The sequence below is a fragment of the Variovorax sp. V116 genome (assembly GCF_041154435.1).
GTDB classification, from domain to species: Bacteria; Pseudomonadota; Gammaproteobacteria; order Burkholderiales; family Burkholderiaceae_C; genus Variovorax; species Variovorax paradoxus.
Window position 1 is genome coordinate 4191547 of sequence record NZ_AP028661.1, and the last position, 110778, is coordinate 4302324.

The following is a 110778-nucleotide window of genomic DNA, read 5'->3' on the forward strand; positions in this document are numbered from 1 at the left end:
TCGCGCAGCCCGCGCCGCGTGACCAACGGCGAGCTCTTTCTCGCGCTGCTGGTCGACGTGGCCACGCTCACCGCCCAGCTCTACCTGAGCGGCGGCGCCACCAATCCCTTCGTCTTCCTGTACCTGCTGCAGGTCATCCTGGGCGCGGTGCTGCTGAAGGCCTGGTCGACCTGGACCATCGTGGCCGTCACCTGCCTGTGCTTTGCGGGGCTGGCGCTTTTCTCCCGCCCGCTCGCGCTGCCGCTGGACCACGACCGCGGGCTCTGGAGCCCCTACGTTCAGGGCATGCTGGTGTGCTTTGCGCTCAACGCGGCGCTGCTGGTGGTGTTCATCACGCGCATCAGCCGCAACCTGCGTGCGCGCGATGCGCGGCTGGCCGACCTGCGCCAGCGCGCATCGGAAGAAGAGCACATCGTGCGCATGGGCCTCCTGGCCTCGGGCGCCGCGCACGAGCTGGGCACGCCGCTTGCCACGCTGGCCGTGATCCTGGGCGACTGGCGCCGCCTGCCGCACTTCAGCTCCGACCCCGAGCTGCTGACCGAGGTGGCCGAGATGGAACTGCAGATCCAGCGCTGCAAGAGCATCGTGAGCGGCATCCTGCTGTCGGCCGGCGAGGCGCGCGGCGAATCGTCGGAAGAAACCACCGTCCGCACCTTCCTCGACGAGCTGGTGGAGGAATGGCGCAGCACGCGTCCGGTCGAGGAGTTCGACTACGAGAACCGCTTTGGCCAGGACCTGCCCATGGTCTCCGATTCGGCGCTCAAGCAAATGATCTGCAACGTGCTCGACAATGCCCTGGAGGCCTCGCCGCACTGGTTGCGCTTCGAAGTGGCGCATGACGCCGATGCGTTGACGCTCACGGTCACCGATGCGGGCCCGGGCTTCCTGCCGGCCATCCTGAAGGAGTTCGGCAAGCCCTACCAGTCGAGCAAGGGCCGCCCGGGCGGCGGGCTCGGGCTGTTCCTGGTGGTCAACGTGGCGCGCACCCTGGGCGGCCGCGTCGCGGTGCACAACCGGCCCGAGGGCGGCGCCATCGTGGCCATCACGCTGCCGCTCGCGGCCATCGTGCTGGAAGAAGAAGACGACGACGAAGAACACGAAGCGGCCGACACCCTCACCGATCGAAACGCAAAGCCATGACGGAAACCGCCGAAACCGAACGCCAGTTGCTGATCGTGGAAGACGACGCGGCCTTCGCGCGCACGCTCGGCAAGTCCTTCGAGCGCCGCGGCTACGCGGTCACGCAGGCCAGCAATGCCGAGGAGGTCGAGGCGCTGCTGCAGGCCCATTCGCCCGGCTATGCGGTGGTCGACCTGAAGCTCAACGGCGAGGCCTCGGGCCTGGCCTGCGTGCAGATGCTGCACCGGCACAACCCGAAGATGCTGATCGTGGTGCTCACGGGCTTTGCCAGCATTGCCACGGCGGTGGAGGCCATCAAGCTCGGCGCCTGCCATTACCTGGCCAAGCCGTCGAACACCGACGACATCGAGGCCGCCTTCGGCCGCGCCACCGGCACCACGGAGGTGGAGCTGACCAACCGCTCGACCTCGATCAAGACGCTCGAATGGGAGCGCATCCACGAGACGCTGGCCGAGACCGGCTTCAACATTTCCGAAACCGCGCGGCGGCTTGGCATGCACCGGCGCACGCTGGCGCGCAAGCTCGGCAAGCAGCAGGTGAAATAGCATGGCTTCCAACAAACCCATATCTGCGGCTCGCGCCCAGACCACGCTCGAAGAGATCTTCAATGCGCTGAGCCACGGCCTCGGACTGCTGCTGGCGGTGGCCTCGCTGCCGATCCTGGTCTACAGCGCCGCCCAGAAGGGCCAGGCCGCGGGCATCGTCGGCGCCTCGCTCTTTGCCGGCACGGCGATCGTGCTGTACCTGATCTCCACGCTCTACCACGCGCTGCCGATGGGCCGGGCCAAGGCCTGGTTCAACCGGCTCGACCACGCGGCCATCTACCTCTTCATCGCGGGCAGCTACATGCCGTTTCTCTTCGGCGTGCTGCGCGGGCCCTGGGGTTGGACGCTGTTCGGCTGCATCTGCGCGGCGGCGGCGCTGGGCGTGGGCGCCAAGCTGTTCAACCGGCTGCAGCATCCGTTGTGGTCGACGGGACTCTACGTGGCGATGGGATGGATGGCGCTGATGGCGGCGGTGCCGCTGTACGAGCGCATGTCGCCGGCAGGCCTGGGATGGCTCGTGGCCGGCGGGCTGTTCTACACCGCGGGTGCGGTGGTCTTCCTGTTCGACAACAAGGTGCGCTTTGCCCATTCGGTGTGGCACCTGTTCGTGCTGGCGGGCAGCACCTGCCACTTCTTTGCGGTGCTCTGGCATTCGCACGGCTGATCTTTTTTTGGGCGCTGTTGTTCGGGGCGCTGTTGTTTTTGTTCAGGGCGCGTGCACAGGCCACCGGGTACTCCCCTCCGCGAATGTCCCCCGGCCTTCGGCCTCCTCCTTGATTTCGCTGCGGGGAGCACCCGATGCCCTGTGCACGAGGGCACGCTGGTGGTGTACCGCTGATCAACCACGGCTCTGCATAACGCTCCCGTCGATGGGGTGCCTTGCGCAGCGAAATCAAGGGGGAGGCCGCAGGCCGGAGGACATTCGCGGAGCAAGGTACCCCGTCGGCGGGAGCGCGCCCTGAACAGCAGCGCCCCGTACAACAGCGCCCCAAACAACAGCGCTCAGTAATGCGGCGGCAACTCGTCGCGCAAGTTGCGCGCCGCCCCGTCCTGCCCCGCGTTCTGGCTCTGCTGCTTGAGCTGGGTGACCTGCAGGATCAAGCTGTCGATCTGCTGCTGTTGCCGGTAGATCGTCATGTTGAGCTGCTCCAGCAAGTCCTCGGCATAGCTCGACTTGATCTCGAGTTCGGTCAGGCGCTCTGCGAGCTCGTTCGGTGAATGGTCCATGCCGCTATTGGACAGGAAGATCCACCGGCTCGCTGACCTCGCGCGACGGCGCCTCGACACGCGCCGCGCCCTCCCTTTGCTGCGGCTTCGCGCCCTCGCCCGCCATCCGGCTCAGCGCCAGCGCCACCTGCAGCGGATAGAGCGTGCGCGCATCACCCTCGGCCTTGTTGCTCACGGTGGTGCCGGCGGCTTCGCTCATGCTGGCCGTGCGCACCGCATCGGGCCGGTGCACGGGCACCATGAACGGCGAGTGCGTGGTGTAGACGATCTGGTTGCCGAAATCCTGCTCGAAGTGCGCGAGCAGGTCGGCCTGCGAGCGCGCATGCAGGTGCAGGCCGGGCTCGTCCAGCAGCAGGATCGCATCGCCGGCACCCTTGGTGTCCGCAAAGAAGGTGACGTAGAACGAGAAGAACCACTGGAAGCCGCGGCTGCGCTCGTCGAGGTTCACTTCCACGTCGTAGGCACGGTTCGGGTCGGACACCAGCGTGTCCATGTACGGCCCGTCCAGGTTGAAGCGCACCTTGAGCTCGCGGTCCTTCCAGAGCCGGCGGATCTCGGCGGTGACGACGGAGCCGGCGCGGTTGGCGAGCTGGTTGCGCGTGGCCTGGTCGTTCTTCTCCAGCAGCTCCTGCAGCTGCTGCGGATCGAGCCCGGCGGCCTTGCAGAGCTTCTCGAAGTTGCGCTGCCCGGGCGCGTCCTGCCCCCAGCCCTTGCGCGCGAGGTGCTCGGCAATGTTCTGGCGGCCGGGCAGCGCCGGGTACTCGTCCACGTAGACGAACCTCGGCAGCTTGTCGAGCACCCACTGCTTCGCCCTTGCAAGCGCCGGCGTGTCGTTGGCAATCGCGCGGGCCATCTCCTCGAGCTCGGCGAGCATCTGCTCCTGCTTGTCGCTGAGCTCGGCATCCGCTGCCGCCATGGCCTGGCGCAGCGACTGCAGCGCTGCCACCGCACCGGTGGACCAGCGGATGTAGTCGGGGCTCAGGATCATCGCGGCGTCGAAGGCGTCGGCCGCCTGCTCCAGCATTGCGCGCGCGTCGTCGGCAAGCTTCTCGGCCGCGGCCTTGACGGCGGGCACGATCTTGCGGACCTTGGCCTTGATGTCGGACACGTCGAGCGACAGGTCGCCGAGTCCTTCGAGGCCGCTCCAGCGCGCCGTGCCGTAGCCCCGGCCCGCGGTGACGTGGCGCACCTTGGCCGCGCGCGGAAGCATCTGCGCCAGTTCGGCCCGCTCGCTGTCTTCGAGGGCCCAGCGCGTCGCGACGACCGGCGTGTCGCCCTGGCACTCTTCGAGGCGGCGGTGCCGCGGAAAGTCCTTGATCGGGCTGAGTTCGGCCAGGCCTTCGGCCGGGTTCAGGCTGTGCAGTGCGCGCAGCAGGTTCGATTTGCCGCTGTCATTTCGGCCGAGGATTGCCGTGATCTGCGAGGTGTCGATGGAGCCGCTGTCGTTGATCGAGCGAAAGTTGGTGATCTGGAATGACGCCAAGCGCATGGAGGGGGTTTCTTCTCATCGAATGAATGATTGCAGGGCCGGGGAATGTATTGCATTCCCCGCCCTCTTCGCCCCCGCACGCAGAAAAATCTATTCGGCCGCGCGCCGCAGCGTGTCGACCACGGGCCTGCGCAGCACGTCGCGCAAGCCCCACCAGCCCGCCGCCAGCGCCAGCACCGCGCCCGCGAGCGCGCCCGCGATCGGCACGATGGGCGAGGCCGTCCAGGTGAAGTCGAACACGTAGCGTGCAAGGCCCCAGCCGATGGCCGAGGCCACGATGCTCGCGAGGAAGCCCGCCAGCAGGCCCACGCCCGCCAGCTCGGCGCGCTGCACCTGGCGCAGCAGACTGGCCCGCGCACCCACCGCGCGCATCACCGCGAACTCGCGCGCGCGCTCCTCGCGCGTGGCCGTGACCGCGGCAAACAGCACCACCAGCCCCGCCGCGAGCGTGAAGCCGAACAGGAACTCGACCGCGCGGATCACCTGGTCGAGCACGCGCTGCACCTGGTTGATGGTGGCGCTCATGTCGACGTTGGTCACGTTGGGGTAGCTGCGCACCAGCGCGTTGTCGAAGCCGCGGGTTTCGGGCGCGCGGAAGGCGCCCATGTAGGTCACCGGCACGTCGGGCAGCGCGGCCACGGTGTACATCACGAAGAAGTTCGCATGCATCGAACCCCAGTCGACCTTGCGCAGCGAGGTGATGCGCGCATCGTTCTGCATGCCGCCGATGTCGAAGCGCAGCACGTCGCCGAGCTTGAGGCCCAGCGTCTCGGCCAGTCCTTCCTCCACGCTCACTTCGCCGGGCGCATCGGGCTTCCATGCGCCGGCCACGATGCTGTTGTGCGCCGGCGCCTCCACGCTGTTGCTGAGGTTGAACTCGCGGTCCACCAGGCGCTTGGCGCGGTCTTCCGGGTAGTCGTCGGGCGACACCGGCTTGTCGTTGACGGCCACAAGGCGGCCGCGGATCATCGGATACCAATCGAACTTGCGCACGCCGGCATCGCGCAGCGACTTCTGGAACGCGCTGCTCTGGTCCGGCATGACGTTGATGACGAAGCGGTTGGGCGCATCGGGCGGCGTGGCCTTGCGCCAGCTCGCGACCAGGTCGGTGCGCAGCAGCACCAGCAGCACCAGCGCGAGCAGGCCCACGGCCAGCGCGCTGACCTGCACCACCGCATAGGCCGGCCGCGCCGAGATCTGGCGCGTGGCCAGCACCAGCCAGCGCGGCGCGGTGCTTTCATTGACGCTGCGGCGCAGCACCTTCACCGCGAGCCAGCTCAGCAGCGCGAACACGGCCACCGCGCCCGCGAAGCCGCCGACGGCGATCAGGCCCAGCTTCAGGTCGCTGCTGGCCGCGATCAGCAGGGCCGCGAAGCCGGCCACTCCGATGCCCAGCACCGCGAGCGACGCGGGCTTGAGCCCGCCGACGTCGCGCCGGATCACGCGCAGCGGCGGCACCCGGGCCAGCTGCAGCACCGGCGGCAGGCCGAAGGCGAACAGCAGCGTGAGCCCCATGCCCAGGCCGAAGGCCACGGGCCACAAGGTGGCAGCGGGCAGCGCCGTTTCGACCAGCCCGGCGAGCAGCACCACGAACACGTAGTGCACGCCAAAGCCGATCGCCACGCCCAGGCTGCTGGCCACGATGCCGACGACGGCAAATTCGAACGAATAGGCCAGCGCGATGGTGCGCTGGCTCTGGCCGAGCACGCGCAGCATGGCGCAGTCGTCCAGGTGGCTGGCCGCGAAGCCGCGCGCGGCCAGCGCCACCGCCACGGCCGACAGCAGCGCCGCGAGCAGCGCGACCAGGCTCAGGAATTTCTCGGCGCGGTCCAGCGTCTGGCGCATTTCGGGGCGCCCGCCTTCGAAGGAGTCGAGCCGCACGCCGCGCAGCTCGCCCTTCTTGATGGCGGCCTCGGCCCAGTCGGAAAAGCGCTTGACGGCCGCGTTCTCGCCGGCCACGGCATAGCGGTAGCCGACACGGCTCGCAGGCTGCACGAGGCCGGTGCGCGGCACGTCGGCCTGGTTGATCATCACGCGCGGCGCAAAGCTCATGAAGCCCGCTCCGCGATCCGGCTCCAGCGTGATCACGCGGCCGATGCGCAAACTGCTGTCGCCAAGAAGAAGCGCGTCCCCCACCTTGAGCGCGAGCGAATCCAGCAGAGAAGCGTCGACCCAGACCTCGCCCGCCGGCGGAATGTCGCGCGTGATGCTGCCGGGCGCATCGGGGGCGCTGGCGGTCTGCAGGTTGCCGCGCAGCGGATAGCCCGCGGCCACCGCCTTCAGGGCCACCAGCTTGCTCGCGCCGCCCTGGGCGTCGTCGGCCCGCGCCATGGTGGGAAAGCCGTAGGTGCCGGAGCCCTCGAGCCCGAATGCGCGGGCCTGCGCAATGAAGGTCGTAGGCGTGGGGTTGTCGCTCACGACCACCGCGTCGCCGCCGAGCAGCTGCCGCGCATCGCGCTGCAGGCCCCCCTTCAGCCGGTCGGCAAAGAAGCCGACCGCCGTGAGCGCGGCCACGGCCAGCAGCACGGCAACGATCAAGAGGCGCAGTTCGCCGGCGCGCAGGTCGCGCCACAGGGTGCGCCAGCCAAGGCGGAAGGAGGCATTCATGGGCGAGACGATAGCCGACGCGGATACGCCGGCGCCTTTCAGGGCCTTAGGCGGGATTGCGGCGCGCGAGTTCCGGCTGCAGCACCAGCCGGTCGACGCCCGCGTAGCAGACGAAGTGCCGGTTGGTCGCGCGGCCGATGGCGCACAAACCCACGCGGGTTGCGACCTCGTGGCCCATCTGCGTGATGCCGCTGCGCGAGACCACGATGGGCACGCCCATCTGCGCCGACTTGATCACCATCTCGCTCGTGAGCCGGCCGGTGGTGTAGAAGACGCGGTCGCCGGCCAGCGCGCCGGGCGGCTGCATGGCGCACCAGCCCGCAATGGTGTCGATGGCGTTGTGGCGGCCCACGTCTTCCACGAAGGAGTGCATCGTGGCCTCGGTGCCGCCGGGCTCGAGCGTGAACAGCGCGCAGCCGTGCACCGAGCCGGCCGACTTGTAGGTGCTCTCCTGGAGCCGGATCGCGTTGACCAGCGCATAGAGCTGGGCCTGCGTCATGCGCGTGGGCGGCAGCTCGAGCTTGTCGATGTCGGCCATCAGGTCGCCGAACACGCTGCCCTGGCCGCAGCCGGTGGTCACCACCTTCTTGGCGGTGCGCTCCTCGATGCGGTCGATGCCCGCGTGCGTCTTGACCGCGGCGGCACCCACCTCCCAGTCGACCGTGACCGACTCGACGTCGCTGGCCGCTTCGATCAGGCGCTGGTTCAGCAGGTAGCCCAGCACCAGCAGTTCGGGCTGGGCGCCGAGCGTCATCAGCGTGACGAGTTCGCGCCGGTCCACGTACACCGTGAGGTCGCGCTCGGCGGGAATGGAGACGGTGCCGCGCGCGCCATGCTCATCGACGACCTCGACTTCGCGCGTCAGCGCGGCGCGGGCCTGGGTGAGACGCGGGAGCGGCAACGGCAGCGGCGTCGTCACTGCGCCTTCGGCGTGGGATTGGCGGCGGCGGCAGGCTGCGTGGTGCTGGGCGGCGATGCGGCCGTGGTGGCCGGCGAATGCGCGCCCGCAGCCTCGATGGGCTTGGCTTCCGCCGGCGGCGTGAAGACGAAGGGGCCGGGGTCTGCGCAGGGCGGAGTGGCAGGCGCCGGCGGCACCGGCTTGCCGGCCGCGGTGGCGCTCGCGCGGTACTTGGCCGCGACGCGGTCCTGCGCCTGGCAGAGCTTGTAGGCATCGACCTTGCCGCTCCAGGCGGTCTTGGCGGCGGCTTCGGCGGCCTTGGCCTTGGCCTCCGGGGTGGCGGGCGGCGGCGCCAGCTTGGCCCAGGCCGCGGGCGCCGCCAGCGCGAGCACCAGCAGCGATGCGCAAGAGAGATTCAACGGCAGCTTCATGAGGGTGTTCCTTCGGCGGGTCTCACGGGCCGCGCGGCCGGTGCAGCGGCCGAGCCGGCCGGCGCCGTGCGCTGCGCAGGAATCTTGCCCGCGGCGATGTCGTCGTACCAGAGTTCGTGATGCTCCCGGGCCCAGGTCTCGTCGACGTAGCCGGTGCGCATGGCCTTGTAGGCGCCCGTCATGCCGAGCGTCCCGATGTAGATGTGGCCCATGATCATCGCCATCATCAGCAAGGTGGCGACGCCGTGCACCATGTGCGCCACCTGCATCTCGCCGCGCGTGTAGACGAAGCCCGGCAGCAGCTTGTCCAGGAAGAGCCCCGAGCCGATGATGAAGAGGCCGAGGAACAGCACGCCGCCCCAGAAGACCAGCTTCTCGCCCGCATTGAAGCGGTGCGATGGCACTTCCTTGCCGCCGAACAGGCCGCCGAAGCGCGCGAGCCATTGCAGGTCGCTGGCGCGCGGCAGGTTGTCGCGGATGAAGGTGAAGACCATGAACACCGTCGTCACCACAAACAGCGGCCCGACGAAGTTATGGACGTTCTTGAGCGCGTAGGCAATCCAGCCGAAGAGCGCGCTGCCCATCCACGGCATCAGGAAGAACTTGCCGAAGGCCATCACGATGCCGGTGATGGCCAGCGTGACGAAGGCGATGGCGTTCGACCAGTGCGTGGCGCGTTCGAAGGGCGTGAACCGCTCGATCTTGCGGCCGGTTTCCTGGCCGTGCAGGCGGATCGGGCCGCGCGTGAAATAGAAGATGGCCAGCGCCAGCAGCACGACGAACAGCAGCGCCGCGCCATAGGGAATGATCCAGTCGTTGCGCACCTGGCGCCAGGCTTCGCCGGCATTGGTCAAGCGCGAACCGGGGTACTGCACGAAAGGCTGGATCAGGTTGCCGGCCTCGGGCGCCTGGCTTTTCGGCAGGCTGCTGTAGCCGGTCACGCCCTGCCCCACCTGGCGCCACATCGGCGCGTTGTTGCCGGGCTGCACCTTCATGCGCTCGCCATTGGTCTGGTTCGCGTAGTTGGGGTCGGCGCTGGCTTCGGGCTTGACCTCGAAGATGTTCTGGCCGCGGATGCCGCCCACGGCGGCCTCCGGCGCGGCGGTTGCGGCAGGTGCCGCGGGGGCGGACGCCGTTCCAGGGGCGGCCGGCGGCTGCGCCTGCGCGAAGGCCGTACCCAGCACGGCACAGCAAAGAGCGAGAGCGGTCAGCGCTTGCTTCATGGGCTCTCCGTTCAGTTCTCTTTGTTGTATTCGTTCTGCCCGTTCTGCGCGCGGGTCTTGAGCTGCTGCTGCCAGGCGGTCTTGTCGCCGACCTTCCAGCCGGGCGCGGTGAACACCGTGCCGGCGTTCTCCTGGGTGCCCGTGCCGCTCCAGGGCACGGCGTCGTGCTTGACGCCCTGCGCGTTGGTCTGCGGCTTCTCGCCGCAGGCCGCGAGGCAGGTTGCGGCCAGCGCAACGCCGGCGAAGACGAGGCCCGGCCGCTTCACTTGCGCACTCCACCGGCCGGCGGCGTGCCGGCCTGCTGCGAGCCGTAGGCGGTGCCCCAGCCCCAGACTTCGGCGCCCTTGCCGCGCTGGACCACGCGGGTGCGGAAGATGTCGGCCACCACGTCGCCGTCGCCGGCCAGAAGCGCCTTGGTCGAGCACATCTCGGCGCAGGCCGGAAGCTTGCCTTCGGCGAGCCGGTTGCGGCCGTATTTCTCGAACTCGGCTTCGGAGCCGTTGGCCTCGGGGCCGCCGGCGCAGAAGGTGCACTTGTCCATCTTGCCGCGCACGCCGAACGTGCCTTGCGAGGGGAACTGCGGCGCGCCGAACGGGCAGGCGTACGAGCAGTAGCCGCAGCCGATGCACACGTCCTTGTCGTGCAGCACCACGCCTTCTTCGGTGCGGTAGAAGCACTGCACCGGGCACACGGCCATGCAGGGTGCGTCGGAGCAGTGCATGCAGGCCACCGAGATCGACTTCTCGCCCGGCACCCCGTCGTTGAGCGTGACCACGCGGCGGCGGTTCACGCCCCAGGGCACTTCGTTCTCGTTCTTGCAGGCCGTGACGCAGCCGTTGCATTCGATGCAGCGTTCCGCGTCGCAGACAAATTTCATTCGTGCCATGGTGCCTCCTTATGCCTTTTCTACGTTGCAGACCGTGGTCTTGGTCTCTTGCATCATGGTCACGCTGTCATAACCGTAGGTCGTGCCGGTGTTGATGGCCTCGCCGCGCACCACGGGGGCTGCGCCGGCGGGGTAGTAGCCGAGCATGTCGGCGCCCTGCCAATGGCCCGAGAAGTGGAACGGCATGAAGACCGTGTCGGGCCCCACGCGCTCGGTCACCAGGGCCTGCACGTTGAGCTTGGCGCCCGTGGGCGTGTGCACCCAGGCGCGCTCGCCGTTGCGGATGCCCTTCTCGGCCGCGACCTTGGGGTTGATCTCGATGAACATCTCCTGCTGCAGCTCGGCGAGCCAGGGGTTCGAGCGGGTTTCCTCGCCGCCGCCCTCGTATTCGACCAGGCGGCCCGAGGTCATCACGTACGGGAACTTCTCGGCCACCTTGTCGGCGATGTTCTTCTGCTGCACGCTCTTGTAGAGCGTGGGCAGGCGCCAGAACGCCATCTTGTCGTCGTGCGTCGGGTACTTGGCCATGAGGTCGGGCCGGTTGCCGTACAGCGGCTCGCGGTGCTGCGGGATCGCGTCGGGGAAGTTCCAGACCACTGCACGCGCCTTGGCATTGCCGAAAGGATGGCAGCCGTGGTTCTTCATGAACACGCGGATCATGCCGCCCGAGCTGTCGGTCTTCCAGTTCTTGCCTTCGGCCTTGGGCTTCTCGGCCTCGGTGAGTTCGTCCCACCAGCCCAGCTTCTTGAGCAGCACGTGGTCGAGCTCGGGGTAGCCGGTGGTGATGTCGGCGCCCAGCGAATGCGAGCCGTCCTCGGCCAGCAGGTTCTTGCCGTCGCGCTCCACGCCGAAGTTCGCGCGGAAGTTGCCGCCGCCTTCCATCACATGCTTGGAGGTGTCGTACAGGTTGGGCGAGCCCGGGTGCTTGAACTCGGGCGTGCCGTAGCAGGGCCACGGCAGGCCGAAGTAGTCGCCCGTGAGGTCATAGCCGTTGGCCTTGTCCTTCACGCCGGCCTTGGCCTTGAGCGTGCGCACGTCGAAGGCGCCCATGTTGCGCATGTGCGCCTGCAGCCGCTCGGGGCTCTGGCCGGTGTAGCCCACGGCCCAGCAGGTCTTGTTGATCTCGCGCAGGATGTCGTCGGGCAGGGGCTCGTCCATGCCCTTGACCTTCTGCATCTTGTAGTTCTTGCTGAGTTCCTTGCCAAAGCCCAGGCGGTCGGCGAACTGCTGCATGATCATGTGGTCGCTGCGGCTTTCCCACAGCGGATCGATGACCTTCTCGCGCCACTGGATCGAACGGTTCGACGCCGTGACGGAGCCGCTGGTCTCGAACTGCGTGCACGCGGGCAGCAGGTAGACGGCGCGGTTCTTGTTGAGGTCGTCGGGGTTGCCGGGCATGGCCGCCATGGCGGCGGTGGCCGAGGGATAGGGGTCGACCACCACCAGCAGGTCGAGCTTGTCCATGGCGCGCTTCATTTCGAGGCCGCGCGTCTGCGAGTTGGGCGCATGGCCCCAATAGAACACGCCGCGCAGGTTCGAGTCCTGGTCGATCAGCTCGTTCTTCTCGAGCACGCCGTCGATCCAGCGCGACACGGTGATACCGGGCTTGGTCATCATCGCGGGCGACGCGAAGCGGCCCTTGATCCATTCGTAGTCCACGCCCCAGGTGGCGGCGAAGTGCTTCCACGAGCCTTCGACGATGCCGTAGTAGCCGGGCAGCGAATCGGGGTTCGGGCCCACGTCGGTGGCGCCCTGCACGTTGTCGTGGCCGCGGAAGATGTTGGTGCCGCCGCCCGACTTGCCCACGTTGCCGAGTGCCAGCTGCAGGATGCACGAGGCCCGCACGATCGCGTTGCCGATGGTGTGCTGCGTCTGGCCCATGCACCACACGACGGTGCCGGGACGGTTCTCGTTGAGCCAGGTCGCCACCTTGAGCACCTGCGCCTCCTTCACGCCGCAGGCCTCCTCGACCTTGTCGGGCGTCCACTTGGCCAGCACTTCCTCGCGCACCTTGTCCATGCCGAAGACGCGGTCGTTGATGTACTGCTTGTCTTCCCAGCCGTTCTTGAAGATGTGGTGCAGGATGCCGAACAGGAAGGCGATGTCGGAGCCCGAGCGGATGCGCACGTACTCGTCGGCCTTGGCCGCGGTACGCGTGAAGCGCGGGTCGACCACGATCATCTTACAGCCGTTCTCCTTGGCATGGAGCATGTGCAGCATGCTGACCGGATGCGCCTCCGCGGCGTTGGAGCCGATGTACATCGCCACCTTGGCGTTGCGCATGTCGTTGTACGAATTGGTCATGGCGCCGTAGCCCCATGTGTTCGCAACGCCGGCAACGGTGGTCGAGTGGCAGATGCGCGCCTGGTGGTCGCAGTTGTTGCTGCCCCAGAAGCTCACGAACTTGCGCAGCAGGTACGACTGCTCGTTGCTGTGCTTGGACGAGCCGATCCAGTAGACCGAATCGGGCCCGCTGGCCTGGCGCAGTTCCTTGAGCTTGGCGGTGATCTCGTCGAGCGCGGTGTCCCAGCTGATGCGCTCGTACTTGCCGTTGACCAGCTTCATCGGATAGCGCAGCCGGTATTCGCCGTGGCCGTGCTCGCGCAGCGCGGCGCCCTTGGCGCAATGCGCGCCCAGGTTGATGGGCGAATCGAACACCGGCTCCTGGCGCACCCAGACGCCGTTCTCGACCACCGCATCGGAGGCGCAGCCGACCGAGCAGTGGGAGCACACGGTGCGCTTGATCTCTACCTTGCCGGCGCCTACCGCCGTGGGCCGTGCTTCGCCGGCCGCCTCGGCCTTGCGCATCAGCGTGAGCTGGCCCGCGGCCAGGCCCACGCCCACGCCGAGCCCGGAGCGCCGCAGGAAGGCGCGCCGGTCCATGGTGGGCAGCGCGCCCGAAAGGCCGCGCCGCAGGCTGTGGATGAACGGGGAGGACGACTCGCGCTCCCCTTGCCGCGAGACACTGTTCGCGGGGGCTGTTTTCTTGGTCAACAACATCTTGGGCGTTCCGCTTCAGGCCGAAGCGGTCTTGTAGTAGCGCTTGACATGTTCGCTCAGCGAATAGCCGCCGCCTTTTTCAGGCGCGGGCTTCGTCGCGGGCGCAACGGCCTCGACGGCCGCGGGGGCCGGCGCGACCTTGGGGAGCACCGAAACCGCGGCAACCGCGGCACCGGCGCCGGCGGCACCTAGAAAGAAACCTCGACGCGAGGCCGGCTTGTTGCCGACCGCTTGGCTGTCCTGCATGTGATCTCCAGGAGTGGCTGGGGGCAAAACCAGATATGAACTGATTTGCATACATCTGGATACTAGTCGAGACCCTTATTCCCGACTATCAAGCTCTTCCTTTGAAAAAGGTTAACCGAGCATGTCGAAGCCCTGGACCTCGACCTCGGCGAAGGCCCGGGTGAAGCCGGCCAGCGACGCATAGAAATGCGCCTTCGGATGTTGGGCCACTGCGTCGCAGAGCGTCGGCAGCCACGGCTGCAGATGGGTGGCGAAAAAAGCCTGTTGCTGCGCGAGGTTGGCCACCGCCGCGTCGTCACCGGCAATAAGGTAGCGCATCACCTCGAACAGGCAGGCAACATGGTCTTCGCTTTCGGAGACGGCGTCGCCGCGCGCGAGGCCCAGGCGGGCCAGGTCGGTGCGCAGCAGCGCCAGCGGCTTGTCGTTGAGAAAGCCGCTCAGGTAGTGCGAGCCGAAGAGGTAGATCTCGGGCTTGCCCATGCCGCCGAAGAGCGCGTCGTACTCGGCATGCACCGCGGCCGCATCGGCGCCGCGCGCCGCGCCGACCAGCTGGCGCCAAGGCTCCTCGAGGAAGGCGCCGGCCGCGGGCGCCTCGGTGGGCGCCACACCGAAGGCGCCGAGCAGCTCGGCATCGGGCGCCGCATACCAGAGGCGCGCGAGCAGGCCGTAGACCTCGGCGCGCGCAATTTCCTCGTCGAGGGCGGAGGTCATCGGAGGAAACTGGCTCATAGCTGCGTGATCTTCATTTCGTTCTGCGCGCTGTACAGGTCGATCACCCGGCAGTCGCTGCACATCTTGAGCCGCTCGAGTGCCTCGCCCTGGAACATGGCGTGGCCCGCGAGCTTGCCGAGCATCGCCTCGATCGCCTTCTGCGTGCCGAAGGGCTTGCTGCAGCGGATGCAGGCCCAGGGCTTGGCCTCGTTGAGCAGCACGGGCTGCTTGCGCTCGGGCGCGGCCAGGAGACGCGGCACCAGCGCGATCGCGTTCTCGGGGCAGGTGGTTGCGCACAGCCCGCACTGCACGCAGTTCTTCTCGATGAAGCGCAGCTGCGGCGCATTCTGGTTGTCCTGCAGCGCGCTCGCAGGGCAGGCGCTCACGCAGGCCAGGCACAGCGTGCAGCTGTCCTTGTTGACCGTGACCGCGCCAAAGGGAGAACCGTCGGGCAGCGCAATTTCAAGCGCTGCGGCGGCATCGGCAGGCGGCGCCGACAACGCGGGCGCCTGTTCCATCAGGTGGTCGAGCGTCATCTCGAGCGTGCCGCGCTTCTCGGCGCCCACGGCAAAGCGCGCCGCGGTGGCGGGCACGCGCTGGCGCGTGGCGCGCAGGCCGGCCAGGGCGGCATCGAGCGCGGCCGGCGTGCCGGCCTCGAGCAGGTGGAAATGCGTGCCGGTGTAGCCCAGGCCCGTGAGCAGCGCCTGCGCAACGGCCATCTGCTTTCTCAGCGCATCGAGGTACTGCGGCGCCTCCTCGCCGATGGCGAGCACGGCCACCTGCGAGGCGCCGAAGGCGATGGCGCTGAGCCACAGGTCGATGCCGGTGCTCGCGACATGCATGAGCGCCACCGGCAGCACATGCGCGGGCACGCCGGCGAGGCCGTCGCGCTTGCCGCGGCCCAGCTGGGCCGCGCGGCCCAGCTGTTCGATGAGCGCCTGCCCGCCCTCTTCGCTGTGCAGCAGCACCGTGGCATCGCGGCCGCCGGCGCCAAGGTAGGTGGCCAGCAGCGTGCGCAGCTTGCGGCCCTGGTCGGGCGCGCGCGGGTAGGTGTAGCCCAGCGCGCCGGTCGGGCACACGGTGGTGCAGGCGCCGCAGCCCACGCACAGCTGCGGATTGACGACGATGCGCTGGCGCTCCTTGTCGCTCGAGATGGCGTGCGCCGAGCAGACCTCGACGCAGGCGTTGCAGCCCACCACCTCGTTGCGGCTGTGGGCGCAGAGCTTCTGCTTGTAGTCGAAGAACTTCGGCTTCTCGAATTCACCCACCAGTTCGCGCAGGCGCAGCACGGTCGAAAGGCCCTCCGCATGCGCGAGCCCGCCCGCCAGGTGGAAGTAGCCTTGCGGCGGCGCATGCCAGTCGATCAGCGCGTTCGCGCCCAGGTCGAGCACCAGGTCGAACTCGGCATCGAGCGCCTCGGGTGCCCGGCCGAAATGGATGGCACCGGCCACGCTGCAGGCTTTTTCGCAGTCGCGGTGCGAAGTGCACTTGGCCAGGTCGATCTGGTAGTCGAGCCCGATCGCCTGCTCGGGGCAGGCGCCAAGGCAGGCATTGCAGCGCGTGCACAGGTCCAGGTCGATGGGGTTGTCGCGCGTCCACTTCAGCGAGAAGGCGCCGAGCCATCCCGTGAGCGATGCGATGCGCCCGGCCATCACGGGCCAGCGGCGTTCCTGCGCGCCGCCGGCCGCGCCCGGGCCGGTGGAGAAGATCGAGACCTGCAGCGAATCGGCGACCAGCGCCGCGGCCTTCTCGGCCGCGTCGAGCGGGCCGACGATCAGGAGCCGGCCCTGGCTTGCGTAGCTCACGGTCGAGACCGGATCGGGCTCGGGCAGATGGGCCACGGCCAGCAGCGCGGCGATCTTGGGGCTGGCGCTCTTGGCGTCGCGGCTCCAGCCGCCAGTTTCGCGGATGTTCACGAAGCGAATCGGCGAAGTTGCGCCCTCGGTCTGTTCGGCCAGTTCGGTGAACAGCCGGCGCTCCTGCGTGCAGGCCACCACCACCTCGTCGCCCGAGCGGATGGCGCGCTGGAAGGCCGGCGCCTCGCGGCGGCACAGCGTGGAATGAAGGGGCAGCGGCTCAGCCAGCGCCGCGCCGAGCGTCTTCGGCTCGAGCGGCATCGTCTGGTTGCAGTCGCAGATCAGCGTTGTGGTCATCGGTCTTCTGGCTTGCGGGCTGCACGTTTGCAACCTGCTGGCTGGGGAGGAATTCCTCCGGAGGCTCGGACTGTGCCATGTCCGGCGGCGCGGCGGCTTGCGGGGTTTCCGCGGGTACTGCAGGTGCCTGTTGCACCTCGGCTTCTTCCTCGTGCTCGAACAGCCTGAGGAACTTGGCGCTGGCCATCTGGCGCAGCACGCTGTCGGGGATGGGCGTCGACCGGGAGTAGTCGTCGATGTAGGTGTCCATGCCGTCCATCACATTGAACTGCGGGTCGGCAAAGAGCTTTTTGAAAGCGGTGTTCTTGACCTCGGGCGCGACGTTCCTGGCCACGAAGGGCCGGAAGTCGGACTCGGGCGTGAGCGCCTGTGCGTCGGCGAGCGAGGGCGGGGGGATTTCCGCTTGCGCTTCGGAGGACGGGCCGGCTTCCGGGCCAGCCGCCGCGGGCAGGGGTGCTGCCGCATCGATGCGCGCGGCGGCCGCCTCCTGCACCTCTTGCGCGGCGGGAGGCGGCAACACCTCTTCGCGCGCCTCCTGCTTGCGCCGCGACCAGCGGCCGAAGAAATTCTCAGACATCGCCCGCTCCGCGTCCGCGCTTCTTCTCGGTCGACACGCTGGCCGCATTGCCGAAGCGGTCGACCAGCGGACGGAAACTCTCGGGCCGCTTGCGGCGCTTGGGCTCGATCACGTAGTGCGCCTGCACGAAGCCGCGCATCCACTCGATCACCTCTTCGGGCGCGGGCACCTGCTCCACCGTTTCCTGCGCATCGAGCCAGCGGCCGGCCTCGTTGTAGCTCAGGCTCACCACCACCGGCCGCGCGATCGGCTCGTCGGCAATGGTGGGCTCTTCCTCCATGCGCCACAGCACGAACCAGCAGGGCGCGGGCGTGGTGGCATTCAGGTGGTAGCCCTCCACGTCGTCGCGGAACAGCTCGGTCTTGAAGCCGGGGTGCAGCCAGCGCTGCGCGCTCTCGTTCGCCTCGAGCAGGCGCGGCTCGGTGCCGAAGCCGGGCTGGTCGGGGCCGACGCTTTCGAGAATCCAGCGCCAGGACTGCCAACGGCTCTCGACGCGCTCGCGGCGCATCACGACGGCAACATCGATGGAAGGATTCATGCGGCGATCGTAGCGCCGCCGCATGCCGCTTTCGCGCCGAGGGTCATCCGCGGCCGGTTGCGTCCTGCAGCAGCAGGCCGCGCAGCTTGCGGTGCAGCGGCGAAGCCTCGGCGGCCGGCACGCCGCCCGCCTCGCGCAGCGCGAAATCGCGGCTTTGCGCGTTGTGCAGGTCGATCTCGCGCACCACCTGGCCGTCGCTGTAGACGAAGGCCACGTCGGCCAGCGCCAGCACGTCCTCGATGTCGTGCGTGATCATCAGCACCGGAATGCCCCACTGGCGGCGCACCTGCGCGAGTTCCTGGCGCAGTTCGCTGCGCAGCATGGGGTTGAGCGCGGCAAAGGGCTCGTCGAGCAGCAGCACCTGCGGCTGGCAGGCCAGCGCGCGGGCCAGCGCCACGCGCTGCTGCTGGCCGCCCGAGAGCTTCTGCGGCCGGCTGTCGGCCAGCGCCGCCAGGCCGAAGCCTTCGAGCAGCGCCTGCACCCGCTCGGCCTCGCGCGGGGGCAGCCGGCGCCGGTGCCAGGCGGTCAGGCCGAACGCCACGTTCTCGCGCACCGACAGGTGCGGGAACAGCGCGTAGTTCTGGAACAGGTAGCCGATGCGCCGCGCCGGCGCCGGCACGTCGATGCCGCGGGCCGAGTCGTAGAGCGTGCGGCCGTCCAGCCGCACATGGCCCGCGGACGGATGCAGCAGCCCCGCGATGGCCTGCAGCGTGAGCGTCTTGCCCGCGCCCGAGGGGCCGTAGAGCGCGGCAAAAGGCACGTCGGTCGCGAAGCGCGCCGCCAGGTCGAAGCGCCGGGCGCCATCGGTGACGGTGAGCTTCAGGTCGACGTCGATCATGGCTTGCCGAAGCCGTGGCGCGCGAGCACCTCGCGCGCCGGGTCGCTGGAAAGAAAGGCCACGAAATCGCCGGCCAGCGCCTTCTGGCGGCTGTCGGCCACCACCGCGACCGGGTAGCTCACCGGCGTGACGGTGGTTGGCGCGAAGGCGACCCGGACCTTCTCGCTCATCACGGCCGCATCGGTGCGGTAGACGAAACCGGCCTCGACCTCGCCGCGGGCCACGTAGTCGAGCACCTGGCGCACGCTGTCGGCCTGCACGAACTTCGGCTCCAGCACGCTCCAGAGCCCCGCGCCTTCCAGCACCTGCCGCGTGTAGCGGCCGACCGGCACGGTGGCGGTCTTGCCCACGGCAATTTTCCGGACGCCCGCGCCGGCCAGGTCCTGCAGCGACTGGACGCCGGCCGCGTCCCTGGCCGGCTCGATCAGCACCAGGGCATTGCTTGCGAAGTTGCAGCGCGTGGCCGCATCGATGAGCTTCTGTTCGGCGGCGCGGCCCATGGTCTCCTGGTCGGCGCTAGCGAACACGTCGACCGGCGCGCCCTGCCCGATCTGCTGCAGCAGCACGCCCGAGGCCGCGAAATTGAAGCGCAGCGTGGCGCCCGGCTTCGCGGCCTCGAACTTCGGCCCGAGTTCCTTGAACGCGTCCATCAGGCTGGCGGCCGCGGACACGGTGATCTGCTGGGCCGCTGCAGCGAGCGGCAGCGCCATGGCCAGGACAAGAAGCAGGAGGCGGAACGCACGCATGTTGGTTTCCAGATTGGGGGTAAGGCGCTCAGCGCAGCGAGAAAAAGCGGTTCGACAGCACCAGCACGGTGACCGACAACAGCGAAGTCACCACCACCAGCAGCAGCGCGAGCTCGTCATGCCCGGCCTGCACCGCGTCGTAGATGGCCATCGACAGGGTCTGGGTCTGCTGCGGAATGGAGCCCGCCACCATCAGCGAGGCGCCGAATTCGCCCATGGCGCGCGCAAATGCGAGCAGCGTGCCGGCCAGGATGCCGGGCCAGGCCAGCGGCAGCGTCACGCGCAGGAACACCGAGAACGGCGACTGGCGCAGCGTGCTGGCGGCGGCTTCGAGCGAGCGGTCGACGCCCGCAAAGGCGGCGCTGGCCGACTTCAGCACCAGCGGCAGCGCCACCACGGCAGAGGCGACGACGGCGCCATGCCAGCTGAAGATGATGCTGTAGTCGAAATGCTCGCGCAGCCAGCTGCCGAGCGGGCTGTGGCGCCCCGCCGCCACCAGGATGGCGTAGCCGATGACCGTGGGCGGCAGCACCAGCGGCAGCATGAACACCGCCTCGAGCACCGTGCGGCCCGGAAAGCGCTTGCGCGCGAACACCCAGCCCAGCGCCACGCCGGCCACGAGCGCCAGCAGGGTCGCGACCGCGGCCACCTTGAGCGACAGCACCAGCGGAAACCAGTCGGCCGAGGCGATGAGGGAGTTCGTCGTATTCATGAAGATACAACGCAATTGTTGCACGAACAGGCGCTTCCCCCTGAAGAGGCATGCGTGGCGGGTGCGGGAGGATGGCGCCGATATCCCTTCGGATACAGCGCGGGGAACAGAGCTCAGGGTGCGAGCAGGCGCGTCAGCGCGCGCACGTCGGCCGCCGTGGCCAGGCGCGCGGCGTTCTCGATGGCACGGTAGTGCTTGACGATTTCCTCGCCCACGGGCGTGAGCGCGGTGCCGCCGCCGCGCGAGCCGCCGGCCGCGGTGTTCACGGCCGGGGAGCTCAGGGCGTTGTTCATCTCATCGATCAGCATCCAGGCGCGCCGGTACGACATGCCCAGCTGGCGCGCCGCGGCAGAGATCGAGCCGGTTTCCGCCACCGCCTCCAGCACGGCGACCTTGCCGGGGCCGAAGGCGATGCTGTCGTCCCTGTAGATGCGCAGGCGGAACTGGACTCTGGTTTTCATGCCGATGGTGATGCGAAGGAACGGTGCGGGAGGAGCTTGGGGCCAAGGTTAAACCATGGTCCCGGGGCCCTCGCCGCCCCGCCCTCAGTCCACCGCCGCGAGCACGCCGGAGCCGGTGCCGTAGCCGGCCGCCGCCATCGGCTGGCCGCCGCGCGCAATGCGCACCGCGCAGTACTTGAACTCCGGGATCTTGCCCATGGGATCGAGCGCGGCATTGGTCATCAGGTTGGCCGCCGCCTCGTAGTAGGCGAAGGGAACGAACACCGCGCCGCTGGGCGTGCCGTCGTCGCGCCGCACGTGGATGGCCACCTCGCCGCGGCGCGACTGCACCGTGATCACGTCGCCGGCCTCGAGGCCCAGCTTCAGCAGGTCGGCCTGGTTCATCGAGGCCGTGGCCATGGGCTCGAGCGCATCGAGCACCGTGGCGCGGCGCGTCATGCTGCCAGTGTGCCAGTGCTCGAGCTGGCGGCCGGTGATGAGCACGAAGGGGTACTCGGCATCGGGCCGCTCGTCCGCCGGAATGATGTCGGCCGGCACCAGCTTCACACGGCCGTCGGCCGTGGGAAAGTCGTCGATGAACACCGTGGGCTGGCCCGGATCTTCCTCGCTCAGGCAAGGGTAGGTCACGCTCGAATCGCGCTGCAGCCGCTCCCAGCTGATGCCGCTGATCACCGCATGCATGGCCTGGCGCATTTCCTCGTAGACCGCGGCCACGCCGGACTCCTCGCCCTCGTAGTTCCACGCGAGGCCCATGCCGCTGGCGATCTGCTGGATGATCCAGAGATCGGGCCGCGCGTCGCCCGGCGGGTTGAGCGCGCGCTTGCCCAGCTGCACCATGCGGTCGGTGTTGCTCACCGTGCCGGTCTTCTCGGGCCAGGCACTTGCGGGCAGCACGACGTCGGCGAGCCACGCGGTCTCGGTCATGAAGATGTCCTGCACCACCAGGTGCTCCAGGCTCGCGAGCGCATGGCGCGCATGGTTCAGGTCGGGGTCGCTCATGGCCGGGTTCTCGCCCATGATGTACATGCCGCGCACCTTGTGCGGATCGGTGTCGGGCGCGAGCGCCTTGTGCATGATCTCGACCACGGTGTAGCCCGGCGTCGCATCGAGCGGCGTGCCCCAGAAATCCTCGAACCACGCATGCACCGCTGGGTTGTCGACGCGCTGGTAGTTGGGGAACATCATCGGGATCAGGCCCGCGTCGCTCGCGCCCTGCACGTTGTTCTGGCCGCGCAGCGGATGCAGGCCCGAGCCCGGCTTGCCGATCTGCCCGGTGACGGTGGCCAGCGCAATGAGGCAGCGCGCGTTGTCGGTGCCGTGCACGTGCTGGCTCACGCCCATGCCCCAGAGGATCATCGCGCCCTTGGCCGTGGCAAAGGCGCGCGCCACTTCGCGCAGCGTTTCGGCCGGCACGCCGCAGATCGGCGCCATCGCCTCGGGGCTGTAGCCCTTGACGTTCTCGCGCAGCGCCTCGTAGTTGCTGGCGCGCGTGCGCACGAACTCCTGGTCGACCAGGCCTTCGTCGATCACGGCATGGATCAGCGCGTTGAGCATGGCCACGTCGGTGTCGGCCTTGAACTGCAGCGTGCGCCAGGCATGGCGGCTGATGTCGGTGCGGCGCGGGTCGGCCAGCACGATCTTGGCGCCGCGCTGGGCGGCGTTCTTCATCCAGGTGGCGGCCACCGGGTGGTTGGCCGTGGGGTTGGAGCCGATGACGAAGATCAGCCCTGCATGCTCCACGTCGTTGACCTGGTTGCTCACCGCGCCCGAGCCCACGCCTTCGAGCAGCGCGGCCACGCTGGAGGCGTGGCACAGCCGCGTGCAGTGGTCGATGTTGTTGCTGCCGAAACCCGTGCGCACGAGCTTCTGGAACAGGTAGGCCTCTTCGTTGCTGCCCTTGGCCGAGCCGAAGCCCGCGAGCGACTTGGGCCCGTGGCTGTCGCGCAGGCCCGAGAGCTTGCCGGTGGTGAGCGCGAGCGCCTCTTCCCAGGTGGCTTCGCGGAAATACTCGCTCCAGTCGTCCGGCCGCGGTGCATCGCCGAAATCCTTCGGCATGCCGGCCTTGCGGATCAGCGGCTTGGTCAGGCGCTGGGGGTGGTGCGCGTAGTCGAAGCCGAAGCGGCCCTTCACGCACAGGCGGTTGTGGTTGGCCGGGCCGTCGCGGCCGTCGACGCTGACGATCTTCTCATCCTTGACGTTGTAGGTCACGAGGCAGCCCACGCCGCAGAACGGGCACACCGAATCGACCTTGCGGTCGACAGCTTGCGAGCCGATGTGGCTCTTGGGCATCAGCGCGCCGGTCGGGCAGGCCTGCACGCATTCGCCGCAGGCCACGCAGGTGCTGTCGCCCATCGGGTCGTCCAGGTCGAACACGATCTTGCTGTCGCCGCCGCGCAGCGCGTAGCCGATGACGTCGTTGACCTGCTCTTCGCGGCAGGCGCGCACGCAGCGGTTGCACTGGATGCAGGCATCGAGGTTGACGGCCATCGCGGGGTGCGAGATGTCGGCCTTGGGCTGCTCGCGCCGCAGCGCCTTGAGTTCGGGCCGCACCGCGATGTCGAGCTTCTTCGCCCAGGCGCTGAGCTCGCCGTGCTGCTGGGTGGCGTCATCGCCGATCCATTTGTAGCCCTGGTCGGGCATGTCGGACAGCAGCATCTCGACCACCATCTTCTGGCTCTTGAGCGCGCGCTCGCTGGTGGCCTTCACTTCCATGCCGGCCGTCACGTTGCGGCAGCAGCTGGGCGCGAGCGTGCGCTCGCCCTTCACCTCGACCACGCAGGCGCGGCAGTTGCCGTCGGCGCGGTAGCCGTCCTTGAAGCACAAGTGGGGAATCTCGACGCCGTGGCGCTCGGCCGCCTTGTAGATGGTTTCGCCATCGAAGGCCTGGATGGCCTGGCCGTCGAGCGTGAATTCGATGGTTTGCGGCATCAGTTCCGCAAGTTTCGACGGGGCGTTCATGCCACCTCCTCCGGGAAATATTGCTGGATGCAGCGAATCGGGTTGGGGGCCGCCTGGCCGAGCCCGCAGATGGAGGCGTCGCCCATCACCTGCGCGAGGTCTTCGAGCGTGGCGTTGTCCCACACCGGCGCATGCATCAGCGCCGCGGCCTTGGCGGTGCCGACGCGGCAGGGCGTGCACTGGCCGCAGCTCTCGTGCTCGAAGAAGCGCATCACGTTGAGCGCGGCGTCGCGCGCGCGGTCGTGCTGGCTCAGCACCATCACCGCGGCCGAGCCGATGAAGCAGCCGTAGGGCTGCAGCGTGTCGAAGTCGAGCGGAATGTCGTTCATGCGCGCCGGCAGGATGCCGCCCGATGCGCCGCCCGGCAGGTAGGCGTAGAGCGAGTGGCCGTCGAGCATGCCGCCGCAGTATTCGTCGATGAGCTCCTGCACCGTGATGCCCGCGGGCGCGAGCTTGACGCCCGGGTGCTTCACGCGGCCGCTCACGCTGAAGCTGCGCAGGCCCTTGCGGCCGTGGCGGCCGAAGCCGCTGAACCAGGCCGCGCCTTTTTCGACGATGTCGCGCACCCAGTAGAGGGTTTCGAAGTTGTGCTCCAGCGTCGGGCGGCCGAACAGGCCCACCTGCGCGATGTAGGGCGGGCGCATGCGCGGTTCGCCGCGCTTGCCCTCGATGCTTTCGATCATGGCCGACTCTTCGCCGCAGATGTAGGCGCCCGCGCCGCGCCGCAGCTCGATGCGCGGCAGCGCGCAGGGCGGATCGGCCTGCAGCCGCGCCAGCTCGGTTTCGAGCAGCGCGCGGCAGTCGTGGTATTCGTCGCGCAGGTAGATGTAGCACTGCTCGATGCCGACGATCTGCGCCGCCACCACCAGGCCTTCGAGGAAGCGGTGCGGATCGCGTTCGAGGTAGGTGCGGTCCTTGAAGGTGCCGGGCTCGCCTTCGTCGATGTTGACCGCCATGAGCCGGGGCGCCGGCTGGTCGCGCACGATGCGCCACTTGCGCCCGGCCGGAAAGCCCGCGCCGCCCAGGCCGCGCAGGCCCGAGTCTTCCATGGTCTTGATGATGGCTTCGGCGTCCTGCTCGCCGTTGACGAGCGCGGATGCGAGCGCGTAGCCGCCATGCGCGCGGTAGGTGGCGTAGTCGGTGAAGGCCGGCATGCGCTCGATGGCGCCGGGCAGCGGCGAGATGCTTTTCTCGGCGAACGCGGCCGCGTCGAAGTACGCGACCGTGGCTTCCTCAGGGTCGGACTTCAGCGCCTGCAGCACCTTCGCCGTGGTCGCGAGCGGCACGGCCTGCCGGTCGACAGCCACCGCGGGCGCCTGCTCGCAGCGGCCGATGCAGGGCGCCGCAATCACGCGCACGTCGCCGCCCTCGACGCCGAGCAGTTCGGGCAGCCGCGCCAGCAGATCCCTGGCACCGGCCAGTTCGCAGGCCAGGCCGTCGCACACGCGAACCGTGAGGCCCGGCGCGGCCTCGTCGCCGCGCACCACCTCGAAGTGGTGATAGAAGGTCGCGACCTCGTAGACCTCGGCCATCGGGATGTTCATTTCCCGCGCCAGTGCCACCAGGTGGCGGTCGTGCAGGCAGCGGAAGGCGTCGTTGAGCTTGTGCAGGTGCTCGATGAGCAGGTCGCGCCGGTGGCCCTCGGCCGGACGCGCACCGATCAGCGTGCGCACTTCGACGAGCGCCGCTTCGTCGGGCTGGCGGCCCTTGAGCTTGCTCTTGCGGCGGATGCGCTCGCGCATTTCGTCGGCGGTGGCGAGCGGCACGATGGTGTGCGTGCTGGCTGCTGCCTTTGTTGTTGTCTCGCGGGTCGTGGCTGGGTGGTTGTTCACTGCCTGGGCCTTTTTTCGATGTCTCGGGAATGCCCCCCAGCAAGGCTTGAGGGCTGACCGAGTGTGTGGGGCGGCCCTGGGCGCGTCAAATTCGATCGGCACATCGATCGATTCAATAACTAAATGGCCGTCCGTCCGGGACGGCGCCGCACCAAGGCTATTCGCCGAGCGCGCCGCTGTGCAGCCGCACCTGCTCGCGCCATGCCGGCGTCTGCAGGAACACCAGGGCGGCATCGAGCGCGCGGGAGGGGCGCACGCCGGTCTGGGTCATGAAGCCCAGTGGCGTCTTGACCTCGGGGGCGACCAGCGGCAGGGCCTCCAGCTCGCGGTAGCTGCGCACGGCCGCGACCATCGACCCCGGCAGCACGCTGCTCACGGTGCCCGCGAGCACGGCCAATGCAAGGGTAAGTACCGAGTTGGTTTCGATGGCCGGCTCCAGCGCAATGCCGGCGTCGCGCAACGCCTGGTCGATGATGGAGCGGTTGTGCATGTCGGGCGTGAGCAGGCACAGCGGCCGCTGGCCGGCCTCGGCCCACGACATCGGCTGGCCGATGCGCAGCCGGTCGGCCGAGGGCTTGGCCGCGCGCCGCAGCAGGAAGTAGTGCTCCACGCTCTGCGGCCATGCCGTAAGCTTGATGCCCGGCAAATGCATGCGCTCGGTGTAGCCGAGCGCGAGGTCGACCGAGAGGCTTTCGAGCCCCGTTTCCAGGTCTTGCGAGCTCATCGAGAGCACCGCCGGCACGATGCCCGGATGCAGCTCGTGCAGCATCGCGGCAAAGCGCGACAGCATCGGAATGGCGGTGGGCACGGCCGCCATGCGCAGCCGCCCGCGCGGATGGCCCTCTTCGCTGCGCAGCTCCTGCTGCAGCACCTCGTTGTCGCGCAGCATGCGCTGCGCCGTGGCCAGCACCCGCTCGCCTTCGTGCGTGAGGCCCACGTAGACGCGCGCCCGCTTGACGATGACCACGCCAAATTCGCTTTCGAGCGAGCGCAGCGCATTCGACAGCGCCGGCTGAGTGATGTGGCAGGCCTGCGCCGCGCGTCCGAAATGCTTGTGCTCGCTGAGCGCGACCAGGTAGCGCATCGACGCGAGAAGATTCACGGGGCGCGCCGCCGGTCAGGTGTTCTTGCTGATGGAGATGGTCGGGAACTTCGCCGAGAAGTCCTTGGCCTTCTCGGCAATGCCCACGGCCACCTGGCGTGCGACGGCCTTGTAGATGCCGGCCACTTCGCCGTCGGGGTCGGCCACCACGGTCGGCTTGCCGCTGTCGGCCTGCAGGCGGATGTTGATGTCCAGCGGCAGCGCGCCCAGGTAGTCCATCTGGTATTGCGCCGCCATCTTCTTGCCGCCTTCGGAGCCGAAGATGTGCTCGACGTGGCCGCAGTTGGAGCAGATGTGCACCGCCATGTTTTCCACGATGCCCAGGATCGGCACGCCGACCTTCTCGAACATCTTGATGCCCTTCTTGGCATCGAGCAGCGCGATGTCCTGCGGCGTGGTGACGATCACCGCGCCGGTCATCGGCACGCGCTGCGAAAGCGTGAGCTGGATGTCGCCGGTGCCGGGCGGCATGTCGACGATCAGGTAGTCGAGGTCTTTCCAGTTGGTCTGGCGCAGCAGTTGCTCCAGCGCCTGGGTGGCCATCGGACCGCGCCAGATCATGGCTTCGTCCTGGTCGACCAGGAAGCCGATCGACATGACCTGCACGCCGTGGTTCTCGAGCGGCTCCATGGTCTTGCCGTCCTCGCTCTCGGGCCGGCCCTCGATGCCCAGCATCATCGGCTGGCTCGGGCCGTAGATGTCGGCGTCCAGCAGCCCGACCGCCGCGCCTTCGGCGGCCAGCGCCAGCGCCAGGTTGGCGGCGGTGGTGCTCTTGCCCACGCCGCCCTTACCGGACGCCACCGCGATGATGTTCTTCACGTTGGGCATCAGCTGCACGCCGCGCTGCACCGCATGGCTGATGACCTTGGTCGTGATGTTGACCGAGACGTTGCTCACGCCCGGCACCGTCTTTGCGGCCGCCACCAGCGCCTTGCGCATGGCCGCGTGCTGGCTCTTGGCCGGGTAGCCGAGCTCGAGGTCGAACGACACGTCGCCATCCGCGATCTGCAGGTTCTTGAGCGACCGGGTCGCCACGAAATTCTTGCCGGTGTTGGGGTCTGCGACGGCCTTGAGCGCGTCCATGAGCCCCTCTGGGGTGAGTGCCATTGATCTAACTCCTGAATGGCGGGTAGTCTAGTGGGTCTCATGGCTCGCCCCCGGGTGCGCATGCATCGCCTTTCCCCCACCGGGGACAACAACACCCATCCAATGCCAGAGACACCTCCCGCCACCGGACTCCTGCTCACCGGCGGCGGCGCCCGGGCCGCCTACCAGGTCGGCGTGCTCGAGGCCATTGCCGGCCTCCGGCGCGCAGCGGGCCTTGCGGGCCGGCGCAATCCCTTCGAAGTGATCACCGGCACCTCGGCCGGCGCCATCAACGCGGCCGCGCTGGCCTGCGGCGCCGACGACTTCGACGGGGCCGTCGAGCGCATCGCGCAGGTCTGGCGCGACTTTCACGCCGGGCAGGTCTACCGCGCCGATTCGCTCTCCGTGCTCGGCAGCGGCACGCGCTGGCGCATGCTGCTCGGGCTCGGGCGCTTTGCCGCCAACTGGATGCGCATCAAACCGCGCTCGCTGCTGGACAACGCGCCGCTGGCCGAGCTGCTGGCGCGCATGGTGCCGCTCGAGCGCCTGCCCCGGCTCATGCAGCAGGGCCACCTGCAGGCGCTGGCCGTGACTGCCTCGAGCTACAGCTCGGGCGAGCACGTCACCTTCTTCGAGGCCGCGGTGCCGATGGAGCCCTGGGTGCGCTCGCAGCGGCTGTCGGTGCGCGACCGCCTCAGCCACGCGCACCTGCTGGCCTCGTCGGCCATTCCCTTCGTGTTTCCGGCCACCGCGCTGCCGATGCAGGGGCACACCGAATATTTCGGCGACGGCTCGATGCGCCAGTCGGCGCCCATCGCCGCGGCCATCCACCTGGGTGCCCAGCGCATCCTGGTGATCGGCGCAGGCCGCATGCACGAGCCGCGCGACGCCGACGCGCCCAACACCTACAGCGGCTATCCCACCATGGCGCAGATCGCGGGCCATGCGCTGTCGAGCATCTTTCTCGATGCGCTGGCGGTGGACATCGAGCGGCTGCGGCGCATCAACCACACGCTCGGCCTCATTCCCGAGGAAGCGCGCGCATCGAGCACGCTGCGCCCGCTCGACCTGCTGGTGATCGCGCCGTCGGAGCGCCTGGACGTGATCGCGGCGCGCCATGTCGATGCACTGCCCGGCGCGGTGCGCCACCTGCTGGGCGGCTCCAAGGTTGCGGCCGACGTGAAGGGCGGTGCGCTCGCGAGCTACCTGCTGTTCGAGGCGGGCTACACGCGCGAGCTGATGGCGCTCGGGCGGGCCGACACGCTGCGCCAGCAGAGCGAGGTGCTGCGGTTCTTCGGGTGGGATGCGGCGGCCTGAAGCAGGTCAGCGCGCACCGCCGCTGTCGCCAGGAACACTCCTCAACGCGCTACCCCGCCTCGGAAATCCCAAGCTCCGAGCACACCCGCCCCACCAGCGCCTTCAGCGACGCGAGCTCGGCCTCGAGCCGCGCCACATTGGCCCTGAGCGCGGCAACCTCGCCGAGCGATGCATCGTGCGCGCCGTAAGCAGCATCGGACGACGCACCCGCGGGCCCCGCAACTTCTTCCGCCGGCGCGCCGCTCAGCAAGTGCGCCCAGCGGCTTTCGCGCGCGCCCGGCAGCCGCGCGAGCTTCACCACCAGCGCGCCGGCCGGCCGCTCGGCGAGCTCGTCGAGAAAAGCCTCGACCGACGAAATGTCCGCGAAGTTGTGCATGCGGTCGCAGGCGATGCGCAGTTCGCCCGCCGTTTGCGGACCGCGCAGCATCAGCACCGTGAGCAGGATCACCGACTGCGACGGAATGCGCAGCACGCGGTCGATGTTGTGCTCGTAGCGGAATGCCCGGCCGCCGCTGGTTTCGGCCACCAGGCTGTAGCCCTTGAGGCTGTCGATGGCGGCCTGCACCTGGGCCTCGCTCAGGTCGAGCACCGGGTTGCGGCTGGTCTTCTGGTTGCAGCCGGACACCAGCGAATTGAGCGTCAGCGGATAGCTGTCGGGCACGGTGCGCTGCTTCTCGGCCAGCACGCCGAGCACGCGGGTTTCGACGAGCGAAAGAATGGGAAGGGCCTGGGTCATTGCTCAAGGAATCCTGAATGAAAACGAGGGCGGCAAGGGCCGGCTGTTCACGGCACCGCCACGCCGAGTATCGGTCCCAGCTCCCGGGTGAAGTCGCTGCGCCGCAAGGCAAGCGAATGCAGTGCCGACACGGTGCCGTCGAGGTAGAGCGCGTCGCGGCAATGCAGCACGTCGCGAAAGTAGAGCGCGAACTCGTAAAAGTTCACCGGCTGCTCGCTGATCACGAAGATCGCCGTGTGGCCCGACACGCCCACGCCGTTGCGGATCTTGCGCGAATCGGAATCCGGGATGAAGGCGGGATGCACCACGCCGCGGCGCAGCAGCAGCGGGCCCGACTGGGTCGCCAGCCGAACGCCCTCTTTCGGCAGCGCCGCATATTCGGACGACTCGACCACGCGCGGCCCCGCATCGGACACCAGGAACACGCCGTTCGGCTTGAGGAAGAAGTTGCCCGCACCGGCCGCCAGGTTGAGCGGCGCCTCCTCGCGTCCCTCCTGTACCAGCAGGCCGACCGGGGAAAAGTCCGCGTGGTACATGCCGGCATTCATCGCGAACACGAGCTGCCGGTTGCGCGCGGCGAGCCAGGCTTCGAGGCGGTCGAAGCGCTTGAACGGGGCGCCGCTGTCATCGTGCAGGAACAGCTCGAGCCGCTCCTTGCGCACGTCGATCTTCACGACGGTGTAGCGCGGTTCGGCGGCAGCCGCTGAGGCCAGGCTGGCCGCGCCGGCCAGGCACAGGGCCAGCAGGAGCAGCAGCTTTCTCATGAAGCCACGGAAAGCCGCCTCTGGCTTCAGCCGTTCTGGATGCGGGCGACCAGCGCCTTGGTGAACGCCGCCGTGCCGGCGCTGCCGCCCAGGTCGCCGGTGCGCACCTTGTCGACGTTGAGCGTGTCGTCGATGGCCTTGCGCAGGCGCGTGGCCAGATCGGGCAGCCTGACGTGCTCGAGCATCAGCGCGGCGGCCAGCAGCAGTGCCGTGGGGTTGGCGATGCCCTTGCCGGCGATGTCGGGCGCCGAGCCGTGCACGGCCTCGAAGATCGCCGCATCGGCGCCGATGTTGGCACCGGGCGCCATGCCCAGGCCGCCCACCAGGCCCGCCACCAAGTCGGACAGGATGTCGCCGAACAGGTTGGTCGTCACCAGCATGTCGAACTGCCACGGATTGAGCACCAGCTTCATCGCGCAGGCGTCGACGATGATGGTGTCGAGCTCGAACTTGCCCTTGTACTTCTCTTCGTAGAGCCTGAGGCCCGTCTCCAGGAACAGGCCGGTCAGCACCTTCATGATGTTGGCCTTGTGCACCAGCGTGACCTTCTTGCGGCCGGCGGCAATGGCGGTCTCGAAGGCGTATTCGAGCAGGCGCAGGCAGCCCTGGCGCGTGTTGATGCCGGTGGCCATGCCCACGGCGTGCGGATCGCCGTCGATGCGCACATAGTGCTCGTGGCCGATGTACAGGCCCTCGAGGTTCTCGCGCACGACCATCAGGTCGATCTTGTCGAAGCGGCCGCCCGGAATGATGGTGCGCGCGGGGCGCAGGTTGGCGTAGAGCTGGAATTCCTCGCGCAGCCGCACGTTCGACGAGCGGTAGCCTCCGCCCGAGGGCGTCTCGAGCGGGCCCTTGAGGGCCAGGCGGGTGCGGCGGATGCTGTCCAGCGTGGCCTGCGGCAGCGGATCGCCCGAGGCCTGGACGCCGCCGAGGCCGGCGATCTGGCGGTCCCATTCGAAGGGCGCCTTCAGCGCATCGAGCGCGGCCAGGGTGGCGTCGACGATCTCGGGGCCGATGCCATCGCCGGGAATCAGGGTTGCGGGAATGGGGGTGGTCATCGGAAACTCGCTTTCTGTATATCCATCTTGTATATCTCTTTGCCCTATCAGCAGAGAGGGCGTTCGCAAAACGCGCGGGATGGAGCATACGTCGCGCCGGAGACACCCCGGCGCCTTTCGGGTCACTGGGGGTCCGGCAACTCCTGGTCGAGCAGCGAAGCGCGGGCGATCACGAGGCCGGGACGCAGCAGCGCGCCGGGCGCGATCACCGCGTTGGCACCGATGCGCACGCCGTCGCCCGCCAGCGCGCCGAACTTCTCGCTGCCCGTGGCCTGCAATGCGCCGCCCTCGCCGCCTCGCACGAAGATCTGCTTGGCGGCACGCTCGTTGCGGTGGTTGCAGACGATGCTGCCGGCCTCCAGGTTCACGCCCGCACCCAGCACCGAATCGCCGACGAAATTGAAGTGCGCAAGGGCCGTGCCCGCGAAGACGAAGGACGACTTGAGTTCCGAGCCCGGGCCGAGGGTGCAGCGCTCGCCCACCCAGTTGCCGCCGCGCAGATAGGCGCCGGCCGCCACGAAGCAGCCGGCGCCAATGATCAACGGCCCCTTCAGCACTGCGCCGGCTTCCACGTTGGCGCTGCGGTGGATCGCCACTTCGCCTTCGACGGCAAATTCGCCCGCCGGCAGCGCCGCGAGCAGTTCGCGGACGATTTCCGCCGCCCGCGCGGTGATTTCCCAGGGCGCCAGCCCACCCCAGCGCGCGAGCGGCGAGGCGGCAAAGCCGGCGATGTAGGCGGTGAGATCGATGGCATTCGGCATGCTGCGATGCTGCCACCTAAAATGCCCGGTTCCCGCAAGTTCGTCGCCACTCCCCGAAAGCGCCCTCCCCGATGTCCGCCCCGCGCAAGCTCTTCGTCACCACCGCCCTGCCGTATGCCAACGGCAAGTTCCATATCGGCCACATGATGGAATACATCCAGGCCGACATCTGGGTGCGGAACCAGCGAATGAATGGCGCTGAGGTCAACTTCGTGTGCGCCGACGACGCGCACGGCGCGGCCATCACCATCGCGGCCGACAAGGCCGGCGTGACGCCGCAGGCCTTCGTGGCCGAGATCGCCGCGGGCCGCAAGCCCTACCTGGACGGCTACTACATCTCGTTCGACAACTGGCACTCGACCGACGCGCCCGAGAACCACCAGCTCGCGCAGGACATCTACCGCGACCTGCGCGCCAACGGCCTGATCGAAACCAAGAGCGTCGAGCAGTTCTACGACCCCGAAAAGGGCATGTTCCTGGCCGACCGCTTCATCAAGGGCGAGTGCCCCAACTGCCACGCCAAGGACCAGTACGGCGACAACTGCGAGGTGTGCGGCGCCGTCTACGCGCCCACCGAGCTGATCAACCCCTACTCGGCGCTGTCGGGCGCCAAGCCCGAGTTGCGCAGCTCCGACCACTTCTTCTTCAAGCTCTCGGACCCGCGCTGCGAGGCCTACCTGAAGGAATGGACCGCCGCGCCCGGCCACGTGCAGTCCGAAGTGCAGAACAAGATCCGCGAGTGGCTCTACAAGGACGACGAAGGCAAGGGCGGCCTCGGCGACTGGGACATCAGCCGCGACGCGCCCTACTTCGGCATCGAGATTCCCGATGCGCCGGGCAAGTACTTCTACGTGTGGCTCGACGCGCCCGTGGGCTACCTGGCCTCGCTCAAGAACCTGCTGGACAAGCGCTGCATCGAGCTCGGCGGCGACGGCATCTCGTACACCGAGTACATGGCCGACCCGGACCTGGAGCAGGTGCACTTCATCGGCAAGGACATCATCACCTTCCACACCCTGTTCTGGCCCGCGATGCTGCACTTCAGCGGCCGCAAGGCGCCCGATGCGGTGTACGTGCACGGCCACCTCACGGTCAGCGGCGAGAAGATGAGCAAGAGCCGCGGCACCGGCATCGACCCGCTGCGGTACCTGTCGATCGGCCTGGACCCCGAATGGCTGCGCTACTACATCGCGGCCAAGCTCAACGGCCGCAACGAGGACATCGACTTCAACCCCGAGGACTTCGTGGCGCGCGTCAACAGCGACCTCGTGGGCAAGTACATCAACATCGCGAGCCGCGCGGCCGGCTTCATCGGCAAGCGCTTCGGCGGCAGGCTGGGCGAAGTGTCGGCCGACGGCGACGCACTGCTGTTCGCGCTGCGCGATGCGGCACCACAGCTGCATTCGCTCTACGACGGCCGCGACTACGCCCGCGCGCTGCGCGAGGTGATGGCGCTGGCCGACAAGGTGAACGAATACGTCGACCAGAACAAGCCCTGGGAACTGGCCAAGAAGGAAGGCCAGGAAGCGCGGCTGCACGACGTGTGCACCGTGTGCATCGAGGCCTTCCGCCTGCTCACGCTGTACCTGAAGCCGGTGCTGCCGGCGCTCGCCACCAATGTCGAGGCCTTCCTCCGGATCGAGCCGCTCGCCTGGGCCGACGCCGCGCAGAGCCTGCCGGCCGGCCACGCCATCGGCGAGTACAAGCACCTGATGCAGCGCGCCGACGCCAAGATCGTCGACAAGCTGTTCGACGCGCCCGAGGTGCCGGCTGCTGCGGCCGAAGCCGCCACCGCCGATGCACTGCCGGGCGGCGAAGCCATCGCGCCCACGATCACCATCGACGACTTCGTGAAGATCGACCTGCGCATCGCGAAGATCGTTGCCTGCGAGAAGGTCGAGGGCTCGACCAAGCTGCTGCGCCTGACGCTCGATGCGGGCGAGGGAAAGACCCGCAACGTGTTCAGCGGCATCGCATCGGCCTATCAGCCCGAGCAGCTCGTGGGCAAGCTCACGGTGCTGGTCGCCAACCTCGCGCCACGCAAGATGAAGTTCGGCATCAGCGAAGGCATGGTGCTGGCCGCGAGCCATGGCGACGAAAAGGCCCACCCCGGCATTCATGTGCTCGAGCCCTGGCCGGGCGCAACGCCGGGCATGCGCGTTCGTTGAGAAACAGGCTGCGGCTGGGTAGCTAGCCGAGCTTGTTGACCAGCACCAGGTCGGCAAACACCTTGCCGCCCACCGAGATGTGGTCGCGCATCGCCTCCGCGGCGTTGTCCGCGTGGCCCTTCAGGATCCACTCCACCACCCGCTCGTGCTCGCGCTGCGACGCGGCCAGGCGACCGGGCTTCTCGAACATCCGCCCGCGGTAGGCCGCAATGCGCAGGCGCACGGTCTGCGCCTGTTCGACGATGAACGGGTTGCCGCTCGCGCGGTAGATCACGTCGTGCAGCGCGGCATTGGCAAGCTGGTAGCCCTCCGCGTCGTCCGCCTGCGCCCGGGCGGCCGTGCCTTCGAGCGCGCGCTGCAGTTCGATGCGCAGCGCCGGCCCGATGCGCAGCGCTGCGAGCCGCGCCAGCACCCCTTCGAGTTCGCCCAGCGCTTCCATCATGGCGACGAGTTCGTTGGCGCGCAGCTGGCGCACGTAGATGCCGGTGCGCGGAACGATGTCGACCAGCCCGCGCGCGCTCAGCAGCAGCAGGGCCTCGCGCACCGGTGTGCGCGAGATGTTGAAGCTCGCGGCCAGCGCCTTTTCGTCGATCGGCATGCCGGGCGACAGCGTGCCGTCCAGGATGTCTTTTTCAAGCCGGCCGCGGATCTGGTCCTGCAGGCTGCTGGCGTCAAGGGTTTTCGCGGGTTGCATGGGTGCGTGGATATTAGCTAACCTTGTAGATATATCAATTGATCTCTTTGGTACATCAATGCTTCCCACCCTCCAGATCGACGGCCACGTCGCCTACCTCACGCTGCGCCGGCCGCAGGCCGCCAACAAGCTGACGCCGGAGGACCTGCCCGCCATCGTTGGCCATCTGGAGACGGTGAACGGCTCGCCCAGCGTGCTGGTGCTGGTCGTTCGCTCCGAAGGTAAATATTTTTGCAGCGGCTACGATATATCAGAGGTCGCCGCCAGCAGCCAGACCGAGGGCCGCAGCTTCGGCGAGATGGTCGATGCGCTGGAAAACTGCCGCGCCGTCACCATTGCGGCGGTGCATGGCGGCGTGTTCGGCGGCGCCACCGACCTGGTGCTGGCCTGCGACTTCCGCGTGGGCGTGCGCGCCGCCGAGATGTTCATGCCGGCCGCCCGGCTCGGCCTGCACTACTACCAGAGCGGCATGGAGCGCTATGTCTCCCGCCTTGGGCTGGACACGGCCAAGCGGCTCTTCCTCACGGCCGAGAAGCTCGACGGCAGCGCGATGCGCGACTGCGGGTTCCTCACGCAGCTGGTGGACGACGCAGCGGCGCTCGACGCCGAAGTGCTGCGCCTGCGCACCACGCTCGCCGGCATGGCGCCGCTCGCGCTGCTGGGCATGAAGAAGCACCTGAACCAGATCGCGCGCGGCACGGCCGATGCCGCCTCGATCCAGCGCGAGGTGCAGCGCACCGTCGCATCCGAAGACCTGGCCGAAGGCGGCCGCGCCTGGCGCGAGAAGCGCCCGCCGGTCTTCAAGGGCCGCTGAGCGCGGCTCCTCCGGCACATCGACAAGACACAGGAGACAAGGCATGAAAAAAGAAATACGGGCCGTTTCGCTCGCGGCCGTGGCATGGCTCGCCTCGGCCGGCGCGCTCGCGGACAGCTACCCCTCGCGCCCGATCACGCTGGTGGTGGGCTTCCCCGCGGGCGGCGGCGCCGACACGGTGGCGCGCATCGTGAGCGACAAGCTGGCCAAGATCCTCGGCCAGCCGATCGTCATCGACAACAAGCCCGGCGCGGGCACCACCATCGCGTCGGACCAGGTCGCGCGCGCGGCGCCCGACGGCTACACGCTGCTGCTGGGCAGCGGCAACCTGTACGGCAGCGACAAGCTGCTCTACAAGGCCGTGAAGTACGACGGCGCCAGGAGCTTCGTGCCCATCTCGCGCTGGAGCTCCGCGCCGATGCTGCTCGCGGTCAACAAGGACGTGAGCGCGCAGAACGTGCAGGCGCTCATCGCCCAGGCGCGGCAAAGCCCGGGCAAGCTGGCCTATTCGTCGTCGGGCACCGGCGTGGTGACGCACCTGGCGGGCCTGTCGTTCGAGAAGGCCGCCGGCGTGACCATGCTGCACGTGCCGTACAAGGGCGGCGCGCCGTCGATCCAGGCCGTGGCCGCCGGCGACGTGCAGCTGACCTTCGGCACACCGCCCTCGGTGCTGCCGATGGCGCAGGGCCAGAAGCTGCGCGTTCTGGCCGTCACCTCGGGCCAGCGCTCGCCGCTCTTTCCCGACGTGCCGAGCGTCGCCGAGGCCGGCGTGAAGGGCTACGACTTCACCTTCTGGTTCGGCCTGTTCGCACCGGCCGGCCTGCCGCCCGAACTGGCGCAGAAGCTGTTCGACGCCAGCGTGGCGGCGCTCAACGATCCCGAGGTGAAGGCGCGGCTCGAGAAATCGGGCAACGAGGCGGCGCCCTCGAAGTCGCTGGCCGAGTTCCGCACTTGGGCGCTGGCCGAGGGCGCGAAATCGAAGGAACTCACCGAGCGCTCCGGCGCGACCGTCGAATGACCCCGGCCGCACCGCAAGAACTGCCAGGCGGCCCGCTGCAGGGCTTCACCGTCATCGACCTGACGCGCGTGCTCGCAGGACCCTACTGCACGCTGCTGCTCGCCGACCTGGGCGCGCGCGTGATCAAGGTGGAGCAGCCCGGCCTGGGCGACGACGCGCGGCAGATCGGGCCCTTCGTCGACGGCGACTCGGCCTACTTCATGTCGGTCAACCGCAACAAGGAGTCGATCGCGCTGGACCTGAAGGCACCGGCCGACCGGGCCGTCTTCGAACAGCTGCTGGCCACGGCCGACGTGCTGGTCGAGAACTTCCGGCCCGGCACCATGGAGAAGCTCGGCTACGGCTGGCCGCAGCTCCATGCGCGCTTTCCGCGGCTGGTGTTCACCTCGGTCTCGGGCTTCGGCCAGACCGGCCCCTACAGCCGGCGCCCCGCCTACGACATGGTGGTGCAGGCGATGGGCGGCATCATGAGCCTGACCGGCCACCCGGGCGCGCCGCCCACGCGCGTGGGCGTGTCGATCGGCGACCTGGGCGCCGGCCTGTACGCGGCCATCGGCACGCAGGCCGCGCTGCTGCAGCGCGGGCGCACGGGCCTGGGCGACCGCGTGGACGTGGCGATGCTCGACTGCCAGGTCGCGCTGCTGGAGAACGCGATCTCGCGCATGGAAGCGGACGGGCGCGCGCCGGGGCCGATCGGCTCGCGGCATCCGTCGATCACGCCCTTCGACGTGTTCCGCGCGGCGGACGGCTGGTTCGTGATTGCGGCAGGCAACGATGCGCTGTTCCAGCGCCTGTGCGCGGCGCTCGAACTGCCGGCGTTGCCCGAGGATGCGCGCTTTGCCACCAACCCCGAGCGCTGCCGGCACCACGAGGCACTGAAGCAGCTGCTGGAGCAGCGCCTGGCCGCGGCGCCCTGCGCGCACTGGCAGGCGCTGCTGATGCAGCACAACATTCCCACGGGCGGCTACAACGACGTGGCCGCGGTGGTGAACGATCCGCAGGTGCAGGCGCGCGAGATGCTGGTGCAGGTCCGCACGCAGGGCGGCCGGCCGCTCACGGTGGCGGGCAATCCGGTGCACGTGGGCGGCCACCGCACGCAGGTGGCCAGGCAACCGCCGCGGCTGGACCAGGACCGCGAGGCCATCCTCGCGGGGCTGGCGCCGCCCTGAGCGCGCGGGTGCAAAATCCGCGCATGCAAAGCCCCCGCCCCCGCTTCCGACCTTTCGTTCTCGCGGCGCTCGGCCTCGCCGGCGCCCTGCTGCTGGGCGGCTGCGCCGTGGTCACCGTGGCCAGCACCGCCGTGAGCGTGGGCGCCGGCGCGGTCGGGCTCGCGGCCGATGCCGCCATCGGCACCGCGCGCATCACCGGCAAGGCCGTGGGCGCGGCCGCCGACGCGGTGATTCCCGACAGCGACTGAGCCGGCGGCGCCCCCGCGCTGCCCGCAAGCCTTCCTGCGCACGCGGCGCGCGGGTCACAATGGCGCCACATGCAGTCACCGCTGAACATCACCCGCTTCCGCCCGCGCCTGCTGGACGCGATGGCGAGCTACAGCCGGGAGCGCTTCTTCAAGGACCTGGGGGCCGGCGCCACGGTGGGCATCGTGGCGCTGCCGCTGGCCATGGCCTTTGCCATCGCCTCCGGGCTCAAGCCCGAGGCCGGCATCTGGACGGCGATCATCGCGGGCTTCCTGATCTCGCTGCTGGGCGGTTCGGCGGTGCAGATCGGCGGGCCGGCCGGCGCGTTCATCGTGATCGTCTACGGCATCGTCGAACGCTATGGCGCGGCCAACCTGCTGATTTCCACCGCCTGTGCCGGCGTGCTGCTGTTCGCGGCGGGGCTGTTCGGGCTCGGGCGGCTGGTGCGCTTCGTGCCGCTGTCGATCGTGGTCGGGTTCACCAACGGCATCGCGGTGCTCATCCTGCTGTCGCAGCTCAAGGACCTGCTCGGGCTCACGGTCGCCAAGATGCCGGCGGACGTGTTCTCGCAGCTGCATGCCATGGCGTTGCAGATCGGCACCTTCAATCCCTATGCCTTCGCGCTCGGGCTGGCCTGCCTGGCCGGCCTCGCGATCTGGCCGCTGCTGCTGCAGGGCGAATCGAAGGTGGGCCATGCGGTGCAGCGCCTGGCCGGGCGCATGGCGCGTACGCGCGCGGTGCAGGTGGGCTCGCGCATGCCGGGGCCGATCGTCGCGCTGGTCACGCTCACGCTGGTGTCGTGGGGCTTCAGCCTGCCGGTGGAGACCATCGGCACGCGCTTCGGCGGCATTCCCGAAGGCCTGCCGGCCTTTGCGCTGCCCGACTTTTCATGGGAAACGGTCAAGCAGTTGGTCACGCCGACGCTGACCATCGCGATCCTGGGCGCCATCGAGTCGCTGCTGTGCGCGCGCGTGTCGGACCAGGTCAGCGGCCAGCCGCGCCACGACCCGAACCAGGAGCTGATGGCCCAGGGCATCGCCAACGTGGTGGTGCCCTTCTTCGGCGGCATGCCGGCCACCGGCACCATCGCGCGCACCGTGACCAACATCCGCTCGGGCGCCAGTTCACCGATCGCGGGCATCGTGCATGCGCTCACGTTGATGGTGGTGGTGCTGCTGGCCGCGCCGCTCGCGCGCCACGTGCCGCTCGCGGTGCTGGCGGGCATCCTGGTCTTCGTGGGCCTGAACATGGGCGAATGGCGCGAGTTCACGCCGGGGCAGCTGCGCCACTTCAGCCGCCACTACCGGCTGCTGATGCTCGACACCTTCTTTCTCACGGTGGTGTTCGACCTGACGGTGGCGGTGCAGGTGGGCCTTGTGCTGGCCTGCGCGCTCTTCATCCGGCGCATGAGCGAGCTGTTCAGCGTCGAGCTGGTCACGATGCAGCCGCCGGTGCTCACCTACCGGCTCTACGGCGCGCTGTTCTTCGGGGCGGCGGCCAAGCTGGACGAGGCCGTCAACGCGGCCGAAAGCGCGCCGCGCGGCATGACGGTGGTGCTCGACGCCACGCACCTCATCTACCTGGACGCCACGGGCGTCGACGCGCTGCGCCAGCTGCACCGCGCGGTGCTGGCGCGCGGCGGGCTGCTGCGGGTGGAATCGCTGCAGCCGCAGCCGCTCGAGGTGATCGTGCGCTCGGGTTTTGCCGACGAACTGACGAGCGGCCAGCCGCACGGCACCGAAGGCTAGTTGGCCTCGGTGCTCCGGTCGGGCGACGAGCCGCTGCGCACCACGCGCTGGTCGTCGTTGAGGGTGGCGGTGAACACCATGGGCGAATTCGGCGGCTGGACCCAGCGCCATTCCCACTCGGTTTCGCGCTTCCGCGCATAGGGCGTGATCTTCGCCGGCTTGCCGAGCATCTTGCGCAGGTCTTCCATCATCATGCCCGGCTGCACCTTGGCGAAGTTCTCGGGCGTCAGCACCTGGCGCAGCGCGCTCATCCTGCCGTCGGCGCCGATGGTGATCATGTAGTTCTTCTGGCCCTGCGGCTGGCGGTTGTACTCGAACACGCGGCCGCCGGGCGCATCCCAGATGTTCTCGGGCTGGCCGAACCTGGCGCGCACGTCGGCTTCGGTGGAGACGCCTTCTTCCAGTTCGCTGATGCGCTGGTTGTCGCAGCCCGCAAGCCCGATCACACCCGCCAGCAGTGCCGCCGCCATGCCGATCCGCCACTGTTTTCGCTGCTTCATTCCATCCCCGGTAAAATTCGCGCCACAAAGGTCCAGTCTATGTCCATCTTCCGCCGCCCCCACTACACCTCCGAGATCACCAACTTCATCGAGGAGATGAAAGCCAAGAAGCCGACGCTGGAAGCCGAACAGCGTGCCGGCCGCGCCCTGCTCTGGGACAAGCACCTCGACCGCAGCCTGCTCGAGGAGTACAGCGAAGCCCGCGTGCCGCAGCAGCCGTACGTCTACCAGACCCAAGCCAAGTAATGGTGCCCAGCCGGCATCCATCGTTTGCCGCCGTCGTGCGCAGCTATTGAAATGATAGCAAGCACCCGATGAAGGACAACGAGGACAGCGACACGCTCGTGGCCAGCATGCCCGAAGTGGTCGACCAGGTCGCGCTCGCGAGGCTCTATGGCGAGCCGTTGTTCGCGATGCCGAAGGACCTGTACATCCCGCCGGAGGCGTTGCAAGTCTTCCTCGAGGCCTTCGAGGGCCCGCTCGATCTGCTGCTCTACCTGATCAGGAAGCAGAACTTCAACATCCTCGACATCCCGATGGCGGGGCTCACGCGGCAGTACCTGAGCTACGTCGACGAGATCCGCCAGACCAACCTGGAGCTCGCGGCCGAGTATTTGCTGATGGCCGCGATGCTGATCGAGATCAAGTCGCGCATGCTGCTGCCGCCCAAGAAGGTGGCCGACGGCGAAGAGGCCGAAGACCCGCGCGCCGAGCTCGTGCGCCGCCTGCTCGAGTACGAGCAGACCAAGCTGCAGGCCGCCGCCATCAGCGCGCTGCCGACCTACGGACGCGACTTCTGGAAGGGGCAGGTCTACATCGAGCAGTCGCTCAAGCCGCGCTTTCCCGATGTGAACGTGATCGAGCTGCGCGACGCCTGGGCCGACATCATGAAGCGCGCCAAGCTCGTGCAGCACCACAAGATCTCGCGCGAGGAGCTCAACGTGCGCGAGCACATGAGCATCGTGCTGCGCCACCTGCAGGGGCAGCGCTTCGTCGAATTCGAGAAGCTGTTCGACGTGTCGCGCGGCGCGCCGGTGCTGATCGTCACCTTCATCGCGATGCTCGAGCTCGCGAAGGAAACGCTGATCGACATCACGCAGGCCGAGGCCTTCGCGCCGATCTACGTGCGGCTGGCCTACTCGCCCGCCTGAGCCTCTTTCCTACTTCCGAGAAATCCGCCGTGCACGATTTCGACGTCCTCATCGTCGGCAGCGGCCTTGCAGGCCTCTCCGCCGCGCTGCACCTGGCGCCCACGCACCGCGTGGCCGTGCTGACCAAGCGCGCGCTCAACGACGGCTCCAGCGCCTGGGCGCAGGGTGGCATTGCCGCGGTGCTGGCCGCGGGCGACAGCTTCGACGCCCATGTGGAAGACACGCTGATCGCCGGCGCGGGCCTCTGCGACCCCCAGGCCACGCGGCTGGTCGTCGAGGGCGCGCCTGAGGCCATCGCCTGGCTGCGCGAACTCGGCGTGCCGTTCTCCGAGGAAGGCGGCGGCCTGCACCTGACGCGCGAAGGCGGCCACAGCCAGCGCCGCATCGTGCACGTGACCGACGCCACCGGCGCGGCCGTGCAGCGCACGCTGATCGAGCAGGTGCGCCGCACGCCCAGCATCTCGCTCTTCGAGCACCACACGCTGGTCGACCTCGTCACCGGCACCGGGCTCGGCCTGAAGGACCCCGCCTGCGTGGGCCTCTACGCGCTCGACGACCAAACCGATGAAGTGCTGGCCTTCCGCGCGCCGCACACCATCCTGGCCACGGGCGGCGCGGGCAAGGTGTACCTCTACACCACCAACCCCGACACCGCCACCGGCGACGGCATTGCCGCGGCCTGGCGCGCGGGCTGCCGGGTATCGAACATGGAATTCATCCAGTTCCACCCGACCTGCCTCTACCACCCGCACGCCAAGTCCTTCCTGATCAGCGAGGCGGTGCGCGGCGAAGGCGGGCTGCTCAAGCTGCCCGACGGAACGCGCTTCATGCCAAAGCACGATGAGCGCGCCGAACTCGCGCCGCGCGACGTGGTGGCGCGCGCCATCGACTTCGAGATGAAGAAGCACGGGCTGGACTGCGTGCACCTGGACATCTCGCACCAGCCGCCGGCATTTCTTAAAGAACATTTCCCCAACATCCTCGCGCGCTGCCTGGAACTGGGCATCGACATCACGCGCGAGCCGATTCCCGTGGTGCCGGCCGCGCACTACACCTGCGGCGGCGTGCTGAGCGACCTGGCCGGGCGCACCGACCTGCCCGGCCTCTACGCCATCGGCGAGACCGCCTGCACCGGGCTGCATGGCGCCAACCGCCTTGCGAGCAATTCGCTGGTCGAGTGCATGGTGTTCGCACGCGCCGCGGCCGCCGCCATTGCCGCGGCACCGGCGCGCGAGCGCATCGAACTGCCGGCCTGGGACGAAAGCCGCGTGACCGATGCCGACGAGGCCGTGGTCATCTCGCACAACTGGGACGAGCTGCGCCGCTTCATGTGGGACTACGTCGGCATCGTGCGCACCAACAAGCGCCTGGAGCGCGCGAGCCACCGCATCGCGCTGCTGCAGGCCGAGATCCAGGAGTTCTACGCGAACTTCCACGTCACGCGCGACCTGCTCGAACTGCGCAACCTGGTGCAGGTGGCCGAGCTGATCGTGCGCTGCGCCCAGGCCCGCCACGAAAGCCGCGGGCTGCATTTCAGCCGCGACTATCCCTCGCTCGCCGAGCCGACCGCACCGACCGTGCTGGTGCCCTCGGCGGACTGAAAACCACCCGCTTTTCACGTTTTCTTCACTCAAGGATGCCCGGCCACCGACGCCCGCAGGGAGAAACCCAACCATGTCGAACACCACCACCCCACCGCCGGAAACCACGCCAGCCTCGCCCTACGGCACGCTGCCGCCGGCCTCGCTGCCCGCCTCGCGCAAGCCCCTGAGCCTGCCGCGCCTGGCCGACATGCATGCGCGCGGCGAGAAGATCTCGATGCTCACCGCCTACGACGCCACCTTTGCGGCCATGGCCGACGCGGCCGGCATCGATTGCCTGCTGGTCGGCGACTCGCTCGGCATGGTCTGCCAAGGCCTGAACAGCACCGTGGGCGTGAGCCTGGACGCCATGCGCTACCACACCGACAGCGTCTCGCGCGGCCTGCGCCGTGTGCAGGGCACGGCCTGGCTGATTGCCGACCTGCCCTTCGGCAGCTACCAGGAATCGCGCGAGCAGGCCTTGCGCAGCGCCACGGTGCTGATGCAGGCCGGCGCGCACATGGTCAAGCTCGAAGGCGGCGGCTGGACCACCGAGACGGTGCGCTTCCTGGTAGAGCGCGGCATTCCGGTGTGCGCGCACCTGGGCCTGACGCCGCAGACCGTGCATGCGCTGGGCGGCTACCGCGTGCAGGGCAAGGGCGACGCCGGCGCGCTGCTCAAGCAGCAGGCGCATGCGCTGCAGGACGCGGGCGCGACCATGCTGGTGCTCGAGATGGTGCCGGCCGCGCTGGCCGCCGAACTCACCGCCGAACTCAAGCACTGCGCCACCATCGGCATCGGCGCCGGCAAGGGCACCGCCGGCCAGGTGCTGGTGTTGCACGACATGCTGGGCATCAACCTCGGAAAGATGCCGAAGTTCGTGCGCAACTTCATGGCCGATGCGCCGGGCGTGCTGCCCGCCCTCAAGGCCTACGTGCAGGCCGTCAAGGACGGCAGCTTCCCCGACGACCAACTCCACGCCTGGTAAGGAAGGAACCGAGACATGTACATCGCACACACCATCGACGAGCTGCGCAGCCACCTGGCCGCCTTCGAGCGCCCCGCCTTCGTCCCCACCATGGGCAACCTGCATGACGGCCACCTGGCCCTCGTGAAGCAGGCCAAGCCGCTGGGCGACGTGACGGTGGCGAGCATCTTCGTGAACCGCCTGCAGTTCCTGCCGCACGAGGATTTCGACACCTATCCGCGCACCTGGGACAGCGACTGCGAGAAGCTGCGCACGGCCGGCTGCGACGTCCTCTTTGCGCCCGACGAGAAGGCGCTCTACCCCGAGCCGCAGACCTGCAAGGTGCACCCGGACCCGGCACTCGCCGACATCCTCGAAGGCCATTTCCGTCCGGGCTTCTTCGTCGGCGTGTGCACGGTGGTGATGAAACTCTTCCAGTGCGTGCAGCCGCGCGTGGCGGTGTTCGGCAAGAAGGACTACCAGCAGCTCATGATGATCCGCCACATGGTGCGGCAGTTCGCGCTGCCGATCGAGATCGTGGGCAGCGAGACCTTCCGCGCCGACGACGGGCTTGCGCTGTCGTCGCGCAACGGCTACCTGAGCGAGGCCGAGCGCGTGGAGGCCGTGCAGCTCTCGAAGGCGCTGAAGGCCATGGCCCAGGCGGTGCAAGCCGGCGAGCGCGATTTGGCCGCGATCGAAGCGCGGGCAATGCAGGCGCTGGCGCAGCGCGGCTGGCAACCGGACTATCTTGTGCTGCGGCGCCGCTCCGACCTGCAGGCGCCCAGTTCCGCCAATCTGGCTGGCGAGCCGCTCGTGGCGCTGGCCGCGGCGCGGCTGGGCGGCACGCGGCTGATCGACAACCTCGAAATCGACGCGATGCCCTCATGACCTACAGCGTCAAGGAAATCTTCTACACCCTGCAGGGCGAAGGCGGACAGGCCGGCATGCCGGCCGTGTTCTGCCGCTTCGCGGGCTGCAACCTCTGGACCGGCCGCGAGGAAGACCGCGCCACAGCCGTCTGCCGTTTCTGCGACACCGATTTCGTCGGCACCGACGGCACGCTGGGCGGCAAGTTCAAGAATGCCGAGCTGCTGGCCGACACCATCGCCGCGCAATGGCCGGCCGAAGACGCCGAGCACCGGCTGGTGGTGCTGACCGGCGGCGAGCCGCTGCTGCAGGTGGACGCCGCGCTGGTCGATGCGCTGCATGCGCGGCGCTTTCGCATTGCGGTGGAAAGCAACGGCACGGTCGCCGCGCCCGAAGGCATCGACTGGCTCTGCATCAGCCCCAAGGCCGGCGCGCCGTGGGTGCAGCAGCGCGGGCAGGAGCTCAAGCTGGTGTGGCCTCAGACCGAATTCGATCTCGACACGATGGCGCGCACCGGCGAGTTCACGCACCGCTTCCTGCAGCCGATGGACGGACCCGACCGCATAGCCAACACCGAGCTGTGCATTGCCGAATGCATGCGCCATCCGGCGTGGCGCCTCAGCGTGCAGACCCACAAGATCACCGGCATCCGCTGAGCGCGGACATTCTTCAGATGCGATTCACCATCAGCCAACGCTTTTTCTTCGACGCCGCGCACACGCTCAAGCGCGAGATCGAAGCCGAAGGCAGCCGCCGTATCCACGGCCACACCTACCACGCCGAAGTCTGGCTCGCGGGCCAGCGCGATCCCGTCACAGGCATGGTCGTCGACCTGGGAGTGCTGCGCCGCCGGCTCGGCGACGTGCGCGAGCAGCTCGACCACCACCTGCTCGACGACGTGGCGGGGCTGCATCCGCCGACGCTCGAGAACCTGTGCCTGTTCATTGCGGACGCGCTGCCGGAATTCAGGCCCTCGCTCGCGCGCGTGCGCGTGTGGCGCGAGGCGCTGGGGGACAGTTGTACGCTGGAGTTCTGAGTCTCGCTCCCTCTCCCCTCGGGGAGAGGGTTGGGGTGAGGGTGAGCGGCAGCGAAGGCCGCGCGATGTTGTGAGGCCCAGGCCCTCACCCTAACCCTCTCCCGGAGGGAGAGGGAACAAAACCTCAGGCCGCGCCGATGCCCGCCACCAGGCTCCCCGGCGCCTGCCCCTTCTTCAGCCCCGCCGTGAACGCCAGCATCCGGTCGATCGGCACCCTCGCGCGCAGCCCCAGCGCCGGGTCGACGTGGATTTCGCCCGCGCCGGTTTCCAGCGCATCCGCCAGTTCCACCAGCCCGTTCATCGCCATCCACGGGCAATGCGCGCAGCTCTTGCAGGTGGCGCCGTTGCCGGCCGTGGGGGCCTCGATGAAGGTCTTGCCGGGGTTCAGCGTGCGCAGCTTGTGCAGCATGCCGCTGTCGGTGGCAACGATGAATTCGCTCGCGTCCATGCGCTGCGCCGCGTTCAGGATGGCCGAGGTGGAGCCTACCGCGTCGGCCAGCGCGATCACGTCGGCCGGCGACTCCGGATGCACCAGCACCTTCGCGGCCGGATGCGCCTTCTTGAGCAGTTCGAGCTCGAGCGACTTGAACTCGTCGTGCACGATGCAGGCGCCGTTCCAGCTGACCATGTCGGCACCGGTCTGGCGCTGGATGTAGTCGCCCAGGTGGCGGTCGGGGCCCCAGAGGATCTTGCGGCCCTGGGCGTGCAGCGCGCTCACCACGTCGAGCGCGCAGCTCGAGGTGACGAGCCAGTCGGCGCGCGCCTTCACGGCCGCGCTGGTGTTGGCATAGACCACCACGGTGCGGTCGGGGTGCCGGTCGCAGAAGGCGCTGAACTCGTCGACCGGGCAGCCCAGGTCGAGCGAGCAGTTGGCGTCCAGATCGGGCATCAGCACGCGCTTCTCGGGCGAGAGGATCTTGGCGGTCTCGCCCATGAAGCGCACGCCCGACACCACCAGCGTCTGCGCCGCATGGTCGCGGCCGAAGCGCGCCATCTCGAGCGAATCGCTCACGATGCCGCCGGTTTCCTCGGCCAGGTCCTGCAGGTCGGGGTGCACGTAGAAGTGCGACACCATCACCGCGTTGCGCTCGCGCAGCAGGCGGCGGATGCGCTCCTTGAGTGCGATGCGCTCATCTTGCGAGGGCTCGGGCGGCACGCGGGCCCAGGCGTGGCGCGTGTCGCAGGCCGCGCCGGCGCCTGCCGCGGGTTGTTCGTAGTCGACGTCGATGACGAAAGAAGGGGCAGCCATGGACACGCTCAGCCTTCCTGGAAACGCATCGAGAAGTCGATGGCCTTCACGTCCTTGGTGAGCGCACCGACGGAGATGCGGTCCACGCCGGTGTCGGCCAGCGTGCGCAGGCCCTCGAGCGTCACGCCGCCCGAGATTTCGAGCACGGCCTTGCGGTCCTCGCCGGCTTCGGCGTTGATGTGGACGGCCTCGCGCAGCGTCGGCAGGTCCATGTTGTCGAGCAGCACCATGCGCGCGCCCGCCTCCAGCGCCTCGCGCAGCTGCGCCAGGGTTTCGACCTCGACCTCGACGAAGGCCGCGCGCTGCGCCGCCGGCGCCACCGCACGCAGCGCCGCGGCCACGCCGCCGGCCGCGGCAATGTGGTTTTCCTTGATGAGCACCGCGTCGTAAAGGCCGATGCGGTGGTTCACGCCGCCGCCCGTGCGCACCGCGTACTTCTGAGCAAGGCGCAGGCCCGGCAGCGTCTTGCGGGTGTCGACGATGCTCGCGCGCGTGCCGCACACGGCGTCGGCATAAAGCGCCGTCTTGGTGGCGACCGCGCTCAGCAGCTGAAGAAAGTTGAGCGCGGTGCGCTCGGCCGTGAGCAGTGCGCGCGCCGTGCCCTCGATCTCCAGCACGGTCTGGTCGGCCGCGCAGCGCTCGCCCTCGCCGCACAGCCAGCGGATGCGGGCCTGCGGATCGAGCTGCCGCACGGTGGCTTCGACCCAGGGCGCGCCGCAGAGCACGGCCGCCTCGCGCGCCAGCACGCGGGCATGGGCGCGGCGGCCGGGGTCGACCAGCGAGGCGGTCAGGTCGCCGTCCGCCACGTCTTCCTGCAGGGCGCGGGCGGCGTCGGCCTGGGCCAGCGCGGCCACGGCCGGCGCCGAAAAATCAAAGCGAGGGCTCATGGCTGTCTTGTCTCTTCAGTCTTGTGTGTAGTTCATGGTCATGGCACACGGCCCGGACGCCTCTAGGGCCGCACCGACTCGGGCACCGGATCGCGGCCGGTCAGCGAGGCCACCGCCTCCTGCGGGCTCAGCCGGCCGTCGAGCAGCGCGACCACGCCTTCGGAGATGGGCATTTCCACGCCCAGGCCGCGCGCACGCTGCACCACGGTGCGTGCGCAATAGACGCCTTCGGCGACATGCCCCAGCGAAGCGACGGCCTGCGCCAGCGTGTGGCCCTGGGCCAGCAGCAGGCCCACCTTGCGGTTGCGAGAAAGGTCGCCGGTGGCCGTGAGCACCAGGTCGCCCAGGCCGGAAAGGCCCATGAAGGTTTCGGCGCGCGCGCCGAGCGCCAGCCCGAAGCGCGTCATTTCGGCCAGGCCCCGCGTGATGAGCGCCGCGCGCGCATTGAGCCCCAGCGCCAGGCCGTCGCAGAGGCCAGTGGCAATGGCCAGCACGTTCTTGACGGCACCGCCGACCTCCACGCCCACGATGTCGTCATTGGCATAGACGCGCAGGGCCGGGCCGTGGAAGGCCTCGACCAGCGCGTCGCGCACCGCGGCATGGGGGCTTGCGGCCACCAGCGCCGTCGGGCGGCCCTCGGCGACTTCCTGCGCAAAGCTCGGGCCGCTGAGCACGCCGGCCATCAGTTCAGGCGCGACCTGCCCCCAGATTTCGTGGGCCAGCAGGCCGTAGGAGGTGGGAGACGAAGCATCGAGCGCGGGTTCGACGCCCTTGCACAGCCACGCGACCGGCGCGGTCGTGCCGCGCAAAGCGATGAGCTGCTGGCGCAGCGCGGCCATGGGCGTGGCCACCACGACCAGTTCGGCGCCCGCCCGGGCCTGGTGCAGGTCGCCGGCGCGCACCGTGAGTGCGGGCGGCAGCGCCAGGCCGGGCAGGTAGCGGACGTTTTCGCGCGCCTTGGCAATGGCCTCGGCCTGGGCCGCATCGCGCGCCCAGAGCGTGACCTCGTGGCGGCCCGCCGCATTGACAGCCAGCGCCGTGCCCCAGGCACCGGCGCCATGAACGCAGATCTTCATCGGCGTTGCGGCGCTGTGCCGGCTTTACTGCGTGACGATCGGCGAGGGCTGGCCGGCGGCCTGCGCCTGCTGCTGCTCGTACATCGCCTGGAAGTTGATTTCCGCCAGGTGCACGGGCGGGAAGCCGCCGCGCTGGATCACATCGGCCACGTTGCCGCGCAGGTAGGGATAGACGATCTGCGGGCAGGCGATGCCCAGGATCGGGCCCATCTGGTCTTCGGGCAGGTTGCGGATCTCGAAGATGCCGGCCTGCTTGGCTTCGACCAGGAACACGGTCTTGTCCTGGATCTTGGTCTGCACGGTGGCCGACACGGTGATCTCGAAGATGCCTTCGGCCACCGGCTGGGCGTCCACGCCGAGCTGGATGTCGACTGTGGGCTGCTCCTGCTCGAGCAGGATGGCGGGCGAATTGGGCTGTTCGAGCGACAGGTCCTTGAGGTAGACGCGCTGGATCTGGAAAACGGGATCTTGGGCTTGCTGGTCGGCCATGGCTGAACTTTCGAGGATCAAAACAATGCCCGCCGGGGAGAGCTTCCCGCAGCGGGCTGCAGATGAATGAGCAGGCGATTATCGCCCCGCGGCCGGACCACTTTCGCGACGCCCGGCTGCTTTGTGTGTCAGGCGCCTTGGAGCAGGGGCACCAGGCCGCCGCGGCCGTCCAGCGCCACCAGGTCGTCGCAGCCGCCCACGTGGGTGTCGCCGATGAAGATCTGCGGCACCGTGCGGCGCTGGGTGATCTCCATCATGGTGCTGCGGGCCGCGGGATCGCTGTCGATGCGAATTTCTTCGATCTCCTCGACACCCTTGGACTTGAGGATCTGCTTGGCGCGAACGCAGTACGGGCAGAAGGCGGTGGTGTACATCTTGACGGCTTGCATACGCTTTACCTTGGGGAAGCCTCAGGCTTTTTCAACGGGCAGGTTAGCCTCTTTCCAGGCCTTGAGGCCGCCGGAAACCGCTTGGGCCTGCTCGTAGCCCAGTTTCTTGGCCATGGCCACGGCGCGCTGGGCGCGGGCGCCGGTGGCGCACACCAGCAGCAGCGGCACGCCCTTGTTCTTGACCGCGCCGGTCAGTTTTTCCTCGAGCTGGTTCAGGGGCACGTTCTTGGCGCCGATCATGTGGCCGGTGGCGAACTCTTCGGGTTCGCGTACGTCGACCAGCACCGCGCGTTCGCGGTTGATGAGGTGCACCGCGCCCTGGGCCGTGAGCGTGCCGCCGCCGGCGCCGCGCACGAGCGGCCAGGCCAGCATGCCACCCGAGCTGAGTGCGATCAGGATCAGCATCCAGTTCGCGGTGACGAATTCGATCAATTTCACGGGGGTTCCTTGGATGGCAAACCCGGGATTTTAGAATGCTGGTTTTCCCAAGCGCTGCCAAAGGCTTCCCACATGCACAAACTGGTACTGATCCGCCACGGCGAATCGACCTGGAATCTCGAAAACCGCTTCACCGGCTGGACCGATGTCGACCTGACCGAAACCGGCATCGAGCAGGCCAAGCAGGCCGGCCGGCTGCTCAAGGCCGAGGGCTACGACTTCGACGTCGCCTACACCAGCGTGCTCAAGCGCGCCACCCGCACGCTCTGGCACACGCTGGACGAACTCGACCGCACCTGGCTGCCCGTGGTGCATTCGTGGCGCCTGAACGAGCGCCACTACGGCGCCCTGCAGGGCCTCAACAAGGCCGAAACCGCCAAGAAGTATGGCGACGAGCAGGTGCTGGTCTGGCGCCGCAGCTACGGCACCCCGCCGCCGCCGCTGGAAGCCGACGACCCGCGCAGCGAGCGCTCCGACGTGCGCTACGCCAAGCTTTCGCCCGAGCAGGTCCCGCTGACCGAATGCCTGAAGGACACGGTGGCACGCGTGCTGCCGTTCTGGAACGAATCGATGGCGCCGGCCATCCGCACCGGGCGCCGCCTGGTGGTGGCGGCGCACGGCAACTCGATCCGCGCGCTGGTCAAGTACCTCGACGGCATCTCCGACGACGCCATCGTCGGCCTGAACATCCCGAACGGCATTCCGCTGGTCTACGAGCTCGACGACGAGCTCAAGCCGCTGCGGCACTACTACCTCGGCGACGCCGCGGCCGCCGAAAAGGCCGCCGCAGCGGTGGCCTCGCAGGGCAAGGGCTGAAAAAAGAAAGCCCCTCGGCGGCGCTCCCCCGTGGAACCCCGGCAGGCAATTTGCTTCCAAGCTGTGTATATTGGTTTGACAGCCGACAAGGACAATCACTCATGATGGGTCAGAAACTGAAGATTACCGGCTGGGTTGCCGCCGGCGCCGTTGCCGGCGTCTTGACCACCGTCTCGTTGCAGACGGTTGCACGCGGCTCGCTCGCGCCGCTCCCGCTCGAGGAATTGCAGCAGCTCGCCGCGGTGTTCGGCATGGTCAAGAGCGACTATGTCGAGCCGGTCGACGAGAAAAAGCTCATTTCCGACGCCATCTCGGGGATGGTGGCCGGGCTCGACCCGCATTCCCAGTACTTCGACAAGAAGTCCTTCAAGGAATTCAGGGAAGGCACCACCGGCCGCTTCGTCGGCGTGGGCATCGAGATTTCCCAGGAAGACGGGCTCATCAAGGTGGTGTCGCCGATCGAGGGCTCGCCGGCCTTCCGCGCGGGCCTCAAGCCCAACGACCTGATCACCAAGATCGACGACACGGCCGTGCGCGGCCTGTCGCTCAACGAGGCCGTCAAGCGCATGCGCGGCGAGGCCAACACCAAGGTGCTGCTGACCATCTTCCGCAAGGACGAGAGCCGCACCTTCCCGGTCACGATCACGCGCGAAGAAATCCGTACCCAGTCGGTGCGCGGCAAGGTCATGGAGCCGGGCTACGGCTGGATCCGGCTGTCGCAGTTCCAGGAACGCACGGTCGACGACTTCGTGAAGAAGGTCGAGGACATCTACAAGGAAGAGCCCAACCTCAAGGGCCTGGTGCTCGACCTGCGCAACGACCCGGGCGGCCTGCTCGACGCGGCCGTCGCCATCTCGGCCGCCTTCCTGCCCGAGAACGTCACGGTGGTGTCGACCGACGGCCAGCTGGCCGAGAGCAAGTCCGTCTACAAGGCGGCGCCCGAGTTCTACCAGCGCCGCACCGGCAGCGATCCGCTGCGCAACCTGCCCGCGGCGCTCAAGACCGTGCCGCTGGTGGTGCTGGTGAACGAAGGCTCGGCCTCCGCGAGCGAGATCGTGGCCGGCGCGCTGCAGGACCACAAGCGCGCCACCATCATGGGCAGCCAGACCTTCGGCAAGGGCTCGGTGCAGACGGTGCGCCCGCTCGGACCGGACACGGGCCTCAAGATCACCACGGCGCGCTACTACACGCCGAGCGGTACCTCGATCCAGGCCAAGGGCATCGTGCCCAACGTGCTGATCGACGAAAGCGCCGAGGGCAGCCCGTTTGCCGCCCTGCGCATGCGCGAGGCCGACCTCGAAAAGCACCTGGCCAGCGGCCAGGGCCCCGAAACGAAGGACCCGGAACGCGAAAAGGCCCGCGACGAAGCCCGCAAGCGCCTCGAGGAAGAAGCTAAGAAGCCGCCGCAGGACCGCAAGGTGCCCGAGTTCGGCACCGACAAGGACTTCCCGCTGGTGCAGGCGCTCAACCGCCTCAAGGGCCAGCCGGTGCTCGTGAGCAAGACACAGGTCATCGTCGAGAACAAGGAAGAAAAGAAGGAAAACTGAAGCCGCGCTGCCACCAAGGCGGCCCGGGGCGCGCATGGACGATCACGACCTGCTGCGCTATTCGCGGCACATTCTTCTCGAGGAGTTCGGCATCGACGGCCAGGCGCGCGTCGGTGCCGGCCACGCGCTGGTGATCGGCGCGGGCGGCCTGGGCTCCCCGGTTGCGCTGTATCTCGCGGCCGCCGGCGTCGGGCACATTGCCCTTGTGGACGACGACGAGGTCGATCTCACCAACCTGCAGCGCCAGGTCGCCCATACCAACGACCGCGTGGGCCGGCTCAAGGTCGAATCGGCCGCCGAGGCCATGCGCGCCATCAACCCCGACATTGCCATCGAGACGCACGCCCTGCGCGCCGACGAGGCGCTGCTTTCGCGCCTGGTCGCGGCCGCGGACGTGGTGGTCGACTGCTGCGACAACTTTGCCACGCGGCACGCCGTCAATCGCGCCTGCGTGGCGCATGGCAAGCCGCTGGTGGCGGGCGCCGCGATCCGCTTCGACGGCCAGCTGAGCGTGTACGACACGCGCGATGCGGCCTCGCCCTGCTATGCCTGCATCTTTCCGCCCGACGCGGCCTTCGAGGAAACGCGCTGCGCGGTGCTTGGCGTGTTCGGCCCGGTGGTGGGCACCATCGGCACGCTGCAGGCCAGCGAAGCGCTGAAGCTGCTCGCGGGCATCGGGCCCTCGCTGGCAGGCAAGCTCCTGATGTTCGACGGCCGGCGCACCGCCTTCGATACGCTGAAGATCGCGCGCGATCCGCACTGCAGCGTGTGCGCGCAGCGCCCGGCCTGAAGAAGCGCCCTTCTCAAGGCTGCCGGGCGCCCTTGGCCCGAGCGGCGCCCTTGGCGGGGGCCCCGGGGGTCGGGCGATTCGCTTCCGACAGCACGCCCTTGCAGTCCGAATCCTGCCCCGGTCCGGTCTCGATGGTCGCGGCCAGCCCCAGCAGCGGGTTGACGGTGCCCAGCGCGAGCGCCGCCAGGCCGCGCCCTGCCAGCGGGACCACCTTGACGCCGCCCGTTGGCGAACCGAAAGTGCCGCCGATGACCAGCGGCGTGCGCAGCGAGAGGATGTTCTTGCTCTTGGGCTCCGGGCGGACCACGAAGTCGAGCGTTTCGGTCGCGAGGTTGGCCTGGCCGGTGGCATAGAACACGGCATTGGTCGTGTCCAGCACGAGGGTGCGCCCGGTCATCAGCCCCTTGTTCACGTCGAAGGCCATGGCCGCGCAGCGCAGCTCGACGTTGCGGTCGCCGCGCAGCAGGAACTTGATGATGTCGCCCCCCACGAGCGTTGCGAAGACCGGCAGCAGGTTGCCGAACTGGCCGCGCCCGGAAATCACCGCGACGTCGCCGGAAGCGCCTCCGAGCCAGTTGGCCACGGAATTGCCGGCGCCCGACAGGTTGATGCGGCCGTCGAGCCGGCCCACGCTGTTGCCCGTGGTCTCCAGCTTCGGAAACACCCGGGCGAGCTGCATGCCGCGCAGGTCGAGCGAGGCGCGGATGTCGGCCGGATCCTTCGCGCCGTCGATGCGGATCGCGCCGGCCAGCTTGCCGCCGCCCACGCCCAGGTCGAGCGGATCGAGCGTCAGCACGCCGTTGTTCAGCTTGACCTGCACGCTGCCGCGGTCGAGCGGCACGTCGCGCACGTTGCGGATGCGGTCGGCCGTGTACTTGACCTCGGCGTTCATGGCGCGCAGGCGCTCGAAGTCGAGCTTGGCGCTGGGCAGCACCTTGGCGCCCGGGGCGCGCTTCGCCTTGATGGTGGGCGGCGGCGCGACGCCCTCGACCGCCTTGGCCGAGCGTTCGGTCGGCGGCAGGCCGATGAGCGGGCCCAGGTCGTCCATGTCCATGACCTTGGAGCGCAGCTCCCCCGCCAGGTGCGGCACCTGGCCGGCCTTGTCGAAGCGCATGTCGCCGGCAATGTCGGAAAGGCCGAGCCGGCCCTTGAGCCCGGCCACTTCCCACAGCTTGCCGCGCTTGCGCAGGTCGCCGCTCAGCGCATAGGGAGAGGTTTCCGGCAGCGCGATGCCCAGCAGCGGGAACAGCGCGCCAAGGGTCTGGCCCTTGAGGTCGAACGTGGCCTGGATGCCGTCGAGGTCGGCAAAGTCGGTCACCGTGCCCGAGGCCTTCAGCCGCGTCTGGCCGGCCGCGGCATCGACCTCCAGCGGGAACGGTGGCTGGCCGGCCGCCTTGAGCTGCAGCACGTTGCCGGTGCGGCCCTCGGCCGTCAGCGGCTGGCCCTTGTAGCGGCCCTTGATGCGGTAGCTGAGCGGGAGCGTTCCCCGGCTGGTGTCGTAGCTCACGTCCGCATGCAGGTCGACGCCCAGGTGGGTGGCCAGGAAGTCGACCGCGCCGCTGTCGACCTGCATCAGGCCGATGACGGGCACGGTGCCGGCATCGGAGGTGTCCTTGCCGAGCGCCCACGTGCGGCGCCCGTCCGGCTCGATCTGCAGGCCCAGCGTGGGCGAGGACAGCGCCAGGCGCGGGATCACGACCTTGCGCGAGACGAGGGGCCAGAGCCGGATGTCGAACTCGGCGCGCTCGGCCTTCACCAGGTAGGGCTCGCGAGCCCAGGGCGGATTGGCAAACTCGATGCCGTCGGCCTTGACGGTGGCGCCGCGCAGGCCGATGCCCACGTCGAGCCGGCGCGTGATCTCGAACTTGCGCCCGGTCTTCTCGCTGACATAGCGGTTGACCGGTCCGCGCAAGGTGTCCCACGGAAAGAACGCCAGCAGCACCGCCAGTGCGGCAAGCAGCAGCACGAAAGCCGCAAGCAGCTTGAGCCAGAGCGGCCGGTCGCGAAGGACGTTCGTTGCCATGCCGAGTGGATATATCGGCCGCGGCGCCCCGCGGGTCGGCAATGGACCGCAGAAACCGTGAGGCATTGCCTACGGAGGGGGCCTCGCCGGTCCTTTCGTCAGAACGCGCCTACAACACCCTTCCTCCGAAACTTGCATGATGCTCGTCGGCGGCGCCACAAATTTCGGTGTGCAGGCATTCGCCAGCGGGGCGTCGAAGACACCTGCCAACGTCAGAGGAAGCGCGGTTCGGCATGGAGACAAGATTGCAGACCTACATCGTCGAAGACAACCTCACGATCCGTGAAAACCTCATTGGCACCCTGGAAGAACTCACCTGCACGACGGTGGTCGGCTTTGCCGAAACCGAGGCCCATGCGAGGCAATGGCTGCACGACCACAGCGAGGAGTGGGACCTGGCGGTGGTCGACCTTTTCCTCAAGCAGGGCAGCGGCCTGGGCGTGCTGCAGGCCTGCACCTCGCGCCGGGCGAACCAGAAGGTGGTGGTGCTCAGCAACTATGCAACGCCCGACATCCGGCGGCGATGCGCCGAATTCGGCGTGGATGCGGTGTTCGACAAGTCGAACGAGATCGATGCGCTGGTCGACTTCTGCATCCTGGAGGCGGTGGCTCACCGCCCCACGAGCGGCACGGGCGGCACCGGTTGAAGAAGTAGCCGGCGGCCGCCGGCTACTTCCATCAATCGATCAGCTTGTTCTTCAGTGCGTAGTACGTGAGGTCGCTGTTGGAGGACAGGTTCATCTTCTCCATGAGGCGCGTGCGGTAGGTGCTCACGGTCTTCACCGACAGCGACAGCGTCTTGGCGATGTCGCCCGCGGTCTCGCCCTTGGCGAGCTTCAGGAACACCTGGAACTCGCGCTCCGACAGTTGCTCGTGCGGCGCGGCATCGTCCTTGCGGTCGAGCTGGCGTGCCAGCAGCTCCGCCACGGCCGGCGTGATGTAGCGGCGGCCGAGCGAGATGGTGCGAATGGCGTTGACGATCTCCATCGGATCGCATTCCTTGTTGAGGTAGCCGCTCGCACCCTGGCGGATGAGATTCATCGCGTAGTGCTCTTCGGGATAGCCGCTCAGGATGAGGATGCCCACGTCCGGCGCCTTGGCGCGGATCATGGCGAGCGCGTCGATGCCGCTCTGCCCCGGCATGGAAAGGTCCATCACCAGCACGTCGAGTTCGGTGGTGCGCACGAGCTCGATGGCCTCGCGCCCGCTGGCGGCTTCGCCGGCCACGCGCAAATCGACGTGTTCGGAGAAGAACTGCCTGAGGCCAGATCTGACGATGGCGTGGTCGTCCACAATTCCAATTTTGATCATCTGTTACTTTCTTCGTTGTGCCGCGCCTGCGCAAGCCGCAGCATGCCGGTCCCCTGCTTGTTGTCAATTATTCACGAACTTGTGTTGAAAGCACCTTCGAAAGTTTCATGCATTGGCTAGCCCCTCCAAAAATGGCCGTGAGCCTGCTGCTCGCGGCGCTGGCCGCGCTGGCCCTCGTTGGGATCAACGAGGCCGGCTACCGCCAGTCGAGCCGCGCCCTGGCAGACATCGACGCGGCGCTGAAGGTGCGCGGTACGCTCAACCAGATCCTGCAGAACATGCTCGATGCCGAAACCGGCCAGCGAGGCTACCTCCTCACCGGCGAAGCCAGCTACCGGCAACCCTACGACACGGCAGTCAAGCAGGTCGACGGCCACCTTGCGGCGCTACGCCAACTGTACGCCGAACGCCCGGCCGAGCGTACGCGGCTGGCGGAGCTTTCGAAGCATGTGCTGCGCAAGATCGCTGAAATGGACATGAGCGTGCGGCTGCGGCAGGACGGCAAGGACGAGGCCTGGAAATTCGTCATCACGACGGACGTGGGGCGCGAGGAAATGGATTCCATTCGCAAGGCCGCCGGCGAATTGGCGGAGATCAGCAACCAGACCCTGCACCAGAGCCAGATCCAGGTGATGAAGTCGCTGCGGCTTGCGCGCATCGGCACCGCCATCGTCGCGCTTGCCGCGTTCCTTGCCTTCTTCCTGTACCTGCGGCAGGCGCACGCGCTGCGCTCCATCGGAGAGCGCCAGCAGGAAACACTGCAGCGCGAGCGCAATGCGCTCGAAGACGAAGTGCGCGAACGCACCGCATCGCTGGCCGAACTGGCCACGCACCTGCAGGACGTGCGCGAAACCGAGCGCGGCTATCTCGCGCGGGAGCTGCACGACGAGCTCGGCTCGCTGCTGACCGCCGCCAAGCTGGACGTCGCACGCCTCAAGTCGCGGCTGCTGGAGGCGCCCGACGCCACCCAGCGGCTGCAGCACCTGACCGAGCTGCTCAACAGCGGCATCGCGCTCAAGCGCCGCATCATCGAGGACCTGCGGCCGTCGTCGCTGTCGAACCTCGGGCTGGTCGCGTCGCTCGAGATCCTCGGGCGCGAGTTCGCCGAACGCTCGGGCATCCAGGTCCAGATGGTGCTCGAACCGGTGGCCATGGACGAATCGCGCCAGCTCACGATCTACCGCATGGTGCAGGAGAGCCTGACCAACATCGGCAAGTACGCCGAGGCCAGCGAAGCGACGATCGTGCTGAAGAACTACGAGAACCACGCGGTCGTGGAAGTGGCCGACAACGGCAAGGGCTTCGACCCCCAGCGCATCCGTCCGTCGACGCACGGCCTGGCCGGCATGCGCCACCGGGTCGAGGCGGCCAGGGGCAGGCTCACGATCTCGTCGACGCCGGGCCGCGGCACCCGCGTGAGCGCCATGCTGCCGATTGCGAAGACGCTCTGAGCGCTTGCCGGCACCCCTGCGGTATTTCTGCACGGATCGGCGCGCAAGGAACTCGGCCATCTCCTACGCTCCCCGCGCCCAGCCGCTGACAGCCCCTCGCAGGGGGGTCCACTTAAGGTTGGCCACGTGCCGTTCATTTCCTCTTGGACGCGCAATTTCCAAACAACGAGCGAAGCCTCGAAGGAGTCCACATGTTGTATTACGCAGTGGTGTTTCTGGTCATCGCACTGATCGCCGCCGTGTTCGGCTTCGGTGGCATTGCGGCCAGCGCGGTAGGGATCGCCAAGATCCTTTTCGTGATCTTCGCCGTGCTTGCCATCGCCAGTTTCCTGGCCGGCTTGCTACGACGCAAGTAGCGTAGGTACGATCCACAGGCTCCCGCAATTCATCTCCCCGGAAAGGAAAGATTCATGAACACGACCAAGACTCCCTCGCAACTTGCCGACGATGCCCGCCAGACCGCCAACGATGCGGTGGAAACGACCCGGGCCTATGCACAGAACGCGGTGAATGCGGCCGGCGAGAAGGTCCGCGAATTGCGCCGCGACGCGGAACCCGCGGTCGAACAACTGGCCGCACGCGTGCAGCAGGCCGTGCAGCGCGGCCTCGACGCCGCCTCCACCACCAGCGCGCGCGCACAGCGCCGGCTGGAACAGGCGGCCGACGTCACCGGACGCTACATCTCCGACCAGCCCGTGCGCTCGGTGCTGATTGCGGCCGCCGCCGGCGCCGCGATCACCGCCCTCATCGTGCTGGCCAGCCGCAACCGCCGGGACGACTATTGATCTGATCCGCTGAAGGCACGCAGGCAGTTCCACCCGTTCCGCGCACCATGCTTCATCCGATTTTTTCCACGGTGCTCGGGCATCCGGAACTCATCGCCGACCACGCCGCCAACTACGCGGCACTGGTAAGACAGGAGGCCTCGGAAGCGGGGCGCGGGATCGTTGCCCGCATCGTGGCCGGCGTGCTGGCGGTCGGCAGCGCCCTGCTGGCCCTCGGGCTCATCGGCGTGGCCGTGCTGATGGGCGTGCTCCACGGCAGCTTCCACTGGGTGCTGGTGGCGGTGCCCGGCGTCGCGCTGGTGATCGCCGCCATTTGCGCCTGGATGGCGGTCCGGCCCTTCCCCGGCTATGGATTCGACGACCTGCGCGCCCAGGTCGACGCCGACCTCCGGGCGCTGCACGAAGCAGGAGTTCACCATGGACGGCACTGAGCGCAGCTTCCTGACGCCGCAGGAGCGGCTGGCCATCTCGCGCCGTGCGCTCGTCAGGCAGTTGAATGGTGAGGACGAGCCGGCGGACGACGGCGGCCGCGGCCAACGCCGCACCGCGCAGGAACGTCCGGAAGGAATGCATGCCGCCGGCGAAGCGGCGGACCACCGGCGAGCCTCGCCGGCGCGCGGCCGCAGCCAATGGGTTTCGATGGCCCGCAGCATGACCGAGCGTTGGTGGCGCCGCCATCCGGCCCATGCGGTGGGCCAGCTCGCCCGCCCTTTGCTCGAACACTATGCCCGCAAGGAGCCCGCCAAGCTCATGGCGCTGGCGGCCGCCACCGGGGCGGTGATCGTGCTGACCAAGCCGTGGCGCCTGCTCTCCTTCACGGCGGTGCTGGCGGCTGTGCTCAAGACATCGGACGTGGCTGACGTCGTCAACACGTTGATGCAGAAAAACACCAGCCCACGAAAGGATTCTCCATGAATGCCAATGCTTCCACCGCCACGGGCGCGGCACAACACCAGCGCCTCGTGCTCGACGAGCAGGCCATCGGCGCCGCCGCCAAGAGCCTCGACGAAGGCGCGGTCACGCCGAGCTACGGCCCCTGGCGCGACGATGTGCTCAAGCTTCTGAACGACGCGCTGGCCACCGAACTGGTTTGCGTGCTGCGCTACAAGCGCCACTATTTCACCGCCAATGGCGTCTCGTCGCCCAAGATCGCCGAGGAATTCATGGTGCACGCCAACCAGGAATCGGCCCATGCCGACCGCATCGCGGAACGCATCGTCCAACTGGGCGGGGAGCCGGACTTCGCGCCGACGCACCTGCTCGACCGCAGCCACGCGAGCTACGACGAATCCACCGACCTGCAGGCCATGGTGCGCGCCAATCTCGTGGCCGAGCGCATCGCGGTGGAAACGTACCGGCAGATGATCGCGCTGATCGGCGACAAGGACCCGACCACCCGCCGCATGCTGGAAGACATTCTTTCCGACGAGGAAGAGCACGCGGACGAGCTCAAGGACTGGCTCGGCCACTGAGCGCGATTCCTGAGGCCGCAACAGCCCTCTCTCCCATTAAAAAGCCCGGACGAACCGGGCTTTTTGCTGGGCAAGGGAAACGGTCAGCTTCTGACCTCGAGCTGGTTGTTCACCGAGGTCACGCCCTGCACGCCCTTGGCGATCTCCTCGGCGCGCGCCTTGGCGGCGGCCGTGGGCGCGGGGCCCTTCAGGCTCACGACGCCGCCCTTGGTGTCGACGTCGATCTTGATCGCGCTCAGGTCCGGATCCTTGGCGAGGCCCGCGGACACCGACGCGGTGATCGCGGCATCGTCCACCGTGGCACTCACGGCCGCGCCGGCGTTCTTTGCGGCGTCCTTCACCTCGGCGGCGGTGCCGGAGGCGTCGATCTTCGCCTTCGCTTCCTTCAGGGCCTCCGCGGTCTTGGCGGCGGCCGTGTCGGCCGCCTTCTCGGTCTTTGCGATGGCGCTGTCGAGCTTCTCGCCCGCGGTGCGGTTGCCCGCGTTGTCGCAGGCGGCGAGGGTCAGCGCGGCGCCGGCCAGCAGCACGGCGAGCCATGCGCGCGAAAACGGCATGGCGATGGTTGTTCGGCGAATATTGTTCATTGGGAATCCTCCAGTCGCTCGCAGGGAGCAGGGAAAGGCGTGGCCCGAAGGGACGGGCCACGGCTCACTCTAGCTTTCGGAGCGAACCGGCAGGGATGGCCGGCGGCGCGAAACCCTGTAGGACGGAAGGGTCAAGCCGTGATGATCCAGCCTTCGAGCGGATCGAACCGCTCCGGCAAGCCGTAGCCCGGACCGGGCGTGGAAGCGCGCTGCGCGCCCCAGGCAGCCTGTACGAGGCAAAGTACCGCATCGATGTGGTCGCCGCGGGCGTCGCCGAGCAGCTCGGCGCGCTGGGCGCCGCTGAGCGCCAGCCGCAGCCCGAGCCGCGTGGTGCCGGCTTCGAGCGCCGCGAGCAGGTCGGTGCGCGCGGCCAGCCGCTCGGGCGTCTGCTTTGCGGATTCGTCGCTCTTGTAGCTGCGGCGGCCGATCAGTTCGCGCGCGAGCAGCCCCGGATAGGCCTCGAGCGCCACGCGGCGGCCGTTGCTGCCGGCGTGCAGCCCCGGCAGGCTCGCGCCCGCCTCCAGCAGCGGCGGCACGCCCGCATGGAGCATGAAAGCCACCGGCGGATTGACCCATTTCATCGACGTGCTCGAACCCGCCGGCCCGTCGGTTGCCCGGTGCGCGAACTTGCCGCCGGCCGGGCGGGCGGCGCAGAAGGCCGCGAAGGTGGCCCGGATCTCGGCGCGGCCAAGGCCCGCATAGTGGCTCATGAGCGCGTTCCATTCCATAGGCCAGCGCAGATGCTTCACCAGCTCGCGCGGAAGCCCGAACGGAAAATCGAAGCCGCCGATCCATGCGGGTTCGCTGCGCAGCCACGCGGCCCAGGCATCGAGCGCCGTGAAGCGCCGCAGGCCCGCGCCAGCACCAGCTCGCCCGCATTGCTGCTGATGCGGCCGCTCGCCACGACGATCGGCTTGCGCGCCGTGGGTGCGCAGGAAAAATCGCAGCCGAACAGCAGCGCCTGGCTCATCGTCTTCAGCCCAGCGCGAGCGCCACCACGCCGGCCGCGATGAAGCCGGCCCCCAGCAGCCGCAGCAGGCGGTCGCCCTCGCGCAGCAGATGGCCACCGATCAGCGCGGCGAACAGCATCGAGACCTCGCGCGCCGGCGCGACATGCGAAATGGGCGCCTGCTGCACCGCGTAGAGCACCAGCACGTAGGAGACCGGGCTGATCGCCGCCACCAGCAGCGCGTACTTCCACTGCGCGCGCCACATCCGCACGGTGGTGGCGCGGTCGTGCAGTGCCGCGGGCAGCAGCAGGCCCACGCGCACGAAATTGCTGAAGTAGTCGAGCAGGATCGGCGACATCGCCAGGAACTTCACCGCATAGCTGTCGGCCACCGTGTAGGCCGCAATGAAGGCGCCGGTCAGCACGCCATAGCGGAGGCCCTTGTGCACCCGCGCGCGCTGGGCAGGGTCATGCGTCTTGCGCCACAAGCCCGGGCCGCCCGCCACCAGGAACACGCCGAGCACCACCCCCGCGATGCCCGCCACACCCACCAGGCTGATGCGCTCGCCCAGGAACAGGATGGCCACCAGCGACGACAAGAGCGGGCCCGAGCCGCGCGCCAGCGGATAGACCACCGTGAGATCGGACTTGCGGTAGCCGCGCAGCAGGATGACGTAGTAGAAGACGTGCAGCACGCCGCTCACGGCGACGAAGCCCCACTCCCGCAAGCCCCAGCCCGGCACCACGCGCCAGCCCAGCGCAATGCCCACGGGTGCCCACACGATGGCCATGAACACGCCGCTCTGGAATGCGAAGCGCGCATCGCCGTTCGCCTTCTTGGCGGCGATGTTCCAGCTGGCATGGACGATCCCGGCGAGCAGGATCAGCGCGAAGGCGGAAAGCGGCACCTCAAACTACGCGGGATCGAGCGCCGCCGGGCCGCCCCAAGGCGCGAGCGGCCCCCTCGGGGGGCAGCGAGGACACGAAGTGCCGAGCGTGGGGGCCACGTACCTTAATGGCGCCCGACGATGGCGGCGGTGGCCATCAATTCTTCGAGCAGCGCGAGCGAGACCTTGCCCGACACTGCGTACGGATTGAGTTCGGGCTTTTCCGAATACTTGAGCAGCGTCGAAGCATTGAGCTTGGAGAGGTTGACCTGCCCCATGGTCCAGCCGCCGAAGCGGCGCTCGGAGATTTCCTCGTAGTGCAGCAGCACCACGTCCTTGTGGCGCGCATCGCGCTGGATGTGGCCGTAGAGCTCGCTGATGGCCATGCGTCCGCCCTCGATGGCCTGCAGGAAGGTACCCGCGCCATAGCAAAGAATGCCGGTGATGCCGCAAGCCGTGTTGTGCGTGCGCGATTGCGAGAGGATGGCTTCGATGGCCTCGGGGCTGGTATCGACCGCGCGGCTGGCGTAGAGAAGTCGGACCAGCATGATCAGCTCCTTCTTGGCAAGAGGGAAAGGAATTCGCGCCGCAGGCTCGGGTCCTTGAGGAACACGCCGCGCATCACGGAGTTGATCATCTTGCTGTCCATTTCCTTCACGCCGCGCCAGGCCATGCAGAAATGCTCGGCTTCCATCACGAGCGCAAGGCCGTCGGGCTGCGTCTTTTCCTGGATCAGGTCGGCCAGCTGCACCACGGCTTCTTCCTGGATCTGCGGGCGGCCCATGACCCATTCGGCCAGGCGCGCGTACTTCGACAGGCCGATGACGTTGGTGTGCTCGTTGGGCATGATGCCGATCCACAGCTTGCCGATGATCGGGCAGAAGTGGTGCGAGCAGGCGCTGCGCACGGTGATCGGGCCGACGATCATCAGCTCGTTCAGGTGCTCGGCGTTCGGGAATTCGGTGAGCGAGGGCGGCGCCACGTAGCGGCCCTTGAACACTTCGTTCAGGTACATCTTGGCCACGCGGCGCGCGGTGTTGCCGGTGTTGTGGTCGTTCTCGAGGTCGATCACCAGGCTCTCGAGCACGCCCTTCATCTTGACCTCGACCTCGTCGAGCAGCGATTCGAGTTCGCCGGGCTCGATGAACTCGGCGATGTTGTCGTTGGCATTGAAGCGCCTGCGCGCGGCGGTCAGGCGCTCGCGGATCTTCACCGAGACGGGGGTGCCCTCGTCGTCGTTGTTGCCGTCAGGGCGCGGTTCCACGTCGGTTTTCCTCAGCATCCGCGCATGGTATCAGCGAACGCATTCCAGCCGGGGCCGGCGGGGAACACCGCGCCGGCGCCATTCATGCCAGCGCAAAATCGGCCACCAGCGGCAGGTGGTCGGACATGCGCGCCCAGATCGGGCCGCGCGGCACCGAACAGGCCACCGGCTCGAGCTCGCGCCCGTAGACGAAATCGAGCTGCGCCACCGGCAGCCGCGAGGGGTAGGTGAGCGTTCGCGGCCCGCGCAGGTCGCTGGTGTCGCGCAGGCCCATGGCGTTCATGGCATAGCGCATGCGCGCGCCCCAGTCGTTGAAGTCGCCCGCGACCACCACCGCCTCGCCGGCCGGCACCTCGCGCTCGATGAACTCGCGCAGCCGCGCAACCTGCCGCACGCGGCTGCCCTTGATGAGCCCCAGGTGCACCACGATGGCATGCACCGGCCGCCCCTCCACCTCGATGACCACGTGCAGCAGGCCACGCTGCTCGAAGCGGTGGTCGGAAATGTCCTGGTGGCCGGTGCGGATGACCGGCCAGCGGGTCAGGAGCGCATTGCCGTGCTCGCCGTGGCGCGTGATGGCGTTGGTTTCGTAGACGGCGGTGTAGCCCTCGGGCGCGAGGAAGTCGGCCTGCGGAAGCTCGGGCCAGCGCTCGAAGCGAAGCGCGGCCTGCCGGTTCATCTTGCGCACTTCCTGCAGGCAGACGATGTCGGCATCGAGCTGTTCGATGGCATGCCCCAGGTTGTGGATCTCCAGGCGCCGGGCCAACCCGATGCCCTGCACACCCTTGTGGATGTTGTAGGTGGCCACCCGGAGGTTGTATGCCGGCAGGTTCATCGCACAAATTCTGGCAGCAACAGAATGGCTTCGGCGTTCGACGGGGAAAAGCACGCATCGGCCGCCTCGCGGTAGGGCAGCCACTTCCAGTGGGTGTGCTCGTGCGGTGCCAGCGTGGGCACCACGCGCTCGGGCACGCACAGGCCGAACAGGTGCTCGGTGTTGTGCGTCACGCCGGGCGCATAGCGCGCGCGCCAGCGCGGATAGATCTCGTAGACGTTGCGCAGCTGCCAGTCGACCAGCTGCGATGCGAGCGGGCTGCCCTCCCCGCACTGGATGCCGGTTTCCTCGGCCACTTCGCGCGCCGCGGTGAGCGCCAGCGGCTCGTCGGCCAGGTCCTTGCTGCCGGTGACCGACTGCCAGAAGTCCTCGGCGTCGGCGCGGCGGATCAGCAGCACCTCGAGCGCCGGCGTATGGATGACGACCAGCACCGACTCCGGAATCTTCCAGGGCCGAGTGCTGGCGGTCATGGGCGCATCAGGCAGGTTGCTGTACGTTGCGCAGCCGGATGTGCAGCTCGCGCAACTGCTTCTCGTCGACCGGGCTCGGCGCCTGCGTGAGCAGGTCCTGCGCGCGCTGGGTCTTGGGGAAGGCGATCACGTCGCGGATCGACTCGGCGCCGGTCATGAGCATGACCAGGCGGTCCAGGCCGATGGCGATGCCGCCGTGCGGCGGGGCGCCGTACTGCAGCGCGTCGAGCAGGAAGCCGAACTTGAGCTGCGCATCCTCGGCGCTGATCTTGAGCGCGCGGAACACCTTGCTCTGCACTTCCTCGCGGTGGATACGCACCGAGCCGCCGCCCATCTCGATGCCGTTGAGCACCATGTCGTAGGCCTTGGCAATGCACTTCTCGGGCGCGGTGTCCATGAGGTCTTCATGGCCGTCCTTCGGCGCGGTGAACGGATGGTGCACGGCGCTCCAGCGCTGGCCTTCCTCGTCGAATTCGAACATCGGGAAGTCGACCACCCACAGCGGCGCCCAGCGGTCGTCGAACAGGCCGCTCTTCTTGCCGAAGGCGCTGTGGCCGATCTTCACGCGCAGCGCACCGATCGCGTCGTTGACGATCTTTTCCTTGTCGGCACCGAAGAACAGGATGTCGCCGTTGCGCGCACCCGTGCGGGCGATGATCTCGGCCAGCGAGGCATCGTCGAGGTTCTTGACGATCGGGCTCTGCAGGCCCTCGCGGCCGGCCGCGGCATCGTTGACCTTGATGTAGGCCAGGCCCTTGGCACCGTAGATCTTGACGAACTCCTGATAGGCGTCGATCTCGCCGCGCGAAAGGCCGCCCTCGGCGCCACCGCCCGGCACGCGCAGCGCGACCACGCGGCCGCCCTGCATGGTGGCGGCGTTCGAGAACACCTTGAACTCGACGCGCTTCATGAGTTCGGTGAGCTCGGTGAACTCGAGCTTCACGCGCAGGTCGGGCTTGTCCGAGCCGTACTTGAACATCGCGTCGCCGTACGTCATGGTCGGGAACACCGGCAGGTCGATGCCCGCGGCGTTGCGGAACACGTTGCGGATCATGCCCTCGAACATCTCGCGGATCTCTTCCTCGGCAAGGAACGAGGTCTCGATGTCGATCTGCGTGAATTCGGGCTGGCGGTCGGCGCGCAGGTCTTCGTCGCGGAAGCACTTCACGATCTGGTAGTAGCGGTCGTAGCCGGCCACCATCAGCAGCTGCTTGAAGAGCTGCGGCGACTGCGGCAGCGCGAAGAAGCTGCCGTCGTGCACGCGGCTGGGCACGAGGTAGTCGCGCGCGCCTTCGGGCGTGGACTTGCCGAGCATCGGGGTCTCGATGTCGATGAAGCCGTTGGCATCGAGGAACTTGCGCGTTTCCATCGTGACCTTGTAGCGCAGCATCATGTTGCGCTGCATGGCCGGGCGGCGCAGGTCGAGCACGCGGTGCGTGAGGCGCGTGGTTTCCGAGAGGTTGTCGTCGTCCAGCAGGAACGGCGGCGTGACCGAGGGGTTCAGCACCTTGAGCTCATGGCACAGCACTTCGATCTTGCCGCTCTTGAGCTGGTCGTTGGTGGTGCCTTCGGGGCGTGCGCGCACCAGGCCGGTGACCTGCACGCAGAACTCGTTGCGCAGGTTCTCGGCCACGGCGAAGGTGGCGGCGCGGTCGGGGTCGCACACCACCTGCACGTAGCCTTCGCGGTCGCGCACGTCGATGAAGATCACGCCGCCATGGTCGCGGCGGCGGTTGACCCAGCCGCACAGGGTGACGGTTTGGCCCATCAGGGCTTCGGTCACGAGACCGCAATAGTGAGTACGCATGGCCATATCTTGGATTCCGGCGCCGCGGGGGCGCGTTTTTTTACTTGTTCGCGAGGGAGGACGGGCCGCCGGGGACGACCACTCCCATCGAGACGATGTACTTGAGCGCTTCGTCCACGCTCATCTTGAGTTCGATGCAGTCGCTGCGCCTGAGCATCACGAAATAACCGCCCGTGGGGTTGGGCGTGGTCGGCACGTAGACACCCAGGTAGTCGCCGCCGCCCAGGTGGCCAATGACCTCGCTGCCCGGCGTGCCGGTCACGAAGGCGATGGTCCAGACTCCCTCGCGCGGCCACTGCACCAGCACCGCCGTGCGGAAGGCGTTGCCGTTCTCGGAGAACAGCGTATCGGACACCTGCTTGACGCTGGAGTAGATCGAGCGCACGACGGGAATGCGCCGCACCACGGCGTCGCCCCATCCGAGCAGGCGCTTGCCCACGAAATTGCTCGCAATGGCGCCCACGCCCAGCAGGATGGCCAGCGTGAGCAGCACGCCGAGCCCGCGCACGTTGTTGTCGTACAGCCATTTCTGCCAGACCGAGGGCAGCACCCAGAGCGTCTGGTCCAGCGTGTCGATGATCCACTTCAGCACCGCCAGGGTGATGAACAGCGGAACGATCACCAGCAAGCCGGAGAACAGCCATTTGCGCAGGGCGAGCATGGATGGCTTCTCAGTCGCTCTTGGCAGCAGCAACCGGCGCGGGGGCCGGGCTGGGGGCGGGGACGGCGGCGGGCGCTGGGCTGGAAGCTTCCGCGGTGCTGGCGGCCGGCGCGGCTGCGGCGTCGCCGTTCTTGGCGGCGCCCGCAGGCTCGGCCTTCTTGCCGCCGCCATCGCGGAAATCGGTCACGTACCAGCCGGAACCCTTGAGCTGGAAACCGGCGGCGGTGACTTGCTTCTCGAATGCACTAGCGCCGCACGCCGGACACACCGTGAGGGGTGCATCGGACATTTTCTGCAGGGCGTCCTTGGCGAAGCCGCAGGCGCTGCACTTGTAGGCGTAGATGGGCATGGAATTGAGTGAAAAAGCGGCGCAAAAACGAGGCAGGGGCCGCTCGCAAAGCCCTCGATTATAAGGGCGCCCCGCCCTTCGGGGCGTCCTAGACAGCCAGCATCCGGTGCGGTGTGCGGGTGTTGGTCACCCACTGCGGCGCCAGCGATCCGGCCACCAGGCCGGCAAAGGAGGCCAGCACGCCGGCCAGCTGGGCCGGGAATGCGCTGCCCCAGGGCATGGCCAGGAACAGCAGCCAGGTGCCGATGCCCAGCACAATGGAAGCAAGGGCGCCCTGCGTGGTGGCGCGGCGCCAGTAGAGCCCGCACACCAGCGGCACGAAGGCGCCGACCAGCGGCACCTGGTAGGCGCCCGACACCAGTTCGTAGATGGGGGTGCCCTGCATGCGGATGGCGTAGGCCAGCACGGCTGCGCTGAAGACCAACACCGTGATGCGCATGGTCATGAGGTTCTGGCGGTCGGTGCCGGCGGGACGGAACTGGCGCCAGATGTTCTCGGTGAACGTGACGCTCGGTGCCAGCAGCGTCGCCGAGGCGGTCGACTTGATGGCCGACAGCAGCGCACCGAAGAACAGCACCTGCATCACGAAGGGCATCTTCTCGAGCACCAGCGTGGGCAGCACCTTCTGCGGATCTTCCTTCAGCAGTGCGGCGGTCTGCTCCGGCATGATCAGCAGCGCGCTCGCCACCAGGAACATCGGCACGAAGGCGAACAGGATGTACGCCACGCCGCCGATCACCGGGCCGCGGGTGGCGGACTTGACGCTGTTGGCGGACATCACGCGCTGGAACACGTCCTGCTGCGGAATGGAGCCGAGCATCATCGTGATGGCCGCGGCAAAGAAGAACACCATGTCGTGCCAGTTGGGCTCGGGCCAGAACCTGAAGAGGTCCTTGCTGACCGCGAAGGCCACCACCTTGTCGGCGCCGCCGGCCATGTTGCCGGCGAACACCGCAATGCAGGCCAGCCCCGCCACGAGGATGATCATCTGGATGAAATCGGTCACGGCCACCGACCACATGCCGCCGAACAGCGTGTAGGCGAGGATCGACACCACGCCGATCACCATGCCCGCCGGGATGGGGATGGCGCCGGCCGAGAGCACGTTGAACACCAGCCCGAGCGCCGTGACCTGCGCCGACACCCAGCCCAGGTAGCTCAGCATGATGATGAGCGAGCAGGCCACCTCGACGCCGCGGCCGTAGCGCTCGCGGTAGTAGTCGCTGATGGTCAAAAGCGTCATGCGATAGAGCTTGCCCGCGAAGAACAGGCCCACCAGGATCAGGCAGGTGCCCGCTCCGAACGGGTCTTCGATGACCCCGTTCAGCCCGCCCTCGATGAACTTGGCCGGGATGCCGAGCACTGTTTCGGAGCCGAACCAGGTCGCGAAAGTGGTCGTCACGATCATGTAGAGCGGCAGGTGCCGCCCGGCGATGGCGAAGTCGGTGGTGTTCTTCACCCGCTTGGCGGCGTACAGGCCGATCGCGATGGTGACCAGCAGATAAACGACAACCAGCGTCAGCAGCACGGGGACACTCCTCTAGAACAATCTCACGCGCACCAGCAATTGCATGGCGAGCAACCCCAATACAAATCCTATGCCACCGTAGATGATGGTCTGCAGCAGCCGGTTGGTGCGCTTCTGGGCGGCCAGCAGTTCCAGCAGCTCGCGGCGGTGGTCGGCGGGCCGATTTTCCAGGAAATCGTGCAGCAGGCGCGGCAGCTCGGGCAAGAGTTTTGCGTAGCGCGGCGCTTCGGCCTTGAGCTGCTGGAACAGCTTCTTCGGCCCGATCTGGTCGACCATCCACTTCTCGAGGAAGGGCTTGGCGGTGTGCCAGAGATCGAGTTCCGGATCGAGCTGTCGGCCCAGGCCCTCGATGTTGAGCAGGGTCTTCTGCAGCAGCACCAGCTGCGGCTGGATCTCGACATGGAAGCGGCGCGAGGTCTGGAACAGGCGCATCAGCACCATGCCGAGCGAGATTTCCTTCAGCGGCCGGTCGAAGTACGGCTCGCAGACGGTGCGGATCGCGCCTTCGAGCTCGTCGATGCGCGTGCCCTCGGGCACCCAGCCGCTCTCCAGGTGCAGCTCGGCCACGCGCTTGTAGTCGCGCCGGAAGAAGGCCACGAAGTTCTGCGCGAGGTATTCCTTGTCCGACTCGGTCAGCGTGCCGATGATGCCGAAGTCCAGCGAGATGTAGCGCCCGAAGGTCTCCGGCGCGAGGCTCACCTGGATGTTGCCCGGGTGCATGTCGGCGTGGAAGAAGCCGTCGCGGAACACCTGGGTGAAGAAGATCGTGACGCCGTCGCGCGCCAGCTTGGGAATGTCGACGCCGGCCGCGCGCAGGCGGTCGAGCTGGGCAATGGGCACGCCGTTCATGCGCTCCATCACGATCACCTCGGGGTGGCAGAAGTCCCAGAACATCTCGGGGATCAGCACCAGTTCGAGCGAGGCCATGTTGCGGCGCAGCTGGGCCGCGTTGGCCGCCTCGCGCACCAGGTCGAGCTCGTCGTGCAGGTACTTGTCGAACTCGCCGACCACCTCGCGCGGCTTCAGGCGCTTGCCGTCGGGCGAGAGCTTCTCGACCCAGCCGGCCATCATGGCCATGAGCGCCAGGTCTTTCTCGATCACGCCGCGCATGCTGGGGCGCAGCACCTTGACCGCGACCTCGCGCACCTCGCCTTCGTCGGTGCGGATGGTCGCAAAGTGGACCTGGGCGATCGACGCGCTGGCGATCGGCGTCTCGTCGAACTGCACGAACACGTCGCCCACCGGACGGCGGAAGGCGCGCTCGATGGTGGCAATGGCCACCGCCGAGGGGAACGGCGGCACGCGGTCCTGCAGGAAGGCGAGCTCGTCGGCGATGTCGGGCGGCAGCAGGTCGCGCCGGGTCGACAGCACCTGGCCGAACTTGACGAAGATCGGCCCCAGGCGTTCGAGCGCCTCGCGCAGCCGCTGGCCGCGGGGTGCGTCGAGGTTGCGGCCGATGGAGACGATGCGCGCCACCACGCGCAGCCAGGGTTTCTGGAAGCTCGTGAGCACCAGCTCGTCCAGGCCGTAGCGCAGCGCGACCCAGACGATGAAGATTCCGCGGTAGAAGCGCCTCATTCGGCCGTGCTCGCCGAGCCGGTCGACGGACCGCCGGCCTGCGGTGGCTTGCGGCCGCCGGCGAACTGGCGCAGCGCTTCCACGACCCGGCGCGCGCCGTTGGCGATGGTGTGCGCCGGTACGTCGCCCACGAGGCGGGCGAGGTCGTCCTCGACGTCCCAGCGCACGTGGTCCACCAGCCAGTTGACCTCGGCCGCGAGCTGCACGTCGCCGATGATCTGCACCGAGGGCTTGCCGCCGCGCAGCGTGGCGCGGGCCAGCTCGAAGGGAGATTCATCCGTGACGGTGAGCGTGAGTTCGGGCACCGAGCCGGCGGGCGCGAGGTCCAGCAGGCCGGCCGGCGTGGCGACCAGATCCATCGTCACGAAGCGCCACTGGAAGCGCACCACCCGCCCCTGCTGCCGGAGCAGCCGCTGCTGGGCCTCGGGTTCCTGCTGCAGCACATGGTTCAGGAACAGCACCGCGCGGTGCTGGATCTCGTGCACCGCCCAGGCGGGCGGCTGCAGGCGCTCGCCGATGCGGTTGAACAGGTCGTCGAGAAAAGAAAATGGGGACGATGGTGTAGCCATGTCCCCATTATCGGTTCTGCAGGCGGCCCCGCGGCCGCCGCAATGCGCTTACTGCAGGGCCTGCACGCCCGCCACGAGCCAGCCGCTGGTGCCGCTGGTGGGCTTGGTCATGTTCCAGACTTCGCGGAACGGGCCCGGGCCGGCCGAGGCATCTTCGCGGATCATGCCGGAGAACTCCACGCTCGCGAGGTAGGCATCGGCCAGTTCCTCGATGCCGAGCAGCTTGGCGTCGAGCATGACGACTTCGGTCTTGTTCGAGGCGCCGCCGGTGTGGCTCGCACGGTCGGCCAGCTGGCTGCGGATTTCCTCGACCATGTCGTCGGTCATCATCGAGCGCAGCATGCTGACGTCGGCGCGGTCCCATGCGTCCTGCAGTGTCACGAAGTTGCGCTTGGCGGCGCTCAGGAAGCCGTCCACGTCGAAGCCGGCCGGAATGCCCCACGACTGCGAGCCCGAGAGCGCCGAGCCGATCATGCTGCCGCCGGCCGCCGCACCGGCCGCGGACAGGCTGCTGCCATGCGCGGAGGAGCCGGCGTCGAAGGCGGCCGTGTTGCGCTCCCAGGGACGCGCCGACGCATCGTTGCCGACATTGGCGGGGCTGTACTGCGCGGGCGCGCTGGCGTTGGCCGGATTGCCGGCGCCTTCGAATGCGAAGCCGCCCGGGCGGTTGGCGCCCGACGATGCGGCCGAGCGCGCCTTGAACATGCGCCAGACGAACAGCCCGGCCATCACGAGCAGGCCGATCAGGAGGATGTTCGCAAAGCCGGCACCCAGGCCCAGCGAGTGTGCGAGCCAGGCGAGGCCCAGGCCGGCGGCGAGGCCGCCGAGCATGGCGCCCCACGGACGCTTGGGCGCAGCGGCGGCGGGCGCGGGCGTTGCGGGCCTCGGCGCCGCATTGGTCGCGTTTTGCTGCGCGGGTGCGGTGGGTGCTGCGGATTCGCGCTGCGTCACGTTGGACGACTGGCGGCCGAACGACTTGCCGCCACCGATGCGAGCTGCGTCTGCCTGAACGCTGACCAGGGCCAGCACGCAAGCCAGGAACAAAGAACTCAAACTTTTCATGTCGTCTCCTCTTTCGAGCGAAGAATTCGCTTCATCAACATTTGATTCCAACATGAAGGGCCACCACGCCCCCCGTCATGTTGTGATAGTCCACATGCCCGAAACCGCCCTCTTTCATGAGGGTCTTGAGTTCGTCCTGCGCGGGATGCATGCGGATCGATTCGGCCAGGTAGCGGTAGCTCGCGTCGTCGCCGGCCACCAGCTTGCCCAGGCGCGGCAGCACGTTGAACGAATACCAGTCGTAGGCCTTGGCCAGCGGCTTGGCCACCTTCGAGAACTCGAGCACCAGCAGCTTGCCGCGCGGCTTGAGCACGCGGTTCATTTCCTTCAGTGCAAGGTCCTTGTGCGTCATGTTGCGCAGGCCGAAGGCCACGGTCACCACGTCGAAGTGGTTGTCGGGGAACGGCAGCTTCTCTGCGTCGCACACCAGCGTGGGGAGCGCCACGCCGCCATCGAGCAGGCGGTCGCGGCCGGTGCGCAGCATGGCTTCGTTGATGTCGGTGTGCACCACCTGGCCGCTGGCGCCCACCTTCTTCGAGAAGGCCAGCGCGAGGTCGCCGGTGCCGCCAGCGATGTCGAGCACGCGCGAGCCCTCGCCCACGTTGGCCACCATCACGGTGTAGGCCTTCCAGGCGCGGTGCAGCCCCATCGACATCAGGTCGTTCATGAGGTCGTAACGCGTGGCGACGGAATCGAAGACGCCGCGGACACGTTGCGCTTTCTCGCTTTCGTCGACTTTCTCGAAGCCGAAGTGGGTGGTGCTCATGCGCCTGATATTAGGCCGGAAGCACACAGCTCAAGAAGGCGACCCTGCGGCGACGGCGGACATTTGTTGCTTTTTCTTGAAATCGCGGGCCGCGGCAAGGCGCGCCGCGCCTGCGTGCGGGGCTACTTTTTCAGGAGCGAACGCGGTCTGGCGGGTCAGTGGCTGCCGCAGGCGGAGCCGCCCTTGTCGATCATCGGCGCGTCGCGGTCGACGCCCGCGGCGGCAAGCCGGCGCTCGTATTCGGCCCAGAGCGCGACCTGGTTGGCGCCGAGCTCGTACAGCAGGTTCCACGAGAAGATGCCGGTGTCATGGCCGTCGCTGAAGACCGGCTGCACGGCGTAGTTGCCGACCGGCTTCAGGTCGACCAGCTCGACCTCGCGCTTGCCGGTCTGCAGCACTTCCTGGCCAGGGCCGTGGCCCTGCACCTCGGCGGATGGCGAATAGATGCGCATCAGCTCGAACGGAATGCGGAAGCTCGCGCCGTCCGAGAAGCCGACCTCGAGCACGCGCGACTGGCCGTGCACGGTGATCGATTGCGGCGTCGGTGCGCCGGCTTGCAAACCTGCCATCAGAAGCTCCTTGTGCCCAGTCGGGCCATCATCTCACTCTCGAGCGCGGGCAGGCGCGCGGCCACGGCGGCCTGCCGGGCCGCATCCGCTTGGCGCTGCACCGGCGCCCACACGGAGCCCGGAAAATGCGTGTCGTCCGCAAAGCGCGCGATCACGTGCCAATGCAGGTGCGGCACCATGTTGCCGAGCGCCGCAAGGTTGATCTTGGCCGGCGACAGATGCTCGCGCAGGCACTGCTCGACCACCGTCACCGCCTCCATGCACAGCACGCGGTCGGCCGCGTCGAGGTCGGAAAACTCCGCCGCATGCTCGCGCCAGATCACGCGGTAGAAGGCCGGGAAGCCGGCCTCCTCGGCATGGATGACGCGAAGCTTCGCGCCCTCGAACACGATGCGGCCGCCGGGGCCTTCGCAGAAGGGACAGTTCTTCACCTTCATACGAGCACCCGCTCGATGCCGCCCTGGTTGGCGGCGGCGACGTATTCGGGCATCCAGTCCCTGCCGAGGATCTTGTTGGCCATCTCGACCACGATGTAGTCGGCCTCGAGCAGGCCGTTGTTCAGGTCGTTGCCGTAGCGCGAGAGGCCTTGCAGGCAGCTCGGGCAGCTGGTCAGGATCTTGACGTTGTCCTTTTCGCCGACCTGGCCGTTCGCGCGCAGGGCGGCCTCGCCCTTCTTGAGCTCTTCTTCCTTGCGGAAGCGGATCTGCGTCGAGATGTCGGGCCGCGAGACGCCCAGCGTGCCCGATTCGCCGCAGCAGCGGTCGTTCTTGAGCACGTTGTCGCCGACCAGCGCCTTCACGGTCTTCATCGGGTCCTGCAGCTTCATCGGGCTGTGGCAGGGGTCGTGGTAGAGGTAGCCGCCACCGCCTGCATCGGCCAGCGTGATGCCCTTTTCGAGCAGGTACTCGTGGATGTCGATGATGCGGCAGCCCGGGAAGATCTTGTCGAACTGGTAGCCCTGCAGCTGGTCGTAGCAGGTGCCGCAGCTCACCACCACCGTCTTGATGTCGAGGTAGTTGAGCGTGTTGGCCACGCGGTGGAACAGCACGCGGTTGTCGGTGATCATCTTCTCGGCCTTGTCGAACTGGCCGCTGCCGCGCTGCGGATAGCCGCAGCACAGGTAGCCGGGCGGCAGCACCGTCTGCACGCCCGCGTGCCAGAGCATGGCCTGCGTGGCAAGGCCCACCTGCGAGAAGAGGCGCTCCGAACCGCAGCCGGGAAAGTAGAAGACCGCCTCGGTCTCCGAGGTGGTGGCCTTCGGGTCGCGGATGATCGGCACGTAGTCGGCATCCTCGATGTCGAGCAGCGCGCGCGCCGTCTGCTTGGGCAGGTTGCCCGGCATCTTCTTGTTGATGAAGTGGATCACCTGCTCCTTGACCGGCGCCGGGCCGAGCGTGGCGGGCGGCGCCGCGGTCTGCTTCCTGGCGAGGCCGCGCAGCAGGTCGTTGGCCAGTCGCTGCGCCTTGAAGCCGATGCCCACCATGCCCGCGCGCACCGCCTTGATGGTCTGCGGATTGGTCGCGTTGAGGAAGAACATCGCGGCCGCGTTGCCGGGGCGGAAGCTCTTCTGCCCCATCTTGCGCAGCAGGTTGCGCATGTTCATCGACACGTCGCCGAAGTCGATCTTCACCGGGCAGGGCGTGAGGCACTTGTGGCAGACCGTGCAGTGGTCGGCCACGTCCTCGAACTCTTCCCAGTGCTTGATGCTGATGCCGCGCCGGGTCTGCTCTTCGTACAGGAAGGCTTCGACCAGCAGCGAGGTTGCGAGGATCTTGTTGCGCGGGCTGTACAGCAGGTTGGCGCGCGGCACGTGGGTGGCGCACACCGGCTTGCACTTGCCGCAGCGCAGGCAGTCCTTCACGCTGTCGGCAATGGCGCCGATGTCGCTCTGCTGCATGATGAGCGACTCATGGCCCATGAGGCCGAAGCTCGGCGTGTAGGCGTTGGTCAGGTCGGCATGCGGCAGCGCGGCTTCGCCGGCGGGGGCGCGCAGCAGCTTGCCCTTGTTGAAGCGGCCTTCGGGGTCGACGCGGCGCTTGTAGTCCATGAAGGGCGCGAGCTCTTCGTCGCTCAGGAATTCGAGCTTGGTGATGCCGATGCCGTGCTCGCCCGAGATCACGCCGTCGAGGCTGCGCGCCAGCGCCATGATGCGCACCACCGCGGCATGCGCGGTCTGCAGCATCTCGTAGTTGTCGCTGTTGACCGGGATGTTGGTGTGCACGTTGCCGTCGCCCGCGTGCATGTGCAGCGCCACCCAGACGCGGCCCTTGAGCACCTGCTGGTGGATGGCGGTGCACTCGGCCAGGATCGGCGTGAACTCGGCGCCCGAGAAGATTTCCTGCAGCGGCTGGCGCAGCTGGGTCTTCCAGCTGGCGCGCAGCGTGTGGTCCTGCAGCTGCGGGAACAGCGTGTCGACGTCGCGCAGCCATTCGGCCCAGAGCGCACGCACGCCCTGCACCAGCGCCACGGCCTGCGCCACCCGGTCTTCGAGCAGCTCGGCGGCGGGGATCTCGTGTGCGTCGTCGGTCTTGCCCAGCGGCAGGTTGCCGCGCAGCAGGAAGGCTTCGAGCGCGTCGGTGAGCGCGAGCTTGTTCTGCAGCGAGAGCTCGATGTTGATGCGCTCGATGCCGTCGCTGTACTCGGCCATGCGCGGCAGCGGAATGACCACGTCTTCGTTGATCTTGAAGGCGTTGGTGTGCTTGCTGATGGCCGCGGTGCGCTTGCGGTCGAGCCAGAATTTCTTGCGCGCCTCGGGGCTGATGGCGACGAAGCCTTCACCGCTGCGCGAATTGGCGATGCGCACCACTTCGGAGGTGACGCGCGCCACCGCGTCGGCGTCGTCGCCCGCGATGTCGCCGAACAGCACCATCTTGGGCAGGCCGCCGTGTTTTTTCGACTTGGTGGCGTAGCCCACGGCCTTCAGGTAGCGGTCGTCCAGGTGCTCCAGGCCCGCCAGCAGCACGCCCGAGCGCTTCTGCTCGGCGAACATGAAGTCCTTGATCTCGACGATGCTGGGCACCGCGTCCTTGGCGTTGCCGAAGAATTCGAGGCACACGGTGCGGGTGTGCGCCGGCATGCGGTGCACCACCCAGCGGCAGCTGGTGATGAGGCCGTCGCAGCCCTCTTTCTGGATGCCGGGCAGGCCCGAAAGGAACTTGTCGGTCACGTCCTTGCCGAGGCCTTCCTTGCGGAAGGTGCGGCCGGGAATGTCGAGGCGCTCGGTGCGCAGTTTCGTCTTGCCGTCGGCGGCGTAGTACTGCAGTTCGAACTCGGCGCTCTCGGCGTCGTGGATCTTGCCGAGGTTGTGGCCGATGCGCGTGACTTCGAGCCATTCGGCCTGCGGCGTGACCATGCGCCACGAAGCCAGGTTGTCGAGCGCCGTGCCCCAGAGCACGGCTTTCTTGCCGCCCGCGTTCATGGCCACGTTGCCGCCCACGCACGAGGCCTCGGCGGAAGTGGGGTCGACCGCGAACACGTAGCCGGCGCGCTCGGCGGCGTCGGCCACGCGCTGGGTGACGACGCCGGCTTCGGTCCAGATGGTGGGCACGGGGTTGTCGAGGCCGGGCAGCGGAACCAGCTCGACCTCGGTCATGGCCTCGAGCTTCTCGGTGTTGATGACCACGCTCTTCCAGGTGAGCGGAATGGCGCCGCCGGTGTAGCCGGTGCCGCCGCCGCGCGGGATGATGGTCAGGCCCAGCTCGATGCAGCCCTTGACGAGCAGGGCCATCTCGGCCTCGGTGTCGGGGCAGAGCACCACGAAGGGATATTCGACGCGCCAGTCGGTGGCGTCGGTGACGTGCGAGACGCGCGAGAGGCCGTCGAACTTGATGTTGTCCTTGGCCGTGAGGCGACCCAGTACGCGCGTGGCCTTGCGGCGCAGGGCGGCCACGTCGCGAAAGGCGGTGTCGAAGGCCGCGACGGCCTGGCCGACAAGGCCCGTGAGTTCGCCCACGAGCTGGTCGCGCGGCAGGTCGCTGTCGGGGGTGCGGCGCTTCTGGACTTCGGCCAGGCGGTGCCTGAGCGCATCGACCAGCTGGCCGCGGCGGCGCGGGTTGTCGAGCAGGTCGTCGACGAGGTAGGGGTTGCGCTGGACCACCCAGATGTCGCCGAGCACTTCGTAGAGCATGCGCGCCGACCGGCCGGTGCGGCGCTCGGCGCGCAGGGTCTGGAGCAGTTCCCAGCCGCGCTCGCCCAGCAGGCGGATCACGATCTCTCGATCGGAAAAGCTGGTGTAGTTATAGGGGATCTCGCGCAGTCGTACAGGCTCTGCGGCCTGCGACAACAGCGTGGTCAACGCGGTCGGAGCATTCATCGGGGGTGGCACCTCGGCCAGGCGCTGCGCGCCCATCTAGCCGGGGGTGGGATTTTAGGGCAGGGGCGGGGGGCCTGCCTTGCGCCTTCGCTGTTCCCCTATTGGGAGGCGCCCGGCAGGCGGTGCCGTGGTGTGGATGCCGCTGCCCTCACCCCGGCCCTCTCCCGGAGGGAGAGGGAGCAAGACGGAGGCGCTTGGTTCAGGGTTCAGAACAGCACGCGGCTGCGGATCGTGCCGTTCACCTTGGCCAGCTTTTCCAGCGCCAGGTCGGAATACGCGGCGTCGATGTCCATCACCACGTAGCCGATCTTCTCGTTGGTCTGCAGGAACTGCGAGGAGATGTTGATGTTGTTGTCCGAGAAGATCTTGTTGATCTCCGACAGCACGCCGGGCACGTTGCGGTGGATGTGCAGCAGCCGGTGCTTGCCGGGGTGGGCCGGCAGCGCCACCTCGGGAAAGTTGACCGACGAGGTCGAGGTGCCGTTGTCGCTGTACTTCACCAGCTTTTCCGCCACCTCCAGGCCGATGTTGGCCTGCGCCTCCATCGTCGAGCCGCCGATGTGGGGCGTGAGGATCACGTTGTCGAGCCCGCGCAAGGGCGACTGGAACTCGTCCTTGTTGCTGCGCGGCTCGACCGGGAACACGTCGATCGCGGCGCCCAGCAGCTTCTTCTGCTTCAGCGCCTCGGCCAGCGGCTCGATCCGCACGACCGTGCCGCGCGAGGCGTTGATCAGGATCGCGCCCGGCTTCATGGCGGCGATTTCGGCCGTATCGATCATCCATTGGGTGGCCTGCGTCTCGGGCACGTGCAGGGTCACGATGTCGCTCTGGGCCAGCAACTGGTGCAGTTCGCGCACCTGGTGCGCATTGCCCAGGGGCAGCTTGGTCACCACGTCGTAGAACGCCACCTTCATGCCCAGCGCCTCGGCCAGCACCGACAGCTGGGCGCCGATGGAGCCGTAGCCCACGATGCCCAGCGTCTTGCCGCGGATCTCGAAGGCGTTCTCGGCCGACTTGAGCCAGCCGCCGCGGTGGGCGACCGCGCTCTTCTCGGGCACGCCGCGCAACAGCAGGATGGCTTCGGCCAGCACCAGCTCGGCCACCGAGCGGGTGTTGGAATACGGGGCATTGAACACCGCCACGCCGTGCTCGCGCGCGGCTTCCAGGTCGACCTGGTTGGTGCCGATGCAGAAGCACCCCGCCGCCACCAGCTTGTGGGCGGCCGCGAAAACCTCGGCCGTGAGCTGCGTGCGCGAGCGGATGCCCAGGAAGTGGACGTCGGCGATCTTGGCCTTGAGCTCCGCATCGGGCAACGCACCCGGCAGCGACTCGATGTTGGTGTAGCCCGCGGCGCGCAGGACCTCCACCGCCGAAGGATGGATGCCCTCGAGCAGAAGGAACTTGATCCGGCTTTTTTCGAGGGAGGTTTTGCTGCTCATGGCGTACTCGCGGAAGCCCCGGCCGCGGCAACAGGCTAGGCCGAAAAAGGGGAGGTCGATGCTAGCATGCTGCGCCGCAGCATGAGGGCGCGCACGCCGTGGGAAGCCCTGCGCCAAAGGGGTTTTCCCGATTGGAAATTAACAACACTCCGTGCGCAAATGTGACGCGGCCATGTCATCCACGTGGCCTAGCATCCGCGCTTTCATTTTCCCATCAGGAGTCTTCATGCGATTCAAGACGCTCGCGCTGGCATCGGCGCTGGCCGCCACCACGCTGTTCAATGTGGCACATGCCCAGACTGAGATCCAGTGGTGGCACTCCATGACCGCCGTCAACAACGAGTGGGTCAACGACCTGGCCAAGCAGTTCAACGAGAGCCAGAAGGAATACAAGGTCGTGCCGACCTACAAGGGCACGTACGACGAATCGATGACGGCCTCCATTGCCGCTTTCCGTGCCGGCAACGCGCCGCACATCCTGCAGGTGTTCGAAGTGGGCACCGCCACCATGATGGCCAGCAAGGGCGCCATCGTGCCGGTGGGCCAGGTCATGAAGGACGCGGGCGAGAAGTTCGATCCGGCCGCCTACATTCCCGCCGTGGCCGGCTACTACACCGCGCCCAACGGCCAGATGCTGAGCTTCCCGCTGAACAGCTCGACGACGGTGTTCTATATCAACAAGGACGCCTTCAAGGCCGCCGGCATCGACACCACCAAGCTGCCCTCGACCTGGCCCGAAGTGACGGCCGCCGCGGCCAAGCTCAAGGCGAGCGGCCACAAGTGCCCGTTCACCACCGCCTGGCAGGGCTGGACGCAGCTGGAGAGCTTCTCGGCCTGGCACAACGTCGAATTCGCGACCAAGAGCAACGGCCTGGCCGGGCTCGATGCGCGCATGAAGATCAATTCGCCGCTGCACGTGCGCCACATCGAGAACCTGGCCAACATGGCCAAGCAGGGTCTCTTCATCTACAAGGGCCGCGGCAATGTGCCGGAAGCCTCGTTCGTGTCGGGCGAGTGCGCGATGATCAACACCTCGTCCGGCTTCTACGGCAACGTCGCCAAGAACGCCAAGTTCGCCTACGCGGTCGCTCCCCTGCCCTACTACCCGGACGTGCCCGGCGCACCGCAGAACACGGTGATCGGCGGCGCCAGCCTCTGGGTGATGTCGGGCAAGAAGCCGGCCGAATACAAGGGCGTGGCCAAGTTCTTCAGCTTCATCTCGACGCCTGAAGTGCAGTCGGCCAGCCACAAGCGCACCGGCTACCTGCCGGTGACCACGGCGGCCTACAAGCTCACCGAGGAATCGGGTTTCTACAAGCAGAACCCCGGCACCGACGTGGCCGTGACGCAGATGATCCGCAAGGTCACCGACAAGAGCCGCGGCATCCGCCTGGGCAACTACGTGCAGATCCGCGCCATCGAGGACGAAGAGCTCGAACAGGTCTGGAGCGGCAAGAAGAGCGCCAAGGAAGCCCTCGATTCGATCGTCACGCGCGGCAACGAGCAGCTGGAACGCTTCCAGAAAGCTAACAAAAGCTAACGATTGACGGCCGGACCCGTGGGTCCGGCTAATATCGCCCGCCCCCGTTCGCTCGTGCGCAAGAGCGGGCCAGGCGGGATTTTTTATGCAGAGGGTTCATGGAAAAACGCGTTTTCTTTCGCTCGGGCTGGTTGCCCTGGCTGCTGCTGACCCCGCAAATGGCGGTGATCCTCGTGTTTTTCTTCTGGCCGGCGGCGCAGGCGCTGCTGCAGTCGCTGCAGCAGCAGGACGCCTTCGGCACGTCGGTGGAATTTGTCGGGCTCGACAACTTCCGCCAGATATTCAGCGATCCGAGCTATGTGGAGTCGTTCAAGACCACCGCCCTGTTCTCGGTGCTGGTGGCGGGCATCGGCATCACGCTGTCGCTGGGGCTCGCGGTGTTTGCCGACCGCATCACGCGCGGCGGCACCTTCTACAAGACCATGCTGATCCTGCCCTACGCGGTGGCGCCCGCCGTGGCGGCCGTGCTCTGGGTGTTCATGTTCTCGCCGTCGCTGGGCGTGGTGGCCTATGCGCTGGGCAAGATCGGCATCGACTGGAACCACCTGCTGGACTCCGGCCACGCCATGACGCTGATCGTGATGGCCTCGGTGTGGAAGCAGATTTCGTACAACTTCCTGTTCTTCCTGGCCGGGCTGCAGTCGATTCCCAAGTCGCTCATCGAGGCCGCGGCCATCGACGGCGCGCGCCCGTGGCGCCGGTTCTGGACCGTGCAGTTTCCGCTGCTCTCGCCCACCACCTTCTTCCTGCTGGTGATCAACGTGGTCTACGCCTTCTTCGACACCTTCGCGATCGTCGATGCGGCCACCCAGGGCGGGCCGGGCAAGGACACGGCCATCCTGGTCTACAAGGTCTACTACGACGGCTTCAAGGCCATGGACCTCGGCGGCTCGGCGGCGCAGTCGGTGGTGCTGATGGTGATCGTGGTGGCGCTCACCGTGATCCAGTTCCGCTACGTGGAAAAGAAGGTTCAATACTGATGAAGCAAAACAAGAATCTGGCGGAGGCGTTCCATGGTTGAGAAACGCGGCACCCATGGCATCCTGGCCCATGTGGTGATGATCCTGGGCGTGTTCATCGTCGCCTTCCCGCTCTACCTGGCGTTCGTGGCGTCCACGCACACGGCGCAGGAGATCGTGCAGGCGCCGATGCCGCTGCTGCCCGGCAGCAACATGCTGGACAGCTACAAGGGCGCGCTCTTCGGGCGCGAAACCAGCAGCGGCTCCAACGCGCCCGTGGCCCACATGATGTGGGTGAGCCTGGTGACGGCGCTGGTGATCTCCATCGGCAAGATCTCCATCTCGCTGCTGTCGGCCTTTGCCATCGTCTACTTCCGGTTCCCGTTCAAGAAGATCTGCTTCTGGGCCATCTTCGTGACGCTGATGCTGCCGGTGGAGGTGCGCATCCTGCCCACCTACAAGGTGCTGTCCGATCTGAACATGCTGAACACCTACGCGGGCCTCACGGTGCCGCTGATCGCGTCGGCCACCGCCACCTTCCTTTTCCGCCAGTTCTTCCTGACGGTGCCCGACGAGCTCACCGAGGCCTCGCGCATGGATGGCGCAAGCCCCATGCGCTTCTTCTTCGACGTGCTGCTGCCGCTGTCGAAGACCTCGATTGCGGCGCTGTTCGTGATCCAGTTCATCTACGGCTGGAACCAGTACCTCTGGCCGCTGCTCGCCACCACCGGCGAAGACATGTACCCCGTGGTGGTCGGCATCAAGCGAATGATTGCCGGCGGCGACAGCCAGAACGAATGGAACGTGGTGATGGCCACCGCCATCCTCGCCATGCTGCCGCCCGCGCTGGTGGTGGTGCTGATGCAGAAGTGGTTCGTCAAGGGCCTCGTGGACACTGAAAAATAAATAACTTGCGGGACAGACCAGGATTGCGAAGCAATCTGCTCTGTCCCCAACTGATCAAGACTATGGCTGCTCTCTCTTTACGCAACGTCATCAAGCGCTACGGCCATGGGCCGAAAGCCAACCAGGTCATCCACGGCGTGAGCGCCGAGATCGCCGACCATGAATTCATCGTCATCGTCGGCCCCTCAGGCTGCGGCAAATCCACCCTGCTGCGCATGGTGGCCGGCCTGGAGGAAATCTCGGCCGGCGAAATCTCCATTGGCGGGCGCGTGGTGAACCAGCTCGAGCCCTCCGAGCGGGACATCGCCATGGTGTTCCAGAACTACGCGCTCTATCCGCATATGAGCGTGTTCAAGAACATGGCCTATGGCCTGAAGATCGCCAAGGTGCCGGAGCCCGAGATCAAGACCCGCGTCGACAAGGCGGCCAAGATCCTGGAGCTGGGCCACCTGCTCGAGCGCAAGCCGCGCGAGCTCTCGGGCGGGCAGCGCCAGCGCGTGGCCATGGGCCGCGCCATCGTGCGCCAGCCGCAGGTGTTCCTGTTCGACGAGCCGCTGTCCAACCTGGACGCCAAGCTGCGCGCGCAGACCCGCATCGAGATCCAGAAGCTGCACCGCGAGCTCGGCATCACCTCGCTGTTCGTCACGCACGACCAGGTCGAGGCCATGACGCTGGCGCAGCGCATCATCGTGATGAACGGCGGCGTGATGGACCAGTTCGCGACGCCCGAAGAGGTCTACAACCGGCCCGCCACCACCTTCGTTGCCAGCTTCATCGGCTCGCCGCCGATGAACCTGCTGCAGCACGCCCCCGGCGTGCGGCCCGGCCAGATCCTGGGCATCCGCCCGGAGCACCTGACGCTGGACGAAAGCGGCTGGTCGGTGCAGGTGGAGTCGGTCGAACTGCTGGGCGCCGAGCGGCTGGTGTACGGCCGCATCGGCGAGGAGCAGATCATCATGCGCACCGACGAAAGCGATCATCCGCCGGTCGCGGGCGACACCGTGAAGATCGCGGCGCGCGAGGACAAGCTGCACTGGTTCGATGCCGGCTCCGGCAAGCGGGCCGACTGACGATGCCGGCACGGATGAAGCCCTGGCCCTATCCGCGCTGGATCGCGCACCGCGGCGCCGGCAAGCTGGCGCCCGAGAACACGCTGGCGGCCTTCCGCCTTGGCGCGGCGCACGGCTACCGCATGTTCGAGTGCGATGCGAAGCTCAGCGCCGACGGCGTGGCCTTTCTGATGCACGACGCCACGCTCGACCGCACCACCAACGGCCGCGGCACCGGCGGTGCGCAGCCCTGGAGCGCGCTGGCTCAGCTCGACGCCGGCGGCTGGCATTCGCGCGCCTTCGCGGGCGAGCCGCTTGCCACGCTCGAGAACCTCGCGCGCTTCTGCCTGGCCAACGGCCACCTGCTCAACATCGAGATCAAGCCCACGCCGGGCACCGAACGCGAAACCGGCGAAGCGGTGGCGCGGCTCGCGGCCCGGCTGTGGCAGGGCGCGGCCATACCGCCGCTGCTCACCTCGTTCCAGGCCGAATCGCTCGCGGGCGCCAGGGCGGTGCAGCCCGAGCTGCCGCGCGGGCTGCTGCTCGACACGCTGCGGGACGGCTGGCTGGCCGCGGCCACCGGCCTGGACTGCGCCGCGGTGGTCTGCAACCACGCGCTCTGGGACGCCGCCACGGTGGCGCAGGTGCAAGGCGCGGGCATGCGCGCGCTGAGCTACACCGTGAATGACGAATGGGCCGCCGAGCGGCTCGTCGAGCTGGGCACCGACGGCATCATCACCGACCGGGTCGACCTGTTCAGCCCGGCCGGTTGACCGCTTCCCGCCGGCGCGGCCCGGCAGACACACGCTGTCACGCCCCGCGCCGCGGACCGCAAATGGCGCCTTCTATGATGGCAGCCATGCGTTCGATCCCCCGCCTGATTGCCTTTTGCCTGGCCGCCCTGCTGCTGCTGATGTGCGGCGCCGCGACGGCCCAGCCGGGCACCGGCGGCGTCGGCGGCAGCACCGCGGCTGCCGCGGCCCCGGCGCCCGAACCCACGGTGGCCGAGCTGCGCGAGCAGTTCAACAAGATCAGCACCGATGCCGATTCCACCGGGGACCTGCGCCAACTGCTCGCGCAGATCAGCGACATCGGCACGCAGGCCGACAAGTTCGTTGCCGCGCGCACCGGCGAGCTGGCCGACCTGAACGCCCGCCTCGGCGAGCTCGGCAATCCGCCGGCCGCGGGCGCAACCGAAGACCCCGACATCACGCGCCAGCGCGCCCGCCTCACGAAGGAGCGCAACGCGCTGGACGCCGACATCCGGCTCGCACGGCTGCTGGCCATCGACGTGCGGCAGCGCGCGGCCGAACTGGTGACCCAGCGCCGCGCGCTGTTCGAGGCGCAGATCACCGAGCGCGCGCCCTCGCCGCTCACCGGCGAGTTCTGGGGCGATCTGCAGGACGCCTGGCCGAGCGACCTGGCGCGCCTGAAGGCCATGGCCTCCGACCTGCGCGACGGGTTCTCGCAGGCCATGCAGCAAGGCCCCCGCATGGCGGTGCTCTGGGCGCTGATCCTGGCGGTGCTGCTCGCGGTGCTCGGCAACTGGGTGGCCGAGCACCTGCTGACGCGGATCGCCGCGCGGCTGCTGCCGGCCGGGCGGCTGCGGCGTTCGCTGCTGGTGATTGCCATCGTCGCGAGCCACGTGCTGCTGGTGGCCGTGGCCGCGCACGGCTTCGTGTGGGTGCTCGAGGAATACGCCACCTGGGAGCCGCAGGCGCGCAAGGCGATGCGCTCGACGGCGCAGGCGCTGGTGTTCATGGCCTTCGTCATCGGGCTGGGCCGCGGGCTGCTGGCCACGCGCCGCCCGTCGTGGCGGCTGCCGCCGATTCCGGACGCCATGGCCACCCGCCTGGCGCCGCTGCCGTGGCTGGTTGCGGCGGTGGCCGCGCTGGCCTGGGCGCCGGTGGAGATCAACGCGCTGGTCGAAGCGAGCTTTGCGGCCGTGGTGGCCACGCACGTGCTCACCGCGCTGGTGCTCACGGCGCTGGTGGGCGCGGTGCTCCGTCGCCTGAGGCCCATGCGCGCCGATACGCCGGACGCCGATCCGCCCGAGCGCCCGATGTGGGTGGGCCTGCTGGTGGCCTGCATCGGCGTGCTGATGGTGGCCATCTGGGTGCTGGTGGCGGTGGGCTACGTGGCGCTCGCGAGCTTCCTGGCCTCGCAGCTCACCTGGAGCGGCATCGTCGCGGCCGCCTTCTACGTGCTGTTCAAGTTTGCCGACGACGTGTTCATGGCGGGCGTGTCCTCGCGCAGCACCTTCGGCCAGCGCCTGCAGAAGAGCTTCGGCCTGGCGCCGCAGACGCTCGACCAGGCGGCCACCGTGCTCTCGGGCCTGAGCCGGGTGGCGCTGTTCTTCTACATGCTGATCGCGCTCGCGGCGCCGCTGGGCACCGGGCCCAGCGAAGTGTTCCAGCGCAGCGGCAAGTTCGGCACCGGCGTGAAGGTGGGCGAGTTCCAGCTGGTGCCGGGCGCCATCCTGAGCGCCGTGGCGGTGGCGGTGATCGGCTTCATCGTGCTCAGGGTGTTCAAGCGCTGGCTCGCGCGCAGCTACCTGCCCAGCACGCAGTTCGAGCCGGGCATGCAGAGCTCGATCACCACGCTGCTGGGCTACGTGGGCGGCATCCTGGTGGTCGCGTTCTCGCTGTCGGCGCTGGGCATCGGCATCGAGCGCATCGCGTGGGTGGCCAGCGCGCTGTCGGTGGGTATCGGCTTCGGCCTGCAGGCCATCGTGCAGAACTTCATCTCGGGCCTCATCCTGCTGGCCGAGCAGCCGGTGAAGGTGGGCGACTGGGTGGTGCTGGGCACCACCGAAGGCGACGTGCGGCGCATCAACGTGCGGGCCACGGAGATCCAGCTGGGCGACCGCTCGACGGTGATCGTGCCGAACTCCGAGTTCATCACGAAGACCGTGCGCAACATGACGCTGACCAACGCGGAGGGCCGGGTGCTGATCCGCCTGCCGATGCCGCTGACCACCCACGCGCAGCGCGTGCGCGAGCTCATCCTGGACGCCTGCCGCGCGCACGAGAGCGTGCTGGAAACACCGGCGCCTTCGCTCACGCTCGAAGGCATCGAGGGCGGCCTGCTGATCTTCCAGGCCATTGCCTATGTGCCGAGCCCGCGGCTGGCAGGCAGCGTGCGCAGCGACCTGCTGTTCACCATCCTGGAGCGCCTGGATGCCGAGCAGCTGCCGCTGGTGCCGTATGCGGCGCCGCCTGCGCCCGTGCCTGCGTCCGCACCCGCGCCGGATGCCGCGGACGGCGCCGGCCCGGCCGCCACCCCCGCCGCCTAGGCGCCGCACCGATCGTCCAAGCAGCGGGCGAATGCCCGCGCTGATCGATCAATTGTCCGGAGGCTCCCAAACCAACAATCAGCCATGAGCAGGCGTGCTGTCGCCAACGCTCGCCCGGAGCATCAATGGCTGAAGAAAGCGACCTCGAAAAAACCGAACCCGCCTCACCGCAGCGCCTCGAAAAGGCCCGCGAGCAAGGGGACGTGGCGCGGTCGCGCGAATTGGCGACCTTCGTGCTGCTGGGCACTGCCGTGGCCGGCCTGTGGCTCACGGCCGATTCGCTCGGCGCCACGCTGCGCGGCGCGCTGGCCCAGGGCCTGCACTTCGACCGCGCCGCAGCGTTCGACCCCGCCCACATGCTGGCGCGTGCCGGGCTCATGGGCCAGCAGGCGCTGCTCGCGCTCGTGCCGCTGTTCGGCATGATGCTGGTGGCGGCCGTGGCGGCGCCGCTGATGCTCGGCGGCTGGCTGCTCTCGGCCAAGGCCCTGGCGCCCAAGTTCAGCAAGCTCGATCCGGTGGCCGGCGTGGGCCGCATGTTTTCGGCGCAGGCGCTGTCGGAGCTGTTCAAGGCGCTCGCCAAGTCGCTGCTGATCGGCGGCGTGGCCTGGCTGGTGATCATGGGCAACGTGGACGAAGTCTCCGCGCTCATGGCGCAATCGGAGCGCGCCGCGCTGCCGCAGATGATCGTGCTGGTGGCGCACAACTGCGCGCTGATCGCCTCCGCGCTGTTCCTGGTGGCGCTGGTCGACGTTCCCTACCAGCTGTGGAGCTACCACCGCAAGCTGCGCATGTCGCGCGAAGACCTGCGCCAGGAACACAAGGAGAGCGAGGGCGATCCGCACATCAAGGCGCAGATCCGCCGCCAGCAGCAGCAGATGGCGCGCCGGCGGATGATGTCCGAGGTGCCCAAGGCCGACATCGTGGTGACCAACCCCACGCACTTTGCGGTGGCGCTCAAGTATGTGGACCACGACATGCGCGCGCCGCGCGTGGTGGCCAAGGGCAGCGACCTGATGGCCGCGCGCATCCGCGAGATCGCGCGCGAGAACAACGTGGCAATCCTCGAGGCGCCGCCGCTCACGCGTGCGCTCTTCAAGCACACCCGGCTCGGCGACGAGATCCCGGCCGGCCTCTACACCGCGGTGGCCGAGGTGCTGGCCTGGGTCTACCAGCTCAAGCGCTGGCAAAGCGAAGGCGGCGAAGCGCCGCGCACGCCGGCCGACCTGCCGATTCCTGAATCGCTCGAATATTCACCGAAGGCCGCCGCATGAACGCCATGGCCACCCTCACGCGCCTGCAGTCGCAACTGTTCTCCGGCAGCCAGTGGAAGGGCCTTGCCGGCCCCATCCTGATCGTGCTGATCCTGAGCATGATGGTGCTGCCGCTGCCGCCCTTCCTGCTCGACCTGCTGTTCACCTTCAACATCGCGATGTCGGTGATGGTGCTGCTGGTGAGCATGTACACCATGAAGGCGTTGGACTTCGCGGCCTTTCCGGCCGTGCTGCTGTTCTCCACGCTGCTGCGCCTGTCGCTCAACGTGGCCTCCACGCGCGTGGTGCTGATGCACGGCCACACCGGGCCGGACGCGGCGGGCAAGGTGATCGAGGCCTTCGGCCACTTCCTGGTGGGCGGCAACTTTGCCGTGGGCGTGATGGTGTTCATCATCCTGGTGCTGATCAACTTCATGGTGATCACCAAGGGCGCGGGACGCATCGCCGAGGTCGGCGCGCGCTTCATGCTCGACGCGATGCCGGGCAAGCAGATGGCGATCGACGCCGACCTGAACGCCGGCCTGATCGGCGAGGAGGTGGCGCGCAAGCGCCGCCAGGAAGTCGCGCAGGAAGCCGACTTCTACGGCTCGATGGACGGCGCCAGCAAGTTCGTGCGCGGCGACGCGATTGCCGGCCTGCTGATCATGGTGATCAACATCATCGGCGGCCTGGTGGTCGGCATGCTGCAGCACGGGCTGGACTTCGGCACCGCGGGCACGACCTACACGCTGCTGGCCATCGGCGACGGCCTGGTGGCGCAGATTCCGGCGCTGGTGATCTCGACCGCCGCGGGCGTGATCGTCTCGCGCGTCACCACCGACGAAGACGTGGGCCGGCAGCTGACCGGCCAGCTGTTCTCCAATCCGCAGGTGCTCTTTCTGACGGCCGGCCTGATCGGGCTGATGGGGATGATCCCCGGCATGCCGAACCTGGCCTTCCTGCTGATCGCGGGCAGCCTCGCGTGGCTGGGCCGGCGCATGCTCAAGCGCGCGCCGCAGGCCACGGCCGAACAGGCCGCCGCAGCCCAGGCCGCGGCCATGCCGTCGGCCGAGGCACCCGAGGCGACCTGGGACGACGTGGCGCTGGTCGACCCGCTCGGCATGGAGGTCGGCTACCGGCTGATCCCGCTGGTGGACCAGACCCAGAACGGCGAGCTGCTGGGCCGCATCAAGAGCATCCGCAAGAAGGTGGCCCAGGAGATCGGTTTCCTGGCGCCGGTGGTGCACATCCGCGACAACCTGGAGATCCCGCCCAACACCTACGTGATCAGCCTGAAGGGCGTGGAGATCGGCCGCGGCGAGGCCTTCCCCAACCAGTGGATGGCCATCAACCCCGGCCAGGTGAGCGGCACGCTGCCCGGCACGCCGACGCAGGACCCCGCCTTCCACCTGCCCGCGGTGTGGATCGACGCCAGCCTGCGCCAGGAAGCGCAGGTGCTCGGCTACACGGTGGTCGATGCCTGCACGGTGATGGCCACGCACCTGAACCACCTGATCCAGACCCATGCCGCCGAATTGCTCGGCCGCCAGGAAGTGCAGCAGCTGCTCGACCAGATCGGCAAGACCGCGCCCAAGCTCACCGAGGATCTGGTGCCCAAGGTCATCTCGCTGAGCACGCTGCACAAGGTGCTGCAGAACCTGCTCGACGAAGAGGTGCCGATCCGCGACATGCGCACCATCCTCGACGTGATGGCCGAGCATGCGCCCACCGTCAAGGACGCGGCCGAGCTCACCTCGCTCACGCGCCTGGCGCTCGGCCGCGCGATCACGCAGCAGCTGTTCCCGGGCGATTCCGAGCTGCAGGTGATCGGCCTGGACAGCGCGCTCGACAGCGTGCTGCAGCAGGCGCTCACCAACAACAACGGCATCGAGCCGGGCCTGGCCAACAGCCTGATGCAGCAGACCCGCGCCGCCATCGCGCGCCAGGAGCAGCTGGGCCTGGCGCCGGTGCTGGTCGTCCAGCATTCGCTGCGCGTGCTGCTCTCGCGCTTCCTGCGCCGCAGCTTCCGCCAGCTCAAGGTTCTCTCGCATGCAGAGATTCCTGACACCCGCAACATCAAGATCACCGCCACCATCGGAGGAAGAGTTTGAACATCCCGACAGACGTCCGCACCAGCGCGCGCAAGTTCGTCGCGCCCACCAGCCGGGAAGCACTGCGCCTGGCGCGCCAGTCGCTCGGCGACGAAGCCATCGTGCTGACCAACCGCGTGACCGCCGAAGGCGTGGAGATCGTGGCCATGGTGCAGGAGGATGTGGAAGGCGTGCGTGCGAGCGCCGCTGCCGCGCCGCCGGCGCCCCAGCCATTGCCGGCAGCCATGGCCGCTCCGGCGCCCGCCAATACTCCCATCGCAGCGCCTGCCGCTGTCCCCGCGCCCCTGGCCGCGGACAGCGTGCTCGGCGAACTCCATTCGATGCGCTGCATGATCGAGGAGCAGCTGGCCGGCGTGGCCTGGAACGAGAAGCAGCGGCGCGACCCGATGCGCGGGCGCCTGCTGCGCACGCTGCTGGGCGCCGGCTTCAGCGCCCGCCTCTCCAAGGCCATGCTGGAGCACCTGCCCACGGGCCAGAGCTATGCCCAGGGCATGGCCTTCGTGCGCTCCGAGCTGATCCGCACGCTGCCGGTTCACGAGGACGAGGACGCGCTGCTGGCGCAGGGCGGCGTCTATGCGCTGATGGGCCCTACCGGCGTCGGCAAGACCACCACCACGGCCAAGCTCGCGGCGCGCTGCGTGATGCGCTTCGGCGCCGACAAGCTCGCGCTCGTCACCACCGACAGCTACCGCATCGGCGCCTACGAGCAGCTGCGCATCTATGGCCAGATCCTCAACGTGCCGGTCTACGCCGTGAAGGACACGGCCGACCTGCACCTGGTGCTGCAGGACCTGCAGGGCAAGCACATGGTGCTGATCGACACCGTCGGCATGAGCCAGCGCGACCGCGCCGTGTCCGACCAGATCGCCATGCTCTGCAACAGCCAGCGGCCCGTGAAGCGGCTGCTGCTGCTCAACGCCACGAGCCACGGCGACACGCTCAACGAGGTGGTGCACGCCTACCGCCACGGCAGCGGCAGCGATCTCGCGGGCTGCATCTTCACCAAGGTGGACGAGGCCACGCACCCCGGCGCGCTGATCGACACCGTGATCCGCCACCGCCTGCCGGTGCACTACGTCTCGAGCGGCCAGAAGGTGCCCGAGAACCTGATGCGCGCCGACCGCGCCCAGCTGGTGGACAGCGCCTTCCAGGCCAACAGCCGCAGCGCGCTGTTCGTGCCCGGCGAAGGCGACCTGCAGGACGGATCGGCGAATGCCGAGGCCTCCGCAGCTCACGCGGAGGCCGAACGCCAGCGGCTGCAGTACCGCCAGCTGATCCGCGCCATGGCGCACGACGCGCAGGAAGTGGCCGCCGCGGCGTCGGCACTCGCGGCCGCGCCGCTCGGCTTCGAGCAGGCGCGCACGCTCTGGCGGATGGCCGCCGACGAGGACGTCGGCCACAAGGCGGTGCTGCAGGCGCTCATGGCGCATGCCGCGAGCGAGATTGCCGCAAGCTGCGACACCCACGTGCTGGCGCTCAGCGGCCAGGTCGGGCTCAAGTCCGACGAAGGCGGCGACGCCTACCAGTGCCAGGGCAGCCTGCTGCTGTCCGACCGCGGCGGGCAGCCGCTCTCGGCGCCCAACCAATGGCTTTCCACCGCCGCGACCCGCAGCGCCGCCGACCCCACGCGCAAGCCCGGCGTGCGGCAGGTGCAGTGGCTGCGCCAGCAGGACTTCGGCAAGGCCGTGGTGCACATGCTGCCGCGGCTGCCCGCGGCCGAGCTCATGCTGCAGTGGCAGGTGCAGCGCCAGCAATGGATGGCGCGCGCGCCGGGCTCCACGGCCGTGACCGATCCGCGCACCGGCGAATACGCCACGCTGACCGGCCTGGACTTCAGTTTCGGCGAGGCGCGCGCCGTGGTCTTCAAGGGCCGTGCCGCGCTGCAGTCGGTGGCCGAGGCGCGGGTCACGCTGCGCACCGACGGCGGCCTGCCCGGCCTGCGCTGCATTGCCACGCGCCTGACCGATGCGCGCAGCCACAAGGTGCTGGCGCAGAGCTATGCGCTCACCAACATCGGCCGCGACATCGGGCCGCAGCAGCTCGCGCAGTGGCAGGGCTGGGCCGCCGAGGCCGAGCCCTGCCTGCGCCTGCTGCGCCAGGGCCTCTCGGTGCTGGGCGGGCTTGGCGAGGCGGGCGATCCGCACATGATGAAGCGCCTGCTCATCGCCGGCCAGGTGACCACCACCGTCTGGCGCCTGCAGCAGGCCGGCGGCGACTGGGCCGGCCGCACCCGCGCGCTGCTGTCGCAGCTGACCGGCCGTCCCGCGCGGCCCGGCCGCCCCGTGTCGGGCAACGTGCTGTATGCCGGCGTGGGCAAGCTGTTCTTCCTGCTGGAGGCGCTGGACACGTGAGCAAGCTGGTGTCGGATCAAGCCGATGGGCTGCGGCGGCTGCTTGCGCAGTCGTCGGCGCGCATCATCGCGATCGCAAGCATGGGCAACCGCCCCGGCGCCACCACGGCGGCCATGAACCTGGGCGCCGCGCTGGCCCACATGGGCAAGGACGTGCTGCTGCTCGACGAGCACAGGCCGGGACCGGATACGGCGTGCGCCGCATGGGCCGCCGATCCGCTCGGAACGCTGGCCGACGTCGCATCGCAGCGGCTGACCTGCGAGGGCGCCGCCGCGCGCACCGAGTGCGGCGTGCATGTGCTGCCGGCGCCGCTCGGCGGCCAGCCCGACCACACCGACCCGCGCCTGCTGTGGGACGGCAGCATGATCCTGGTCGACGCGGCGCTCGACGCCGTCGGCAACCTGTCGCCGCTCGCGCGGCTGGCGGACGAGCTGGTGGTGGTGCTGCAGCCCCACCCGGCCTCCATCACCGCCACCTATTCGGGCATCAAGCGGCTGCACTACGCGCACGCGCTCAGGCAGCTTCGCCTGCTGGTCAATGGCGTGGCCGACCCCGAGGCCGCGCGCCAGACCATGGCCAACCTGGTCGACACCGGCAGCCGCTACCTGGCGGTTTCCATACAGCCGGCCGGCTGGGTCCGCGCCGACCCGCACATGGCCGATGCCAGGCGCCTCGCCCGCACCGTGGTCGAGGCCTTCCCGGCCAGCCCGGCGGCGGTGGATTTCCGCGTCATCGCCGCCGCTGTTGCGCAGTGGCCCTGGCGTCCGGCCGTGCGGCCGCAGGACACCCGGACCGCGCTCTGGCGGCCCGAGGCGTTGGCATCGGAGCCCGTGGCGGCACAAGAGCAAGAGACGGAAGACGAAAGGGACGGCCGTGTACACCGCGCAGGGAACCTTTGAGAAGTCCCACCTGCTGAAGCAGCACCAGCCGATGGTGCGCCGCATGGCGCTCCAGATGCTGGCCAAGCTGCCCGCCAGCGTGGAGCTCGACGACCTGATCCAGGCCGGCATGATCGGCCTGCTCGACGCTTCCACGCGCTACCAGGACAACCGCGGCGCGCAGTTCGAAACCTTCGCCAGCCAGCGCATCCGCGGCGCCATGCTCGACGAACTGCGCGCGAGCGACTGGGGCTCGCGCGGCCTGCGCCAGTCGGCGCGCAAGGTCGAACAAGCCATCCAGGCGCTGGAGCACCGGCTCGGCCGCTCCGCCAGCGAAGGAGAGATCGCCCGGGAACTGAAGATGGAGCTGGACGACTACCAGTCGCTGCTGCAGGACATCCAGGGCTGCCAGCTGCTCTACGTGGAAGACTTCGCACAGGATGGGGAATCAGAAAACCCCTGGCTCGAGCGCCAGGCACAGGCCGACGCCCGGCTCGGCGGCGACGATCCGCTCGCGCAGCTGCTCGAAGCGGGTTTCCGCCATGAGCTTGTCGATGCGATTGCCGCGCTGCCCGAACGCGACCAGCTGCTGCTGAACCTGTACTACGAGGAAGAGCTGAACCTGCGAGAGATCGGCGCGATCCTGGAAGTGACGCAGTCGCGCGTGTGCCAGCTGCACAGCCAGGCGATCAGCAGGTTACGGGCGAAGTTGAAGGATTCGCTTTAGGGGTCGGACCGGACGCGGAGCGCTCCGAAACGGATTCTCGCCGGCGTGAGAGGTCGCACTGCCCGACCGTATCAGTAGGCGTACGGAGAGACCTGCACAAACGGGTCGGCCTGGACTCTAAAACCATATGGCGCTGGGACGGTGTTGTCGAAGCGGCCAGTAAACAGGTTCGCAGCCGCGAACTCAATGAATCTCCCGCGCTTGTCATTGATGACCCTGGCGCCGGGACAGCCCAACAGGCTTAGATGAATAACCGGTTGAAGCTGCGTTGAACAATAAACACTGACGGCAACGTCGCCGCTCATCGGCCGCACCGTTAGCTCAAGGCGTAGTTCTTGACGATGAACAACATAGTGAAACGAGACCCCGTACTCTTCTTCATCTGGAGCTACTCCGAGAAGTTCAAGGAATTCGACTGGCTCCCACACAAGTTCTGACATGACAAATCCGGCAGGCTATGGGGCGTTCTGCGGTGTAGCGACTATCCATTCTGCCGTCACAGCGCCATCGCCGTACATCAACAGGTCGACCACATTGTCGAGACTCACAAACCGAAAGTGACGCGGCATGCTTCGCGCTAGCCCAATGGTCTGGAAGTCTGTGAATGACGCCAACCACTGCGAGTTCTTGACCTCCAAGAGCGGGAATGCGTAGCCGTCCCATCTTCCCTCAAGCCGGGGAATCTCGGCTGCCGGCATCGCCTCCCATGGGTGGGCGAACTCGGTGTGGGACATGCATGCCATGACGCTATCAAAGCGGACCAGGAGATCCCGCGCTGAAGCGCCGCGAATGTTCGAAAAACTGAGTCGGACCGTGTGACCACCGGGTTCCGTGCACAGCACGATGTAAGCGCATGGAGCAACCACATCCCTGACCGGCGTGAAGCGAATGTAGGTTTCTTGCATTGGGGATACGTAGATCGCTTTGTTGGTCATTGGACAGTGCTTGGCCCGCGGATCGAGGATTTAGCCGCTTCGATCATGGGGCCCCATTCGCGTCAAAACGCTGCAGAAGGTCGACCACCGACGGTTCGACCGAAGGCGCTTTGACAGCACACGCAGATATCGCCATGGCCCGATGATATTCACAAGGCGATGGGCCGGAAGGTCCGACTCTGGCGACTGCAGCCATTGGGGCCAAAAGCGTGATTTTGTGGGCGCCCTCAGAGCGCGAGAATGTTGACAGCACTACAGGAGAACTTTTCTTGACGACCATCGCCATCACCCCCGCAATCAACGTCAGCAACGGCCAGGGCTTTGTCCTGTTTGGCGGCGTGAACGTACTCGAGTCGAAGGACATGGCCCTGCGTACTGCGGCGGAATACGTCCGAGTCACGCGGAAGCTTGGCATCCCATATGTTTTCAAGGCAAGTTTCGACAAGGCGAATCGCTCGTCTATCCATTCCTTCCGAGGGCCCGGATTGGAAGAGGGCTTGAAAATCTTCGAGGCCGTCAAGGCGGAGTTCGGCGTGCCTCTTCTCACCGACGTTCACGAACCGTGGCAGGCAGATCCTGTTGCCGAAGTCGTGGACGTTTTACAGCTACCTGCGTTTCTCGCTCGCCAGACCGACTTGGTGGTCGCGCTTGCCAAGACCGGCAAAGTCATCAACGTCAAGAAACCTCAGTTCCTGAGCCCGCCGCAGGTGCTCAACATCGTGGAGAAAATCAGGGAGGCAGGAAGCTCCCCCGTCATCCTGTGCGACCGTGGCACTTGTTTCGGCTACGACAATCTTGTGGTGGACATGCTTGGATTCGGTGCGATGAAGAAGGTCACCGGGAATCTGCCGGTCATCTTCGACGTTACCCATGCCCTCCAGCAACGTGACGCGAACGCCGCCGTCTCTGGCGGGAGACGGGAGCAAGTGGCTGAACTGGCGCGCGCGGGCCTGGCCGTAGGTTTGGCGGGCCTCTTTCTTGAAGCTCATCCTGACCCAGCGCAGGCTAAATGCGACGGTCCCAGCGCTCTGCCGCTGGACCAGTTGGAGCCTTTTCTGGCGCAGTTGAAGGCATTGGACGACTTGGTGAAATCGTTCTCGCCCCTGCATATCCGCGCCTGAGCGATGCATCGCAATCCGATGGATCCGCATTGGAAAGCTAACCATCAACGGGCAAGTTCGAACCGTGAGCAGGTTCAAGACATCGCCTGCCATCAAATGCCACGCCAGCTCCTCAACAGTCCAACGGGCTGAGGCCCCGGCATTGCGCAGAAGCCTTGACGTTGATTGGTAACAACGTGGTGACCGGTATCGTCGCTCCTGCCTCGCGGTAGGGAATGAACTTGGCACCAACGAGCGCTCGCGCTGCTGCGCTATCGAGCACGGCGCTGCCGCTGCTGGTGACCAGCGATGTTTTGCGCACAGTGCCGCGCTCGTCCACGTGCACCCGCAGCACAGCGGTTCCGTTAGGCATCGGGTCATTCGTGTTTTGCCGGGGCATTCTGAGTTGCAGTGGCTCGGCCAAGCGAAGCTGGCTCGGCGACACGGTCTTGTCTGGCCACGCGTCGGTCGCGCTGGAAGAGGCGCAACCTTCTATGCCGATCGCGCAACATAAAAGCGCAGCAACCGCACGAATTCTCATATGCATGTTTCTGTGTTCGTTATCTGAGTGTTGGCACTTGGCTGAACGCGGCTCGTTAGCTGACGGCTACCCGCTCTGAGAATCGCGTGCGATGCGGACCGGTTTGCACGCCTCACACCGCCAGACGATCACCCCATCCATATACGTGGCGCTCATCTACATTCAAACGGCACCTGACGTTGGCGGCCGCTTGATGGCAGGTCTATGCGCCAGCCCCGCCTCCACCAAGCTGCTCGGCAAGCCCGACGATGATGCCCTCTGGCCCGCGGATGTAGGCCAGCCGGTAGCTGTCTCCATACTGCATTTCGCCGATGATCTCGGCCGCGTGGGCGCGCATGCGCGCGACGACGCTGTCGATGTCATCGACCGCGAACATGATGCGGCGGATGCCCAGCGTGTTCACCGGTTGATTCACAGGACCAAACCTGATCGCATTGGGCGTGTGGAACTTGTCCAGCTCGATGCCCTGTCCATCGGGCGTCCGCAACATCGCCAGGGTGGCGCGGACATCCTTGAGCCCGATCAGTTGTCCGACCAAGGGCCCGTCCACTGTTGTTTCGCCCTCGAGCTTGAGGCCCAGTTCGATGAAGAACGCCTTGGTCGCTTCAAGGTCGTCGACAACGATAAGGACGTTGTCCATGCGTTTAAGCGTCATATCCTTCCTCTCCTGACTTTGAATGCAGGCGTTCGGAGCCGCTATGGTTCCAGCGCTTTCTTCATGTACGCCATGTAGAAGCCCTGAATGCAGTCGTCGATGCGCCCGAACTCTTCGTATCCCTGCTTGAGGTAGAACGCGCGGGCCTGCCATTCGAATGTGTTCAGCGTCGCGTTGCGGGCGCCCAGCTCGCGGGCTTTGTGTTCTGCCATGGCGAGCAGCCTGCGGCCCACGCCCTGGCGCCTCGCTGCATCGTCCACAAACAGCAACTCCACGTTCAGCCATTGCAGGAATACAAACCCGCGCAGGCCACCTACGAGCGCGCCGTCCTGGTCCTTCGCGCTGACCCAGACCGGCTGCACCTGTCCGTATTCGCCGACAAACCGGTAGTTGAACTGCCGCATGCGGCGACCCAATTCGCCCGAGTGCACTTCCTCGGCCGTGGGGGTGTAGATCTCGAAGTTGCTCATGGGTGGAAAGCCGGCTGCTGGCCGCATTCTGTCCCTTCAGCCCATCTCGACCAAAAGCCGCGGCCATCGCTCGCCGAACCGTTTTGCCGCAACCCGCTGCCGGTAGGTCGCAAGGCTTGCACGCAGGGGGTTGTGCCGGACGCGCAGCGCGAACAGGTCGTCGAGTCCATGCGGCGCGACGACGCCCAGCGATCCGTCCTCGTTCAGCCAGACACCGACGCAGGTGGCAAATTCCGGCCAGGTTGCAACGCCTTCTTCCAGCGACGCGAGAGGAGGCACCACCTGGCCGAGGGCGGCGGCGAACCAGCGGTGCACGCCGGCCTGATTCGTCACTTCCCAATTGAAGCCTGGCATGGCCGAACGAAGCTGGTTTTCAAGGCCGGCATCCTGCTCCGGACTGGCCTCCACGTCGAAGTAGACGACATCCAGGTCTTCGACGGCCGAGCGCCGCTCGAACCCGTGAAGGGTGTCCCACACCAGGGACCGGATGGCGCCGGCGCCAATGCACCAGGACCGCAGCCCGAGCGAGCGGACCGCCCGCAGTGCGGCCATCAACTCGTCCGATGCGGCCACCATGGCGGCAAGCCTCTGCACATGGTCTGCCTTGGGGCTGGAAGTCATGCCCCGATGGTAAGCCGGCCGCCCCGCGCAGCCTCAGAACCCGAGGCTCTCCAGCAGGTCGTCGACCTGCGCCTGGCCCGTGACGGCCTCCGGGTTGCCGGGCACCACCTGCGGGCCGTTCTGCAGGCTGCCGGCTTCGGCCTCGTGGCGCTTCTCGGCGTGCTTGTCGAGGTGCGAGTTGTCGATCAGCACCTGCAGCAGCTGCGTCTCGACGTCGTTGACCACTTCCATCATCTTCTTGATGACCTGGCCCGTGAGGTCCTGGAAGTCCTGCGCCATCAGGATCTCGATCAGCTGCGTGTTGATGGCACCGGCCTTCTGCGGCACGTCCTGCAGGTAGCCGCGCGTGTCCATCACGAGCTGACGTGCATGGTCCAGCTCGACCGGGTTCGCAAACCATTCGTCCCAGCGCCGGCTCAGGCCCTTGGCGTTGCTTGCAAGGTCTTCCTGCAGCGGCTGGGCCAGGTCGATGGCGTTGAGCGCACGGTGCGCCGCCCGCTCGGTCATGGAGGCGATGTAGCCCAGGCGATCGCGCGCATCGGGAATGGCCTGCGCGGCCTTGGCGACCTGCTTGTCCAGCCCCAGTTCGCGCAGGCCTTCGCGCAATTGCCGGGTCAGGTGCCCGATGCGCCCGAGCAACTCTTCGGCCGTGTTCCCGTGCTCCGCGGGTTCGAGCGCAGCGTGTGTCATGTCAGGCCGCCTCTTTCTGGAGCTTCTCGAAGATCTTGGTGATCTTTTCCTCGAGCGTGGCCGCCGTGAAGGGCTTGACCACGTAGCCGTTGGCGCCGGCCTGCGCGGCCGCGATGATGTTTTCCTTCTTGGCCTCGGCCGTGACCATCAGCACCGGCAGCTTGGCCAGCTCGGGGTCGGCGCGGATGGTCTGCAGCATGGTGAGGCCGTCCATGTTGGGCATGTTCCAGTCCGACACCACAAAGCCGAAGTTGCCGCCGCGCAGCTTCTCGATGCCGGCCGCGCCGTCTTCGGCCTCGTCGACGTTGAGGAACTCGAGTTCCTTCAGCAGGTTGCGCACGATGCGCCGCATGGTCGGGAAGTCGTCCACGACCAAAATTTTGATGCTCTTGTCAATCACGATTCTTCAACTCCAACAGTTCGTTTTCAAACCCGGTTCGTGCGTTCGCCGAAGGTGCGCAGATGGGCCAGCACGCGGCGTCCCATCTCTGCCAGCGGCGCCACTTCATCGGCCGCGCCCAATGCGATGGCCTCGCGCGGCATGCCGAAGACCACGCAGCTGGCCTCGTCCTGCGCAAAGGTGTAGGCGCCGGCCTGCTTCATGCGCAGCAGGCCTTCGGCGCCGTCCCGGCCCATGCCCGTGAGGATCATTCCGATCGCGTTCTTGCCGGCGTGCCTGGCGGCCGAATCGAACAGCACGTCGATCGAGGGGCGGTGGCGGTTCACCGGCGGCTCCTGGTCGAGCTGCGCCACATAGTTGGCGCCGCTTCGCCCGAGCGACAGGTGAAAGCCGCCAGGCGCGATGTAGGCGTAGCCCGGCAGCACGCGTTCGCCATGCTCGGCTTCCTTCACGGTGATGCGGCACAGGCCGTTCAGGCGCTGCGCGAACGAGCGCGTGAAGCCGGCCGGCATGTGCTGCGCAATGAGCACCGCGGGCGCATCGGGCGGCAGCGGCAGCAGCACCTCGCGGATGGCCTCGGTGCCGCCGGTGGAGGCGCCGATGATAATGAGCTTCTCGGTGCTCAGCAGCGGGCTGCGCAGCAGCGGCTCCTGCGGGTTGCTGTCCGCCGCGCCCTTGGCCGAGGCGCCGTGCCGGCCCGGCAGCAGCCGCGCCGCGGCGGCCGTGCGGATCTTGCCGGCGATGAGCTCGGTGTATTGCAAGAGGCCGTCGCGCACGCCGAGCCGCGGCTTGGTCACGAAATCGATCGCGCCCAGCTCCAGCGCGCGCAGCGCAATCTCCGAGCCGCGCTCGGTCAGCGACGACACCATGACCACCGGCATCGGCCGCAGGCGCATGAGCTTCTCGAGGAATTCGAGGCCGTCCATGCGAGGCATCTCGACGTCGAGCGTGAGCACGTCGGGGTTCGTCACCTTGATGAGGTCGCGCGCCTGCAGCGGATCGGCTGCGGTGCCGACCACCGTCATGTCGGCCTGGCTGTTGATGATCTCGGTCATCACGCTGCGGATCAGCGCCGAGTCGTCGACGCAAAGTACCTTGATTTTCTTCATGCGATCCAGCTTCCCTTGCCATATGCGGCGGACCATTTGCGCAGCAGTTCGCCCTCGTCGCGCTGGACCGCCTGGATGTCGACCGGCGCGCGCAGCTTGCGCACCACGGCCTTGCCGCTCTCCGGCAGCAGGCACACGCGGCGCGCATGCAGGCCGCGCAGGTCCTGCGCAGCGACGGCGATGCGCTGCTTCTCGAGGTAGCGCAGGACAAAGTCGGCATTGCGCCCGCCGATGTTGAGCATGGTCATGTTCGCCAGCACCGCGGCGCCGCCAAAGACCTTGGCCTTGAGCCGCTCGCGGCGTGCGCCCGCGCGCAGCAGCTCGGCGATCAGCACGTCCATCGCATGCGCGCCGTAGCGCATGGCGCCGGCCTGCTCGCGCGAGCCCGCCTCGGCGTCGTCGGGCAGCATGAAGTGGTTCATGCCCGCCACGCCCGCCTCCACGTCGGTGATGCAGGCCGCCACGCAGGAGCCCAGCACCGTGGTCAACAGCACACCGGCATCGGTCACGTAGTACTCCGCCGGCAGCAGCTTGACCGCGGCGCAATCGAAGTCGCGGTCGAAGTAGTGATGCGTGGCCACCGAACCCGGCACGGCCGCGGGCAGGAAGCCCTTCTGCGCAGCAAGGTTCGTGTTCGCATTCGTGTTCATGTACGCGCCTTGCCCAGCGCGTACACCGTCTGCCCGACCGTCTTGAAGCTCTGGTTGACCAGCGAGGCGTTCTCCGAATGCCCTGCGAACAGCAGCCCGTTCGGCTTGAGCAGCGGCATGAAGCGGTCGAGCAGCTTCTTCTGCGTGGGCTTGTCGAAATAGATCATCACGTTGCGGCAGAAGATCGCATCCACCGGCTCCTTCACGGGCCACGACGCATCGAGCAGGTTGAGCCGCGAGAACTTGACCATGGCGGCCACCTCGGGACGCACCCGCACCTTGCCGGCGTTCGCGCCGGTGCCCTTGTTGAAGAAGCGCCGCAGGCGCTCGGTGGACATGCGGTTGACCTGCTCCATCGTGAAGACGCCGGCCGACGCGCGGGCCAGCACCGCGGTGTCGATGTCGGTGGCAATCACGCGCGCTGCGCTCGCACGCTCGCCGAGCGCCTCCATCAGCGTGATCGCGATCGAATAGGGCTCCTCGCCCGTCGATGCGGCTGCGCACCAGACGGTGGGCGGCTGGGTGCACTTGCGCGCCAGTTCCGCAAGCACCGGAAAGTGGTGCGCCTCGCGGAAGAACGAGGTCAGGTTGGTGGTCAGCGAGTTGATGAACAGCTGCCACTCCTGGCCGTCGCGGCTGTCTTCCAGCATGGCCAGGTAGGCCGAGAATTCGGGCAGCCCGAGCTCGCGCAACCGGCGCGAGAGCCGGCTGTACACCATCTGCCGCTTGTGCTCGCCCAGCGCGATGCCGGCGCGCCGGTGGATGAGCGTGCGAATGCGCGAAAAATCGCCGTCGGTGAAAAGGAATTCGGAAGTCATGCGCGCATCTCGCTAGGCGGCTTCGGCCGGGATCACGTCCTGCGACCAGGCCAGTGCCGACAAATGCGCGGCATTCACCTGGCTCGCGCTCAGGAGCAGCGCCTCCGCCAGGCGCGCCGCCTCGCCGGTGTCCATCTCGCAGGCCTCGGCCAGCGAGAGAAAGGGGCCGTACACGCCGCCGCGCGTGAGGATGGCCTGCTGGACCGAATCGGACAGCTGCACCTTGTTGAGCACCTCCTGCATCGGAATGCCCAGCAGCTGGTCGATCAGCGAGAACATGCCGACCACGAACAGGTTGTCCGACTCGCCCCGCGGCAGCATGATCTCGCCCATCAGTTCGACGAAGCGGCCGCGCATGATGGCCTTCTTCATCATGAAGGGCGGGCTGCCCATGGGGTTGCTGGTGGCCAGCAGCAGCGAGAGCCAGCGGAACAGCGGCGAATAGCCGAGCATCGTCACCGCATGGTGCAGCGAATGGATCTCGACGCCGGCCCCCACGGCCGGCGAGTTCATGTGGCGCAGCAGCCGGTAGGTGAGCGCGGCATCGCGCTTGAGGGCGGCCTCGATCTCGCGCAGGTCCTCGTTGCGCTGGATCATCTGCAAGAGCCGCATGATCAGCACCGATTCGGGCTGCAGCGCATGGCTGCCGGTGCTTGCCGCAGGCGGCGGCGGCAGGCCGCAGCTCGCGTCGGCGAACACGTCGACGCGGCGGGCGGCGCAGGCTTCGAAGTCTTTCCACGAGGCCATGCGCGTGGCGATCGGCTGGATCGGCATGTGGTCGGGCAGCTCCTTGCCGCGCGCGGCCGCCACCAGCAGGGGATCGCCGGCACCCACGTCGAAATGGCTCACCAGGCCGAGCAGTTCGGGATCTTCGGGCAGCGCCTTGGCGCGGCACAGCATGAAGCTGAACCCCTGCTCGTGCAGGAAGTGCAGTATCGGCCGCAGCTCCTCGTTGGCCAGGTCGCCGAGCTCCACGCACAGCACGGTGTACTCGGGCGGCAGCGACTGCAGCGCGCCCAGCGCGAGCAATTCGGCATTCACGTCGAAGAACAGTTCGCTGCGCCCCAGCCGCCATGGCGTGTCCGGCGGGTTGAGGTGCTCGGTCACGCAGGCCACGAGCGACTTGAACTGGCTGATCGCATCCGGCGCTTCTTCGGGCCTGGCGGCCGCGCGCCAGGCGAGCCTGTAGCCTGCGACGCGCTTGTGCGCATCGAGCAGCAAGGTGTAGGCCACAAAGCCCTCTGCATTGCGCGGCATCGCCAGGCCTTGGGCCGTTTCGGCTGCGGGCGTTTCCTCGGCCGCGCTGCGCCGGAAAAAATCAAAACGCATTGCATCGTCTCCGTGGGGTTGTCTCTGTCGTATCCGTCAGGCCGCGACCGGCTCCGTGCGCGCCGCGCGGGCCAGCACGGTGGCGCGCTCCACGTGCGCGCGCTGGATGCGCGGCATGGCATCGACGTCGATGATGAAAGCCACGCTGCCGTCGCCCAGGATCGTCGCGGCCGAAATGCCCGGCACCTTGCGGTAGTTGGTCTCCAGGTTCTTGACCACCACCTGGTGCTGGCCGAGCAGCTCGTCCACCAGCAGCGCGAAGCGCGTCTCGCCGGCCTGCACGATCACCAATATCCCCTGGGTCGGATCGGTCTGCGCGCCGGCCACATCGAACACGCCGTGCAGCTCGATCAGCGGCAGGTACTCGCCGCGCACCTTGATCACATGGCCGTCGCTGGTGATCGAATGCAGGTGCTCGGTGCGCGGCTGCAGCGACTCGATCACGTAGCTCAGCGGCAGGATGTAGGCCTCGCTGCCCACCTTGACCGACATGCCGTTGAGGATGGCCAGCGTGAGCGGCAGCACGATGCGGGTGGTGGTGCCCCAGCCCTCGCGCGAACTGATCTCCACGTGCCCGCCCATCTCCTGGATGTTGCGCTTGACCACGTCCATGCCAACGCCGCGGCCCGAGATGTCGGTGACCTGCTCGGCCGTGGAGAAGCCGGGCGCGAAGATCAGCTGCCACACCTCGTCGTCGGGCATGGTGTCGGTCACGGGCAGGCCCTGCTGCATGGCCTTGGCGAGGATCTTCTGGCGGTTGAGGCCCGCGCCGTCGTCGCTGACCTCGATCACGATGTTGCCGCCATGGTGCTGCGCCGACAGCAGCAGCTGCCCTTCGGCTTCCTTGCCCTTGGCGATGCGCTGCGCGGGCGTCTCGATGCCGTGGTCCAGGCTGTTGCGCACCAGGTGCGTGAGCGGATCGATGATGCGCTCGATCAGGCCCTTGTCGAGCTCGGTTTCCTTGCCGAAGGTGTCCAGGCGCACTTCCTTGCCGAGCTTGGCGCTGACGTCGCGGATCACGCGCGGGAAGCGGCTGAACACATAGTCCATCGGCATCATGCGGATCGACATCACCGATTCCTGCAGGTCGCGCGCGTTGCGCTCCAGGTGGCCGAGGCCGCTCAGAAAGCGCTCGCATTCCACCGGGTCGAGCATGGTGGCGGCCTGCGTGAGCATCGATTGCGTGATCACCAGCTCGCCCACCAGGTTGATGAGCTGGTCGACCTTTTCCACGTCGACGCGGATCGAACTCGAATCCTTGGCGCCTGCTGCGGCGGCCGAAGCGGAGGCCGCCCTGGGCGCCGCGCTGGCCGTCGGCGCGGCCGGCTGTGGTGCCGCGGCCGCCGGTGCGGCCGGCGCCGCTGCAATGGGCGCGGCCGCAGGAGCCGCATCGCCGCCCGCGGGCTCGGCCGTGATCTCGATCTGCGACTCGTCGATGACGAAGCAGCACACGGCCACGATGTCGTCGGGCGCGCAGCTGGTGTCGAGCAGCACCGTGAGCTGGTCGCCGCTGCGCGTGCGCGACAGCAGCTTGCCGAGGTTGCCGAGCTCGTCGGCGAGCAACTCGCATTCGCTGTCGGACAGGCGCGAGAACCGGATGCGCAGCGCCCCGCCCGGCGCGGGCACCGCGGCAGCGGCAGCAACGGGCACGGCGGCGGGCGCGGGCACAGGCGCGGGTGCAGGCGCCGCCTGGGCTCCGTCGCTCTCCAGCGCCAGCTGGCGCAGCACCTCGCAGATGTGCGCCACGCGCTCGGGGTCGGGTTCGTTCTCGGCCTGGTAGGCAATCAGTTGTTCTTGCAAGGCGTCCTTCGTTTCCAGGAATGAATCGATCATCGAGCGGCTCAGCGTCAGCTGGCCGTGGCGCGCGCGGTCCAGCAGGGTTTCCAGAAGATGGGTGGTGTCGGTCAGCGCAACGAAGCCGAAGGTGGCCGCGCCGCCCTTGATCGAATGCGCGGCACGGAAGATGGCGTTGAGCTGCTCGCTGTCGGGCGCCTCGGCGTCCAGTTCGAGAAGCAGCTGCTCCATCTGCGCCAGAAGCTCGACGGCTTCGACAAAAAATGCCTGTGTGAACTGACTGAGATCCATCGTTGCTCCGAACCGGCGTGCATGCGTGCCGGCGTCAATGTCTTTAGGGGTGCGTGGCTGCCGGCGACCCTTTGACGGTCACCTTGAGGTTGTCGGTGGGCGCGGAAAGCAGTGGCGGCGGCGAAGCCTTCGCCCTTGCCGGCAGGATGGCGCCGGCACCGCCACCGCCGCTGTTCTCGTTCTCGATCTGCTGCTGGGTGCGGTGGTTCAGCAGGATGATGCTGATGCGCCGGTTGATCGGGTTGCGCGGATTGCTGCGGTCCAGGTGCATGCTGTCGGCCAGGCCGACCACGCGCAGCACCTTGTTCTCGGCCATGCCGCCCATCACCAGCTCGCGCCGCGAGGCGTTGGCCCGGTCGGCCGACAGCTCCCAGTTGCCGTAGGAGCGGTCGCCGTTGCTGTAGACGAAGGCATCGGTGTGGCCCGACAGCGTGATCTTGTTGGGCAGCTCGTTGAGCGTGGGGCCGAGCTCGCGCAGGATGGCGCGCATGTGCGGCACCACCTGCGCACTGGCCAGATCGAACATCGGGCGGTTCTCGTTGTCCACGATCTGCAGGCGCAGGCCCTCGGTCGTGATGTCGATCAGGATCTGCGAGCGGAACTGGCGGAACACCGGGCTGTTCTCGATGAGCTTGTCCAGCCGCTCCTTCATGCTGGCCAGGCGGTCCGCATCGGCGTCGTCCTCGGCGTCGGCGCGCTGCACCTCGCCGTCGGCCCGCGTGCTCGGGTCCATGCCGCCGCCGGGCACCACGCTGATGCTGGTGCTGCTCTTCTCGCCGCCGCTGAGCGCCACCTTCAGCGGCATGCGGAAGTGCTCGGCGATGCCCTCGCGTTGCTTCGGCGAGGTATTGGACAAGAGCCACATCACGAGGAAGAACGCCATCATGGCGGTCATGAAGTCGGCATAGGCGATCTTCCAGCCGCCGCCGTGCCCGCCGCCCCCATGGGCGGCCACGCGCCTGACCACGACCCTGTGCTTTTCGGTGCTCATGACGATGCGCCGCGCCGCTCAGCGCGCCTTGACTTCGCGCACGTGGCTGTCCAGCTCGGTGAAGCTGGGCCGCTCGGTCGAGAACAGCACCTTGCGGCCGAACTCCACCGCCAGCTGCGGCGCATAGCCGTTGAGGCTCGCGAGCAGCGTGACCTTGGTGCACTGGTACAGCTTCATGCCCTCGGACACCTTCTGGTCGATCAGCGAAGCCAGCGGCGAGACAAAGCCGTAGGCCAGCAGCACGCCAAGGAAGGTGCCCACCATGGCGTGCGCGATGAGCGCGCCCATTTCCGAGGGCGGCAAATCGGCCGAGCCCAGCGCATGCACCACGCCCATCACGGCCGCGACGATGCCCAGCGCAGGCAGCGCATCGCTCACGCGCGAGAGGCTGTGCACGGGCATCTCGGCCTCGTGCTTGATGGTCTCGATCTCGTGGTCCATGAGCGCCTCGATCTCGAACGCATCGGTGTTGCCGCTGATGACCAGGCGCAGGTAGTCGCACAGGAACTCCATCACGCCGGCATCGGCCAGGATCTCGGGGTAGCGGCGGAAGATCTCGCTTTGCGCCGGGTCCTCCACGTCGGACTCCAGCTTCATCATCCCTTCCTTGCGCGCCTTGGCCAGCAGCTCGTAGAGCAGCGCGAGCAGGTCCAGGTAGAGCTGCCGGTTGTGCTTGGACGAGCGCAAGAGCAGCGGCAGCTCCTTGAGCGTGGCCTTGATCGTCTTGCCGTTGTTGCCGGCCAGGAAGGCGCCCAGCGCGGCGCCGCCGATCATCAGCAGCTCGACCGGCTGGAACAGCACGCCGAAGTGCCCGCCCATGAGCGCATAGCCGCCGAAGACGGCGCCAACCACCACCAGATACCCAACCAAAAGGAGCACGCGCTTCCCCTATTGCCCTTGAGGCGTCGATTCAAAAGCCCTGCCCGGCGGGCAGGGTCCGTGTCAGTGGAGGCCCGCGCCGCCCGGCGCCGCCTCCACGCCAAAACCCATGCCTTCGATGCCGAGCGCGCCGGCCTCGCCATCGGCGCCGCGCTTGGCGCCGCGCGCCTTGCCCGCGCGCGACGGCGGCCTGCAGAGCACGCACACGTAGCCGCTCTTGTGGTCGTGCGCATGCGCGACGAACTGGCCCGAGCAGCGGCAGCAGGTGCTCAGCTGCAGCATGTCGCTGTCGAAAAAACGCACCATCGTGTAGGCGCGCGTGAAATCCAGAATTGGCTCGCTGTCCTGGGCTGCAATTTGCTGCAAATAAAGCTTGTAGCTTTTAATCAATATCCAGACTTTTTCTTCGTCCGAATGAATTTTCATGAATTGATACATGTTGTAAAACATTGACGAATGGATATTCGCCAGCCACGTCATATACCAATCGGTTGAAAAGGGAAGCAATCCCTTGGGCGGTGAAACCCCCTTGATTTCCTTGTAGAGGCGGATCAGCCGCTCGCGGCTCAGGCCCACCTCCGACTCCAGGAACTGCAGGCGGGCGCCCAGCTGGATCAGCTGGATCGCGAGCTGCACTTCCCGCACCTCGCCCAGCACGCTCTTGCGCGTCATGCCGGCACCGCTGCTTTTCGGGTCTGCAGGCTCCGTGCCGACATCAGGATCGACATGTGTGCTTGTTGCAGCATCGTGTCCTTACCTTCGCCAACCACCGCCGACATCGAGGCGTGTTCGTCGAGCCTGAAACTGCACAGCAGGAAGTTCGACGCCGCCAGCTTGACGATCTGCGCCAGCGACATGCCGGCCAGCATGTCGGCCAGTTCGCTGCTCACGCCGAGCCTAAACATCGCCGCCACGCGGTCCTGCTTGACCAGTTTCTGCGCCAGCAGCATGTAGGCGAGATTGATGTCGCCGATTTCCCGGGAGATTTCGCCGTTGGCTACGCTCATCACGTTATCCGTTTCCAAAATGCACTCCGTTCAGTCATGTCCTGATTGGATTATTCACAATATTTAACACTTGTAACCTTCTGCACTACTCAAACTGTAAACAGGGCTACAAGTACATGTAAGCTTTTGTTGCAATAGCACGACGGGGCTTCCGTCGCTGCGACCAGTTCTCAAAAAAGATGTGAATCTAATGACAAAGCATTAATCGAATCGCCCTGCCGCCTGGCCCCTGCCGTTCTCGATTCCGTGGATCCATGCCATGACCTCGGCCACCGCCAGATAGAGCTGCGGCGGAATCTGCCGATCGAGGTCCACCTGCATCAGCAACCGGATCAGGTCCGGCGAGGCGTGCACGTAGACACCGTTCTCGCGCGCCTGCCGCAGGATCGATTCCGCCGTCACGCCATAGCCTTTGGCCACGACCACCGGCGCCTTTGCGGTGTCGGCATGGGACAGCGCCACTGCGCTCTGGCGCGGTTGCGCGGGGGTCGTCATGCAGTGCGCTCCATGGCGGTGATCTGCAGGTCCTGCAGCCGCAGGCCCGCGGCCGCGAGGCGCGGTGCCAGTTCGCCGCCGTCGCTGCGCAGCCGGGCCAGCGTCGCGGCCTCGCGTGCGGCCAGGTGCGCCTGGACCATTTCGCCCGCAAGGCTCAGGCGAAGATCCACCGCCCCCAGCTTCGGCAGCGTGAGCGACACCGTGGTCGTCCAACGGCGCAGGGGCGCGCCGCCGCCGTCGCCGCGGCCTTCGGGCGCATCGCCGGGCTGCCCGGTTTCTTCGTGGATCGACCACGCCATCGGCACATCGGGCCAGGCCTGGCCGCTCCAGCGGAACACGGCGGTGGCCAGCAGGTCGAGCTGCTGGTGCACCAGCGCGGCGGTCTGCGGATGGATCAGCTCGGCCGCGGCCGGCGCTGCCGCGCGCGCCGGCGCATTGGCCGCATCGGTTTCGCCGGCGCCGAGGCCGGCCATGCGCGCCTCGCCGGACAGCGCGGCCATCGCGGCGATCGCGGCCATGTGGCTGGCCGAGGCAACCGCGGCCTGGTGGATCTGGGCGGCCGGCGCGGCGCCAGCGGGCTGGGCC

Annotated in this window: 112 protein-coding genes and 1 pseudogene (2 of these 113 cut by a window edge); 39 read left to right on the top strand and 74 right to left on the bottom strand. The window is 67.8% G+C overall.

The annotated features are described in order from the left end of the window. The 3 genes in view from ACAM58_RS19860 to ACAM58_RS19870 are tightly spaced (at most 1 nt apart) and all read left to right on the top strand, a layout consistent with a single transcriptional unit that may run on beyond the window. On the top strand, positions 1-1140 hold the 3' portion of the coding sequence (locus tag ACAM58_RS19860; RefSeq protein ID WP_369663385.1) for an ATP-binding protein. It extends 252 nt beyond the left edge of the window; 1140 of the gene's 1392 nt are visible here — the last part of the coding sequence; its start codon lies beyond the left edge, outside the window; it ends in the stop codon at positions 1138-1140. After that, positions 1137-1685, top strand: coding sequence for a response regulator transcription factor (locus ACAM58_RS19865; protein WP_018905247.1), 549 nt, complete (start codon positions 1137-1139; stop codon positions 1683-1685). Before ACAM58_RS19860 ends, ACAM58_RS19865 begins: the two co-directional genes overlap by 4 nt. Before the next feature lies 1 nt (position 1686). Beyond that, positions 1687-2349, top strand: a complete 663-nt coding sequence (locus ACAM58_RS19870; RefSeq protein WP_015866829.1) for a hemolysin III family protein — start codon at positions 1687-1689, stop codon at positions 2347-2349. Between the two features lie 338 nt (positions 2350-2687). Here ACAM58_RS19870 and ACAM58_RS19875 read toward each other — a convergent pair whose 3' ends face one another. The 22 genes from ACAM58_RS19875 to apbC form a co-directional block, all read right to left on the bottom strand. Beyond that, a complete protein-coding gene (locus ACAM58_RS19875) occupies positions 2688-2912 on the bottom strand; it encodes a SlyX family protein (RefSeq protein ID WP_015866830.1) in 225 nt (74 codons plus the stop codon). A 4-nt stretch (positions 2913-2916) separates the two neighbouring features. Continuing rightward, on the bottom strand, positions 2917-4401 hold the full coding sequence (locus tag ACAM58_RS19880; RefSeq protein ID WP_369663386.1) for an AAA family ATPase: 1485 nt from the start codon (positions 4399-4401) through the stop codon (positions 2917-2919). Positions 4402-4491: 90 nt separating this feature from the next. Next, positions 4492-7008 (bottom strand): FtsX-like permease family protein, encoded by a 2517-nt coding sequence (locus ACAM58_RS19885; protein WP_027730203.1) that lies wholly within the window; start codon positions 7006-7008, stop codon positions 4492-4494. A 46-nt stretch (positions 7009-7054) separates the two neighbouring features. Next, a complete protein-coding gene (locus tag ACAM58_RS19890) occupies positions 7055-7927 on the bottom strand; it encodes a formate dehydrogenase accessory sulfurtransferase FdhD (protein ID WP_018906453.1) in 873 nt (290 codons plus the stop codon). After that, entirely contained in the window at positions 7924-8337 is a 414-nt protein-coding gene (locus tag ACAM58_RS19895) for a hypothetical protein (protein ID WP_015866834.1), read from the bottom strand. Before ACAM58_RS19895 ends, ACAM58_RS19890 begins: the two co-directional genes overlap by 4 nt. Then, positions 8334-9560 (bottom strand): formate dehydrogenase subunit gamma, encoded by a 1227-nt coding sequence (locus ACAM58_RS19900; RefSeq protein WP_015866835.1) that lies wholly within the window; start codon positions 9558-9560, stop codon positions 8334-8336. Before ACAM58_RS19900 ends, ACAM58_RS19895 begins: the two co-directional genes overlap by 4 nt. A gap of 11 nt (positions 9561-9571) precedes the next feature. After that, positions 9572-9826, bottom strand: a complete 255-nt coding sequence (locus ACAM58_RS19905) for a hypothetical protein (protein WP_015866836.1) — start codon at positions 9824-9826, stop codon at positions 9572-9574. Then, positions 9823-10446 carry a formate dehydrogenase FDH3 subunit beta gene (gene fdh3B, locus ACAM58_RS19910; protein ID WP_015866837.1) on the bottom strand — a complete coding sequence of 208 codons (624 nt, stop codon included), beginning with the start codon at positions 10444-10446 and terminating at the stop codon, positions 9823-9825. The genes ACAM58_RS19905 and fdh3B overlap by 4 nt, the downstream gene beginning before the upstream one ends. A gap of 9 nt (positions 10447-10455) precedes the next feature. Continuing rightward, positions 10456-13446, bottom strand: coding sequence for a formate dehydrogenase subunit alpha (locus ACAM58_RS19915; RefSeq protein WP_015866838.1), 2991 nt, complete (start codon positions 13444-13446; stop codon positions 10456-10458). Positions 13447-13461: 15 nt separating this feature from the next. Further along, on the bottom strand, positions 13462-13692 hold the full coding sequence (locus ACAM58_RS19920; RefSeq protein ID WP_369663387.1) for a formate dehydrogenase: 231 nt from the start codon (positions 13690-13692) through the stop codon (positions 13462-13464). A gap of 111 nt (positions 13693-13803) precedes the next feature. Further along, positions 13804-14421: a molecular chaperone gene (locus ACAM58_RS19925; protein WP_369663388.1), complete on the bottom strand. Its 618-nt coding sequence runs from the start codon at positions 14419-14421 to the stop codon at positions 13804-13806. Beyond that, the gene (locus ACAM58_RS19930; protein ID WP_369663389.1) at positions 14418-16556 is read right to left on the bottom strand and encodes a 4Fe-4S dicluster domain-containing protein; all 2139 of its coding nucleotides are present in this window, start codon (positions 16554-16556) and stop codon (positions 14418-14420) included. Before ACAM58_RS19930 ends, ACAM58_RS19925 begins: the two co-directional genes overlap by 4 nt. Then, a complete protein-coding gene (locus ACAM58_RS19935; protein WP_369663390.1) occupies positions 16480-17133 on the bottom strand; it encodes a DUF3306 domain-containing protein in 654 nt (217 codons plus the stop codon). The genes ACAM58_RS19930 and ACAM58_RS19935 overlap by 77 nt, the downstream gene beginning before the upstream one ends. Next, the gene (locus tag ACAM58_RS19940; protein WP_369663391.1) at positions 17126-17695 is read right to left on the bottom strand and encodes a DUF3305 domain-containing protein; all 570 of its coding nucleotides are present in this window, start codon (positions 17693-17695) and stop codon (positions 17126-17128) included. The genes ACAM58_RS19935 and ACAM58_RS19940 overlap by 8 nt, the downstream gene beginning before the upstream one ends. A gap of 19 nt (positions 17696-17714) precedes the next feature. Further along, on the bottom strand, positions 17715-18509 hold the full coding sequence (locus ACAM58_RS19945; RefSeq protein WP_015866843.1) for an ABC transporter ATP-binding protein: 795 nt from the start codon (positions 18507-18509) through the stop codon (positions 17715-17717). Further along, entirely contained in the window at positions 18506-19255 is a 750-nt protein-coding gene (modA, locus tag ACAM58_RS19950; RefSeq protein WP_369663392.1) for a molybdate ABC transporter substrate-binding protein, read from the bottom strand. Before modA ends, ACAM58_RS19945 begins: the two co-directional genes overlap by 4 nt. Positions 19256-19283: 28 nt before the next feature. Then, complete coding sequence (modB, locus tag ACAM58_RS19955; protein WP_015866845.1) at positions 19284-19967, bottom strand: molybdate ABC transporter permease subunit; 684 nt, start codon at positions 19965-19967, stop codon at positions 19284-19286. A gap of 113 nt (positions 19968-20080) precedes the next feature. Next, positions 20081-20428, bottom strand: coding sequence for a winged helix-turn-helix domain-containing protein (locus ACAM58_RS19960; RefSeq protein ID WP_018906443.1), 348 nt, complete (start codon positions 20426-20428; stop codon positions 20081-20083). A gap of 84 nt (positions 20429-20512) precedes the next feature. After that, positions 20513-23386 (bottom strand): formate dehydrogenase subunit alpha, encoded by a 2874-nt coding sequence (fdhF, locus tag ACAM58_RS19965; protein ID WP_369663393.1) that lies wholly within the window; start codon positions 23384-23386, stop codon positions 20513-20515. Next, a complete protein-coding gene (locus ACAM58_RS19970) occupies positions 23383-25128 on the bottom strand; it encodes an NAD(P)H-dependent oxidoreductase subunit E (RefSeq protein ID WP_051128046.1) in 1746 nt (581 codons plus the stop codon). Before ACAM58_RS19970 ends, fdhF begins: the two co-directional genes overlap by 4 nt. A 247-nt stretch (positions 25129-25375) precedes the next feature. Beyond that, a complete protein-coding gene (locus ACAM58_RS19975) occupies positions 25376-26320 on the bottom strand; it encodes a LysR substrate-binding domain-containing protein (protein WP_319427358.1) in 945 nt (314 codons plus the stop codon). Between the two features lie 15 nt (positions 26321-26335). Next, a complete protein-coding gene (gene apbC / locus ACAM58_RS19980; protein ID WP_015866850.1) occupies positions 26336-27427 on the bottom strand; it encodes an iron-sulfur cluster carrier protein ApbC in 1092 nt (363 codons plus the stop codon). A 102-nt stretch (positions 27428-27529) separates the two neighbouring features. On the opposite strand from apbC, the gene ACAM58_RS19985 reads away from it, so the two are divergent. Then, complete coding sequence (locus ACAM58_RS19985; RefSeq protein WP_369663394.1) at positions 27530-28723, top strand: patatin-like phospholipase family protein; 1194 nt, start codon at positions 27530-27532, stop codon at positions 28721-28723. Positions 28724-28772: 49 nt separating this feature from the next. Here ACAM58_RS19985 and ACAM58_RS19990 read toward each other — a convergent pair whose 3' ends face one another. The 4 genes from ACAM58_RS19990 to ACAM58_RS20005 all read right to left on the bottom strand — a co-directional run bounded on the left by ACAM58_RS19990 (position 28773) and on the right by ACAM58_RS20005 (position 32042). Beyond that, positions 28773-29459 (bottom strand): YceH family protein, encoded by a 687-nt coding sequence (locus tag ACAM58_RS19990; RefSeq protein WP_369663395.1) that lies wholly within the window; start codon positions 29457-29459, stop codon positions 28773-28775. 47 nt (positions 29460-29506) lie between these two features. Beyond that, on the bottom strand, positions 29507-30223 hold the full coding sequence (locus tag ACAM58_RS19995; RefSeq protein WP_027730191.1) for a phosphodiester glycosidase family protein: 717 nt from the start codon (positions 30221-30223) through the stop codon (positions 29507-29509). Positions 30224-30249: 26 nt separating this feature from the next. Next, complete coding sequence (locus ACAM58_RS20000; protein ID WP_027730190.1) at positions 30250-31281, bottom strand: isocitrate/isopropylmalate family dehydrogenase; 1032 nt, start codon at positions 31279-31281, stop codon at positions 30250-30252. 122 nt (positions 31282-31403) lie between these two features. Continuing rightward, entirely contained in the window at positions 31404-32042 is a 639-nt protein-coding gene (locus tag ACAM58_RS20005) for an LpxA family transferase (protein WP_369663396.1), read from the bottom strand. Positions 32043-32113: 71 nt separating this feature from the next. Between ACAM58_RS20005 and metG the strand changes: the two genes are divergently transcribed. Next, positions 32114-34210 carry a methionine--tRNA ligase gene (gene metG, locus ACAM58_RS20010; protein WP_369663397.1) on the top strand — a complete coding sequence of 699 codons (2097 nt, stop codon included), beginning with the start codon at positions 32114-32116 and terminating at the stop codon, positions 34208-34210. Positions 34211-34232: 22 nt separating this feature from the next. Here the strand turns inward: metG and ACAM58_RS20015 are convergent, their stop codons facing one another. Beyond that, positions 34233-34904 (bottom strand): GntR family transcriptional regulator, encoded by a 672-nt coding sequence (locus ACAM58_RS20015; RefSeq protein ID WP_369663398.1) that lies wholly within the window; start codon positions 34902-34904, stop codon positions 34233-34235. 58 nt (positions 34905-34962) lie between these two features. On the opposite strand from ACAM58_RS20015, the gene ACAM58_RS20020 reads away from it, so the two are divergent. The 5 genes from ACAM58_RS20020 (at position 34963) to ACAM58_RS20040 (ending at position 39899) form a co-directional block, all read left to right on the top strand. Next, a complete protein-coding gene (locus ACAM58_RS20020) occupies positions 34963-35718 on the top strand; it encodes an enoyl-CoA hydratase/isomerase family protein (RefSeq protein WP_369663399.1) in 756 nt (251 codons plus the stop codon). Positions 35719-35761: 43 nt separating this feature from the next. Beyond that, a complete protein-coding gene (locus tag ACAM58_RS20025; RefSeq protein ID WP_369663400.1) occupies positions 35762-36736 on the top strand; it encodes a Bug family tripartite tricarboxylate transporter substrate binding protein in 975 nt (324 codons plus the stop codon). Continuing rightward, on the top strand, positions 36733-37905 hold the full coding sequence (locus ACAM58_RS20030; protein WP_369663401.1) for a CaiB/BaiF CoA transferase family protein: 1173 nt from the start codon (positions 36733-36735) through the stop codon (positions 37903-37905). The genes ACAM58_RS20025 and ACAM58_RS20030 overlap by 4 nt, the downstream gene beginning before the upstream one ends. Before the next feature lie 23 nt (positions 37906-37928). Continuing rightward, positions 37929-38153 carry a hypothetical protein gene (locus ACAM58_RS20035; protein WP_015866861.1) on the top strand — a complete coding sequence of 75 codons (225 nt, stop codon included), beginning with the start codon at positions 37929-37931 and terminating at the stop codon, positions 38151-38153. A gap of 69 nt (positions 38154-38222) precedes the next feature. Then, positions 38223-39899 carry a SulP family inorganic anion transporter gene (locus tag ACAM58_RS20040; protein ID WP_369663402.1) on the top strand — a complete coding sequence of 559 codons (1677 nt, stop codon included), beginning with the start codon at positions 38223-38225 and terminating at the stop codon, positions 39897-39899. Here ACAM58_RS20040 and ACAM58_RS20045 read toward each other — a convergent pair. Further along, a complete protein-coding gene (locus ACAM58_RS20045) occupies positions 39896-40369 on the bottom strand; it encodes an outer membrane protein assembly factor BamE (RefSeq protein WP_369664503.1) in 474 nt (157 codons plus the stop codon). The genes ACAM58_RS20040 and ACAM58_RS20045 overlap by 4 nt on opposite strands. A 69-nt stretch (positions 40370-40438) precedes the next feature. On the opposite strand from ACAM58_RS20045, the gene ACAM58_RS20050 reads away from it, so the two are divergent. The 7 genes from ACAM58_RS20050 (at position 40439) to ACAM58_RS20080 (ending at position 46000) form a co-directional block, all read left to right on the top strand. Continuing rightward, the gene (locus tag ACAM58_RS20050) at positions 40439-40645 is read left to right on the top strand and encodes a DUF3460 family protein (protein WP_015866864.1); all 207 of its coding nucleotides are present in this window, start codon (positions 40439-40441) and stop codon (positions 40643-40645) included. Positions 40646-40713: 68 nt separating this feature from the next. Beyond that, positions 40714-41550, top strand: coding sequence for a ScpA family protein (locus ACAM58_RS20055; RefSeq protein ID WP_015866865.1), 837 nt, complete (start codon positions 40714-40716; stop codon positions 41548-41550). Positions 41551-41579: 29 nt separating this feature from the next. Next, positions 41580-43151 (top strand): L-aspartate oxidase, encoded by a 1572-nt coding sequence (gene nadB, locus ACAM58_RS20060; protein WP_369663403.1) that lies wholly within the window; start codon positions 41580-41582, stop codon positions 43149-43151. A gap of 73 nt (positions 43152-43224) precedes the next feature. Further along, positions 43225-44118 (top strand): 3-methyl-2-oxobutanoate hydroxymethyltransferase, encoded by an 894-nt coding sequence (panB, locus tag ACAM58_RS20065; RefSeq protein ID WP_369663404.1) that lies wholly within the window; start codon positions 43225-43227, stop codon positions 44116-44118. Positions 44119-44133: 15 nt separating this feature from the next. Next, positions 44134-44985, top strand: a complete 852-nt coding sequence (panC, locus tag ACAM58_RS20070) for a pantoate--beta-alanine ligase (RefSeq protein WP_369663405.1) — start codon at positions 44134-44136, stop codon at positions 44983-44985. Then, complete coding sequence (gene queE / locus ACAM58_RS20075) at positions 44982-45620, top strand: 7-carboxy-7-deazaguanine synthase (RefSeq protein WP_062365700.1); 639 nt, start codon at positions 44982-44984, stop codon at positions 45618-45620. Before panC ends, queE begins: the two co-directional genes overlap by 4 nt. Positions 45621-45637: 17 nt before the next feature. After that, the gene (locus ACAM58_RS20080) at positions 45638-46000 is read left to right on the top strand and encodes a 6-carboxytetrahydropterin synthase (RefSeq protein WP_015866870.1); all 363 of its coding nucleotides are present in this window, start codon (positions 45638-45640) and stop codon (positions 45998-46000) included. 124 nt (positions 46001-46124) lie between these two features. Here the strand turns inward: ACAM58_RS20080 and nadA are convergent, their stop codons facing one another. The 6 genes from nadA to ACAM58_RS20110 all read right to left on the bottom strand — a co-directional run bounded on the left by nadA (position 46125) and on the right by ACAM58_RS20110 (position 50519). Beyond that, on the bottom strand, positions 46125-47249 hold the full coding sequence (gene nadA / locus ACAM58_RS20085) for a quinolinate synthase NadA (protein ID WP_369663406.1): 1125 nt from the start codon (positions 47247-47249) through the stop codon (positions 46125-46127). A gap of 8 nt (positions 47250-47257) precedes the next feature. Further along, positions 47258-48136 carry a carboxylating nicotinate-nucleotide diphosphorylase gene (gene nadC / locus ACAM58_RS20090; RefSeq protein ID WP_369663407.1) on the bottom strand — a complete coding sequence of 293 codons (879 nt, stop codon included), beginning with the start codon at positions 48134-48136 and terminating at the stop codon, positions 47258-47260. A 62-nt stretch (positions 48137-48198) separates the two neighbouring features. Next, positions 48199-49212, bottom strand: coding sequence for an NAD(P)H-dependent glycerol-3-phosphate dehydrogenase (locus ACAM58_RS20095; RefSeq protein WP_369663408.1), 1014 nt, complete (start codon positions 49210-49212; stop codon positions 48199-48201). A gap of 24 nt (positions 49213-49236) precedes the next feature. Further along, on the bottom strand, positions 49237-49701 hold the full coding sequence (gene secB, locus ACAM58_RS20100; RefSeq protein WP_015866874.1) for a protein-export chaperone SecB: 465 nt from the start codon (positions 49699-49701) through the stop codon (positions 49237-49239). Between the two features lie 128 nt (positions 49702-49829). Next, positions 49830-50090 carry a glutaredoxin 3 gene (grxC, locus tag ACAM58_RS20105; RefSeq protein ID WP_015866875.1) on the bottom strand — a complete coding sequence of 87 codons (261 nt, stop codon included), beginning with the start codon at positions 50088-50090 and terminating at the stop codon, positions 49830-49832. Positions 50091-50111: 21 nt separating this feature from the next. Continuing rightward, entirely contained in the window at positions 50112-50519 is a 408-nt protein-coding gene (locus tag ACAM58_RS20110) for a rhodanese-like domain-containing protein (RefSeq protein ID WP_026284208.1), read from the bottom strand. 81 nt (positions 50520-50600) lie between these two features. On the opposite strand from ACAM58_RS20110, the gene gpmA reads away from it, so the two are divergent. The 3 genes from gpmA to ACAM58_RS20125 all read left to right on the top strand — a co-directional run bounded on the left by gpmA (position 50601) and on the right by ACAM58_RS20125 (position 53681). Further along, the gene (gene gpmA / locus ACAM58_RS20115) at positions 50601-51344 is read left to right on the top strand and encodes a 2,3-diphosphoglycerate-dependent phosphoglycerate mutase (protein ID WP_015866877.1); all 744 of its coding nucleotides are present in this window, start codon (positions 50601-50603) and stop codon (positions 51342-51344) included. A 104-nt stretch (positions 51345-51448) separates the two neighbouring features. Next, positions 51449-52891, top strand: coding sequence for a S41 family peptidase (locus tag ACAM58_RS20120; RefSeq protein WP_026284207.1), 1443 nt, complete (start codon positions 51449-51451; stop codon positions 52889-52891). A gap of 34 nt (positions 52892-52925) precedes the next feature. After that, the gene (locus ACAM58_RS20125) at positions 52926-53681 is read left to right on the top strand and encodes a molybdopterin-synthase adenylyltransferase MoeB (RefSeq protein WP_018906415.1); all 756 of its coding nucleotides are present in this window, start codon (positions 52926-52928) and stop codon (positions 53679-53681) included. A gap of 13 nt (positions 53682-53694) precedes the next feature. Here the strand turns inward: ACAM58_RS20125 and ACAM58_RS20130 are convergent, their stop codons facing one another. Beyond that, complete coding sequence (locus tag ACAM58_RS20130) at positions 53695-55704, bottom strand: AsmA family protein (RefSeq protein WP_018906414.1); 2010 nt, start codon at positions 55702-55704, stop codon at positions 53695-53697. 233 nt (positions 55705-55937) lie between these two features. Between ACAM58_RS20130 and ACAM58_RS20135 the strand changes: the two genes are divergently transcribed. Beyond that, positions 55938-56351 (top strand): response regulator, encoded by a 414-nt coding sequence (locus tag ACAM58_RS20135; protein WP_015866881.1) that lies wholly within the window; start codon positions 55938-55940, stop codon positions 56349-56351. A gap of 31 nt (positions 56352-56382) precedes the next feature. Here the strand turns inward: ACAM58_RS20135 and ACAM58_RS20140 are convergent, their stop codons facing one another. Further along, positions 56383-57015: a response regulator transcription factor gene (locus ACAM58_RS20140; protein ID WP_015866882.1), complete on the bottom strand. Its 633-nt coding sequence runs from the start codon at positions 57013-57015 to the stop codon at positions 56383-56385. 131 nt (positions 57016-57146) lie between these two features. Between ACAM58_RS20140 and ACAM58_RS20145 the strand changes: the two genes are divergently transcribed. The 6 genes from ACAM58_RS20145 to ACAM58_RS20170 all read left to right on the top strand — a co-directional run bounded on the left by ACAM58_RS20145 (position 57147) and on the right by ACAM58_RS20170 (position 60723). Next, positions 57147-58466 carry a CHASE3 domain-containing protein gene (locus ACAM58_RS20145; RefSeq protein WP_015866883.1) on the top strand — a complete coding sequence of 440 codons (1320 nt, stop codon included), beginning with the start codon at positions 57147-57149 and terminating at the stop codon, positions 58464-58466. Positions 58467-58657: 191 nt separating this feature from the next. Further along, the gene (locus tag ACAM58_RS20150) at positions 58658-58822 is read left to right on the top strand and encodes a DUF1328 domain-containing protein (protein ID WP_015866884.1); all 165 of its coding nucleotides are present in this window, start codon (positions 58658-58660) and stop codon (positions 58820-58822) included. 54 nt (positions 58823-58876) lie between these two features. Continuing rightward, entirely contained in the window at positions 58877-59251 is a 375-nt protein-coding gene (locus ACAM58_RS20155; RefSeq protein ID WP_015866885.1) for a hypothetical protein, read from the top strand. Positions 59252-59298: 47 nt separating this feature from the next. Further along, complete coding sequence (locus tag ACAM58_RS20160) at positions 59299-59682, top strand: phage holin family protein (protein WP_369663409.1); 384 nt, start codon at positions 59299-59301, stop codon at positions 59680-59682. Beyond that, positions 59669-60166 (top strand): hypothetical protein, encoded by a 498-nt coding sequence (locus tag ACAM58_RS20165; RefSeq protein ID WP_369663410.1) that lies wholly within the window; start codon positions 59669-59671, stop codon positions 60164-60166. The genes ACAM58_RS20160 and ACAM58_RS20165 overlap by 14 nt, the downstream gene beginning before the upstream one ends. Then, positions 60163-60723 carry a bacterioferritin gene (locus ACAM58_RS20170; RefSeq protein WP_015866888.1) on the top strand — a complete coding sequence of 187 codons (561 nt, stop codon included), beginning with the start codon at positions 60163-60165 and terminating at the stop codon, positions 60721-60723. Before ACAM58_RS20165 ends, ACAM58_RS20170 begins: the two co-directional genes overlap by 4 nt. Before the next feature lie 83 nt (positions 60724-60806). On the opposite strand, the gene ACAM58_RS20175 is transcribed toward ACAM58_RS20170, so the two are convergent. The 19 genes and pseudogenes from ACAM58_RS20175 to serA all read right to left on the bottom strand — a co-directional run bounded on the left by ACAM58_RS20175 (position 60807) and on the right by serA (position 80352). After that, positions 60807-61307 carry a BON domain-containing protein gene (locus ACAM58_RS20175; RefSeq protein WP_018906411.1) on the bottom strand — a complete coding sequence of 167 codons (501 nt, stop codon included), beginning with the start codon at positions 61305-61307 and terminating at the stop codon, positions 60807-60809. 131 nt (positions 61308-61438) lie between these two features. Further along, positions 61439-62277, bottom strand: a pseudogene (locus ACAM58_RS20180) (DUF429 domain-containing protein). Positions 62278-62282: 5 nt separating this feature from the next. Then, positions 62283-63164: an EamA family transporter gene (locus ACAM58_RS20185; protein ID WP_369663411.1), complete on the bottom strand. Its 882-nt coding sequence runs from the start codon at positions 63162-63164 to the stop codon at positions 62283-62285. 104 nt (positions 63165-63268) lie between these two features. Beyond that, entirely contained in the window at positions 63269-63691 is a 423-nt protein-coding gene (locus tag ACAM58_RS20190; RefSeq protein ID WP_015866892.1) for a BLUF domain-containing protein, read from the bottom strand. A 2-nt stretch (positions 63692-63693) separates the two neighbouring features. Then, positions 63694-64425, bottom strand: a complete 732-nt coding sequence (folE, locus tag ACAM58_RS20195; RefSeq protein ID WP_015866893.1) for a GTP cyclohydrolase I — start codon at positions 64423-64425, stop codon at positions 63694-63696. Between the two features lie 64 nt (positions 64426-64489). Next, positions 64490-65242: an endonuclease/exonuclease/phosphatase family protein gene (locus ACAM58_RS20200; protein WP_369663412.1), complete on the bottom strand. Its 753-nt coding sequence runs from the start codon at positions 65240-65242 to the stop codon at positions 64490-64492. Next, positions 65239-65712, bottom strand: coding sequence for a dihydroneopterin triphosphate diphosphatase (gene nudB / locus ACAM58_RS20205; protein WP_369663413.1), 474 nt, complete (start codon positions 65710-65712; stop codon positions 65239-65241). The genes ACAM58_RS20200 and nudB overlap by 4 nt, the downstream gene beginning before the upstream one ends. Positions 65713-65719: 7 nt before the next feature. Then, positions 65720-67525 (bottom strand): aspartate--tRNA ligase, encoded by a 1806-nt coding sequence (aspS, locus tag ACAM58_RS20210; RefSeq protein ID WP_015866896.1) that lies wholly within the window; start codon positions 67523-67525, stop codon positions 65720-65722. Positions 67526-67559: 34 nt separating this feature from the next. Next, on the bottom strand, positions 67560-68180 hold the full coding sequence (locus tag ACAM58_RS20215; protein WP_015866897.1) for a DUF502 domain-containing protein: 621 nt from the start codon (positions 68178-68180) through the stop codon (positions 67560-67562). Positions 68181-68190: 10 nt separating this feature from the next. Beyond that, entirely contained in the window at positions 68191-68529 is a 339-nt protein-coding gene (locus tag ACAM58_RS20220) for an FmdB family zinc ribbon protein (protein ID WP_015866898.1), read from the bottom strand. A gap of 88 nt (positions 68530-68617) precedes the next feature. Next, a complete protein-coding gene (locus ACAM58_RS20225; protein ID WP_369663414.1) occupies positions 68618-70057 on the bottom strand; it encodes a sodium:solute symporter family protein in 1440 nt (479 codons plus the stop codon). Positions 70058-70069: 12 nt separating this feature from the next. Continuing rightward, entirely contained in the window at positions 70070-71635 is a 1566-nt protein-coding gene (gene ubiB / locus ACAM58_RS20230) for a ubiquinone biosynthesis regulatory protein kinase UbiB (RefSeq protein ID WP_015866900.1), read from the bottom strand. Beyond that, positions 71632-72204 (bottom strand): SCP2 domain-containing protein, encoded by a 573-nt coding sequence (locus ACAM58_RS20235; protein ID WP_015866901.1) that lies wholly within the window; start codon positions 72202-72204, stop codon positions 71632-71634. Before ACAM58_RS20235 ends, ubiB begins: the two co-directional genes overlap by 4 nt. 48 nt (positions 72205-72252) lie before the next feature. After that, positions 72253-73266: a Tim44-like domain-containing protein gene (locus ACAM58_RS20240; protein WP_015866902.1), complete on the bottom strand. Its 1014-nt coding sequence runs from the start codon at positions 73264-73266 to the stop codon at positions 72253-72255. A 34-nt stretch (positions 73267-73300) separates the two neighbouring features. Continuing rightward, complete coding sequence (gene ubiE, locus ACAM58_RS20245; RefSeq protein ID WP_307595777.1) at positions 73301-74032, bottom strand: bifunctional demethylmenaquinone methyltransferase/2-methoxy-6-polyprenyl-1,4-benzoquinol methylase UbiE; 732 nt, start codon at positions 74030-74032, stop codon at positions 73301-73303. A 155-nt stretch (positions 74033-74187) separates the two neighbouring features. After that, complete coding sequence (locus tag ACAM58_RS20250) at positions 74188-74601, bottom strand: DUF971 domain-containing protein (protein ID WP_278876662.1); 414 nt, start codon at positions 74599-74601, stop codon at positions 74188-74190. Continuing rightward, positions 74601-75038, bottom strand: coding sequence for an HIT family protein (locus tag ACAM58_RS20255; protein WP_018906404.1), 438 nt, complete (start codon positions 75036-75038; stop codon positions 74601-74603). Before ACAM58_RS20255 ends, ACAM58_RS20250 begins: the two co-directional genes overlap by 1 nt. Then, positions 75035-78913, bottom strand: coding sequence for a DUF3683 domain-containing protein (locus ACAM58_RS20260; protein ID WP_369663415.1), 3879 nt, complete (start codon positions 78911-78913; stop codon positions 75035-75037). Before ACAM58_RS20260 ends, ACAM58_RS20255 begins: the two co-directional genes overlap by 4 nt. 206 nt (positions 78914-79119) lie before the next feature. Beyond that, positions 79120-80352: a phosphoglycerate dehydrogenase gene (gene serA / locus ACAM58_RS20265; protein WP_015866907.1), complete on the bottom strand. Its 1233-nt coding sequence runs from the start codon at positions 80350-80352 to the stop codon at positions 79120-79122. 226 nt (positions 80353-80578) lie between these two features. Here serA and ugpB point away from each other — a divergent pair, with 226 nt between their 5' ends. The 11 genes from ugpB to ACAM58_RS20320 all read left to right on the top strand — a co-directional run bounded on the left by ugpB (position 80579) and on the right by ACAM58_RS20320 (position 95418). Further along, complete coding sequence (gene ugpB / locus ACAM58_RS20270; protein WP_015866908.1) at positions 80579-81892, top strand: sn-glycerol-3-phosphate ABC transporter substrate-binding protein UgpB; 1314 nt, start codon at positions 80579-80581, stop codon at positions 81890-81892. A 98-nt stretch (positions 81893-81990) separates the two neighbouring features. Next, on the top strand, positions 81991-82872 hold the full coding sequence (gene ugpA, locus ACAM58_RS20275; protein ID WP_015866909.1) for a sn-glycerol-3-phosphate ABC transporter permease UgpA: 882 nt from the start codon (positions 81991-81993) through the stop codon (positions 82870-82872). A gap of 33 nt (positions 82873-82905) precedes the next feature. Next, positions 82906-83757 carry a sn-glycerol-3-phosphate ABC transporter permease UgpE gene (ugpE, locus tag ACAM58_RS20280; RefSeq protein WP_145745686.1) on the top strand — a complete coding sequence of 284 codons (852 nt, stop codon included), beginning with the start codon at positions 82906-82908 and terminating at the stop codon, positions 83755-83757. Between the two features lie 62 nt (positions 83758-83819). Further along, positions 83820-84827: a sn-glycerol-3-phosphate import ATP-binding protein UgpC gene (locus tag ACAM58_RS20285; protein WP_015866911.1), complete on the top strand. Its 1008-nt coding sequence runs from the start codon at positions 83820-83822 to the stop codon at positions 84825-84827. 2 nt (positions 84828-84829) lie between these two features. Then, on the top strand, positions 84830-85579 hold the full coding sequence (gene ugpQ, locus ACAM58_RS20290; RefSeq protein WP_015866912.1) for a glycerophosphodiester phosphodiesterase: 750 nt from the start codon (positions 84830-84832) through the stop codon (positions 85577-85579). Between the two features lie 86 nt (positions 85580-85665). Further along, positions 85666-88101 (top strand): DUF3772 domain-containing protein, encoded by a 2436-nt coding sequence (locus ACAM58_RS20295; RefSeq protein ID WP_278876657.1) that lies wholly within the window; start codon positions 85666-85668, stop codon positions 88099-88101. 125 nt (positions 88102-88226) lie between these two features. Beyond that, positions 88227-89372 carry a flagellar biosynthesis protein FlhB gene (flhB, locus tag ACAM58_RS20300; RefSeq protein WP_018906397.1) on the top strand — a complete coding sequence of 382 codons (1146 nt, stop codon included), beginning with the start codon at positions 88227-88229 and terminating at the stop codon, positions 89370-89372. Next, positions 89369-91462 carry a flagellar biosynthesis protein FlhA gene (gene flhA / locus ACAM58_RS20305; RefSeq protein WP_015866915.1) on the top strand — a complete coding sequence of 698 codons (2094 nt, stop codon included), beginning with the start codon at positions 89369-89371 and terminating at the stop codon, positions 91460-91462. Before flhB ends, flhA begins: the two co-directional genes overlap by 4 nt. Further along, the gene (gene flhF, locus ACAM58_RS20310; protein ID WP_369663416.1) at positions 91459-93813 is read left to right on the top strand and encodes a flagellar biosynthesis protein FlhF; all 2355 of its coding nucleotides are present in this window, start codon (positions 91459-91461) and stop codon (positions 93811-93813) included. Before flhA ends, flhF begins: the two co-directional genes overlap by 4 nt. Further along, the gene (locus tag ACAM58_RS20315) at positions 93810-94712 is read left to right on the top strand and encodes a flagellar biosynthesis protein FlhG (RefSeq protein ID WP_015866917.1); all 903 of its coding nucleotides are present in this window, start codon (positions 93810-93812) and stop codon (positions 94710-94712) included. Before flhF ends, ACAM58_RS20315 begins: the two co-directional genes overlap by 4 nt. Continuing rightward, complete coding sequence (locus ACAM58_RS20320) at positions 94687-95418, top strand: RNA polymerase sigma factor FliA (RefSeq protein WP_027730267.1); 732 nt, start codon at positions 94687-94689, stop codon at positions 95416-95418. The genes ACAM58_RS20315 and ACAM58_RS20320 overlap by 26 nt, the downstream gene beginning before the upstream one ends. A gap of 71 nt (positions 95419-95489) precedes the next feature. Here the strand turns inward: ACAM58_RS20320 and ACAM58_RS20325 are convergent, their stop codons facing one another. After that, positions 95490-95858, bottom strand: a complete 369-nt coding sequence (locus ACAM58_RS20325) for a hypothetical protein (protein ID WP_038107915.1) — start codon at positions 95856-95858, stop codon at positions 95490-95492. 15 nt (positions 95859-95873) lie between these two features. Continuing rightward, positions 95874-96353, bottom strand: a complete 480-nt coding sequence (locus ACAM58_RS20330; RefSeq protein WP_369663417.1) for a hypothetical protein — start codon at positions 96351-96353, stop codon at positions 95874-95876. A 269-nt stretch (positions 96354-96622) separates the two neighbouring features. On the opposite strand from ACAM58_RS20330, the gene kdsA reads away from it, so the two are divergent. Continuing rightward, complete coding sequence (gene kdsA, locus ACAM58_RS20335; RefSeq protein ID WP_369663418.1) at positions 96623-97474, top strand: 3-deoxy-8-phosphooctulonate synthase; 852 nt, start codon at positions 96623-96625, stop codon at positions 97472-97474. A 112-nt stretch (positions 97475-97586) separates the two neighbouring features. Here the strand turns inward: kdsA and ACAM58_RS20340 are convergent, their stop codons facing one another. From ACAM58_RS20340 to ACAM58_RS20420, 17 genes are all read right to left on the bottom strand, one after another. Continuing rightward, positions 97587-98000, bottom strand: coding sequence for an energy transducer TonB (locus tag ACAM58_RS20340; protein WP_369663419.1), 414 nt, complete (start codon positions 97998-98000; stop codon positions 97587-97589). A 196-nt stretch (positions 98001-98196) separates the two neighbouring features. Further along, positions 98197-98649 carry a VOC family protein gene (locus ACAM58_RS20345; RefSeq protein WP_369663420.1) on the bottom strand — a complete coding sequence of 151 codons (453 nt, stop codon included), beginning with the start codon at positions 98647-98649 and terminating at the stop codon, positions 98197-98199. Positions 98650-98690: 41 nt separating this feature from the next. Further along, on the bottom strand, positions 98691-99119 hold the full coding sequence (locus ACAM58_RS20350) for a GNAT family N-acetyltransferase (protein ID WP_369663421.1): 429 nt from the start codon (positions 99117-99119) through the stop codon (positions 98691-98693). A gap of 36 nt (positions 99120-99155) precedes the next feature. Beyond that, positions 99156-99695 carry a nucleotidyltransferase family protein gene (locus ACAM58_RS20355; protein ID WP_369664504.1) on the bottom strand — a complete coding sequence of 180 codons (540 nt, stop codon included), beginning with the start codon at positions 99693-99695 and terminating at the stop codon, positions 99156-99158. A gap of 78 nt (positions 99696-99773) precedes the next feature. Continuing rightward, positions 99774-100430: a protein phosphatase CheZ gene (cheZ, locus tag ACAM58_RS20360; protein ID WP_018906387.1), complete on the bottom strand. Its 657-nt coding sequence runs from the start codon at positions 100428-100430 to the stop codon at positions 99774-99776. A gap of 1 nt (position 100431) precedes the next feature. Next, positions 100432-100827, bottom strand: coding sequence for a chemotaxis response regulator CheY (gene cheY, locus ACAM58_RS20365; protein ID WP_026284205.1), 396 nt, complete (start codon positions 100825-100827; stop codon positions 100432-100434). Positions 100828-100856: 29 nt separating this feature from the next. Further along, entirely contained in the window at positions 100857-101939 is a 1083-nt protein-coding gene (locus tag ACAM58_RS20370; RefSeq protein WP_369663422.1) for a chemotaxis response regulator protein-glutamate methylesterase, read from the bottom strand. Then, on the bottom strand, positions 101936-102589 hold the full coding sequence (cheD, locus tag ACAM58_RS20375) for a chemoreceptor glutamine deamidase CheD (RefSeq protein ID WP_369663423.1): 654 nt from the start codon (positions 102587-102589) through the stop codon (positions 101936-101938). The genes ACAM58_RS20370 and cheD overlap by 4 nt, the downstream gene beginning before the upstream one ends. Then, complete coding sequence (locus ACAM58_RS20380; RefSeq protein ID WP_369663424.1) at positions 102586-103407, bottom strand: CheR family methyltransferase; 822 nt, start codon at positions 103405-103407, stop codon at positions 102586-102588. The genes cheD and ACAM58_RS20380 overlap by 4 nt, the downstream gene beginning before the upstream one ends. Positions 103408-103419: 12 nt before the next feature. Further along, the gene (locus ACAM58_RS20385; RefSeq protein WP_369663425.1) at positions 103420-104736 is read right to left on the bottom strand and encodes an EAL and HDOD domain-containing protein; all 1317 of its coding nucleotides are present in this window, start codon (positions 104734-104736) and stop codon (positions 103420-103422) included. 36 nt (positions 104737-104772) lie between these two features. Beyond that, positions 104773-106821, bottom strand: a complete 2049-nt coding sequence (gene cheA / locus ACAM58_RS20390) for a chemotaxis protein CheA (protein WP_369663426.1) — start codon at positions 106819-106821, stop codon at positions 104773-104775. 43 nt (positions 106822-106864) lie between these two features. Next, a complete protein-coding gene (gene motB, locus ACAM58_RS20395) occupies positions 106865-107812 on the bottom strand; it encodes a flagellar motor protein MotB (protein WP_015866931.1) in 948 nt (315 codons plus the stop codon). Between the two features lie 18 nt (positions 107813-107830). Further along, positions 107831-108691, bottom strand: coding sequence for a flagellar motor stator protein MotA (gene motA, locus ACAM58_RS20400; RefSeq protein WP_015866932.1), 861 nt, complete (start codon positions 108689-108691; stop codon positions 107831-107833). A 63-nt stretch (positions 108692-108754) separates the two neighbouring features. Continuing rightward, positions 108755-109363: a flagellar transcriptional regulator FlhC gene (flhC, locus tag ACAM58_RS20405; protein WP_018906380.1), complete on the bottom strand. Its 609-nt coding sequence runs from the start codon at positions 109361-109363 to the stop codon at positions 108755-108757. After that, on the bottom strand, positions 109360-109698 hold the full coding sequence (gene flhD / locus ACAM58_RS20410) for a flagellar transcriptional regulator FlhD (RefSeq protein WP_026284204.1): 339 nt from the start codon (positions 109696-109698) through the stop codon (positions 109360-109362). Before flhD ends, flhC begins: the two co-directional genes overlap by 4 nt. Positions 109699-109899: 201 nt before the next feature. Beyond that, the gene (locus tag ACAM58_RS20415) at positions 109900-110193 is read right to left on the bottom strand and encodes an EscU/YscU/HrcU family type III secretion system export apparatus switch protein (RefSeq protein WP_015866935.1); all 294 of its coding nucleotides are present in this window, start codon (positions 110191-110193) and stop codon (positions 109900-109902) included. After that, on the bottom strand, positions 110190-110778 hold the 3' portion of the coding sequence (locus tag ACAM58_RS20420; protein ID WP_369663427.1) for a flagellar hook-length control protein FliK. It continues 572 nt past the right edge of the window; only the last 589 of its 1161 coding nucleotides appear in the window; its start codon lies beyond the right edge, outside the window — the gene reads right to left on this strand; its stop codon occupies positions 110190-110192. The genes ACAM58_RS20415 and ACAM58_RS20420 overlap by 4 nt, the downstream gene beginning before the upstream one ends.

Excerpts from the sequence above, each read along its gene's own strand:
- ACAM58_RS20285 (WP_015866911.1), top strand. The coding sequence starts at position 83,820 with ATGGCTGCTCTCTCTTTACGCAACGTCATCAAGCGCTACGGCCATGGG.
- ACAM58_RS20140 (WP_015866882.1), bottom strand. The coding sequence starts at position 57,015 with ATGATCAAAATTGGAATTGTGGACGACCACGCCATCGTCAGATCTGGC.
- ACAM58_RS20150 (WP_015866884.1), top strand. The coding sequence starts at position 58,658 with ATGTTGTATTACGCAGTGGTGTTTCTGGTCATCGCACTGATCGCCGCC.
- ACAM58_RS19915 (WP_015866838.1), bottom strand. The coding sequence starts at position 13,446 with ATGTTGTTGACCAAGAAAACAGCCCCCGCGAACAGTGTCTCGCGGCAA.
- ACAM58_RS20350 (WP_369663421.1), bottom strand. The coding sequence starts at position 99,119 with ATGAGCAACTTCGAGATCTACACCCCCACGGCCGAGGAAGTGCACTCG.
- ACAM58_RS20200 (WP_369663412.1), bottom strand. The coding sequence starts at position 65,242 with ATGAACCTGCCGGCATACAACCTCCGGGTGGCCACCTACAACATCCAC.
- ACAM58_RS20215 (WP_015866897.1), bottom strand. The coding sequence starts at position 68,180 with ATGCTCGCCCTGCGCAAATGGCTGTTCTCCGGCTTGCTGGTGATCGTT.
- ACAM58_RS19940 (WP_369663391.1), bottom strand. The coding sequence starts at position 17,695 with ATGCGGCGGCGCTACGATCGCCGCATGAATCCTTCCATCGATGTTGCC.
- ACAM58_RS20095 (WP_369663408.1), bottom strand. The coding sequence starts at position 49,212 with ATGAAGATCTGCGTTCATGGCGCCGGTGCCTGGGGCACGGCGCTGGCT.
- ACAM58_RS20020 (WP_369663399.1), top strand. The coding sequence starts at position 34,963 with ATGCTTCCCACCCTCCAGATCGACGGCCACGTCGCCTACCTCACGCTG.
- ACAM58_RS19865 (WP_018905247.1), top strand. The coding sequence starts at position 1,137 with ATGACGGAAACCGCCGAAACCGAACGCCAGTTGCTGATCGTGGAAGAC.
- serA (WP_015866907.1), bottom strand. The coding sequence starts at position 80,352 with ATGAGCAGCAAAACCTCCCTCGAAAAAAGCCGGATCAAGTTCCTTCTG.
- fdh3B (WP_015866837.1), bottom strand. The coding sequence starts at position 10,446 with ATGGCACGAATGAAATTTGTCTGCGACGCGGAACGCTGCATCGAATGC.
- ACAM58_RS20000 (WP_027730190.1), bottom strand. The coding sequence starts at position 31,281 with ATGACCACCCCCATTCCCGCAACCCTGATTCCCGGCGATGGCATCGGC.
- ACAM58_RS20220 (WP_015866898.1), bottom strand. The coding sequence starts at position 68,529 with ATGCCCATCTACGCCTACAAGTGCAGCGCCTGCGGCTTCGCCAAGGAC.
- ACAM58_RS20040 (WP_369663402.1), top strand. The coding sequence starts at position 38,223 with ATGCAGTCACCGCTGAACATCACCCGCTTCCGCCCGCGCCTGCTGGAC.
- ACAM58_RS20385 (WP_369663425.1), bottom strand. The coding sequence starts at position 104,736 with ATGCGTTTTGATTTTTTCCGGCGCAGCGCGGCCGAGGAAACGCCCGCA.
- ACAM58_RS20355 (WP_369664504.1), bottom strand. The coding sequence starts at position 99,695 with ATGGTGGCCGCATCGGACGAGTTGATGGCCGCACTGCGGGCGGTCCGC.
- ACAM58_RS19895 (WP_015866834.1), bottom strand. The coding sequence starts at position 8,337 with ATGAAGCTGCCGTTGAATCTCTCTTGCGCATCGCTGCTGGTGCTCGCG.
- ACAM58_RS20330 (WP_369663417.1), bottom strand. The coding sequence starts at position 96,353 with ATGACCAACAAAGCGATCTACGTATCCCCAATGCAAGAAACCTACATT.
- ACAM58_RS20165 (WP_369663410.1), top strand. The coding sequence starts at position 59,669 with ATGGACGGCACTGAGCGCAGCTTCCTGACGCCGCAGGAGCGGCTGGCC.
- ACAM58_RS20025 (WP_369663400.1), top strand. The coding sequence starts at position 35,762 with ATGAAAAAAGAAATACGGGCCGTTTCGCTCGCGGCCGTGGCATGGCTC.
- ugpB (WP_015866908.1), top strand. The coding sequence starts at position 80,579 with ATGCGATTCAAGACGCTCGCGCTGGCATCGGCGCTGGCCGCCACCACG.
- ACAM58_RS20125 (WP_018906415.1), top strand. The coding sequence starts at position 52,926 with ATGGACGATCACGACCTGCTGCGCTATTCGCGGCACATTCTTCTCGAG.
- nadC (WP_369663407.1), bottom strand. The coding sequence starts at position 48,136 with ATGAGCCCTCGCTTTGATTTTTCGGCGCCGGCCGTGGCCGCGCTGGCC.
- ACAM58_RS19935 (WP_369663390.1), bottom strand. The coding sequence starts at position 17,133 with ATGTCTGAGAATTTCTTCGGCCGCTGGTCGCGGCGCAAGCAGGAGGCG.
- ACAM58_RS20235 (WP_015866901.1), bottom strand. The coding sequence starts at position 72,204 with ATGGCTACACCATCGTCCCCATTTTCTTTTCTCGACGACCTGTTCAAC.
- motB (WP_015866931.1), bottom strand. The coding sequence starts at position 107,812 with ATGAGCACCGAAAAGCACAGGGTCGTGGTCAGGCGCGTGGCCGCCCAT.
- ACAM58_RS19990 (WP_369663395.1), bottom strand. The coding sequence starts at position 29,459 with ATGACCCAGGCCCTTCCCATTCTTTCGCTCGTCGAAACCCGCGTGCTC.
- ACAM58_RS20250 (WP_278876662.1), bottom strand. The coding sequence starts at position 74,601 with ATGGCAGGTTTGCAAGCCGGCGCACCGACGCCGCAATCGATCACCGTG.
- ACAM58_RS20370 (WP_369663422.1), bottom strand. The coding sequence starts at position 101,939 with ATGAAGAAAATCAAGGTACTTTGCGTCGACGACTCGGCGCTGATCCGC.
- ACAM58_RS19875 (WP_015866830.1), bottom strand. The coding sequence starts at position 2,912 with ATGGACCATTCACCGAACGAGCTCGCAGAGCGCCTGACCGAACTCGAG.
- ACAM58_RS20135 (WP_015866881.1), top strand. The coding sequence starts at position 55,938 with ATGGAGACAAGATTGCAGACCTACATCGTCGAAGACAACCTCACGATC.
- ACAM58_RS19970 (WP_051128046.1), bottom strand. The coding sequence starts at position 25,128 with ATGCGCGAGCGCATCCGCCGCAAGAGCAAGCTCAAGGGCCGCCAGCCC.
- ACAM58_RS20120 (WP_026284207.1), top strand. The coding sequence starts at position 51,449 with ATGGGTCAGAAACTGAAGATTACCGGCTGGGTTGCCGCCGGCGCCGTT.
- ACAM58_RS19920 (WP_369663387.1), bottom strand. The coding sequence starts at position 13,692 with ATGCAGGACAGCCAAGCGGTCGGCAACAAGCCGGCCTCGCGTCGAGGT.
- ugpA (WP_015866909.1), top strand. The coding sequence starts at position 81,991 with ATGGAAAAACGCGTTTTCTTTCGCTCGGGCTGGTTGCCCTGGCTGCTG.
- ACAM58_RS20145 (WP_015866883.1), top strand. The coding sequence starts at position 57,147 with ATGGCCGTGAGCCTGCTGCTCGCGGCGCTGGCCGCGCTGGCCCTCGTT.
- panB (WP_369663404.1), top strand. The coding sequence starts at position 43,225 with ATGTCGAACACCACCACCCCACCGCCGGAAACCACGCCAGCCTCGCCC.
- folE (WP_015866893.1), bottom strand. The coding sequence starts at position 64,425 with ATGCTGAGGAAAACCGACGTGGAACCGCGCCCTGACGGCAACAACGAC.
- gpmA (WP_015866877.1), top strand. The coding sequence starts at position 50,601 with ATGCACAAACTGGTACTGATCCGCCACGGCGAATCGACCTGGAATCTC.
- queE (WP_062365700.1), top strand. The coding sequence starts at position 44,982 with ATGACCTACAGCGTCAAGGAAATCTTCTACACCCTGCAGGGCGAAGGC.
- modA (WP_369663392.1), bottom strand. The coding sequence starts at position 19,255 with ATGCGTGCGTTCCGCCTCCTGCTTCTTGTCCTGGCCATGGCGCTGCCG.
- nadA (WP_369663406.1), bottom strand. The coding sequence starts at position 47,249 with ATGGCTGCCCCTTCTTTCGTCATCGACGTCGACTACGAACAACCCGCG.
- ACAM58_RS20380 (WP_369663424.1), bottom strand. The coding sequence starts at position 103,407 with ATGACTTCCGAATTCCTTTTCACCGACGGCGATTTTTCGCGCATTCGC.
- ACAM58_RS20170 (WP_015866888.1), top strand. The coding sequence starts at position 60,163 with ATGAATGCCAATGCTTCCACCGCCACGGGCGCGGCACAACACCAGCGC.
- ACAM58_RS20295 (WP_278876657.1), top strand. The coding sequence starts at position 85,666 with ATGCGTTCGATCCCCCGCCTGATTGCCTTTTGCCTGGCCGCCCTGCTG.
- ACAM58_RS19930 (WP_369663389.1), bottom strand. The coding sequence starts at position 16,556 with ATGACCACAACGCTGATCTGCGACTGCAACCAGACGATGCCGCTCGAG.
- ACAM58_RS20325 (WP_038107915.1), bottom strand. The coding sequence starts at position 95,858 with ATGTCAGAACTTGTGTGGGAGCCAGTCGAATTCCTTGAACTTCTCGGA.
- ACAM58_RS19880 (WP_369663386.1), bottom strand. The coding sequence starts at position 4,401 with ATGCGCTTGGCGTCATTCCAGATCACCAACTTTCGCTCGATCAACGAC.
- ACAM58_RS20005 (WP_369663396.1), bottom strand. The coding sequence starts at position 32,042 with ATGCCGAATGCCATCGATCTCACCGCCTACATCGCCGGCTTTGCCGCC.
- ACAM58_RS19945 (WP_015866843.1), bottom strand. The coding sequence starts at position 18,509 with ATGATCGACGTCGACCTGAAGCTCACCGTCACCGATGGCGCCCGGCGC.
- ACAM58_RS19870 (WP_015866829.1), top strand. The coding sequence starts at position 1,687 with ATGGCTTCCAACAAACCCATATCTGCGGCTCGCGCCCAGACCACGCTC.
- ACAM58_RS20415 (WP_015866935.1), bottom strand. The coding sequence starts at position 110,193 with ATGACGACCCCCGCGCAACCGCGCCAGAGCGCAGTGGCGCTGTCCCAT.
- ACAM58_RS19985 (WP_369663394.1), top strand. The coding sequence starts at position 27,530 with ATGCCAGAGACACCTCCCGCCACCGGACTCCTGCTCACCGGCGGCGGC.
- ACAM58_RS20340 (WP_369663419.1), bottom strand. The coding sequence starts at position 98,000 with ATGCATATGAGAATTCGTGCGGTTGCTGCGCTTTTATGTTGCGCGATC.
- secB (WP_015866874.1), bottom strand. The coding sequence starts at position 49,701 with ATGGCCGACCAGCAAGCCCAAGATCCCGTTTTCCAGATCCAGCGCGTC.
- ACAM58_RS19960 (WP_018906443.1), bottom strand. The coding sequence starts at position 20,428 with ATGAAAACCAGAGTCCAGTTCCGCCTGCGCATCTACAGGGACGACAGC.
- ACAM58_RS20015 (WP_369663398.1), bottom strand. The coding sequence starts at position 34,904 with ATGCAACCCGCGAAAACCCTTGACGCCAGCAGCCTGCAGGACCAGATC.
- ACAM58_RS20035 (WP_015866861.1), top strand. The coding sequence starts at position 37,929 with ATGCAAAGCCCCCGCCCCCGCTTCCGACCTTTCGTTCTCGCGGCGCTC.
- ACAM58_RS19995 (WP_027730191.1), bottom strand. The coding sequence starts at position 30,223 with ATGAGAAAGCTGCTGCTCCTGCTGGCCCTGTGCCTGGCCGGCGCGGCC.
- cheZ (WP_018906387.1), bottom strand. The coding sequence starts at position 100,430 with ATGACACACGCTGCGCTCGAACCCGCGGAGCACGGGAACACGGCCGAA.
- cheD (WP_369663423.1), bottom strand. The coding sequence starts at position 102,589 with ATGAACACGAATGCGAACACGAACCTTGCTGCGCAGAAGGGCTTCCTG.
- cheA (WP_369663426.1), bottom strand. The coding sequence starts at position 106,821 with ATGGATCTCAGTCAGTTCACACAGGCATTTTTTGTCGAAGCCGTCGAG.
- ACAM58_RS19885 (WP_027730203.1), bottom strand. The coding sequence starts at position 7,008 with ATGAATGCCTCCTTCCGCCTTGGCTGGCGCACCCTGTGGCGCGACCTG.
- ugpQ (WP_015866912.1), top strand. The coding sequence starts at position 84,830 with ATGCCGGCACGGATGAAGCCCTGGCCCTATCCGCGCTGGATCGCGCAC.
- metG (WP_369663397.1), top strand. The coding sequence starts at position 32,114 with ATGTCCGCCCCGCGCAAGCTCTTCGTCACCACCGCCCTGCCGTATGCC.
- ACAM58_RS20175 (WP_018906411.1), bottom strand. The coding sequence starts at position 61,307 with ATGAACAATATTCGCCGAACAACCATCGCCATGCCGTTTTCGCGCGCA.
- ACAM58_RS20155 (WP_015866885.1), top strand. The coding sequence starts at position 58,877 with ATGAACACGACCAAGACTCCCTCGCAACTTGCCGACGATGCCCGCCAG.
- panC (WP_369663405.1), top strand. The coding sequence starts at position 44,134 with ATGTACATCGCACACACCATCGACGAGCTGCGCAGCCACCTGGCCGCC.
- ACAM58_RS20055 (WP_015866865.1), top strand. The coding sequence starts at position 40,714 with ATGAAGGACAACGAGGACAGCGACACGCTCGTGGCCAGCATGCCCGAA.
- flhD (WP_026284204.1), bottom strand. The coding sequence starts at position 109,698 with ATGAGCGTAGCCAACGGCGAAATCTCCCGGGAAATCGGCGACATCAAT.
- ACAM58_RS20160 (WP_369663409.1), top strand. The coding sequence starts at position 59,299 with ATGCTTCATCCGATTTTTTCCACGGTGCTCGGGCATCCGGAACTCATC.
- ubiE (WP_307595777.1), bottom strand. The coding sequence starts at position 74,032 with ATGAGCACCACCCACTTCGGCTTCGAGAAAGTCGACGAAAGCGAGAAA.
- flhA (WP_015866915.1), top strand. The coding sequence starts at position 89,369 with ATGAACGCCATGGCCACCCTCACGCGCCTGCAGTCGCAACTGTTCTCC.
- ACAM58_RS20190 (WP_015866892.1), bottom strand. The coding sequence starts at position 63,691 with ATGCTGGTCCGACTTCTCTACGCCAGCCGCGCGGTCGATACCAGCCCC.
- apbC (WP_015866850.1), bottom strand. The coding sequence starts at position 27,427 with ATGGCACTCACCCCAGAGGGGCTCATGGACGCGCTCAAGGCCGTCGCA.
- fdhF (WP_369663393.1), bottom strand. The coding sequence starts at position 23,386 with ATGAACGCCCCGTCGAAACTTGCGGAACTGATGCCGCAAACCATCGAA.
- ACAM58_RS20240 (WP_015866902.1), bottom strand. The coding sequence starts at position 73,266 with ATGAAAAGTTTGAGTTCTTTGTTCCTGGCTTGCGTGCTGGCCCTGGTC.
- ACAM58_RS19925 (WP_369663388.1), bottom strand. The coding sequence starts at position 14,421 with ATGAGCCAGTTTCCTCCGATGACCTCCGCCCTCGACGAGGAAATTGCG.
- ACAM58_RS20030 (WP_369663401.1), top strand. The coding sequence starts at position 36,733 with ATGACCCCGGCCGCACCGCAAGAACTGCCAGGCGGCCCGCTGCAGGGC.
- modB (WP_015866845.1), bottom strand. The coding sequence starts at position 19,967 with ATGAATACGACGAACTCCCTCATCGCCTCGGCCGACTGGTTTCCGCTG.
- aspS (WP_015866896.1), bottom strand. The coding sequence starts at position 67,525 with ATGGCCATGCGTACTCACTATTGCGGTCTCGTGACCGAAGCCCTGATG.
- ACAM58_RS20045 (WP_369664503.1), bottom strand. The coding sequence starts at position 40,369 with ATGGCGGCGGCACTGCTGGCGGGTGTGATCGGGCTTGCGGGCTGCGAC.
- ubiB (WP_015866900.1), bottom strand. The coding sequence starts at position 71,635 with ATGAGGCGCTTCTACCGCGGAATCTTCATCGTCTGGGTCGCGCTGCGC.
- ACAM58_RS19900 (WP_015866835.1), bottom strand. The coding sequence starts at position 9,560 with ATGAAGCAAGCGCTGACCGCTCTCGCTCTTTGCTGTGCCGTGCTGGGT.
- flhB (WP_018906397.1), top strand. The coding sequence starts at position 88,227 with ATGGCTGAAGAAAGCGACCTCGAAAAAACCGAACCCGCCTCACCGCAG.
- ACAM58_RS20130 (WP_018906414.1), bottom strand. The coding sequence starts at position 55,704 with ATGGCAACGAACGTCCTTCGCGACCGGCCGCTCTGGCTCAAGCTGCTT.
- flhC (WP_018906380.1), bottom strand. The coding sequence starts at position 109,363 with ATGACGCGCAAGAGCGTGCTGGGCGAGGTGCGGGAAGTGCAGCTCGCG.
- ACAM58_RS20050 (WP_015866864.1), top strand. The coding sequence starts at position 40,439 with ATGTCCATCTTCCGCCGCCCCCACTACACCTCCGAGATCACCAACTTC.
- nudB (WP_369663413.1), bottom strand. The coding sequence starts at position 65,712 with ATGACCGCCAGCACTCGGCCCTGGAAGATTCCGGAGTCGGTGCTGGTC.
- ugpE (WP_145745686.1), top strand. The coding sequence starts at position 82,906 with ATGGTTGAGAAACGCGGCACCCATGGCATCCTGGCCCATGTGGTGATG.
- ACAM58_RS20080 (WP_015866870.1), top strand. The coding sequence starts at position 45,638 with ATGCGATTCACCATCAGCCAACGCTTTTTCTTCGACGCCGCGCACACG.
- ACAM58_RS20260 (WP_369663415.1), bottom strand. The coding sequence starts at position 78,913 with ATGAATGCTCCGACCGCGTTGACCACGCTGTTGTCGCAGGCCGCAGAG.
- ACAM58_RS20255 (WP_018906404.1), bottom strand. The coding sequence starts at position 75,038 with ATGAAGGTGAAGAACTGTCCCTTCTGCGAAGGCCCCGGCGGCCGCATC.
- ACAM58_RS20345 (WP_369663420.1), bottom strand. The coding sequence starts at position 98,649 with ATGACGCTTAAACGCATGGACAACGTCCTTATCGTTGTCGACGACCTT.
- grxC (WP_015866875.1), bottom strand. The coding sequence starts at position 50,090 with ATGCAAGCCGTCAAGATGTACACCACCGCCTTCTGCCCGTACTGCGTT.